The 110,744-nt window shown below is 71.5% G+C and carries 109 protein-coding genes and 1 riboswitch (1 of these 110 running past the window's edge); of the genes, 53 read left to right on the forward strand and 56 right to left on the reverse strand.

Annotated features, from left to right (window positions below; translation table 11 throughout):
- Window positions 1-38: 38 nt before the first annotated feature.
- The 11 genes from ABZV77_RS39265 to ABZV77_RS39315 form a co-directional block, all read right to left on the reverse strand.
- Window positions 39-329 (reverse strand): hypothetical protein, encoded by a 291-nt coding sequence (locus ABZV77_RS39265; protein ID WP_356267592.1) that lies wholly within the window; start codon window positions 327-329, stop codon window positions 39-41.
- 120 nt (window positions 330-449) lie between these two features.
- Window positions 450-1,481, reverse strand: a complete 1,032-nt coding sequence (locus ABZV77_RS39270; protein WP_356267797.1) for a LacI family DNA-binding transcriptional regulator — start codon at window positions 1,479-1,481, stop codon at window positions 450-452.
- Window positions 1,482-1,640: 159 nt separating this feature from the next.
- Window positions 1,641-2,525: an ROK family protein gene (locus ABZV77_RS39275; RefSeq protein WP_356267594.1), complete on the reverse strand. Its 885-nt coding sequence runs from the start codon at window positions 2,523-2,525 to the stop codon at window positions 1,641-1,643.
- Window positions 2,522-4,297, reverse strand: a complete 1,776-nt coding sequence (locus ABZV77_RS39280; protein WP_356267596.1) for a hypothetical protein — start codon at window positions 4,295-4,297, stop codon at window positions 2,522-2,524. The genes ABZV77_RS39275 and ABZV77_RS39280 overlap by 4 nt, the downstream gene beginning before the upstream one ends.
- Before the next feature lie 57 nt (window positions 4,298-4,354).
- Window positions 4,355-7,576 carry a glycoside hydrolase family 38 C-terminal domain-containing protein gene (locus tag ABZV77_RS39285; RefSeq protein WP_356267598.1) on the reverse strand — a complete coding sequence of 1,074 codons (3,222 nt, stop codon included), beginning with the start codon at window positions 7,574-7,576 and terminating at the stop codon, window positions 4,355-4,357.
- A 33-nt stretch (window positions 7,577-7,609) separates the two neighbouring features.
- Complete coding sequence (locus ABZV77_RS39290) at window positions 7,610-8,422, reverse strand: carbohydrate ABC transporter permease (protein WP_356267600.1); 813 nt, start codon at window positions 8,420-8,422, stop codon at window positions 7,610-7,612.
- Window positions 8,423-8,431: 9 nt separating this feature from the next.
- A complete protein-coding gene (locus ABZV77_RS39295) occupies window positions 8,432-9,406 on the reverse strand; it encodes a sugar ABC transporter permease (protein WP_356267602.1) in 975 nt (324 codons plus the stop codon).
- Window positions 9,403-10,710: an extracellular solute-binding protein gene (locus ABZV77_RS39300; RefSeq protein WP_356267603.1), complete on the reverse strand. Its 1,308-nt coding sequence runs from the start codon at window positions 10,708-10,710 to the stop codon at window positions 9,403-9,405. Before ABZV77_RS39300 ends, ABZV77_RS39295 begins: the two co-directional genes overlap by 4 nt.
- Window positions 10,711-10,794: 84 nt before the next feature.
- Entirely contained in the window at window positions 10,795-11,556 is a 762-nt protein-coding gene (locus tag ABZV77_RS39305; protein ID WP_356267605.1) for an aminoglycoside adenylyltransferase family protein, read from the reverse strand.
- A gap of 83 nt (window positions 11,557-11,639) precedes the next feature.
- Window positions 11,640-12,110: a cyanase gene (gene cynS / locus ABZV77_RS39310; RefSeq protein WP_356267607.1), complete on the reverse strand. Its 471-nt coding sequence runs from the start codon at window positions 12,108-12,110 to the stop codon at window positions 11,640-11,642.
- A 69-nt stretch (window positions 12,111-12,179) separates the two neighbouring features.
- On the reverse strand, window positions 12,180-12,788 hold the full coding sequence (locus ABZV77_RS39315; protein ID WP_356267609.1) for a carbonic anhydrase: 609 nt from the start codon (window positions 12,786-12,788) through the stop codon (window positions 12,180-12,182).
- A 136-nt stretch (window positions 12,789-12,924) separates the two neighbouring features.
- Between ABZV77_RS39315 and cynR the strand changes: the two genes are divergently transcribed.
- From cynR to ABZV77_RS39355, 8 genes are all read left to right on the forward strand, one after another.
- Window positions 12,925-13,845, forward strand: a complete 921-nt coding sequence (cynR, locus tag ABZV77_RS39320; RefSeq protein WP_356267611.1) for a transcriptional regulator CynR — start codon at window positions 12,925-12,927, stop codon at window positions 13,843-13,845.
- 97 nt (window positions 13,846-13,942) lie between these two features.
- The gene (locus ABZV77_RS39325) at window positions 13,943-14,458 is read left to right on the forward strand and encodes a lytic polysaccharide monooxygenase auxiliary activity family 9 protein (protein WP_356267613.1); all 516 of its coding nucleotides are present in this window, start codon (window positions 13,943-13,945) and stop codon (window positions 14,456-14,458) included.
- A 258-nt stretch (window positions 14,459-14,716) separates the two neighbouring features.
- The gene (locus ABZV77_RS39330) at window positions 14,717-15,064 is read left to right on the forward strand and encodes a PRC-barrel domain-containing protein (RefSeq protein WP_356267615.1); all 348 of its coding nucleotides are present in this window, start codon (window positions 14,717-14,719) and stop codon (window positions 15,062-15,064) included.
- Between the two features lie 43 nt (window positions 15,065-15,107).
- Complete coding sequence (locus ABZV77_RS39335; RefSeq protein WP_356267617.1) at window positions 15,108-15,263, forward strand: DUF6131 family protein; 156 nt, start codon at window positions 15,108-15,110, stop codon at window positions 15,261-15,263.
- Between the two features lie 116 nt (window positions 15,264-15,379).
- Entirely contained in the window at window positions 15,380-15,760 is a 381-nt protein-coding gene (locus ABZV77_RS39340; protein WP_356267619.1) for a VOC family protein, read from the forward strand.
- A gap of 160 nt (window positions 15,761-15,920) precedes the next feature.
- Window positions 15,921-16,802, forward strand: coding sequence for an SGNH/GDSL hydrolase family protein (locus tag ABZV77_RS39345; protein ID WP_356267621.1), 882 nt, complete (start codon window positions 15,921-15,923; stop codon window positions 16,800-16,802).
- 122 nt (window positions 16,803-16,924) lie between these two features.
- Window positions 16,925-17,878: an endo alpha-1,4 polygalactosaminidase gene (locus ABZV77_RS39350; RefSeq protein WP_356267622.1), complete on the forward strand. Its 954-nt coding sequence runs from the start codon at window positions 16,925-16,927 to the stop codon at window positions 17,876-17,878.
- A 33-nt stretch (window positions 17,879-17,911) separates the two neighbouring features.
- Window positions 17,912-18,661: a dienelactone hydrolase family protein gene (locus ABZV77_RS39355; RefSeq protein ID WP_356267624.1), complete on the forward strand. Its 750-nt coding sequence runs from the start codon at window positions 17,912-17,914 to the stop codon at window positions 18,659-18,661.
- A 17-nt stretch (window positions 18,662-18,678) separates the two neighbouring features.
- On the opposite strand, the gene ABZV77_RS39360 is transcribed toward ABZV77_RS39355, so the two are convergent.
- From ABZV77_RS39360 to ABZV77_RS39385, 6 genes are all read right to left on the reverse strand, one after another.
- Entirely contained in the window at window positions 18,679-19,569 is an 891-nt protein-coding gene (locus ABZV77_RS39360) for an ATP-binding cassette domain-containing protein (RefSeq protein WP_356267626.1), read from the reverse strand.
- The gene (gene cbiQ / locus ABZV77_RS39365; RefSeq protein WP_356267628.1) at window positions 19,566-20,315 is read right to left on the reverse strand and encodes a cobalt ECF transporter T component CbiQ; all 750 of its coding nucleotides are present in this window, start codon (window positions 20,313-20,315) and stop codon (window positions 19,566-19,568) included. Before cbiQ ends, ABZV77_RS39360 begins: the two co-directional genes overlap by 4 nt.
- Before the next feature lie 6 nt (window positions 20,316-20,321).
- On the reverse strand, window positions 20,322-20,690 hold the full coding sequence (locus ABZV77_RS39370; RefSeq protein WP_356267630.1) for an energy-coupling factor ABC transporter substrate-binding protein: 369 nt from the start codon (window positions 20,688-20,690) through the stop codon (window positions 20,322-20,324).
- Complete coding sequence (locus ABZV77_RS39375; RefSeq protein WP_356267632.1) at window positions 20,690-21,436, reverse strand: energy-coupling factor ABC transporter permease; 747 nt, start codon at window positions 21,434-21,436, stop codon at window positions 20,690-20,692. Before ABZV77_RS39375 ends, ABZV77_RS39370 begins: the two co-directional genes overlap by 1 nt.
- Before the next feature lie 29 nt (window positions 21,437-21,465).
- Window positions 21,466-21,650: riboswitch (cobalamin riboswitch) on the reverse strand.
- A gap of 170 nt (window positions 21,651-21,820) precedes the next feature.
- Window positions 21,821-23,395: a PTS ascorbate transporter subunit IIC gene (locus tag ABZV77_RS39380; RefSeq protein WP_356267633.1), complete on the reverse strand. Its 1,575-nt coding sequence runs from the start codon at window positions 23,393-23,395 to the stop codon at window positions 21,821-21,823.
- 57 nt (window positions 23,396-23,452) lie between these two features.
- Window positions 23,453-24,229, reverse strand: coding sequence for a PTS sugar transporter subunit IIA (locus ABZV77_RS39385; protein WP_356267635.1), 777 nt, complete (start codon window positions 24,227-24,229; stop codon window positions 23,453-23,455).
- A 202-nt stretch (window positions 24,230-24,431) separates the two neighbouring features.
- On the opposite strand from ABZV77_RS39385, the gene ABZV77_RS39390 reads away from it, so the two are divergent.
- Window positions 24,432-25,427: a DUF3048 domain-containing protein gene (locus ABZV77_RS39390; RefSeq protein WP_356267637.1), complete on the forward strand. Its 996-nt coding sequence runs from the start codon at window positions 24,432-24,434 to the stop codon at window positions 25,425-25,427.
- 89 nt (window positions 25,428-25,516) lie between these two features.
- Here ABZV77_RS39390 and ABZV77_RS39395 read toward each other — a convergent pair whose 3' ends face one another.
- Together ABZV77_RS39395 and ABZV77_RS39400 are read right to left on the reverse strand one after the other, a co-directional pair.
- Window positions 25,517-27,736: an MMPL family transporter gene (locus ABZV77_RS39395; protein ID WP_356267639.1), complete on the reverse strand. Its 2,220-nt coding sequence runs from the start codon at window positions 27,734-27,736 to the stop codon at window positions 25,517-25,519.
- 388 nt (window positions 27,737-28,124) lie between these two features.
- Window positions 28,125-29,543, reverse strand: a complete 1,419-nt coding sequence (locus tag ABZV77_RS39400) for a tetratricopeptide repeat protein (RefSeq protein ID WP_356267641.1) — start codon at window positions 29,541-29,543, stop codon at window positions 28,125-28,127.
- A gap of 269 nt (window positions 29,544-29,812) precedes the next feature.
- Here ABZV77_RS39400 and ABZV77_RS39405 point away from each other — a divergent pair, with 269 nt between their 5' ends.
- Window positions 29,813-31,909, forward strand: a complete 2,097-nt coding sequence (locus ABZV77_RS39405; RefSeq protein WP_356267643.1) for a M6 family metalloprotease domain-containing protein — start codon at window positions 29,813-29,815, stop codon at window positions 31,907-31,909.
- Window positions 31,910-31,936: 27 nt separating this feature from the next.
- Here ABZV77_RS39405 and ABZV77_RS39410 read toward each other — a convergent pair whose 3' ends face one another.
- Both ABZV77_RS39410 and ABZV77_RS39415 read right to left on the reverse strand, forming a co-directional pair.
- Window positions 31,937-33,094: an epoxide hydrolase family protein gene (locus tag ABZV77_RS39410; protein WP_356267644.1), complete on the reverse strand. Its 1,158-nt coding sequence runs from the start codon at window positions 33,092-33,094 to the stop codon at window positions 31,937-31,939.
- 104 nt (window positions 33,095-33,198) lie between these two features.
- The gene (locus ABZV77_RS39415; RefSeq protein ID WP_356267646.1) at window positions 33,199-33,342 is read right to left on the reverse strand and encodes a hypothetical protein; all 144 of its coding nucleotides are present in this window, start codon (window positions 33,340-33,342) and stop codon (window positions 33,199-33,201) included.
- 124 nt (window positions 33,343-33,466) lie between these two features.
- On the opposite strand from ABZV77_RS39415, the gene ABZV77_RS39420 reads away from it, so the two are divergent.
- Together ABZV77_RS39420 and ABZV77_RS39425 are read left to right on the forward strand one after the other, a co-directional pair.
- Complete coding sequence (locus ABZV77_RS39420) at window positions 33,467-34,249, forward strand: arylamine N-acetyltransferase (protein ID WP_356267647.1); 783 nt, start codon at window positions 33,467-33,469, stop codon at window positions 34,247-34,249.
- Window positions 34,250-34,359: 110 nt separating this feature from the next.
- A complete protein-coding gene (locus ABZV77_RS39425) occupies window positions 34,360-34,836 on the forward strand; it encodes a VOC family protein (RefSeq protein ID WP_356267649.1) in 477 nt (158 codons plus the stop codon).
- 38 nt (window positions 34,837-34,874) lie between these two features.
- On the opposite strand, the gene ABZV77_RS39430 is transcribed toward ABZV77_RS39425, so the two are convergent.
- Window positions 34,875-35,627 (reverse strand): class I SAM-dependent methyltransferase, encoded by a 753-nt coding sequence (locus ABZV77_RS39430; protein WP_356267651.1) that lies wholly within the window; start codon window positions 35,625-35,627, stop codon window positions 34,875-34,877.
- A 152-nt stretch (window positions 35,628-35,779) separates the two neighbouring features.
- Here ABZV77_RS39430 and ABZV77_RS39435 point away from each other — a divergent pair, with 152 nt between their 5' ends.
- A complete protein-coding gene (locus tag ABZV77_RS39435; RefSeq protein WP_356267653.1) occupies window positions 35,780-36,613 on the forward strand; it encodes a hypothetical protein in 834 nt (277 codons plus the stop codon).
- Window positions 36,614-36,635: 22 nt separating this feature from the next.
- Here ABZV77_RS39435 and ABZV77_RS39440 read toward each other — a convergent pair whose 3' ends face one another.
- Together ABZV77_RS39440 and ABZV77_RS39445 are read right to left on the reverse strand one after the other, a co-directional pair.
- Window positions 36,636-37,133 (reverse strand): GNAT family N-acetyltransferase, encoded by a 498-nt coding sequence (locus tag ABZV77_RS39440; RefSeq protein ID WP_356267655.1) that lies wholly within the window; start codon window positions 37,131-37,133, stop codon window positions 36,636-36,638.
- An 80-nt stretch (window positions 37,134-37,213) separates the two neighbouring features.
- Window positions 37,214-37,741, reverse strand: a complete 528-nt coding sequence (locus tag ABZV77_RS39445; protein ID WP_356267657.1) for a winged helix-turn-helix domain-containing protein — start codon at window positions 37,739-37,741, stop codon at window positions 37,214-37,216.
- A 58-nt stretch (window positions 37,742-37,799) separates the two neighbouring features.
- On the opposite strand from ABZV77_RS39445, the gene ABZV77_RS39450 reads away from it, so the two are divergent.
- Window positions 37,800-38,762, forward strand: coding sequence for a S41 family peptidase (locus ABZV77_RS39450; protein ID WP_356267659.1), 963 nt, complete (start codon window positions 37,800-37,802; stop codon window positions 38,760-38,762).
- 12 nt (window positions 38,763-38,774) lie between these two features.
- On the opposite strand, the gene ABZV77_RS39455 is transcribed toward ABZV77_RS39450, so the two are convergent.
- Window positions 38,775-41,339 (reverse strand): hypothetical protein, encoded by a 2,565-nt coding sequence (locus tag ABZV77_RS39455; RefSeq protein ID WP_356267799.1) that lies wholly within the window; start codon window positions 41,337-41,339, stop codon window positions 38,775-38,777.
- A gap of 440 nt (window positions 41,340-41,779) precedes the next feature.
- On the opposite strand from ABZV77_RS39455, the gene ABZV77_RS39460 reads away from it, so the two are divergent.
- From ABZV77_RS39460 to ABZV77_RS39475, 4 genes are all read left to right on the forward strand, one after another.
- Complete coding sequence (locus tag ABZV77_RS39460) at window positions 41,780-42,223, forward strand: DUF3093 domain-containing protein (RefSeq protein WP_356267661.1); 444 nt, start codon at window positions 41,780-41,782, stop codon at window positions 42,221-42,223.
- A gap of 15 nt (window positions 42,224-42,238) precedes the next feature.
- Entirely contained in the window at window positions 42,239-43,435 is a 1,197-nt protein-coding gene (locus ABZV77_RS39465; protein ID WP_356267662.1) for a pyridoxal-phosphate dependent enzyme, read from the forward strand.
- 325 nt (window positions 43,436-43,760) lie between these two features.
- Window positions 43,761-44,201 carry an SSI family serine proteinase inhibitor gene (locus ABZV77_RS39470; protein ID WP_356267664.1) on the forward strand — a complete coding sequence of 147 codons (441 nt, stop codon included), beginning with the start codon at window positions 43,761-43,763 and terminating at the stop codon, window positions 44,199-44,201.
- A gap of 178 nt (window positions 44,202-44,379) precedes the next feature.
- On the forward strand, window positions 44,380-45,132 hold the full coding sequence (locus ABZV77_RS39475; RefSeq protein ID WP_356267666.1) for a cupin: 753 nt from the start codon (window positions 44,380-44,382) through the stop codon (window positions 45,130-45,132).
- Here the strand turns inward: ABZV77_RS39475 and ABZV77_RS39480 are convergent.
- The 3 genes from ABZV77_RS39480 to ABZV77_RS39490 are packed head-to-tail and all read right to left on the reverse strand — an operon-like array spanning window position 45,117 to window position 47,962.
- Window positions 45,117-45,539 (reverse strand): hypothetical protein, encoded by a 423-nt coding sequence (locus ABZV77_RS39480; RefSeq protein ID WP_356267668.1) that lies wholly within the window; start codon window positions 45,537-45,539, stop codon window positions 45,117-45,119. The genes ABZV77_RS39475 and ABZV77_RS39480 overlap by 16 nt on opposite strands.
- A 30-nt stretch (window positions 45,540-45,569) precedes the next feature.
- Entirely contained in the window at window positions 45,570-46,799 is a 1,230-nt protein-coding gene (locus ABZV77_RS39485; RefSeq protein WP_356267670.1) for a CoA transferase, read from the reverse strand.
- On the reverse strand, window positions 46,799-47,962 hold the full coding sequence (locus ABZV77_RS39490) for an acyl-CoA dehydrogenase family protein (RefSeq protein ID WP_356267672.1): 1,164 nt from the start codon (window positions 47,960-47,962) through the stop codon (window positions 46,799-46,801). Before ABZV77_RS39490 ends, ABZV77_RS39485 begins: the two co-directional genes overlap by 1 nt.
- Window positions 47,963-48,079: 117 nt before the next feature.
- On the opposite strand from ABZV77_RS39490, the gene ABZV77_RS39495 reads away from it, so the two are divergent.
- Window positions 48,080-48,820 carry an IclR family transcriptional regulator gene (locus ABZV77_RS39495; RefSeq protein WP_356267674.1) on the forward strand — a complete coding sequence of 247 codons (741 nt, stop codon included), beginning with the start codon at window positions 48,080-48,082 and terminating at the stop codon, window positions 48,818-48,820.
- Complete coding sequence (locus ABZV77_RS39500) at window positions 48,817-49,323, forward strand: GNAT family N-acetyltransferase (RefSeq protein ID WP_356267675.1); 507 nt, start codon at window positions 48,817-48,819, stop codon at window positions 49,321-49,323. The genes ABZV77_RS39495 and ABZV77_RS39500 overlap by 4 nt, the downstream gene beginning before the upstream one ends.
- Window positions 49,324-49,342: 19 nt before the next feature.
- On the opposite strand, the gene ABZV77_RS39505 is transcribed toward ABZV77_RS39500, so the two are convergent.
- Entirely contained in the window at window positions 49,343-50,218 is an 876-nt protein-coding gene (locus ABZV77_RS39505) for a TauD/TfdA family dioxygenase (protein ID WP_356267801.1), read from the reverse strand.
- 249 nt (window positions 50,219-50,467) lie between these two features.
- Window positions 50,468-51,337 carry an SAM-dependent methyltransferase gene (locus ABZV77_RS39510; protein WP_356267677.1) on the reverse strand — a complete coding sequence of 290 codons (870 nt, stop codon included), beginning with the start codon at window positions 51,335-51,337 and terminating at the stop codon, window positions 50,468-50,470.
- Window positions 51,338-51,647: 310 nt separating this feature from the next.
- Here ABZV77_RS39510 and lpdA point away from each other — a divergent pair, with 310 nt between their 5' ends.
- Entirely contained in the window at window positions 51,648-53,051 is a 1,404-nt protein-coding gene (lpdA, locus tag ABZV77_RS39515; RefSeq protein ID WP_356267678.1) for a dihydrolipoyl dehydrogenase, read from the forward strand.
- A 131-nt stretch (window positions 53,052-53,182) separates the two neighbouring features.
- Window positions 53,183-55,378 (forward strand): MMPL family transporter, encoded by a 2,196-nt coding sequence (locus ABZV77_RS39520; protein ID WP_356267679.1) that lies wholly within the window; start codon window positions 53,183-53,185, stop codon window positions 55,376-55,378.
- A gap of 25 nt (window positions 55,379-55,403) precedes the next feature.
- Here the strand turns inward: ABZV77_RS39520 and ABZV77_RS39525 are convergent, their stop codons facing one another.
- Both ABZV77_RS39525 and ABZV77_RS39530 read right to left on the reverse strand, forming a co-directional pair.
- On the reverse strand, window positions 55,404-56,723 hold the full coding sequence (locus tag ABZV77_RS39525; protein WP_356267681.1) for an MFS transporter: 1,320 nt from the start codon (window positions 56,721-56,723) through the stop codon (window positions 55,404-55,406).
- Window positions 56,720-57,976 carry an LLM class flavin-dependent oxidoreductase gene (locus ABZV77_RS39530; RefSeq protein WP_356267683.1) on the reverse strand — a complete coding sequence of 419 codons (1,257 nt, stop codon included), beginning with the start codon at window positions 57,974-57,976 and terminating at the stop codon, window positions 56,720-56,722. Before ABZV77_RS39530 ends, ABZV77_RS39525 begins: the two co-directional genes overlap by 4 nt.
- Window positions 57,977-58,387: 411 nt before the next feature.
- On the opposite strand from ABZV77_RS39530, the gene ABZV77_RS39535 reads away from it, so the two are divergent.
- The 3 genes from ABZV77_RS39535 to ABZV77_RS39545 all read left to right on the forward strand — a co-directional run bounded on the left by ABZV77_RS39535 (window position 58,388) and on the right by ABZV77_RS39545 (window position 61,814).
- Window positions 58,388-59,920 (forward strand): MFS transporter, encoded by a 1,533-nt coding sequence (locus tag ABZV77_RS39535; protein WP_356267685.1) that lies wholly within the window; start codon window positions 58,388-58,390, stop codon window positions 59,918-59,920.
- 228 nt (window positions 59,921-60,148) lie between these two features.
- Window positions 60,149-60,565: a YciI family protein gene (locus ABZV77_RS39540; protein WP_356267687.1), complete on the forward strand. Its 417-nt coding sequence runs from the start codon at window positions 60,149-60,151 to the stop codon at window positions 60,563-60,565.
- Between the two features lie 16 nt (window positions 60,566-60,581).
- Window positions 60,582-61,814 carry a sigma-70 family RNA polymerase sigma factor gene (locus ABZV77_RS39545; RefSeq protein WP_356267688.1) on the forward strand — a complete coding sequence of 411 codons (1,233 nt, stop codon included), beginning with the start codon at window positions 60,582-60,584 and terminating at the stop codon, window positions 61,812-61,814.
- Here ABZV77_RS39545 and ABZV77_RS39550 read toward each other — a convergent pair.
- Complete coding sequence (locus ABZV77_RS39550) at window positions 61,784-62,710, reverse strand: LysR family transcriptional regulator (RefSeq protein WP_356267690.1); 927 nt, start codon at window positions 62,708-62,710, stop codon at window positions 61,784-61,786. The genes ABZV77_RS39545 and ABZV77_RS39550 overlap by 31 nt on opposite strands.
- A 217-nt stretch (window positions 62,711-62,927) precedes the next feature.
- Between ABZV77_RS39550 and ABZV77_RS39555 the strand changes: the two genes are divergently transcribed.
- Together ABZV77_RS39555 and ABZV77_RS39560 are read left to right on the forward strand one after the other, a co-directional pair.
- Window positions 62,928-63,683: a sulfite exporter TauE/SafE family protein gene (locus tag ABZV77_RS39555; RefSeq protein ID WP_356267692.1), complete on the forward strand. Its 756-nt coding sequence runs from the start codon at window positions 62,928-62,930 to the stop codon at window positions 63,681-63,683.
- 280 nt (window positions 63,684-63,963) lie between these two features.
- Window positions 63,964-64,248 carry a hypothetical protein gene (locus ABZV77_RS39560; RefSeq protein WP_356267694.1) on the forward strand — a complete coding sequence of 95 codons (285 nt, stop codon included), beginning with the start codon at window positions 63,964-63,966 and terminating at the stop codon, window positions 64,246-64,248.
- 35 nt (window positions 64,249-64,283) lie between these two features.
- Here the strand turns inward: ABZV77_RS39560 and asnB are convergent, their stop codons facing one another.
- Window positions 64,284-66,125 carry an asparagine synthase (glutamine-hydrolyzing) gene (asnB, locus tag ABZV77_RS39565; protein ID WP_356267695.1) on the reverse strand — a complete coding sequence of 614 codons (1,842 nt, stop codon included), beginning with the start codon at window positions 66,123-66,125 and terminating at the stop codon, window positions 64,284-64,286.
- 236 nt (window positions 66,126-66,361) lie between these two features.
- Window positions 66,362-66,967: a helix-turn-helix domain-containing protein gene (locus ABZV77_RS39570; protein WP_356267803.1), complete on the reverse strand. Its 606-nt coding sequence runs from the start codon at window positions 66,965-66,967 to the stop codon at window positions 66,362-66,364.
- A 242-nt stretch (window positions 66,968-67,209) separates the two neighbouring features.
- Here ABZV77_RS39570 and ABZV77_RS39575 point away from each other — a divergent pair, with 242 nt between their 5' ends.
- Window positions 67,210-68,184 carry a DMT family transporter gene (locus tag ABZV77_RS39575; protein WP_356267697.1) on the forward strand — a complete coding sequence of 325 codons (975 nt, stop codon included), beginning with the start codon at window positions 67,210-67,212 and terminating at the stop codon, window positions 68,182-68,184.
- Here the strand turns inward: ABZV77_RS39575 and ABZV77_RS39580 are convergent.
- Together ABZV77_RS39580 and ABZV77_RS39585 are read right to left on the reverse strand one after the other, a co-directional pair.
- Window positions 68,135-68,650, reverse strand: coding sequence for a TetR family transcriptional regulator (locus ABZV77_RS39580; protein ID WP_356267804.1), 516 nt, complete (start codon window positions 68,648-68,650; stop codon window positions 68,135-68,137). The genes ABZV77_RS39575 and ABZV77_RS39580 overlap by 50 nt on opposite strands.
- 392 nt (window positions 68,651-69,042) lie before the next feature.
- Window positions 69,043-70,515 carry an MFS transporter gene (locus tag ABZV77_RS39585; RefSeq protein WP_356267699.1) on the reverse strand — a complete coding sequence of 491 codons (1,473 nt, stop codon included), beginning with the start codon at window positions 70,513-70,515 and terminating at the stop codon, window positions 69,043-69,045.
- A 203-nt stretch (window positions 70,516-70,718) separates the two neighbouring features.
- On the opposite strand from ABZV77_RS39585, the gene ABZV77_RS39590 reads away from it, so the two are divergent.
- The 4 genes from ABZV77_RS39590 (at window position 70,719) to ABZV77_RS39605 (ending at window position 74,904) form a co-directional block, all read left to right on the forward strand.
- Window positions 70,719-71,606 (forward strand): Gfo/Idh/MocA family oxidoreductase, encoded by an 888-nt coding sequence (locus ABZV77_RS39590; protein ID WP_356267701.1) that lies wholly within the window; start codon window positions 70,719-70,721, stop codon window positions 71,604-71,606.
- Between the two features lie 433 nt (window positions 71,607-72,039).
- Window positions 72,040-72,861 (forward strand): helix-turn-helix domain-containing protein, encoded by an 822-nt coding sequence (locus ABZV77_RS39595; RefSeq protein ID WP_356267703.1) that lies wholly within the window; start codon window positions 72,040-72,042, stop codon window positions 72,859-72,861.
- A 159-nt stretch (window positions 72,862-73,020) separates the two neighbouring features.
- A complete protein-coding gene (locus tag ABZV77_RS39600) occupies window positions 73,021-74,061 on the forward strand; it encodes a PhlD (protein WP_356267705.1) in 1,041 nt (346 codons plus the stop codon).
- Window positions 74,062-74,115: 54 nt separating this feature from the next.
- Window positions 74,116-74,904, forward strand: coding sequence for a GNAT family N-acetyltransferase (locus ABZV77_RS39605; RefSeq protein WP_356267707.1), 789 nt, complete (start codon window positions 74,116-74,118; stop codon window positions 74,902-74,904).
- A 46-nt stretch (window positions 74,905-74,950) separates the two neighbouring features.
- Here ABZV77_RS39605 and ABZV77_RS39610 read toward each other — a convergent pair whose 3' ends face one another.
- From ABZV77_RS39610 to ABZV77_RS39620, 3 genes are read right to left on the reverse strand one after another with little or no spacing between them, the layout of a single operon-like run.
- Window positions 74,951-75,502 (reverse strand): isochorismatase family protein, encoded by a 552-nt coding sequence (locus ABZV77_RS39610; RefSeq protein WP_356267709.1) that lies wholly within the window; start codon window positions 75,500-75,502, stop codon window positions 74,951-74,953.
- 44 nt (window positions 75,503-75,546) lie between these two features.
- A complete protein-coding gene (locus ABZV77_RS39615) occupies window positions 75,547-76,968 on the reverse strand; it encodes an MFS transporter (RefSeq protein WP_356267711.1) in 1,422 nt (473 codons plus the stop codon).
- Window positions 76,965-77,408, reverse strand: a complete 444-nt coding sequence (locus ABZV77_RS39620; RefSeq protein ID WP_356267713.1) for a MarR family transcriptional regulator — start codon at window positions 77,406-77,408, stop codon at window positions 76,965-76,967. The genes ABZV77_RS39615 and ABZV77_RS39620 overlap by 4 nt, the downstream gene beginning before the upstream one ends.
- A 210-nt stretch (window positions 77,409-77,618) precedes the next feature.
- On the opposite strand from ABZV77_RS39620, the gene ABZV77_RS39625 reads away from it, so the two are divergent.
- Entirely contained in the window at window positions 77,619-77,921 is a 303-nt protein-coding gene (locus ABZV77_RS39625; protein ID WP_356267715.1) for a hypothetical protein, read from the forward strand.
- A 6-nt stretch (window positions 77,922-77,927) separates the two neighbouring features.
- On the opposite strand, the gene ABZV77_RS39630 is transcribed toward ABZV77_RS39625, so the two are convergent.
- Complete coding sequence (locus ABZV77_RS39630) at window positions 77,928-78,317, reverse strand: metalloregulator ArsR/SmtB family transcription factor (RefSeq protein WP_356267717.1); 390 nt, start codon at window positions 78,315-78,317, stop codon at window positions 77,928-77,930.
- A 95-nt stretch (window positions 78,318-78,412) separates the two neighbouring features.
- On the opposite strand from ABZV77_RS39630, the gene ABZV77_RS39635 reads away from it, so the two are divergent.
- Window positions 78,413-80,404 (forward strand): heavy metal translocating P-type ATPase, encoded by a 1,992-nt coding sequence (locus ABZV77_RS39635; protein WP_356267719.1) that lies wholly within the window; start codon window positions 78,413-78,415, stop codon window positions 80,402-80,404.
- A 51-nt stretch (window positions 80,405-80,455) separates the two neighbouring features.
- Window positions 80,456-80,584 (forward strand): hypothetical protein, encoded by a 129-nt coding sequence (locus ABZV77_RS39640; RefSeq protein ID WP_306337737.1) that lies wholly within the window; start codon window positions 80,456-80,458, stop codon window positions 80,582-80,584.
- A 76-nt stretch (window positions 80,585-80,660) separates the two neighbouring features.
- Here the strand turns inward: ABZV77_RS39640 and ABZV77_RS39645 are convergent, their stop codons facing one another.
- Window positions 80,661-81,887: an acyl-CoA dehydrogenase family protein gene (locus ABZV77_RS39645; RefSeq protein ID WP_356267721.1), complete on the reverse strand. Its 1,227-nt coding sequence runs from the start codon at window positions 81,885-81,887 to the stop codon at window positions 80,661-80,663.
- A gap of 164 nt (window positions 81,888-82,051) precedes the next feature.
- On the opposite strand from ABZV77_RS39645, the gene ABZV77_RS39650 reads away from it, so the two are divergent.
- Entirely contained in the window at window positions 82,052-82,696 is a 645-nt protein-coding gene (locus tag ABZV77_RS39650; RefSeq protein WP_150164114.1) for a TetR family transcriptional regulator, read from the forward strand.
- 2 nt (window positions 82,697-82,698) lie between these two features.
- On the opposite strand, the gene def is transcribed toward ABZV77_RS39650, so the two are convergent.
- Complete coding sequence (def, locus tag ABZV77_RS39655; protein ID WP_356267723.1) at window positions 82,699-83,238, reverse strand: peptide deformylase; 540 nt, start codon at window positions 83,236-83,238, stop codon at window positions 82,699-82,701.
- A gap of 152 nt (window positions 83,239-83,390) precedes the next feature.
- Here def and ABZV77_RS39660 point away from each other — a divergent pair, with 152 nt between their 5' ends.
- From ABZV77_RS39660 to ABZV77_RS39680, 5 genes are all read left to right on the forward strand, one after another.
- Window positions 83,391-84,629 (forward strand): MurT ligase domain-containing protein, encoded by a 1,239-nt coding sequence (locus tag ABZV77_RS39660; RefSeq protein WP_356267725.1) that lies wholly within the window; start codon window positions 83,391-83,393, stop codon window positions 84,627-84,629.
- Window positions 84,630-84,652: 23 nt separating this feature from the next.
- On the forward strand, window positions 84,653-85,381 hold the full coding sequence (locus ABZV77_RS39665) for a glutamine amidotransferase (protein ID WP_055568086.1): 729 nt from the start codon (window positions 84,653-84,655) through the stop codon (window positions 85,379-85,381).
- 168 nt (window positions 85,382-85,549) lie between these two features.
- The gene (locus tag ABZV77_RS39670) at window positions 85,550-86,575 is read left to right on the forward strand and encodes a 6-phosphofructokinase (protein ID WP_356267727.1); all 1,026 of its coding nucleotides are present in this window, start codon (window positions 85,550-85,552) and stop codon (window positions 86,573-86,575) included.
- Between the two features lie 117 nt (window positions 86,576-86,692).
- The gene (locus tag ABZV77_RS39675; protein ID WP_356267729.1) at window positions 86,693-87,643 is read left to right on the forward strand and encodes a cytochrome c oxidase assembly protein; all 951 of its coding nucleotides are present in this window, start codon (window positions 86,693-86,695) and stop codon (window positions 87,641-87,643) included.
- A gap of 87 nt (window positions 87,644-87,730) precedes the next feature.
- Window positions 87,731-87,889 carry a hypothetical protein gene (locus ABZV77_RS39680; RefSeq protein ID WP_107098122.1) on the forward strand — a complete coding sequence of 53 codons (159 nt, stop codon included), beginning with the start codon at window positions 87,731-87,733 and terminating at the stop codon, window positions 87,887-87,889.
- Between the two features lie 62 nt (window positions 87,890-87,951).
- On the opposite strand, the gene ABZV77_RS39685 is transcribed toward ABZV77_RS39680, so the two are convergent.
- The gene (locus ABZV77_RS39685; protein ID WP_356267731.1) at window positions 87,952-88,350 is read right to left on the reverse strand and encodes an SSI family serine proteinase inhibitor; all 399 of its coding nucleotides are present in this window, start codon (window positions 88,348-88,350) and stop codon (window positions 87,952-87,954) included.
- 227 nt (window positions 88,351-88,577) lie between these two features.
- On the opposite strand from ABZV77_RS39685, the gene ABZV77_RS39690 reads away from it, so the two are divergent.
- Window positions 88,578-89,327: a lysophospholipid acyltransferase family protein gene (locus ABZV77_RS39690; RefSeq protein ID WP_356267733.1), complete on the forward strand. Its 750-nt coding sequence runs from the start codon at window positions 88,578-88,580 to the stop codon at window positions 89,325-89,327.
- A 70-nt stretch (window positions 89,328-89,397) separates the two neighbouring features.
- On the opposite strand, the gene ABZV77_RS39695 is transcribed toward ABZV77_RS39690, so the two are convergent.
- From ABZV77_RS39695 to ABZV77_RS39710, 4 genes are all read right to left on the reverse strand, one after another.
- Window positions 89,398-89,727: a hypothetical protein gene (locus ABZV77_RS39695; RefSeq protein ID WP_356267735.1), complete on the reverse strand. Its 330-nt coding sequence runs from the start codon at window positions 89,725-89,727 to the stop codon at window positions 89,398-89,400.
- A gap of 207 nt (window positions 89,728-89,934) precedes the next feature.
- A complete protein-coding gene (locus tag ABZV77_RS39700) occupies window positions 89,935-91,578 on the reverse strand; it encodes an alpha/beta hydrolase (RefSeq protein WP_356267737.1) in 1,644 nt (547 codons plus the stop codon).
- Between the two features lie 183 nt (window positions 91,579-91,761).
- Window positions 91,762-92,355 carry a 3'-5' exonuclease gene (locus tag ABZV77_RS39705; RefSeq protein WP_356267739.1) on the reverse strand — a complete coding sequence of 198 codons (594 nt, stop codon included), beginning with the start codon at window positions 92,353-92,355 and terminating at the stop codon, window positions 91,762-91,764.
- A 161-nt stretch (window positions 92,356-92,516) separates the two neighbouring features.
- Window positions 92,517-92,885, reverse strand: a complete 369-nt coding sequence (locus ABZV77_RS39710; RefSeq protein WP_356267741.1) for a VOC family protein — start codon at window positions 92,883-92,885, stop codon at window positions 92,517-92,519.
- Between the two features lie 63 nt (window positions 92,886-92,948).
- On the opposite strand from ABZV77_RS39710, the gene ABZV77_RS39715 reads away from it, so the two are divergent.
- Entirely contained in the window at window positions 92,949-93,407 is a 459-nt protein-coding gene (locus ABZV77_RS39715) for a MarR family transcriptional regulator (RefSeq protein ID WP_356267743.1), read from the forward strand.
- 23 nt (window positions 93,408-93,430) lie between these two features.
- On the opposite strand, the gene ABZV77_RS39720 is transcribed toward ABZV77_RS39715, so the two are convergent.
- Window positions 93,431-94,267 carry an STAS domain-containing protein gene (locus ABZV77_RS39720; RefSeq protein ID WP_356267745.1) on the reverse strand — a complete coding sequence of 279 codons (837 nt, stop codon included), beginning with the start codon at window positions 94,265-94,267 and terminating at the stop codon, window positions 93,431-93,433.
- Window positions 94,268-94,395: 128 nt separating this feature from the next.
- Window positions 94,396-95,400: a bile acid:sodium symporter gene (locus ABZV77_RS39725; RefSeq protein ID WP_356267806.1), complete on the reverse strand. Its 1,005-nt coding sequence runs from the start codon at window positions 95,398-95,400 to the stop codon at window positions 94,396-94,398.
- A gap of 208 nt (window positions 95,401-95,608) precedes the next feature.
- Between ABZV77_RS39725 and ABZV77_RS39730 the strand changes: the two genes are divergently transcribed.
- Together ABZV77_RS39730 and ABZV77_RS39735 are read left to right on the forward strand one after the other, a co-directional pair.
- Window positions 95,609-96,448 (forward strand): hypothetical protein, encoded by an 840-nt coding sequence (locus ABZV77_RS39730; protein WP_356267747.1) that lies wholly within the window; start codon window positions 95,609-95,611, stop codon window positions 96,446-96,448.
- A 154-nt stretch (window positions 96,449-96,602) separates the two neighbouring features.
- Window positions 96,603-97,511 (forward strand): hypothetical protein, encoded by a 909-nt coding sequence (locus tag ABZV77_RS39735; protein WP_356267749.1) that lies wholly within the window; start codon window positions 96,603-96,605, stop codon window positions 97,509-97,511.
- Here ABZV77_RS39735 and ABZV77_RS39740 read toward each other — a convergent pair.
- From ABZV77_RS39740 to ABZV77_RS39760, 5 genes are read right to left on the reverse strand one after another with little or no spacing between them, the layout of a single operon-like run.
- The gene (locus ABZV77_RS39740; RefSeq protein ID WP_356267751.1) at window positions 97,492-98,862 is read right to left on the reverse strand and encodes a HAMP domain-containing sensor histidine kinase; all 1,371 of its coding nucleotides are present in this window, start codon (window positions 98,860-98,862) and stop codon (window positions 97,492-97,494) included. The genes ABZV77_RS39735 and ABZV77_RS39740 overlap by 20 nt on opposite strands.
- Window positions 98,859-99,521: a response regulator transcription factor gene (locus ABZV77_RS39745; RefSeq protein WP_356267753.1), complete on the reverse strand. Its 663-nt coding sequence runs from the start codon at window positions 99,519-99,521 to the stop codon at window positions 98,859-98,861. The genes ABZV77_RS39740 and ABZV77_RS39745 overlap by 4 nt, the downstream gene beginning before the upstream one ends.
- Window positions 99,475-100,206 carry a phosphatase PAP2 family protein gene (locus tag ABZV77_RS39750; RefSeq protein WP_356267808.1) on the reverse strand — a complete coding sequence of 244 codons (732 nt, stop codon included), beginning with the start codon at window positions 100,204-100,206 and terminating at the stop codon, window positions 99,475-99,477. The genes ABZV77_RS39745 and ABZV77_RS39750 overlap by 47 nt, the downstream gene beginning before the upstream one ends.
- A gap of 14 nt (window positions 100,207-100,220) precedes the next feature.
- Entirely contained in the window at window positions 100,221-100,829 is a 609-nt protein-coding gene (locus tag ABZV77_RS39755) for a phosphatase PAP2 family protein (protein WP_356267755.1), read from the reverse strand.
- The gene (locus ABZV77_RS39760) at window positions 100,826-101,494 is read right to left on the reverse strand and encodes a DedA family protein (RefSeq protein WP_356267810.1); all 669 of its coding nucleotides are present in this window, start codon (window positions 101,492-101,494) and stop codon (window positions 100,826-100,828) included. Before ABZV77_RS39760 ends, ABZV77_RS39755 begins: the two co-directional genes overlap by 4 nt.
- A 140-nt stretch (window positions 101,495-101,634) precedes the next feature.
- Here ABZV77_RS39760 and ABZV77_RS39765 point away from each other — a divergent pair, with 140 nt between their 5' ends.
- On the forward strand, window positions 101,635-102,003 hold the full coding sequence (locus ABZV77_RS39765; protein ID WP_356267757.1) for a BlaI/MecI/CopY family transcriptional regulator: 369 nt from the start codon (window positions 101,635-101,637) through the stop codon (window positions 102,001-102,003).
- The gene (locus ABZV77_RS39770) at window positions 102,000-102,932 is read left to right on the forward strand and encodes a M48 family metalloprotease (protein WP_356267759.1); all 933 of its coding nucleotides are present in this window, start codon (window positions 102,000-102,002) and stop codon (window positions 102,930-102,932) included. Before ABZV77_RS39765 ends, ABZV77_RS39770 begins: the two co-directional genes overlap by 4 nt.
- A 10-nt stretch (window positions 102,933-102,942) precedes the next feature.
- On the opposite strand, the gene ABZV77_RS39775 is transcribed toward ABZV77_RS39770, so the two are convergent.
- A complete protein-coding gene (locus ABZV77_RS39775; RefSeq protein WP_356267761.1) occupies window positions 102,943-104,262 on the reverse strand; it encodes a HAMP domain-containing sensor histidine kinase in 1,320 nt (439 codons plus the stop codon).
- Between the two features lie 153 nt (window positions 104,263-104,415).
- Between ABZV77_RS39775 and ABZV77_RS39780 the strand changes: the two genes are divergently transcribed.
- The 6 genes from ABZV77_RS39780 to ABZV77_RS39805 all read left to right on the forward strand — a co-directional run.
- Window positions 104,416-105,069, forward strand: coding sequence for a hypothetical protein (locus ABZV77_RS39780; RefSeq protein ID WP_356267763.1), 654 nt, complete (start codon window positions 104,416-104,418; stop codon window positions 105,067-105,069).
- Window positions 105,066-105,788 (forward strand): ABC transporter ATP-binding protein, encoded by a 723-nt coding sequence (locus ABZV77_RS39785; protein WP_356267812.1) that lies wholly within the window; start codon window positions 105,066-105,068, stop codon window positions 105,786-105,788. The genes ABZV77_RS39780 and ABZV77_RS39785 overlap by 4 nt, the downstream gene beginning before the upstream one ends.
- Window positions 105,775-106,437: an ABC transporter ATP-binding protein gene (locus ABZV77_RS39790; RefSeq protein ID WP_356267765.1), complete on the forward strand. Its 663-nt coding sequence runs from the start codon at window positions 105,775-105,777 to the stop codon at window positions 106,435-106,437. Before ABZV77_RS39785 ends, ABZV77_RS39790 begins: the two co-directional genes overlap by 14 nt.
- Complete coding sequence (locus ABZV77_RS39795; protein WP_356267767.1) at window positions 106,434-109,088, forward strand: FtsX-like permease family protein; 2,655 nt, start codon at window positions 106,434-106,436, stop codon at window positions 109,086-109,088. Before ABZV77_RS39790 ends, ABZV77_RS39795 begins: the two co-directional genes overlap by 4 nt.
- Before the next feature lie 96 nt (window positions 109,089-109,184).
- Window positions 109,185-109,919 carry a response regulator transcription factor gene (locus ABZV77_RS39800; protein ID WP_356267769.1) on the forward strand — a complete coding sequence of 245 codons (735 nt, stop codon included), beginning with the start codon at window positions 109,185-109,187 and terminating at the stop codon, window positions 109,917-109,919.
- Between the two features lie 332 nt (window positions 109,920-110,251).
- Window positions 110,252-110,744, forward strand: the 5' portion of a protein-coding gene (locus tag ABZV77_RS39805; protein WP_356267771.1) for a lysylphosphatidylglycerol synthase domain-containing protein. It continues 176 nt past the right edge of the window; 493 of the gene's 669 nt are visible here — the first part of the coding sequence; its start codon is at window positions 110,252-110,254; the stop codon falls past the right edge of the window.

Here is a 110,744-nt window from a genome sequence, read left to right on the forward strand (position 1 = left end):
GTTCGTGCCGCCGAGATTGCCGAAGCGGTCGAGGATCTTCAGGACGGACTCGCGCGGTGCGGCGCCGTGTCGGCCGTCGTGCGCGGCGGGCCGGTGGGCTGTGGCCCCGGGATGTGGGCGTCGGGCCGGTGTGCGACGGCGACATGGAGCGCCGGGATGTCGTGCGGTCCGGCCTGCTGCTGCGCGTGGGCCGCGACGGTGTGGTGGGTGAGCGGCGCGTCGGCCGCTGTCCCGTACGCCGCGGCGGAGGGGACGAAGAGGGCGAGCACGGTGACGACGAGGGAGACCGCGGACGCGGCCAGACGCGCGGAACGGCTCTGCTGCGACACGCGTGCCCCCGTCCCCTCGGCTCTGTTCTCCCGGGTGCGCACGGCGTGGCCCCGCCCTGCTCAACGTACGGGACGCAGGGGTTCGTTCCGTACTACGGACCGAACATCAAGTACCGAACATCAAGTGCCGTACTCCACCAAGCTGGTGGGCACCACGATCTGGCGCGCTTCCCCGGTCACGGCCCGGCCGCCCGCCGTCCCGCTCCCCTTGTCGTGCAGGCGGTCGGCGAGGAGCCTGCCCGCCGCGCGGCCGAGTTCGTCGCTGTCGTACGCGACGAGCGTGAGCGGCAGGCCGAGCGCGTCGGCCAGCTCGAAGTCGTCGAACCCGGCGAGGGCGACGCCCGCGCAGTCGGCGCCCCACCCGCCCGCGTCCCGCGCGCCCACGTCCCGCAGCGCGCGGAACGCTCCTATCGTGTTGCGGTTGTTGGAGCAGAACAGCGCGGTCGGCGGGTCCGGCAGCGCGAGGAGCTCGGCGGCGGCCCGCTTGGCCTGGTGGGGTTCCGTCTGGCCCTGGCGTACGAGGCGTGCGTCGACGGTGAGTCCCGCGGAGGTCAGGGCCGCCGCGTAGCCGCGGAGCCGTTCGGTGCCGGTGTGGACGGCGGGCGGCGAACCGAGGAAGCCGATGCGGCGGTGACCGCGCGCCAGGAGGCGGGCCGTCGCGTCGCGGGCGCCGCCGAAGTCGTCGACCAGGACGCAGTCCGCCGCGAAGCCCTCGGGCGGGCGGCTGGCGAGGACGACCGGCACACCACCGGCCACCGCCGCGGCCAGATGGCGCTGGTCGGCGCAGGCGGGGACGACGATGATGCCGTCGACGCGGCGGGCCACGAGGTCGGCCACCAGTTCCCGCTCCGCGTCGAGGTCCTGCCCGGTGTTGCCGATGACCGTCTTCAGGCCGTGCTCGGCGACCACCGAGTCGACGCCGAGGGCGAGGCGTGAGTAGAAGGGGTTGGCGAGGTTGGTGACGACGAGTCCGACGAGTCCTGTGCCGCGGCCCAGCCGGAGACTGCGGGCGACCTCGTTGGGGCGGTAGCCGAGGTCCACGGCGGCGGCCCGGACCCGCTCGCGGGTGGCGGGCAGGACCTGCGGGTCGTCGCGCAGCACCCGGGATGCGGTCATCGCGCTGACCCCGGCGCGCTCGGCGACGTCCCGCAGGGTGGGCTGGCCGCTCTTCAGCGTGGGCTGAGCGTTCTTGGGGTCGCGCGTCGGCCGACCACCGTGCGGGTCGTGCGGCGACCGACCGCTCTGCGGGTCGTGCGGTCCGGGCATGGTGCGGATGTCCTTCCGTTCGGCGCGCTGCCTCGGCGCGGCGGTTCAGGGCACGGCGGCCGCGTGCACCGCGGCTCCGACGAGCGCCGCGTCCTCGCCGAGCCCCGCGGGACGCAGCGTGACGGGAGTATCCCGCAGCCCGGCGCGCAGCGCGGGGCGCAGCAGGTCCCACGAGTCGGCCATGGCGCCGCCGACGACGAGGACGGTCGCCTCGAAGTCGCGCAGGTGCGGGGCGAGCACGGCGCCGAGGGTCGTGAACGCCTCGTCGAGCACGCGCCGCGCACGCCGCTCCCCCGCCCGCGCCCGGTCCGCGACCTCGCTCACGTCCAGGTCCGCGGGCGCGTCCGCACCGGCGTAGTGCGTGAGGATCGCCCGCCGCGACACGGCATCCTCCAGCGGTCTGCCGCCCGTCCCGACGAGGTCGATGCGGCCCTGCGGCGGTACGCCGGGCCCTTCGTGCTGTGCGCGACCGGCCACCATGAAGGCGGATCCCACGCCCGTCCCGAGGGTGATGCCCACGCAGCGGTGCTGGCCGCGCGCCGCGCCCGCCCGCCACTCGCCGAGGAGAAAGGCGTGCGCGTCGTTGAGGAACACCGCTTCGCCGGGGCGCGGCCACACCGCGTCGAGGAGCACCGCCCGTACGTCGATGCCGTACAGGTCGTCGAACTTGCCGACGCCCGCGAACCGGGCGATGCCCTTCTCGTGGTCGAAGGGGCCGGGGACCGCGACGCCCCACACCTGCCCGGCGGGCGCGTCCAGTGCACCGGCGCAGCGGACGAGCGCGCCGAGGACGTGTTCGGCGGTGCCGCGGGCGCGGACCGGTTGCCGCACCCTTCGCAGCACGGTGGCCGTGCCGGGGTCCGCCAAGGCCGCGGTGACGTGGGTGCCGCCGAGTTCGAGGACGGGCCGCCCACGGTCCGGCGTCGTCATGTGGCCGCCCGGGGCTGCCCGCCGTGCGCGGACGGGGCGGCACGGCCGGGGCTTTCCGGGCCCTCGGGGCGGACCAGCGCCTTGACGACCCTGACCGGGGATTCGCCGACCGCAGTCAGCCGGTAGGGGCCGACGGCCGCGGGCACCGTCAGCGTCTCCGAGCGGAAGAGCATGTGCCGCTCCCCCGACCTCTCCCCCGCCGCCGTGTGCAGCACGATGCCCTCGCCCTCCACCACGTTGAGGACGTGGAAGCGGCCCGCCGTGTCGTCGTCGACCGCGGCGCCCGCGGCGAGGGTGTGGCGCCGCACTTCGTAGAACATCTCGTCCAGCGCGCCCAGGAGTTCCTCGCGCCAGCCGGGGCCCGCGCGCAGCGTGCGCGGTTCCTGGACCAGGTCCCTGCCGACGGCGTCGCCCCGGCGTCCGGTCTCCAGGTTGGCGAGGCCGTGCTCGTAGGGGAGCTGGCGGGGGTGGCCGTCGGCGTCGGGGCGCAGCCAGTCGTAGAAGCGCAGGGAGTAGAGGTAGGGGGTGGCGCTGATCTCCAGGACGACGTTTCCGGCGCCGGAGGCGTGCGGGGTGCCCGCGGGGATCATGAAGAGGCGGCCCTGTTCGGCGGGGAACGTCAGGACGTGGTCCTCGGGGTCCATCGGGACCCCGTCGTGCGCGGCCTCCTCGATCTCTTTCCGGAAGAGCTCCAGGTCGGTGTCCTCGCGCAGGCCGAGGAAGACGCGGGCCCCCGGCCCGCCGAGAGCCATGTAGTACGTCTCGTGCTGGGTGTAGGACCAGCCGAACCGCTCCTTCATGTACCGCGCCTTGGGGTGGCAGTGCAGGGAGAGGTTGCCGCCGTCCAGCGTGTCGAGGTAGTCGAAGCGGATCGGGAAGGAGGTGCCGTAGCGGGCGGCGACCTGCGGGCCGAGCATCCCTTCGGGGTGCAGGACGCAGAGCAACTGGAAGGGCACTTCGGCCTGTTGGCCGGGGTGGGTGCCGATGAGGACGCCCGCCTCCGGGGCGATGAGTTCGTATCCGAGGGCGGTGTTGCGTGCCGCGGGGTCGAAGCCGAGGCGGCGTTGGGCCCAGTGCCCGCCCCAGGGCGTCGAGTTGAAGTAGGGGCGGGTTCGCACGGGCCGACGGGTCAGGTCCGTGAGGGTGGCGCGCAGCCCGGGGCCGTCGATGTACGTGGGCCGCTCGACGTCCTGCACATCCAGCCACGCGTCCAGGCGGGGCGCGAGGGCGTCCCGGTGGCGGTCGAGTACGGGCCAGTCGATGTAGAAGAGCCTCCGCAAGCTGCCCTTCTCGTCGGGCAGCCCGAGGTTGCGGCCGGTGCCCGCGGCGACGGCCGCCTCCGCGTGCCGCTTGGGCAGGTCGGCGTACCAGAGCAGATCGTGCGGCAGGAGGGAGGCGCCGGGGCCAAGGACGATGAGCACTTCGCGGCCCTGCGGCGGTCGCGGGCGCGGCAGGTCGTCGAAGAGGTCGCGCAGCGGGGTCTCGGCGAGCTTGGCGTAGTAGGGGTCCTCGGTGTCCTCGGCGGATTCGGTGCGGCGACGCACCTCGGCGGGTGGGGCGTGGTGGGCGCGCAGGTCGAGGGTGCGCACGGTGGTGCCGTGCGCGGTCAGCTCCTCGGTGAGCCGTGCGGCGAGGTCGTCCCACGCCGCGGTCGGCGGGCCGTCCACGGCGAGGGTGGCGGGGCCCGGGGGCAGTTGCGCGGCGACGGCCTGCCAGCCGGTGGCGAGGACGGCCCCGGGCGCGGGGGCATAGCGCGGGTCGAGCCGGTACACACGTTCTCCTTCACGCGGGCGTAGAGAGGGCGACGCTCGGGGGCGGGTTTCCGGAAGTCAGGGACGTACGGAGGGGTCTGCGGGCGAGTCTGTGCCGTCTGTGCCTGGGCGCTCGAAGAGCACGGCCGTCGTGCCGAGTGCCGGTACGTCGAGGGTCGTCTCGCCGTCCGCGCAGGGCAGTTGGCGGGCGGGGGCGCCGAGGAAGTCCGCCCGGTGTGCGGCGGCGACCGTGAAGTGGGTGCGGATCCGGCAGGTCAGCGGCTGTTCCGCGAACGACTGGAGGCGCAGCAGGACGTGTCCTGGGCGTGGTGTGGTGGCGCCGATGAGCCGGACGCGCGGGTCGTCGAGCTCGACGAACGAGTGGGCGTCGGCCGGGTCCGGCGCGCCGCCCGAGCTCCCCCGGGCTCGGACGGCGCGCATCGGGCGGCTCCAGGCGGCGGCCGTCTGTGGCCCGAGGCCGCCGGCACCGGAACCGCTGGCCAGGCTGTAGCGGAAGGTGAATTCGAAGCCCTGCTCGCTGGGGAAGTTGGTGTCCCACAGGTTGTTGTGGATCCAGGAGAAGACGGTCGCGGGCTCGTCGTGGCCCATGGTCTTCGGGAACGGCGCGTAGGGCAGGGCGATGTTGCCGAACTGCACGAGCGGCGCGTCCTGCGTGGACCAGGCCACCGTCAGGTCGTCGTCGCCGAGCGTCACCCAGCGGCGCACCGCCCGCATGTGCAGGGCGGAGCCCGGCACGACCGGCAGCCCGCTGCCCGTGGCACCGCCCGAGGCCTCCATGCGGACGACCGGGTCCTCAAAGGCGAAGGGGAAGGCGAAGTAGGCGCTCTCCTTGCCCAGGCGGGGGTCCTTGTCGAGGCGGTTCTCGATGTCGAGCCGGGGCACGCCGTGCCGGAGGGTGAGCGTGGTGCGCAGCCGGTTGGCGCCTGCCGGGCGGGTCTCGTAGGTGATCGATTCGGCGGTGGGCGTGGCGCGGCGGGCGATGAGCGCGGCGGGCGGCGGGACGGCGCGGGCCCCGAGGTGTTCGAGGCGGTCGGATGCCGTGGTGCGGCTGGAGTTGTGGTTGAAGGCGCCCGCGGTGGTGTAGCTGTCGTGCAGGTAGCCGTTGAAGCCGGTGATGGCGTCCTGGCGGACGAGTTCGCGGCCGGTCCTCTTGTCGGTGATCGACGAGACGCAGGCGTGCGCGAGGTCGACGCGGACGGCGAAGTACTGGTTCTCCAGGAGGGTCGGGTCGGGGTGTGCGAGGGCCTGTGCCGCGGTCTCGGCGGGGTCCTGGCGTTCGGTGCCGCCGGTGGGGTTCCAGCCGGTGGCGGCCTGCACCGTCGTGCTCCGCGACTCCTCGTGGGCTTCGGCGGCCGCGGCGACGACGTCGAGGCGCACCGATCCGGCGGGCGGCACGTCGTCGACGCGGACGAGGAGGAACCGCCCGGCGTCGCGGTGGTCGTCGTTGGTCTGCGGACTCTCCTCGTGGGTGAGCAGGCGTCCGTCGCGCGCGTCGCGGACGGCGACCCGCCGCTCCAGCGGCACGGTGCTCTCGGGCAGGAAGACGCGCACGACGTCGGTGCGCGGCCATGAGCAGGTGTTGACGACGTGGTACGTCGCCACCGCGTCCGGCGCCGCGGCGAGCCGCTGTCCCAGGCGGGCGCTCGCGCGGGCGAGAAGCGCGTTGCCGTCGTCGTGGGCGCGCATCGCCTGCCCGTACTTCCAGTGCCACTGGTGCTCCCCGGAGTGGCCGCCCTCGTCGCCGTGGGTCCATGGGTCGCCGGCGCCCCAGGTGTGCTCGTCGAAGAGCGACACCGCTTCGTAGACCCCGGCGGCGTCCCTGCTGTCGTCCTCGGCCCCCGTGGCGCCGAGGAGGGCGGCGAACGTGCCGATGGTCTGGGCGTCGGCGACCACGGACTGGGCGGTCCTGGCCAGGGACAGCGGGCGCGCCCCCGACCCGACCCCGTCGACCCACCAGTCGGTCCAGTCGCCCTCGAAGGTGCGGATGCGGCCGCCGAGCCTGGCCTCGGCGTCGGTGAAGAAGTCCTCGTTGCGGGAGAGCCGCAGTTGAGGGAAGGCCCAGGTGTCGTTCCAGCGGCGGACGGTGTCGGCGATGATGCGGCGGGGCGGCGCGTTGTCGCCGAACTTGCCCTGGACGCGCAGGTGGAGCACGTCCCACGGGTAGGGCTCGCGCTTGACCTCGGTGTGGTCCATGGCCCAGCCGAAGATGCCGCCGCGGTAGGGGTAGGGGTGGGTGGCGAGGGAGGTCAGATAGGCGGGGAGCAGGTCGTCGACGTCGGCGTAGTCGGTGTCGAAGCCCAGCAGCGGTCCTTCCATGTAGGCGAGGCCGTGCGGGGTGTCGGTGACCCACACCAGGACGCTGTTGCCGCTGGGCGCGCGCCAGCGGAAGAGCCGGGGCAGCTTCTCGCCGCCGACCAGGTGGGGGACGGAGCGCCCGGCCCAGTTGTGGGCCACGGACAGGTACTTGACGCCCGCGGCGGCGAGGGCGTCGACGAGTCCGACGACCGCGCCCGGCACGTCGGTCTGCATGGCGGAGGTGAACTCGACGCCGTGTTCGTCGCGCACGGTGCGGGCGAGCCGCAGCAGTTCGTGCAGCTCGTCCGTGGAGCAGGTCTCGGTGTGCAGGTTGAACGGCAGCGCGGTCAGCTCGATGCGGCCCTCGTGGACCCTGCGCACGAACTCCTCGACCTGCTCGGCGGGGCGGGCCTCGGCCCACTGCCGGAACGACCACAGCGACTCGACGCACCACCGGAACCGGGACTCGGCGGGCCAGTCGTCGGTGGCCCGGGTGAGTTCCAGGCAGGAGTCGAGGAAGGACAGGTGCTCGGCGAGGACCCGGCCCTGGGGGTCGGTGTAGCCGATGTCGAGGTGGGAGTGGTGCACCAGGTGCAGGGTCCAGTGGCGCTGCGGGGTCAGTGGTACGTCGATGCCGTCCCGTCCTTCGGGGAGGCCGACGGTGACGCGGGTCGCCGCGTCGACGGCGGGCAGCAGCAGCCGTGCGGAGCGGCCGGGTCCTGCGACGCGCTCGCAGCGCAGGGCGGCGCCGGAGTCCGTGCGCACGGTCAACCCGTCCGGCACCGCGGTGCCGTTGACGGGTTCGACGCGCAGGGACTGCAGCAGCGTGCCGTCGTCGGCGTGGCGCAGCAGGGGTTCCTCGGTGAGCCGCAGGGCGGTGCCGTCGGCCAGCGTGCCCTCCGCGCTGACCACATCGGCGCGCAGGCTCTCGCGGATGCGGTCGTTGTCCCAGTCGGTGGTGCGGACCAGAGCCCGTGTCGTCATGCGGTTCTCTCCCGGGGAAGGGGGCGTGTCGGGTCAGCGGGCGGATGCGGTGATGCCGCGCAGGAAAAGGCCGCGGAACACCAGGAAGAGGAGGAGGGTCGGCACGGACACGATCAGCGCCCCGGCCAGGATGACGGGCGGCCCCGTCGAGGAGTAGGCGTTGTTGAGGGTGGCGAGGGCGGCCATGACGGGCTGCACGTCGCGGCTGCGGCTGAGGGTGATGCCGAGGAGGAGGTCGTTCCAGACGGCCGTGAACTGGAAGATGAAGGCCGCGCCGAGCCCCGCCTTCATCAGCGGCACGTGGATGCGCCAGAAGATCCGCCGGAAGGACGCCCCGTCGATCAGCGCGGCCTCGGTCAACTCGGGTGACATCATGGTCATCTGATTGCGGATCAGGAAGAAGGCGAAGGGCACGGCCCAGGCCGCGTACACGAGCATCAGGCCGATCCTGGTGTCGTACAGATTGGCGTCCGCGTACAGGCCGAAGAGCGGCGCGAGGAACATCTGCAGCGGGAACAGCGTGCCCGAATAGATCAGCCAGAACCAGAACGCGGGCTTCGGGATGGGCAGGACGACGACGGCGAACGCCGCCATGGCCGCCACCAGGACGGCGACCAGGCCGCACACGACGGCATAGAGCAGCGAGGCCTGGAAGCTGTCGCCGATGCCCGCCACGTCCCAGGCGGTCTTGACGTTGTCCCACAGGGCGAACCCCTGGACGCTCCACCCGGGCTTGCCCGCGTACTCGGCCGCCGGGGTCAGGGCGTTGACGACCAGCAGGTACAGCGGGATCAGCCAGAACACCACGCATCCGGCGACGAAGACGTTGCGCACCGCGCGTCCCATGGCCCCTCCTCAGCTCTTCGCCGTGCTGGTGTCGGGCATCTGGTGGCGCAGATACGTCCAGGACGAGGCGACGACGATCACCGAGAGGACGAGCGCGATCGCCGAGCCGTAGCCCACGTGGAACAGCTGGAACGTCTCGCGGTACATGGTCAGCGCGAGGGTCTCCGAGGAGCGGGACGGGCCGCCCTTGGTGAGGATCCAGATCATGTCGAACGCCTTGAGGCTGTTCACGATGGCCATGCCGACCACCACGACGGTCACGGCACGCAGTTGGGGCAGGGTGATGTGCCGGAACATCCGCCAGCCGCTCGCGCCGTCCAGTTCGGCGGCCTCGACGGTCTCGCGCGGGATGGCGCGCAGCCCGATCGCGAAGAGGACGACGTTCAGGCCGGTGGCCTGCCAGGTGCTCGCGACGATCATCGCGAGGGTGTTCTGCGGCCACTCCAGGAGCCAGGTCTGCGCCCAGCCGTCCAGCCCGACGCCGCGCAGCACCTGGTTGACCGCGCCGTCGGACGTCAGCATGAAGTTCCACAGGACGGCGGTGGCGGCACCCGAGATCGCGAACGGCAGCACGATGATCAGCTGCGCGATGCCGCCGAACCGCATCCGGTGGGTGGCGACGGCGATGAGGAGTCCGGCGAGGACGGGCAGGAGCAGTGTGCCCGCCACCCACATCAGGGTGTTGAGGACCGACCGGCCGAAGATGGGGTCGTCGACGAGCCGCGCATAGTTGTCGAGCCCGGTGTAGCTGCTGGTGAAGCCGTTGTCCTCGAAGAAGCTTCCGTAGACGCTGCGGAAGAAGGGGTAGACGAGGAGCACGCCGACGAAGGCAAAGGCGGGCAGCGCCCAGGGCAGGGCGGCGAGGGGGCCGCCGAGCCTGCCGCCGCCCGCCCTCGCGGCCTGGTGCGGAGTGCGGGTGGGCACCCTGCGGCGCACGCGCACGGTCTTCGTCGCGCCGGGTACGGGGGTCGCGGTTCCGGTCATGTCTCCTCCGCCTCCCGCCACACCTGCCAGGCGTCGTCGGCCCGGTCCTGCATGGTGCGCAGCGTCTTGCGGTACGAGGACGGGTTCAGCAGGAAGCCCGCGAGGTCGTCGACGGTGGCCTCGACCAGTTCGGGCGGGCCCTGTTCCCAGAAGCGGTTGAGGAGCCACAGCTTGTCGCCGCGCACCTTCCGGGCGAGCTTGCCGATCACCGGGTTGGCGGGCGCCACCTCCGGGTTGGGGCAGCCGTCCTGGAGGGTGTGCGAGAACGCCTTCATGACGGTGGGGTGCAGCCAGGTCCTGGTGGCCTTCAGCGCCTCGGTGCGGTCGGGGCCCTGCACGGTGGCGACGAGGGCGCTGGACTCGAAGATGACGCTGGGGCGGGCCGCCGGGTCGGCCATGGGGAGCACGAACGCGCCGAGGTTCTTGCCCGGCCTGCCGCCCGCGGCCGCGAGGGTGGAGCCGAGCCAGGTCCCGCAGGGCACCATGCCGACCTTGCCGTGCAGCATGGCGGCGGCCGCGTCGACGTGGTTCATGTCCATGGGGGTGAACCAGTCCTTGTCGAAGAACGACGCGATGGTGCGCAGCGCGCGCTCCGCCCGCGGGTCGGTGTAGCGCTCCCGGCCGTTCATCAAGTCCTGGTAGAACCGAGGGTCCTGACGGCTGAGGACCTCCTGGAACCAGATGAAGGAGGGCCAGCGCCCGTCGGCCGTGCCGTGCAGCGGGGTGATGCCCGCCTTCTTCAGGCGGGCGCAGGCGGCGTAGAACCCGTCCCAGGTGGCGGGCGGTTCGAGGCGGTGCTCCCGGAAGACCTCGGGGTTGTAGTAGAGCACCCAGTACGCGAGGTTCATCGGCAGGCCGTAGACGCGCCGCCGGTAGGTGAAGGCGCCGCGCAGCGAGGCGTCGGCCCAGCCCTTGGCGACGGCGGCATCCCACTGCCGGGTCAGGTCGACGATGCCGCCGGTGCGGGCCAGGTCCTGAAGGCGGTAGCCCGACCAGTACTTGAGCATGTCCGGGGTCCTGCGGGTCCGCAGTGAGGACTTGACGATCTGCTCGAACGACTCCAGGGACGGGTTGACCTCGGGCACCAGGCTCAGCGCCGCCACCGACTTCATGGCCGCGCCCGCGGCCGCCATGGGCTTCTCCCACGCCGCGCTGTCGCCGAGGACGGCGACCTTGCCCGGGGGCTGTCCCTCGGCGGAGCCGCAGGCGGTGGCGAGCGCGCCGGTCGCGACGGTGGCTGCGGCCAGGAGCAGGGTGCGGCGTTGCAGGGGCGCGCTCGGTGAAGGGTGACGACTACCTGACATGGATGACTCCCTCAGGTGTGCCTTCGGCCCGGTGTTAGCGTTAACACGGGGCGTCTTGGAGCTTCACCGCGGTTGCGCCGGATGTCAATGGGGCGCGAGCCGCTCTATCTCCCGGACGACGTGGTGGGCGTGCGGCTTGAGCTGCGGGAGAAGATCGTCCCAGCGCTCCTCCGCCGCCCCGAGGTAGACGGCACGGGCACGGCTCAGCACGGGCCGGTACTCGGCGGGGATGCGGTCCAGGACCCAGTCGGCCGCCGCGTCCTTGGACTTGATGTCGCCCGTCGCGAGGGTCGTCCAGATGCGGGCGAGGGTCAGCAGGACGTTGCGGGTGTCGGTGTCGAGCTCGGCGAGCAGCTCGGGGACGGCGACGACCATCGCGCGGGTGACGTCCCCCGGCGGGACCGGGTCGAGCACCTGGTCCGGTGCCGGCCCCCGGAGAGCCGACCTCCCCCGCAGCACCATCGTGACCAGGAGCGCGAGGTCCGGGCTCGGTGCGGGCTCCGGAGTCCGGCCGCGCAGGTACGCCTCGCGCAGCCACTCGCCGTACTGGAACTCGACGCGGGGCGGGTACGTCCAGGGGCGGATGTCGTCCTGGACGGCGACGGTCAGTTCGACGGGACGCAGGGGCTCGCCCGGGGCGCCGCCGCCGGAGAGGGCGAGCAGTCCGTCGGTCAGGGCCTGGCGCTGCCCGGCCGTGGTGCGCCGCCCCGCGACGACGAACACGTCGATGTCGCTGTGCGGGCGCAGCCCGCCGAGGACGGCCGACCCGTGCAGGTAGATCCCCACGATGTCGGCGTCGCCGAACACATCACGAACCAGGCGGACCACGTCGTCGGTCTGCGTCATTCGCTGCTCCGTTCGTCTCGCGTCGCCCGCATCGTAGGCACCCGACGGGCCCGGCCGTCACCCGGTCACCGAGTGGTGGGGCGTCAGAAGGGCTTGGTGGGCAGGTACTTGCCGTCCAGGGTGATCACCGCGCGCTCGCCGCCCTCGGGGTCGGCGACCTTCCGCACGTCCAGCTTGAAGTTGATCGCGCTGATGATGCCGTCGCCGAACTCCTCGTGGACCAGGGCCTTCAGCGTGGTGCCGTAGACCTGGAGCATTTCGTAGAAGCGGTAGATCGTCGGGTCGGTCGGGATGGAGCCGGGGATGGAGCCGCGGGTCGGGATCGTCTGCAGCAGCGTCGCCGCGTCGTCGTCCAGGCCGAGCAGCTCGGCGACGGCCTTCGCGGCGGGCTCGGGCAGGGCGTGCTGGCCGAGCACCGCCGCGGTGACGAAGGCGACGGACAGGCCCGCCGCCTCGGCGATCTGCTGCCAGGACAGGTCCTTGCGCACCTTGGCCTCAACGGCCTGGACCGCGAGGTGCTGGCGGGCGGTGGGGTCGAACTGGGCGTGGATCATGAGGGGTGTCCTTTCGGGGGCCGGGCAGGTGCGGGCCTGCCACGGAGATGGTGGGGAGTCAGCGGTGCTTCAGGCCGCGGTGGCGGCCGTGCGGGGGGTGATGGCGGTGAGGTCCTCGACGGCGCCCGTGGGGATGTCGTAGACCCAGCCGTGCAGCGCGAGCGCGTCGCGGGACAGGGCCCGGGCCACCGAGGGGTGTGTGGCCAGGTGGCTGAGCTGGGCCAGGACGTTCTCCCGCACCAGGGCGGCCACCCGCCCACCGCCGGTCGCGGAGTCGGGGGTCCGGGCCAGGGCGGCGTCCGCGTGGCGCAGCCAGTCGGCGACAGCCGGTGCGCCGGTCAGGTCCTGGCGTTCGGCGAGCGCGGTCATCGCCCCGCAGGCCGAGTGGCCGCACACCACGATGTCGGTGACGCCGAGGACGGCCACCGCGTACTCGATGCTCGCGGCGATCCCGTCGGCGTACGGAGTATGGGCCGGGACGAGATTGCCCGCGGTGCGGATGACGAACAGCTCGCCCGGCTCGCGCTGGGTGATCAGTTCGGGGACGACGCGGGCGTCGGAGCAGCCGATGAACAGCGTGTCCGGTGTGTGGCGGGTGGCAAGGCGCGCGAACAGCTCGGCCTTGGCCGGGAAGACGTCCCGCTGGAAGCGTTGCACTCCCGCCGCGAGGTCTCGCATGGTCACTCCCTTCGGTAGGGGTCCGCCCTGTCGGGCTGACGAGATCCACCATGCATGACCTGCACCTATAGCGTCCAAGACGCAATATCCATCACTTCTATCGATGGCATCTATAGCTGGATCTATAGTGGGAGGCATGGCTCCCGAACTGCGTCATCTGCGCTATCTGCTCGCCGTCGCCGAGCACGGCAACTTCACGCGGGCGGCCGAGGAGCTGCACATCTCCCAGCCGACGCTGTCCCAGCAGATCCGGCAGCTGGAGCGCGCGGTGGGCGTCCCGCTCCTGGACCGCAGCGGTCGCGCGGTGCGCCTCACCGACGCAGGCGCCGCCTATCTTCCGTACGCACGGCGCGCCCTGCAGGACCTGGCGGCGGCCGAACGTGCCGTGCACGACGTGACGGACCTGTCCCGCGGCGCCCTGCGCCTGGCCGTGACGCCCACGTTCACCGCCTACCTCGTCGGCCCGCTCACCGCGCTGCTCCACGCCCGCCACCCGGGCGTCTCCCTCTCCCTGCGGGAGCTCCCCCAGGAACGGATCGAACCGGCCCTGCTCGCCGACGAACTCGACCTCGGCATCGCCTTCCAGGGCGCACACCTGCCGGGCCTGTCCGCCGCGGACCTGTTCACCGAGAGCCTGAGCCTCGTGGTGGGCGACCTCCACCCGCACGCCGGGCGCACCGATCCGCTGTCCCTCGGCGAACTCGCCACGGTCCGGCTCGCGCTGCTCAGCGGCGACTTCGCGACGCGCGTGCACATCGACGCCCACTTCACCCGGCACGCGGTGCGGCCGGACGTCGCCGTGGAGGCCACCTCGATCAACGCCCTCACCGAGATCGTCCGGTACTCGCCGCTGGCCACGGTCCTGCCCGACGCCCTCACCCGCGACCGCCCCGGCCTGCACACCGTCCCGCTCGACCCGGCTCTGCCCGCGCGTACGGTCACGCTGCTGCACCGCGAAAGCGGCTACCGGAGCGCCGCCGCGCGAGCCTTCACCGGGCTGGCCCACGAGTGGTCCCAGACGCAACTGACGACCCACGAACATCAGTTGAAGGGTTGACGGAGACCCGACAATCAGTAAGGTCTAGGCCAATGAGTCGACCGAGGCGCCCGGTTGCCTCTTCCCCCTCATCCCCCCATGCCCAGAGGGAGCAGAGATGCATTCGAAGCGGAAACTGGCCGCGATCATCGGCGCGGGCTTCGCACCCGTGCTGGTCCTGACCACGGTCTCCCCTGCCGGAGCCCACGGCTACGTCAACTCACCCCCGAGCCGACAGGCCCAGTGCGCGGCAGGCACCGTGGCGTGCGGCGACATCACCCACGAGCCGCAGAGCGTCGAGGGCCCCAAGGGCCAGACGACCTGCAGCGGAGGCAACGACCGGTTCGCCGAGCTCGACGACGACAGCAAGGGGTGGCAGACGACCGACGTCGGCTCCTCCCAGGACTTCAGCTGGAAGCTGACGGCACGTCACAGCACCAGCACCTGGCAGTACTTCGTCGGCGGCAACAAGATCGCCGAGGTCGACGACGGCGGCGCCCAGCCGGGCGAGACCGTCACCCACAAGGTCGACTTCGGCGGGCTCACCGGGAAGCAGAAGGTTCTCGCCGTGTGGAACATCGCGGACACCGCGAACGCGTTCTACGCCTGTATCGACGTGAACATCAAAGGCTGAGGAGACCCGAAGAGATTCGCCTCGGCCGAATGGATCCCTGAGGGATCACTGAGGGATCCTGAGGTGGTCCCCCACATTTGCCACCTCACCCGTTCCGCCGGACCACGATCGGTCCGGCGGAACGGGCTTTTTTTATTTGGCACTCCATGTGTTTGGCGGCGCTGCGACAGGACACCCGGAGTCCAGGAGCGGTTGATCATTGCGACTCCCTCCGATAATCATCATCCTGCGCCGCAGGCATCGATCTAGGAGTCCTGAATGAACAACGAAATGTGGAGCTACGTTCCGACGGCCGGTCACGGACCCGACAGCGATCTGACGGGTTACAAGGTCGAGGCGGCGGACGGCCATATCGGAAAGGTCGACAAGCATTCCGACGAGGTGGCCAATCAGTACATCGTCGTCGACACCGGCGTGTGGATCTTCGGCAAGGAGGTCCTGCTCCCTGCCAGCACCGTCACCGCCATCGACAACGCCGAGCGGCGCATCCTGGTCTCGCTCACGAAGGAGCAGATCAAGAACGCGCCCGAGTTCGACAAGGAAAAGCACCTCGGCGACCCGGCCTACCGCGATCAGCTCGGCGGATATTACGGTTCTGGCCACTGAAAGAACTGAGGCACTTCAATCGTTCCGAGGTAATGGAGGATCCATGATTGCACTCGGTCTCATCCTGCTCGTCATCGGTCTACTGGCCGGTGTGTCCATCCTCTGGACCATTGGCGTCGCACTCCTGGTGATCGGTGCGGTTCTATGGGTCCTCGGTACTGCGGGACACGCGGTGGGCGGCCGAAAGCACTATTGGTGAAATGTAAATGCGTGAAGGGGCCCGGGCTGTAGCCCGGGCCCCTTCATGCGGCTTCCCCTCGGGCTCCGGAGAAAACAGCTTCTGCCGACCCGGACGACGACAGTAGGGTGCCGGGCATGGCATGCCGAATCACTGAACTGGTCATCGACGCGGCCGACCCCGAAACGCTGGCCGCCTTCTGGCGCGAGGTCCTCGACTACATCGAGCTGGGGAGGGAGGACGACGGCAGTATCGAGATCGGCCCCGCGAGCGGCGCCGGCGGCCCGCAGCCCACCCTCGTCATCGGCCCCACCCAGGACCCCCGCAACGGCAAACTCCGGCTCCACATCGACGTCAACGCCACCGACCGCGACCAGGACGCCGAGCTGAAGAGGCTCCTCGCCCTCGGCGCCACCACCGCGGACGTCGGCCAGACCGGCACCGAGAGCTGGCACGTCCTCGCGGACCCCGAGGGCAACGAGTTCTGCCTCCTGCGCAGCCGGGTGCGGCCCGTGTGACCTCACGGGCCGCACCCGGCCGCGCAAGTTTGTCACCCAAGTGCCAAGACTCCGGGCAGGGATGCGCATGTGCGCGCGTAGTGAGCTGCAAGATCGTGAACTACGTTGCACGAGCTCCACCCCCCCACGCACCCCTCCCCGGAGGAGAACCCTCATGCGCATGCCCAGACCGCATCGCACCGTGGCAGCCGTGGCCGCCGTCGCGGGAGTCGCCGCCCTCGGCCTCGGCGCAGGTCCTGCCGCCGCCGCTCCCGACGCCCGGGATCCCTTGCGCTACGTCGCCCTCGGCGACAGCTACAGCGCCGGGTCGGGCGTGCTGCCCCTCGATCCCGGCGCGCCCCTCCTGTGCGCCCGCACCTCGCTGAACTACCCACACCTCCTCGCCGCCTCGCTCGGCGCCCGCCTCACCGACGTGACCTGCGGCGGCGCACAGACGACGCACTTCACCACGGCCCAGTACCCGGGGGTCGCCCCGCAATTCGACGCGCTGAAGAGCGACACGGAGCTGGTGACGCTCACCATCGGCGGCAACGACAACGGCACGTTCATCAACGCGATCCTCGCCTGCGGCAGCGCGGGCATCGTCTCGGGCGGCAAGGGCAGCCCCTGCAAGGACCTCTACGGCAGCAAGTTCACGGACCAGATCGACGCGACGACGTACCCGGCGATCAAGAACTCGCTGAGCCAGATCAAGGCGAAGTCACCGAAGGCGAAGGTCGCGATCCTCGGCTACCCCTGGATCACCCCCGCGAAGGCCGAGCCCGGCTGCTTCGCCAAGATGCCCATCGCGGAAGGCGACGTGCCCTACCTCCGCGATCTGCAGGCGCACTTGAACGGCGCCGCGCAGCAGGCCGCCGCGGAGACCGGCACGACGTTCGTCGACATGGCCGCCGCGTCCGACGCGCACGACGCCTGCCGCCCGGCGGGCCAGCGCTGGATCGAGCCGGTCCTCTTCGGCACGAACTTCGTCCCCGTGCATCCCAACGCCATCGGCGAGGCCGGGATGGCCGAGCAGACGGCCAAGGCCTTGAACCTGTCCTGACCCGCACAACCTGCTTGACCCGCACGACCCGCATGACCGCATGACCCGCCCTTAACCGCCGAACCCGCCCTTACCGGACGCCCGCCGCACAGGCCGCACACCAGGCCTGAGATCCTTGACGGGTGAACGGGATCAAGTGGCGTACCAGCAACAACCGCTCAGAGCGGACCGATGAGACCCCTTCGGCGCGGCCGACCGGCGGCGCTCCGAGGGGCCGGGCCCTTCGGGCCGGTCTGGGCGGCACGCTGCTGCTGGCGCTCCTCGTCGGGTGCTCGACCGCCGGATCCGACACCCCCGCGGGATCCGGCACCTCCGCCGGATCAGGCGCATCCACCGGATCCGGCGCGGACGACGTCCGGCAGCCGCCCGTCGACGCGAAGTTCGACTACCAGCTGGGCGGCCCGTACGCGCCCCCGGCCAAGGTGCGTGCCGTCTCCCGCGACCGCACGGCCGACCCCGCCCCCGGGCTCTACAACATCTGCTACGTCAACGCCTTCCAGACCCAGCCCGGCAAGAAGGCGAAGCGCTGGTGGCAGCGCGAACACGGCGACCTCCTCCTGCGCGACGACGAGGGGCGGACTGTCGTCGACGAGGACTGGCAGGAGCCCCTGCTCGACATCTCGACCGGGAAGAAGCGCGAGGCGCTCGCCGAGATCGTCGGGAAGTGGATCGACGGCTGCGCGGAGGCGGGCTTCGACGCGGTGGAGCCCGACAACCTCGACTCCTACGAGCGCTCCGACGGCCTGCTCACCACCGACGACGCGGCCGCCTTCGCCCGGCTCCTCGCCCAGCGCGCCCACAGCAAGGGCCTGGCCATCGCGCAGAAGAACACCACCGACCTCCTGGACGAGCGCAAGCGGATCGGCTTCGACTTCGCGGTGACCGAGGAGTGCGCCCGCTACAAGGAGTGCCCCGACTTCGCGTCCGCGTACGACGGGAAGGTCTTCGACATCGAGTACGTGACGAAGGACTTCGACACCGCCTGCCGCACCTGGGGCAAGAAGCTGTCCATCACCCTGCGCGACCGTGACGTCCTGCCCGCCGACGAGGACGGGCACGTGTATCGGCACTGCTGACACCAGCGACCAGCATCGACCGGAAGGAATTCCTTGCCCACCAAAACAGTTCAGATTCCCACCGCGGACGGCAGCGCGGACGCCTTCGCCGCCTTCCCCGAGGACGGCGAGCGGCACCCCGGAGTGCTGCTGTACCCGGACGCGTTCGGCCTGCGGCCCGAGCTGGAGCAGAAGGCCCGCGAGCTCGCCGGGCACGGGTATTACGTGCTCGTACCCAACCTCTACTACCGGCACGGCCCGGCGCCGGTACTCGAACTCCCCGCGCACATCGGCACGGAGGAGCGGCCCGCGGTCTTCGCCCAGGCGATGCCCCTGGTCGAGGCCCACACCACCGAGCGCGTCCTGCGCGACGCCGACGCCTACCTCGAGTTCCTCACCGCCCAGCCCGAGGTCGGACCCGGACCGGTCGCCACGATCGGCTACTGTCTGGGCGCCGCCCTGGCGATGCGCACCGCCACGGCCCACCCCGGCCTGGTGGCCGCCGTCGCCGGATTCCACCCCGGCTTCCTGGTCACCGAGGCGCCCGACAGCCCGCACCGGCTCGTCCACGAGCTCACCGCGGAGGTCCACCTCGGCCTCGCCGAAGGGGACTTGACGCCCGAGGCGATCAGCGAGCTCGCCAAGGGCTTCGACGCCGCGGGGGTCGGCCACACCACCGAGATCCACCCCGGCACCGTCCACGGCTTCACCATGTCCGACACCGACGCCTTCGACCCCGCGGCGCTGCGGCGCCACTGGGAGCGGCTGCTCCCGCTGCTCGACCGCACCCTCGGCAAGAACTGAGCCCCGCCCGCAGGCGGTCAGCCCGCGGGCTTCGGCCCAGCCACCAGCTCGGCCAACTCCTCCGCCGTGCGCGGCCCTTCACCTGCTCCGGTCGGCAGGCCGTGCGCGCGGAGCAGCTCACCGACGGCGATCCCCCACGGCAGGTGCAGGCCCGCCTGCGCCAGGAGGTCCCGTTGCCCCAGCATCCCGGTCACCGGGCCGGTCCGTACGCCGGAGGGGGTGAGCAGCGCCGCGTCGTCGGCCCAGCGCAGGGCCAGGTCCACGTCGTGGGTCGCCATCACCACGGTCGTGCCCGCGTCCCGCAGCCCTTGCAGGGTGGCGAGCAGGCGCTCCTGGCCGTCGGGGTCGAGCCCGGCGGTCGGCTCGTCGAGGATGAGGACGCGGGGGCGCATCGCGACGGCACCGGCGATGGCCGTCCGCTTCCGCTGGCCGTAGGAGAGCAGGTGGGTGGGCCGGTCGGCGAGCGCGACGATGTCGAGGGCGGCGAGCGCCTCGGCGACCCGGGCGCGGACCTCGGGGTCGGGCAGGCCGAGGTTGAGCGGGCCGAAGGACACGTCCTGCTCGACCGAGGCGGCGAACAGCTGGTCGTCGGGGTCCTGGACGACCAGCTGGACGGTGGTCCGCAGCCGGGTCAGGCCCTTGCGGTCGTACGTGACGGGGGTGCCCTCCAGGGTCAAGTTCCCGCGGTCCGGGCGCAGACCGCCGCTGAGCAGGCGCATCAGGGTCGTCTTGCCGCTGCCGTTGCGCCCGAGGAGCGCGAGCGCGCGCCCCTCGACGACGTCGAAGTCCAGACCGCTGAGCACGGTGGGCCCGTCCTCGTACGCGTACGCCGCCGCTTGCAGGGCGACCACGGACCCGCGCGGTCCGCTGGGAGCGTCCGGCTCGCGAAGAGCCCTCGGCTCACTCATGGCAGGAACCTTTCCAGTACGAGGGTGAGGGCCACCAGGCCCACGAGAAGTGCCGCGCCTGCCGTGATGAAGGGGCGCGAGATGCGGGCCTCGGGCACGAGGACGCGCAGGGTGCCGTCGTAGCCGCGGCCCGCGAGCCCGGCCTGCAGACGGCTCGCCCGGTCGAAGGCGCGCACGAACGCGGTGGCGCCGAGACCGGCGAGGGAGCGCCAGGTGGCGGCGCGGGTGGTGTGCCCGAGCCGGGCGGCCTGCGCCTGCCGGATGCGGCTCATGGAGTCCAGGAGCAGGAAACTCATCCGGTAGGTGACGAGTGCCACGTCCACGACCGGTGCGGGCACGCCCGCTTTCACCAGGCGGGGCAGCAGGTCCGACATCGGTGTGGTGAAGGCGAACAGCAGCACGCCCAGCGAGGCGGCGGAGGTCCGCAGGAGCAGCCCGCCCGCCCGCGCCGGGCCGCCCTCCGCGAAGGTCACGAACCCGTCGGGGCCGCCGACTTGGACGAGCAGGGTGAGTGCGCCGGTGACACAGAAGCCGAGCGGCACCCGGTAGGCGCGCCACAGCTTGCGGGGCGGCACACCGGCGGGACCGAGCAGCAGGACGACTGCGGCGGCCAGGACCAGGACGGCGCCCGGCCAGGGCGGCAGCGAGATGGCGAGGATCGTGAGGCCGAGCCCGAGCACGGCCTTGTCCACGGGGTGCCGGCGGCGCCAGCGACTGCTGTGCGCCGCCGCGTCGATGGGCAGCACGCCGGGTCAGACCTGCTCGGTCTCGGCCCGGGCACCGTCCGCGTCGACCGGCTCGGCCGCCCGCTCCGCACGCGCCTGTTCCGCGCCCTGCTTGCGGCCCTTGCGCAGCCCGAAGTAGTAGGCGAGGACGCCCGCGCCGAGGGCGGCCTGCAGGGCGAAGAGCGCCGACTCGACCTCCCCGGACGGGGGTTCGTACAGCGGCGAGAACCACGGCTCGTAGTCCGGCTTGATCTCGGTGATCGCCGTCTCGGCCTGGGCGTCGGCCCCGGCGAACGGCTCCTCCTCGTCGTCGCCGAGTCCCAGCGCGATCGGCAGCACGGCGAGCGCGGCCACGATGAGGAGCAGCAGGGTGTTGATCTTCGCGTTGCGGCTCATCAGGCACTGGCCCCCGTCTGTGTCTCGGTCGGCTCGGTCGGCTTGGTCGGCTCGGTCGACTTGGTCGTCACGTCCGTCTGCTTGCGCTGCAGCAGCACGCCGAGGCGCGTGAGTTCGCCCTTGCTCGACTGCACGAGGAGCCGCATCACCAGGACGGTGAGCAGTCCTTCGCTGACCGCAAGCGGAATCTGCGTGACGGCGAAGATGCCGCCGAACTTGCCCAGGGCGCCGAGGAAGCCGCTGCTGGGGTCGGGGAACGCCAGGGCCAGCTGGACGCTGGTGACGCAGTACGTGGACAGGTCGGCGACGAACGCGCCGAAGAACACGGCGACCATGAGCGGCACGTCGTACCGCTTGAGGAGCCGGTAGACCGCGTATCCCGCCCAGGGCCCGACGATCGCCATGGAGAACACGTTGGCGCCCAGGGTGGTGAGCCCGCCGTGGGCGAGCAGCAGCGCCTGGAAGAGCAGGGTGATGGTGCCGAGCACCGTCATGATCGGTGGTCGGAACAGGATCGCCCCGAGTCCGGTTCCCGTCGGGTGCGAGCAACTGCCCGTCACGGAAGGGATCTTCAGGGCGGAAAGGACGAACGTGAAGGCTCCGGAGGCGCCGAGGAGCAGGGTGCTCTCCGGGTGTTCCTTGACTTCACGGGTCAGGGAGCGGACTCCGTGTACGACGAACGGCGCGGACGCTACGCCCCAGGCGATCGCGTGCGCCGGTGGGAGGAAACCCTCGGCTATGTGCATGGCTCGGCAGACCCTCTCCAGCACCTCGTGGATGGACAACGCGCCTTGGCCGGTCTCCTGGCTGACGGGTCGTACCGACCGGACTCCGCCTTCCCGGGCACGTGAGTACCCAGTGGCTGCCGCGAGGGCTGGAGCCGGACTTCCCGATCACAGTGGCGAGGGCCGCACCGGCATCACACCGGATTTCCCGTTCACCAAGGCGTGGCGACATTAGTGCGCAACGGACGTGCTGACAACTTGCGGGCTCGTTGCGCCGGTGGCACGCGCGAGCGCGCATACCACCGCGTGCGCCCCTGTTCAGAGGCTGTGTGCGGAAGTGGCAGGCGGTGGGGAGCGGACGCGGAAGGGGGGCGCACAGGGGGCGCAGAAGCGGGTCTGGAGCCGTCAGGTCCGGGCGTCCGGCGGCGGGGGCGGCTTCGGCGCTCCGCGCGGGGGTGCGATCTTCGCATACGCGACGGGGGATCCGGCGGCGGCCGGAACCTTCTCCGCGGCGCGGTCCGGGTCCGGCGGCAGCAGTGCGTCACGGCGGGCGCCGGGGTCCCAGCCGGTCTCCACGACGCGCTTCTGTACGACGATCGCGCCGAGGAGGACGGCCACGCCGATCAGCAGCATCAGGACGACCCCGCCGGTCTCCCCCGTCTTGGCCGCATAGCCGACGAGTGTGCCGAACCAGCCGAAGTCGGCGTCCCCGAAGGTGGTGTTCTCCTCCCCGAAGGCGCCCAGGACCTTCAGGAGCAGCGCGGGCAGGAAGGTGATGATGACGCCGTTGACGAAGGCGCCGAGCGCCGCGCCGCGGCGGCCGCCGGTCGCGTTGCCGTAGACCCCGGCCGCGCCGCCGGTGAAGAAGTGCGGGACCAGTCCTGGCAGGACGAGGGCGAGTCCGAAGGCCGGGTGGAAGATCCAGGCGAGCAGGCCGAGGCTGACGAGGCCGCCGACGAAGCTGGAGATGAAGCCGATGAGGACGGCGTTCTGTGCGTAGGGGAAGACGATGGGCGCGTCGAGGGAGGGCACCGCGCCGGGCACCAGTTTCCTGGCGATGCCCTGGAAGGCCGGGACGAGTTCGCCGAGGATCGTGCGGACGCCGAAGAGGATCACGGCGACGGCGATGCCGAACTGGAGGCCCTGCATGACGGACTGCATGACGTAGTCGCCGACGCCGCCCGCGCCCGCCGCGCCGTTCTCGCCGAAGGCCTTGAACGCCTCTTCCTTGCCCACCTTCCCGAGGAAGACCAGCGACATGATCAGGTAGATCAGCACCATGGACAGCGCGGTCGCGACCATGGAGTCACGCAGGAAGCGCAGCCCTTCGGGGAGGTCCATCTCCTCGGTGCTGCGGCTGCGACGGCCGACCAGCTGCCCCGTGGCGCCCGCCGCGATGTACCCGGCCGTGCCGAAGTGGCCGATGGCGACGCTGTCGTTGCCGGTGACGCGCTTGGTCCAGGGGTGCGCGAAGGCGGGCATGGCGACCAGCAGGATGCCGAGCAGGACACCGCCGACGACGACCACGACCCATGACGACTGGCCCGCGATGGCCAGGACCATCGTCAGCAGGGTCGCCATGAACAGCATGTGGTGGCCCGTCAGGAAGACATAGCGCAGTGGGGTGAAGCGGGCGAGCAGCAGGCTGATGGCGAAGCCGAGGATCATCAGCCAGGCGACGCGGGCGCCGTACTGCTCCTGGGCGATGCCGACGATCGCCTCGTTGGTGGGGATCACGCCGTGTGCCCCGGTGGAGCCCTGGATCATCTCGCCGAGCGGGGCGAGCGCGCCGACGACGAGGGTGGCGCCCGCCCCGATCAGCAGGAAGCCGAGCGTCGCCTTGATGGCTCCGCCGACGATCTGCCCGGCGGACTTCTTCAGCGCGATCAGGCCCGCGGCCGTGATGAGGCCGATGAGGTAGGCGGGTTGGCTGAGGATCTCGTTGACGAGAAACTCGGCGGTCGACACGAGCCAGTCCATGGTGGGTTCTTTCTCCTTGCCCGGTCTCTCGGTTCTCTCGGGTCCGTGGGCCTCAGATCAGACGTCGTAGGTGTCCCTGAGCACCCGGTCGGCCTCCGTCGCGCTGGTGAAGTCCTCGACGACCTTCACCGGGACGCCCACGTCACCGAGGGTCCTGGCGATCTCCCGCGAGGTGAGGATGGCGACGGCCTCGTTCGCCTTGCCCTTGGCCGAGATGGTGTCCGTCGCCTCGACGGTGACGTACCGGTCCCATCCCCAGCGGTCCAGGACCCCCTCGACGGTCTGCTTGAGGAACAGGCTGGTGCCGACGCCGTTGCCGCAGACGGTCAGGATCTTGTGCAGGTCCCCGCCGCGCGCGGCCTCCTTGCGCGGCTCCGCGGGCGCTCCCCCGCCGCCGAGGATGGCGTGCACGTCCTGCGGGGTGGGTGCCTCGCGCAGGGCGCGTGCCGTGTCGGGATCGGCGAGCAGCCGGGCGAGCGCGCCCATCGCGGCGGTGTGTTCGGAGGCGTCCCTGGCGGCTAGGCCGACGACCAGTTCGACGGGGTCGTTCGCCTCGTGGCCGAACTCGACGGGGGCCGCGAGCCGCACCCAGGACATGCTGGTGCGCAGCACGGCGGGCGAGGGGCGGGCGTGTGCGAACGCAAGGCCGGGCGCGATGACGATGTAGGGCCCGTTCTCCTGGACGTTCTCGATCATCTCCGCGGTGTACGTGTCCGTGGCGGCGCCCGTCGCGACCATCAGGTCACCGGCGCGGCGGACGGCTTCGCGCCAGTCGGCCGCCGGCGCGTCGAGGAGCACGGCTGCCACGGGGAGGATCTCGTTCAGCGCTGCCATGCCCATGATTCTCTCCGACGCGCGCGGCCCGGCACGTCCGCAGCGCCGTTCGGGGCGGAGCCACGCTGGGGCGCCCCCGGAAAGAGTGACCTGGCGAGGGTGGATGGCCCAGGGGTGATTGGCCCCACCGCCGCGGGAGGTACATCTGCGGCTGCACCGCCACGGACCCTGCGGCGGCCGCACCGCCACGAATGGAGTCGCCTTGAAGGCAGCAACGACAGTCCGGGCCACCCGCCGCACCCGGATCGGCGCGAAAGTGCTCGCGCTGGTCGCCACGGCCTCGCTCACCGTGGGCGCGCCCTCCTACGCGAGCGCCCCCGCCTCCGAGGACGCCCCCGCTCCCCGGAGCACCTCGCCCTTCACCGGGCAGTCCGCACGGCAGAACCCGGTCCTCGCCGTGAAGTTCGACAACGCGCGCCGGGCCCGGCCGCACACCGGTCTCGACCGGGCGGACATCGTGTACGTGGAGAAGGTCGAGGGCGGGATGAGCCGCCTGATGGGCGTGTACTCCAGCAAACTCCCCCGCGCCGTCGGACCGGTGCGCAGCGCCCGTGAGTCGGACATCGAGCTGCTGCGTCAGTTCGGGCGGCCCGCCCTCGCCTACTCCGGGGTGCGCAGCGCACTGCAGAAGGTGCTCAGGAACTCCCCGCTGTACGCCCGCTCGCACGGCCGTCTGCCCGGCGCGTACTTCCGCCAGAGCGGGCGCCCCGCCCCGCACAACCTCTTCGTACGGCCGAAGGCGGTGCTGCGCTCGGCGCCGCGGGCCGACCGCCCGGCCGACATCGGCTTCCGCTTCGGCCCGGCCCCGGCGGGCGGAGCCCGCACCGCGGCCAGGACCGTCCGGTACCCCTCCGCCAGCCACACCTTCCGCTGGTCGCCGCGGCAGGGCCGCTGGCTCGCGTCCTTCGACGGCGTCCCGGCCCGCAGCACGTCGGGCGGGCAGCTCGGGGCCCGCACCATCGTGATCCAGTACGTGAACATGCGTCCGTCGCGCTTCAAGGACGTCAACGGCGCGGTGACCCCGTACATCGAGACGGTCGGCCGCGGCAAGGCGCTGGTGCTGCGGAACGGCAAGCGCTACCTGACCCGCTGGGAGCGTTCCGCGGCCACCGGCGGCACCACGTTCACGCGGCCGAACGGGCAGCCGATGCCCTTCGCCCCCGGCCAGGTCTGGATGGTCTACGCGGACCGCCACTGACCCGCGGGAAAGACCGAACGGGCCGGTCGGGGCACTCCCCCCACTTCAGGGGTGTCCCGACCGGCCCGCTCAGCGAGGACCGCGGTGTGTCACCTGCCCACAGGGGCCAGTTCCCGGTCCGTCTCGGCGTCGGGCGTCCCCGTGTCGCCGAGGTTCCTGTGGAGCTTCTCGCCCTCCACGTCCACGTTCGGCAGCGCCTTGTCCAGCCAGCGCGGCAGCCACCAGGCGGACTTGCCGAGCAGTGCGAGGACGGCGGGCACGATCGCCATGCGGACGACGAAGGCGTCGAAGAGGACGGCGATCGCCAGGCCGAAGCCCATCATCTTGATCATGTCGTCGTTCTCCATGATGAAGCCGGAGAAGACGCTCATCATGATGATCGCGGCCGCGGCCACGACCCGTCCGCCGTGGGTGAAGCCGGTCACGACCGACTCGCCGGGGCGCGCCCCGTGGACGTACGCCTCGCGCATTCGCGTCACGAGGAAGACCTCGTAGTCCATCGCCAGGCCGAACACCACGCCGATCATGAAGATCGGCATCATGCTCATGATCGGGCCCGGCTGGTCGACGCCCACGATGTCGGCGAGCCAGCCCCACTGGAAGACCGCGACCACGGCGCCGAGCGCGGCGGCCACCGAGAGCAGGAAGCCGAGCGCCGCCTTGAGCGGGACCAGGACCGAGCGGAACACCAGCATCAGGAGCAGGAACGCGAGTCCGACGACCAGGCCGAGGTAGGGCAGGAGCGCGTCGTCCAGCGTCTGGGAGAAGTCGATGGTCATCGCGGTCTGGCCGGTGATCAGGATCTCGGAGCCGGTGTCGGCCCCGATGCCGTCGACGGTCGAGCGGAGCGACTTGACCAGTTCCTCGGTCTTGTGGTCGCTCGGGCCGGTCTCGGGGACGACGTTCAGGATCGCGGTGTCGCCGGCCTTGTTGGCCTGGGCGGGTGTCACGGCGGCGACGCCGTCGATCTTGGCGATCGAGTCGCCGACGGTCTTGGCCGCGCCCGCCACATCGGAGTCCTTGCTGACCGTGACCATCAGCGGGCCGTTGAAGCCTGCGCCGAAGGACTCGGACAGCATGTCGTAGGCCTTGCGCTGCGTGGTGTCCGGAGCGGACGTGCCCTCGTCGGGCAGGCCGAGCTCCAGGCTGGCCGCGGGTACGGCCACGGCGCCGAGGCCGAGGACGGCGACCAGGAGCACGGAGAGCGGGTGGCGCAGCACGAAGCGGGCCCAGCGGGTGCCGAGCTTCGGCTTGGCGTTCGGGTCGAGCAGCTCGCTCGCGGACTTCTTGCGGTCCTTGCGGCGCAGTACCTTGCGGCCCGCGAAGCCGAGCAGCGCGGGGATCATGGTGAGCGCGATGAGGACGGCGATCACGACGGTGGCCGCCGCGGCCAGACCCATCTTGGTGAGGATCGGGATGTTGACGATCGCGAGGCCCGACAGGGCGACGACCACGGTGAGACCGGCGAACACGACGGCGGATCCGGCGGTTCCGGTGGCCCGGCCCGCGGCTTCCTCGGGTTCGCGGCCCTCGGCTATCTCCGCTCGGTAGCGGGAGACGATGAAGAGGGCGTAGTCGATGCCGACGGCGAGGCCGATCATCATCGCGAGCGTCGAGGTCGTGGCGGAGAGGTCGAGGACGCTGCCGAGCGCCGCGATGCCGGAGATGCCGATGCCGACACCGATGATCGCGGTCAGCAGCGGCATGCCCGCGGCGACCATCGAACCGAAGGTGATGATCAGGACGACCGCGGAGATGGCGATGCCGATGAGTTCGGCGCTGCCGCCCATCTCCTGCTCGGCCATGACGGCGTCGCCGCCGGTCTCGACCGTGAGTCCGGCGTCGCGGGTGGTGTCGGTCGCCTTGGTCAGCGCGTCCCGGGCCTTGTCGGTGAGCTCGGTGGCGGGGACCTTGTAGGTGACCGAGGTGTAGACGGTGCTGCCGTCCTTGCTGACGGTCTTGGCCTTGTAGGGGTCGTCGACGCTCGACACCTGCGGGCCCTTGCCGATGGCGGCGACGAGCTGGTCGACCTCGCTCTTGGGCTGTCCCTCGGTGATCTTCTTGCCCTCGGGGGCGCGGATCACGACGCGGGCGCTGGCGCCTTCGGCGCTGGCGTCGGGGAAGTTCTTCTCAAGGCGGTCGAAGGCCTTCTGCGACTCCGTTCCCGGCATGGAGAAGGAGTCTTCGGGCGGGGAAGGAGCGGCCGACGAGGCGAAGATGGCGCCGGCCAGCGCCACCACCCACAGCAGCGCCACGTAGCGGCGCCGCCGGAAGGCGAGGCGGCCTAGTTTGTACAGGAACGTAGCCACGGCGAAGGGGACTCCCGTCGGGTTCAGCAGGCAGGGACGACCCTCTGCCAATGCGATCGCCGCACGTCAGGGGGTCCAGCAGGATTTCTCCTCTATCCTCACTGCCGATCCAGGGGAACAAGTCCGCCTGCGAGCCGGACTATCGGCCCACGGTCGCTGTACTGCGTCGGGCGAAGTGTCATCCCATGGGAGGAGAGCCGATCTCCCTTTCTAGGCCACAGGGTGCAGTCACGTGTCAACAGTTTCTTCATCATTGGCGCGGAACCATCGACTCCCCTTATCTCGCGCCGCAGCTCGGTCCGCATGTCTGCACCACACACGCATTTTCGCCGCCAGGAGACAGTTACAGCCGTTGGCCGAAATTCGCCGTAACCGCTGGCTCTACGCCTCAGCGCTTGAGGGCCGCCATCCCCTCGGCCGCCTGTTCGTCGGCCCTGGCGCGGGCCACCGCGGCCCGCGCGCCCTCTCCCAGATCGTCGGCCAGGCGGGCCTCGGCCAGCCAGTTGTACGGGCAGACGGGCCGCAGGTTGATGCGCTCGCTCAGCAGGGTGCGGGCCAGGTCGTGGCGGCCCGCGCGCAGGGCGGCCTCCAGCAGGGTCTTGTGCACGGCGTCACGCTGGGCATGACTGCCGCCGTACTCCCCCAGGCGGTGCCGTACGGGGATCAGCAGGTCCACGGTCCGGTCGTAGTGGTGCTGCCCGAAAGCGATCAGCGCGCGGCACACGGGCAGTCCGACCTCCGCGGTCATGGCGTGGTTGGACACGCCTGAGCCGCTGCCCGCGACATAGCGCTCCCGCTCGCGCACCAGGCGTTCGGCCTCGGCGGTGCGGCCCGCGCCGGTGTACGCCATCACCGCGTGCACGTCGTTGAAGGCGTAGTACGCGCCGTCGTGACGGGCGGCCCAGGCGTCGGCGAGCCGCTGCCACCTGTCCCCCGCGTCCTGCCCGGCCAGCTGCAGCCGCCACAGCAGGGCCGCGGCGTCCAGGAGCTCCATCGCCGCGCCCGTCGACCCCGCGTGGTGCAGGGCGGCGTCGTAGATCTCCAGTACGCGCGGGATGTCACCGGCCTCCAGGGCGTAGAGGCAGTAGTGCCACCAGTTGTGCACGTTCAGGTAGTTGCCCGTCGCCCAGTCCGCGGTGCGGGCGTCGAGGAAGCGGATGCCGTCGCCGAACCGCCCCTGCATCTCGTAGGTGTGCACCACGGCATGGACGGCCCACACGTCGCGAGGGCGGCGCTCGACGGCCTCCAGGCCCGTCTCGCGGGCCCGCTCGTAGTGGCCCGACTCCTCGAGGCCGAAGGCGTACATGCCGAGGATGGGGCCGTAGTGCGGATCCGCCGTGTCCCAGGCGGACAGCGCGCCGCCGATGCGGTCCCGCAGCCGCGGTGCATTGCCGGTGAAGAAGTCGATCTGGTGGCCGACGGCCAGCGCGAGCACGTCGTGCGGATACTCCACGGAGATCTCGCCGAGCACCCGGCCCGCCTGGTGGATGTCGCCCCGCAGCCAGGAGGTGGCGGCGGCGACGTGCATGCGCTCGCGCGGTGTCATCTCGCCGCGGTGCACATGCTCCTTGAAACGCTCGAACGCGTTGCGGGCGTCGGCCGCCTCCTTCTCCTCCGTGCCGAGCAGGCCCAGGTGGGCGGCGAGGACGTGGCCCATGACCGAGCGCGGTGCGGCGGTGAGCACCTGCCGGGACGCCTCGGCCACGTCGGCGCGGAAGAACAGCAGGTGTTCCAGTGCCTGTTCGTAGGAGGCGACGGCCTCCGCGCCGGTGCGGGACATCGGGTGGCCGTGCCGGTCGCCTGCCATGGTCGGCTCCTTCCGAGGGAGGCGCTGAGCGGCCCGGTAGGCGATCCGCTGAGCGACAGGGAACCAATCCTGCCCGCCCCGAAGGCACTTGACGCCCCACGTTCGGTGCATGGCCCGTCACGGAGGGGCCCTATCGGCACTCTGGCATCACCGCTTCGGGCGGCCTACCTTGGCATCGGTTGACGCATCACTCGAACGGTTGTTGCACCACCCGAACGGCTTGTCACGCACTTGTCCCTGTTCTTTCGGCAAGAGGCACGAGGTGAGCCATGTTCCTCCGTCAAAGACGCCCTGCACGTGGGCCGGCCGCCCGTCGGCGGCACCGCCCGGCCCGTCGTGTCACCGTCGTCGTCGCCGCCCTCGCCGCCCTGGCGGCGGCCGCCATGGGAACGGCGCGGGCGACCCCCGACGAGACCGGCCGGGCCGACCCCGACCGCCCCTCCATGGCGAGACCCATCGACCCGCAGAACTGGCGCAATCCCGATGACATGACCTGGAGCGAGTACCGCTCCGTGCCCGGCACCGACTGGGCGAACCCCGGCATCGAGCCGACCGACCGGACCTTCAAGGGCGCGCTGGTGCTCCTCGACTACCCCGACGAGGAGTTCACCGTCAGCCAGCCGCCCGGCTCGACCGTCTTCGGCAACCCCCAGACCACCGCGGCCGACGTCCCGCGCACCGGACTTCCGCAGTTCTACGAGGACTTCCTCAACAAACCCGGCGCACTCAACCGCGGCCATACCATCAACGAGTACTGGATGGAGGACTCCGGCGGCCGCGTCGGCGTCGACCTCAAGGCCTTCGGTGTGTACCGCATGCCGTTCAAGTCGTTCCAGTACGGCATAGAGCCCGGCATGAACCCCGGTGCCTGCCCCACCGGCAGCACGTGCGGCAAGGACATCCGCACCAACGGCAAGGCGGCCTGGATCGCCGAGGTCGGCGAGGCCGAGGCGGCCAAGTACGACTTCGTCTTCTTCCTCACCGCGGGGCAGGACGAGTCGTCCACCTGGCAGGAGTTCGGCCAGATGAAGTTCGGCGCGGAGGGACAGGTGCCGGGCACGTGGGGCCCGCCGACCCCCATAGCCTCCGGCAGCAACGCGGCCGCCACCCGCTACGTGCCGTGGACCTCCTGGCAGGCCGCGGCCCGTATCTGGCCGAACGCCGTCACCGGCTCCTCCACCCAGGCCGAGAGCTCGGGCATGGGGGTGTACGCCCATGAGCTCAGCCACATCCTGGGCATCGGCGACAACTACAACAACCCCTACGGCAAGCCCCTGAGCCGCGCCTACACCGGCATCTGGAGCATGCTCTCGCGCGGCTCGTTCAACGGCCCCGGCGGACCGCACACCCGCTGGAAGATACCGGCCACCGAAGGCGGCTCGATGGGCTCCCAGCACATCCTGCGCGACAAGCTGAAGCTCGGCATCGTGGACGAGAAGAACGTGCTGCGCCTGGACCGCGACGCGCTCAAGGACTCCGGGGTGGTCGTCGCCAAGGTCACCGCCCGCTCCGCGCCGCCCGGCGCGAAGGGCCTGTCCGGCGTCAACATCGCCATGTCCCGCGACCTGTCCCCCGCCTGCGACCGCGCCACCGACCCGCTGTGCGACGGCAGCGGCTACGAGAACTACACGGTCGAGGTCGTGGACCGGATGGGCATGGACTCCTTCACCCCGGACAACGGCGTCCTGATCACCAAGACCAAGAACCAGGACCGGGCCCCGTTCGCCTGGGTGGTCGACGCCCACCCCGAGGACATCGACATGGTGGACTTCACGCGCCCAGACGGCACCCAGCAGAAGATCACCATGGGCGACTACCGGCAGCTCAGCGACGCGCTCTTCCACGCCGGAGCGGACTCCGGCAGCTCCTACGAGTACGTCGACCGCGCCAACCGTCTGCACTTCTACGTCAGCGACATCCGGCGCGGCCGCTCCGGCGTCCTGTCGTACACCATCGCCGTCAAGTCGCTGGACGGGGCGGGCCCGCAGCGCCGCGGGACCGCGCTGGACCGCGGCGAGGCCACCGGCAGCCCGTTGAAGAACCGTGCTACCTGCACCTTCCCGCTGACCAACACCGGCCGCGCCCCGGTCGATCCGCCGGGCGGACATCCCGAGGACGCCGCCCGTTACCTCGACTCCGACGTCTACCGGCTCTCCGCCGAGGCATCGGGACGCGGCTGGTCCGCCTGGCTGCCCAGCGAGCTGGCCACCGCCAGGGCGGGCGCCACGGTCGACGTGGACGTCGCCGTCTCCGCGACGGCGAACGCCCACTCGAAGGGCCGACTCAGCCTGACGGCCCGCTCCGTGAGCGACCCGCACAAGGCGGCCACGGCCACCTGCACCCTCACGAAGAAGGGCGGCCGCTGACGGAGAACCTCGCGAGTTCTTCCGCCGTCAGGCCGCGGGCCGCAAGGGGCGGAAGAACTCGCGCAGTTCACGCGCGACCTGCTCGGGCTCTTCGTGCGCCATGAAGTGACCGCCGTTGCGCGGGGTGCTCCAGTGGCGCAGGTCCGTGAGGACACGCTCAGCCAGGCTCTTCGGGTAGTGCGCGAAGGCCGGTTCGTGGCTGAGGGTGACGGCGCCGGGCACGGTGATGGGCGGCACGGGGGTGTTGTGCCGTACGTAGTCGTAGTACTGCCGGAAGGACGAGCCGATGCTGCCGGTGGCCCAGTAGAGGGTGGCGATGGTCAGCAGGGTGTCCTTGTCCCACCGCGCCTCTAGGTCGCCGTCGCAGTCGCTCCAGTCGCGGTACTTGTCGATGATCCAGGCGAGCAGACCGGCCGGGGAGTCCCGCAGGGCGGCGGCGATCGTGTCGGGCCGGGTGCACATGATTTCGCTGTAGCCCTGGTCCTCGGCGTCGAACGCGGCCAGGTGGTCGAGGTAGGCCTGTTCCTCGGCGGTCGGCGGCCGCGCGTCGAAGTCCGCGGAGACCACCGCGGACGTGAGGTGCACCCCGGCGACGTCTTCGGGGTACAGGGCGCCGAGCCACTGGGTGATGCCTCCCCCGATGTCCCCGCCGAAGGCGCCGAAGCGCTGGTGGCCGAGGGTGCGGGTCATCAGCTCGTGCCAGATCTCCGCGACGGAGCGCCTCGTGAAGGGCCCCTGGGGCAGTTCGGAGTGGAGGAAGCCGGGCAGGGAGGGCACGACGACGTCGAACGCGTCGGCGGGGTCGCCGCCGTGGCTGCCCGGGTCGGCGAGGCGCCGCGCGAGGGGCAGCATCTCGACGTAGCTGCTCGGCCAGCCGTGGCTCAGGACCAGCGGCAGCGGGGCGGGGGCGCCCTCGGGCCGTACCCCGCGCAGGTGCACGAAGTGCACACGGGCGCCCGCGACGTCGGCGACGCGGTGCGGGAAGGCGTTGAGCCCGGCCTCGGCGGCGCGCCAGTCGAAGCCGTCCGCCCAGTAGGAGACGAGCTCGCTCAGATAGCCGGGGTCGGTGCCTGCCGCCCAGTAGGTGGGGTCGGAGGCCGCGGTGAAGAGGGTGCGGCGCAGGCGTGTGCGCAGGTCGTCGAGGACGTCGTCCGGGACGGAGACCTCAAAGGGTGTGGCGTTCACGGTGGAGCGGTTCCTTTGCTCAGGAGGGTGCGACGTTCGGTCGCGGTGGGGGCGCTCCTGGCGGTGGCGTCGAGCCCGTGACGCAGGACGTGAGGTGTCGGACGTCAGACGAGGCTGTGGACGCGGGCTGTGGTCAGGAGGGCCCGGACGGGGTACTGCGTGCTGTGCCGCGCGGTCATCGGGCTCACCTCCCTGCGTCTCTCGTGCCGCTCCGCGCCGGGCGCGGCGCGTGCGTCGTCGGCGATCATACACACGTACTGCCGTGCGTCACCCGGTATTTGACGTGGTCCTGGAGTCCTAGGACCGACGGACGGTGCCGACGCCGTCCGGGGCCCGTGGCCGGACCGCCGCGCCCCGACCACACTGGTGCTCATGGACACGGAACAGATCGACGCCTACTTGCGGCACATCGGCGCCGGGCGCCCCGCCGCCCCCACCACGCGGGCCCTCAACGACCTGCATCTGGCGCATGTGCGCAGCGTGCCCTTCGAGAACCTCTCGATCCACCTCGGCCAGGACATCGAGCTCACCGACAAGGCCCTGGTGAGCAAGGTCGTGGACGCCCGCAGGGGTGGCTTCTGCTACGAGCTCAACGGCGCCTTCGCCGCGCTTCTGACGGCCCTCGGCTTCGACGTCGCGCTGCTGCAGGCCCGGGTGTACGACGACGCCGCGGAGCTCGGCATCCCGTTCGACCACCTCGCGCTCCGGATCCGCACGGAGGACGGCGGCGACTGGCTGGCGGACGTCGGCTTCGGCGCCCACAGCGAGCTGCCGCTCGCCTATGCCGACCGTGGCGAGCAGACCGACCGCGGGGGCACGTTCCGCATCACGGAGACTCCGGACGGCGACCTCGATGTCGTCAAGGACGGGAAGCCGCAGTACCTGGTCGACCCGCGCCCGCGCGCGCTGGCCGACTTCAAGTCCGGCGCCTGGTACCACCGCACCTCGCCCGACTCGCACTTCACGCGCTCCCTCGTCTGCTCCCGCCGCACCGAAAACGGCCGCATCACCCTGAGTAGACGCACCCTGACGACCACCGTGGACGGTGAGCGGCAGACCACCGAGCTGACCACGGAGGCGGAGGTCCTTGCCGCCTACGACCAGCACTTCGGCATCGTGCTGGAGCGGGAGCCGCACGTACGGGAGACCGGGTGACCTGAGGCGGTACGCCCCGTTCGCTGCATGGCGATGAGTTCCGGGCGGTGCGACGGTCCACATAGACAGAAGGGCGGACAGGACCGCCGCGTACCCGACAGGAGAACACCATGCCCACGATCACGCCCAGCCTCTGGTTCGACCTGCAGGGCGAGGAGGCAGCGAAGTTCTACGTCTCGGTCTTCCCGAACTCGGAGATCACGAGCGTCTCGTACTACGGCGAAGGCGCCCCGCGCCCGGCGGGCACCGTCCTGACCGTGGAGTTCGTGCTCGACGGCCGGTCCTTCACGGCGCTCAACGGCGGGCCGGACTTCACCTTCAACGAGGCCGTCTCCTTCCAGATCCCCTGTGCCGACCAGGCAGAGGTCGACCACTACTGGACGAAGCTCTCCGAGGGCGGCGAGGAAGGGCCCTGCGGGTGGCTGAAGGACAAGTACGGCCTGTCCTGGCAGGTCGTGCCCACCGTCCTCAACGAGCTCCTCACCGACCCGGACGCCGAGCGGGCGCAACGGGCCATGCGGGCGATGCTCGGCATGAAGAAGCTGGACGTGGCCGCGCTGCGGGCGGCGGCGGACGGCACGGCGTAGCCAGGCCCTCCTGACACGCCTCCTCACATCCCTCCTGGCTACGCCTTCCTGGCCACCACCAGCCGCCAGCAGGGGCTGCCGTCGGGGCGGCGGCCGAACTCCTCCAGGGGCAGCAGCCGCACGTCGAAGCCCGCGTCCGCGAGGTCCTCGCGGACCCCGCCGAGCGGGAAGGTCCGGTAGTACATGACGAACGGCGGGCGCCACAGGAGGTTCCGTGCGCGCATCGCGACGTCGAAGCCGAGCAGCGCCCAGTACCAGGGCGACGCGAAGGACTGCGGGGCGCCGATCGGGAACGCGAAGAGGCCGCCGGGACGCAGCGCCCGGTGGACACCGGCGAAGAGGGCGGGCCGCTCGGCGGGCAGGAAGTGTCCGAACGCTCCGAAGCTGACGGCCAGATCGAAGCCCCCGGACCCCTCGGAATCTCCGGAGAACGGCAGTGCGCGGGCGTCGGCCCGCACCCATTCGACCGCGGGCCCGTCCGGGCCGCCGCCCCGCGGGACCGCTTCTGCCGCGGCCGCCAGCATGCCCGCGCTGAAGTCCACCCCGGTGACGCGCTCCCGGCACAGCGACCGCAGTGTGTCGACGCCCGCGCCGGTTCCGCAGCACACGTCGAGCCCCGCGTCGAAGGGCCCGAGCGGGCGCAGAACGTCGGCCGTGGCCGTCAGGAATCGGCCAGGCGTGCGGAAAGGCGTGCGGTCGAACTTCGGGGCGAGCAGGTCGTACCCGTGCTCGGTGGACGAGAACGCCTGAACTGCGAGCTCGCGCAGCGTGGGACCCTGGGAGGAGAACATCGGCTCCAGGGTAGTCAGCGGGGCGGTGGAAGGGGGACACGGCGAGGCGCTGCCGTGGCCGGATACCGCCATGAGGTCTATCGGCAGGTGGCGAGGGTCGGGTAGAGGTTCACGTCTGCCCCAGACCCGCTCCTCGCTCCCGGAGGTCCCCCATGACCACTGACCGGCACAGGACAAATGCCTCATCGGGCAAGACCCGGTTCGACGACATCTACGACCAACCGGACCCTCGCGCCTACTTCCGGACACTGGCCCCCCACGAGTACGAGATCCCGCAGCACGCCCAGGCGGTCTTCCGCCGCACCCGCGACCTCCGCGCCCGCCTGCTCGGCCACGAGGGCCCCGTGACGGTCCTCGACCTGTGCTGCTCGTACGGCATCAACGCGGCGCTGCTCAACCACGACCTGACGCTCGCCGACCTGTACGCGCACTACACCAGTGACGAGGCGGCCGCGCTCACGCCGCACGAACTCATCGAGCGCGACAAGGAGTTCTACGCCTCGCGGCGGCGCGCCGACGCCACCCCGGTGATCGGCCTGGACATGGCGGCGAACGCCACCCGCTACGCCCTGGACGCGGGCCTGCTCGACGAAGCGTATGCCGAGAACCTGGAGCGGCATCCGCCCAGCCCGGAGCTCCGTCGCGCGATGGGCCGCACCGGACTGATCACGGTCACCGGAGGCATCGGCTACATCTCGCACCTCACCTTCGACGCGCTGCTCGACTGTGCACGACTGCCGGTCTGGGTCAGCGCGTTCGTCTTGCGGTCGGTGCCTTACGGGCCCATCACCGACACGCTCACGGCGCACGGCCTCGACACCGTGACGGACTCTTCACGGACGTACACGCAGCGGCGCTTCACCAGCCCCGAGGAGCAACGCGATGCCGTCCAGCAGGTGATCCTGGCGGGTGAGGATCCCGCGGGGTACGAGTCGGAGGGCCGGTACCACACGCGGCTGCACGAGTCGCGGCCGCGCACGGAGTGATCCCGGCCGCGCGAGGCGGCCGTCAGAGCGCCAGGGAGTAGCCGGTCCCCGGGCGCCCGTCGAGGTGGATGTCCCCGACGGGCACGAAACCGGCCCGCGCGAGCACGGCCTGTGAGGCCGGGTTGTCGAGCGTCGTCCCGGCACGCAGTGCGGTCAGGCCGTACGCGGTGACGGCGAGGTCGCGGATCTCCCGGACCGCCCGGGTGGCCAGGCCCCGGCCCGCGGCCTGCTCCGCGATCCGGTAGCCGAGCTCGGCGCTGCCGTCCGCGACGTCGACCAGGTTGACCCGTCCGAGGATCCCGCCGCCGTCGTCCACCAGGACGTGGAAGAAGCAGGCGCCCGTGGCCTGCTCGGCCAGGAGGGCGCGGTGGCGGGTGTCGAAGTCGCGGAAGTAGGCGTCTCCGCGGTCGGGCACGGAGGCCGCGAAGTAGGCGCGGTTGGTCTCCTCGAAGGCGCACAGCGCGGGCGCGTGGTCGGCGCGCAGAAGCTGGAGCTCGGGGAGCGTTGCGGGGGCGGGCATGGAGGAACTGTAAGGAGCGTGCCCGCCGGCTCGCGCACTGGGCGGCTGCGGTGACGCGTCGGGCAGGGGCACGGGTCCCGTCAGCGCCCGTCCGGCGGTTGCACCTGCTCGTACAGCGCCACCAGCACGCCGTGCACCGGCTGGCCCTCCGCGTCCTCCTCGGCCTCGTCGACCAACCGGGCGAGCGTCTCGCCGAGTTCGCGCGCCTTGTCGGGGCTGAGGCGCACGTGGCGCAGGGACAGAGTCGTCCGCTCGGACCTCCCCAGCTCCTGGGCCACGGCCCCGAGCATCGCAGCCGTCCCCTCGGCCTGCGGCTCGGCGACGGCCATGCGCTCGGCCACCCGCTGGTAGTACTGCTCGGTGCCGCCCCTTACCTTGCGGGTCTCGGCGACATGGACCAGTCCGGCGGTGCGCAGCACCTTCAGGTGGTGGGCCACATTGCCCTTGCCGGTGCTCAACTGCGCCGCCAGCTGACTGATGGTGGCGGGCCGGTGGCCCAGCGAGAAGAGCAGGCGCTGGCGCAGGGGGTGCGCCAGCGCGGCGTGCTGCTCGGGTGACTCGATCGCGACGACCGGGTGCGGTGGGGACTGCTGATGCGGCTCGGACATACGTCAAGTGTCTAATCTTCTTGACGCTTTGGGAAGAGTGCTGCTCTACTCACCTGCCATGACCACCACCGAACAGCAGCTCAGCGTCGCCCCCGTCGTCGAGGCGACCGCCCAACTCCTCCTGGACCACTATGTGTTCCCCGAGATCGCCGAGCCGCTCGCCGCCCTGCTGCGGCGCCGCACCGCGGACGGCGCGTACGACGTCGAGGACCCCGCCGACCTGGCACGCCTGGTCACCACGGACCTCCAGTCCCTCAACGGCGACCTGCACCTGCGCCTCAAGCACCACGTCGATCCGGTGCCTCCGGAGCAGGGCGCGGCCGCCATGGCAGCCATGCGTGCGCAGTTCGACTCCTCGCTGGGCGGCGCGCCCCGCGTGGAGCTGCTCGGCGGCCGCGTCGCGCTGCTCGAACTGACCCCGGCCCTGTTCCCCCTGTCGTGGTCCGCCGAACCGCTGGGCGCCGCGCTCTCCCTGGTCGCCCCCGCCGACGCCCTCGTCCTCGATCTGCGCGCCAACACCGGCGGGGATCCCGACACGGTCGCCTTCGTCTGCGGCCACCTGCTGGCCGGGCGCACCCACCTCAACTCCATGTACTGGCGCGCCGGCGAGCGCCTGGAACAGTCCTGGAGTCCTGCGCACGTTCCGGGCGCACGCTTCGGCGGCACCAAGCCGCTCTACGTACTGACGAGCGGCCGCACCTTTTCGGCGGCCGAGGAACTCGCCTACGACCTGCAGCAACTGGGCCGTGCCGTCGTGGTCGGGGAGACGACGGGCGGCGGGGCGCACCCGCGCGACGGCTGGACGGTGCATCCGCATCTGGAGGCGACCATCCCGGTGGGCCGGTCCATCAACCCCGTCTCCGGCACCAACTGGGAAGGCACGGGCGTACGCCCCGACGTGCCCTGCGCCGCCGACGACGCACTCGACCGGGCCCGCGCACTGGCCCTGGCGAGGCTCGACGGAGAGCCCGACGAGCCTCGCCCCGAGGCGGTCAACCCTGTTCAGGGGAGTGCGGGCTGACCGCCGTGCGCGCTACGAAGCGTCGCGCACCGTGCCCGTGAGCACCGGGCCCGGCTGCGGCTCCCACTTCGCGTCGTAGACGTAGAGCTGGCCCTTGACGGACTCGTCCTGCTCGCTCACCCGGTCCTTGATGGTGGGGATGCGCACTTCGGCGCTCTTCTCACCCGCGGGTACGTTCACGAACAGGCCCCGTTCCCCCGACATCGTCGACAGCGGCCTTTCCGGACGGGGTGACGCGCCGAACTCGCTCGCCAGCCAGCCCGGCTCCACGTCCAGGGTGGACAGTTCCTTGCCGCCGTCGACCGGCTGGAAGGAGAGGGTGCCCATCATGTCCACATCGACCGCCTCCGACAGCGTCATCCGCCAGGTCAGGGGCTTGCCCTCGGTGACGCGGTCCGCGACGGGTTCGAGGGTGACCTTCGGCGCCGGGTCGTCGTTCTCCGCCATCACCCCGCCCCGGTAGGAGCCGACCACAGCACCCCGCACCGCCTTGACCAGCGCGTCGTGTCCGGTGTCCTGGTTGTAGCGGGTGTCGCCGCGCACCTCGACGGGCACGTCGACGTGCTCACCCGGGCGTACCGTCACCATCCGGTTCGCGACCTCGCCCGTGTCGCCGTCGGGCACGAAGAGCCTGACCTTGCCGCTGCCCTTGCCGGAGACCGTGATCGGAACCTGGTAGGTGCGCACTCCGGAGTCGCCCTCCTTCACGTTCAACCGGCCGACGTCGACGCGCGGCAGCTCGGGAGCCCGCACGGCCGGTGTGCCCGGGCGCCAGCCCCAGGCGTCCATCAGCCACGCCTTGCCCGAGCGGGTGCGCGGCGTGAGTTCCACGGTCTTCACGTGCTTGAGGTCCAGCTTCTCCCGGGCCGAGGCCGACAGGGGTACGCGCACCTCGCGGCCCCAGTAGGAGGCGGTGAGGTCACTGCCCGGCAGTCCGTCGACGCGGACCCGGCCTAGCCCGGCCCGGTGGCCCGAGCCGTCGACGAGCGAGACGTCGAACCGGGTCCCGGTGGTGTTGGGCGGCACGATCACCCGCAGCGCCACGTCCTTGGCGCCCGCCAGGGAGAACGGACGCGCGGGGCTCACCCGCACCGGGTCCCCCGCCCGCGACCAGCGCATCGCCACCGCGTCGCGCCCCGGCTCCGGCGCGAACTCCCAGAACGCGAAGTGCGGTGACCTCCCGGACGTGGTGGACGGCAGACAGGCCTTCGTCTCGTCGGTCGCGATCTGGGCGCACAGGCGTCCGCCCTTGACCTTGGTCGAGGCGCCGGGCAGCAGGGCCTGCGTGCGGTGCGCGCCGACGGCGTGGGTCAGCACCTGCGCGGGGTCCGCCGAGGGGGCGCGTCGGCCCGAGCCGTCGAGGAGGGGGCGCACCCGGTCGTCGTCCGCGACGAACAGCCGGGCCGCCGCGGCTATGTAGGTGGCACCGGCGGCCTGCTGCTGCGGTGCGGTCAGCCGGGTCCTGGTGCCCTTCGAGCAGACCGGGTCGGAGGTCTCGTCGGTCGGGAAGTCGTCGTCGGCGGGAGCCGTCGACTGGCCCGGAGTCCACTCGCTGTTGAAGAAGTTGTGGTTGGCGCCGACCATGTACACCGCGCTGTGCAGGGCGGTGCCGCGGCTGACGCCGCGCGTTCCGTCGACGTACAGCTCGCCCTGCAGGTCGGACACGTCTCCGTCGCAGCCCGGCAGGATCGTCACGGAGGGCACGTCGGGGGCCGGGTTCTGGCCGAAGAGGGTGGGGCCGATGAGGACGTTGCCGCGGATCTTCCAGCGGACCGGTCCGGTGGGGACGTCCTGGTCGGCGGGCGGACGGTAGAGGCTGTCCAGCGCGGCGCGGTCGACGCCCTCGCCGCCACGGGAGTGTCCGACGAGGAGGACGCGGGACAGGTTCGCGGGCGCGACGGCGCGCACGGCGGCCGGTGCGGCCGACCTCTTGTCGGCCCAGTCCGCCCAGCGGGCGAGGTGCAGCCGCACCAGGGTCGAACGGGCCTGCGCGCCGCCGTCCTCGGCCCGTTGGTCCTGGCCGTTGATGCCGTTGGCGGCGATGGAGACCGTGACGTATCCCTGGGAAGCGAGGAGCTTCTGGGTCCGCTGGTAGCCCAAGTGGCTCGGCACCGGCTTCAGGCCTGTCTTGCAGGGCCACGCCATCTGCCGTTCGGCGCCGTAGCAGGTGTAGTGGCGGCCGTGCAGGAACAGGGCCAGCGGCCGCTTGCCGGGCGCGTCGACGGGGCCGACCACGTTGGCCTTCATCTCCACCGGCTCGGGGAACCCGGGCAGCCGCACCGACTTGAGCGTGTACGAGCCGGTGGCGGTGCGGTAGCGGCCCGGCTTTCCGGGGTCGACGCCGTTCGCGGGCAGCGGCTCCGCGGGACGGGCCGCCCGGCCGGTCCGCGGGCCCCGCGACTTCGCGTCGGACCCCGCCTCGTCCAGACGGCGTCCGGCGGCCAGCACCTTCAACTGCCGCACGGGACCGATGCCCGCGCCGTGCAGCGGCAGCCGGAACGAGCGCCCGTCCTGCGCCGCCACCGGTCGGCCGAGAAGCCTGTTCCCGGAGTAGAACTCGACCCGCGCGTCGCCCATGGCCACCGGGTCGGGCGAGGCCCACACGAGCTGCTTCCCCTCGCCCTTGCCGGACAGCCGCCAGCCGTCAGGCAGCCCCTTGCCGTCGCTTCCGGCCGACGCGGCGGACGCGGGCAGCGGGGGCGGCCCGGTCGGCGGGGGCTCGGCGGACGGCCCGGCATGGGCCGCGCCCGGCGACACCGCCGCGAGCGCGAGCACCGCTAATGCCGCGGTCGCCCCTCTCAGCACACCTCTCAACGTGATTCTCCTCGTCATCCCGAGCATCGGGCCACGCATCGAACTCACGTGTCCCGCTTACTTCTTCGATGACGGCAACGGATGGCCGAGAGTTGCCTCCCGAGGCATGTGGGTGGCGAGACGTGGACGGGGTGAAGGAGACAGGGCGCGACTCATGGGAACCCACCGCCCGTCGCCGCGGCCCGGCCTGCCAGGATGCGGTCATGCACATCTATGAAGAGCGGCTGAGCGTCCCCCGCTCCTGGTGGGGGCTGGTCGCGCTGGGCGGAGTCGGGCTGGCCGTCGCGGGGATCCCCTTCGGCGTGCTCGCCGCGGTGATCGCGGCCGCGCTCGGCATCGCGGTCTCCGCCACGCTCGTGCACCGGCACGGCAGGGTGCGCATCCTGGTGACGCCGGGCTCCCTGGTCGTCGGCAAGCGGGTCATCCCCATCGAGGCGCTCGGCGCGACGGAGATCCTCGACGAACGGGAGGCCTTCGAGTGGCGCACGGTCAGGGCGAATCCGTATGCGCTGCTGCTCCTGCGCTCCTACGTCCCCACCGCGCTGCGCATCGAGTTGCGGAACTCCTGGGGAGGCGCGCCGTACGTCTATGTGTCGACGCGACAGCCGATGAACCTGGCAGCCGTGCTGGCGTTCTCCCGGGGCTGACCGCACGCTGGTGCCGTGAAGGATCAAGAAACGGAATACTCCGCGGCCGCATTCCCCTCCTCGCTCCCCTGGTACGTGCGGCCCACCGCACGCGCGTGGACCTGCGCCCCTCCCCCGCCCGACGCCCGCGCGTTCCACACGTCACTGCCCGGGTACGCGCCCACCACCCTGCATGAACTACCTGACCTCGCACGGGAGTTGGCGGTGGCCCGGGTCTTCGTCAAGGACGAGTCCTCGCGGTTCGGACTGCCCGCGTTCAAGGCGCTCGGCGCGTCCTGGGCGATCGACCGTATCCTGGCGCGGCACGCGAACGGCACGCAGGGAGCCGCCGCCCCGCAGATCCTGCGGTTCGTCACCGCCACCGACGGCAATCACGGCCGGGCCGTGGCCCGCATGGCCCGGCAACTGGGCCGCCGCGCCCATGTCTTCGTACCCGCCGGAGTCCACCCTGCCGCGGTGGCCGCCATCGAGGGCGAGGGCGCCGAGGTCACCGCGGTGGCCGGATCGTACGACGCTGCGGTGAGCGAGGCGCGGGCGGCGGCCGCGGCGCCGGACGCGGTCCTCGTCCAGGACATGGCGTGGGAGGGGTACGAGGAGATTCCGGCCCTGGTCGTCGAGGGGTACGCGACCCTGTTCGCCGAGGTCGACGCCCAACTGGCCGCCGCGGGGGCACAGTCGCCCGCCCTGGTCGCCGTTCCCGTGGGGGTGGGGTCGCTCGCCCAGGCGGCGGTCACGCATTACCGCAGCGGGCAGAGTGCGGAGGCATCGACCGGGCGGAGTACGGAGGCATCGAGCGGCCGGAACACGGAGGCCACATCCGACGCCGCCCCGCCCGCCATGCTCTCGGTGGAACCCGTCGGGGCTGCCTGCGTGCTGGCGAGCCTCCGTGCGGGACGGCTCACGCACGTGCCGACCGGCGTCACCGTCATGGCCGGGCTGAATTGCGGCACGCCCTCCGCCCTGGCCTGGCCGGTGCTCCGCGACGGCCTCGACGCGGCTGTCGCCGTCACCGACGCCGACAGCACGTCGGCCGCACGCGACCTGGCAGATCTGGGCGTCTCGTCCGGCCCGTGCGGCGCCGCCTCCCTCGCCGGAGTGCGCGCCGCCCTCACCGGCACCGGCAGTGCCGAACGTCGTGCCGCCCTGGGGGTGGGAACCGACGCAATCGTCGTACTGATCAACACCGAGGGAGCAGACGCCAATCCGGGGTGATAGACCCCGAAACACCAATGATTCGCATGATCAAGAGGCCATTTAGCGATGATTTCCGGACGATGCAAGTGGTCGAAGCGCAAACCAATTTTTCATTTCCGCAGGTCAGGCAGTGGTTCTTAGTTATACCAATGCCATTCGTCCACATGCTGGACAGGTGACACGGAACCGCTCCCACCACCCCTGAGCTGCCCGAACGAGCGTACGGTCACCGCTCACCGGAACGGCACATCCGGAAATCGACCATCCGTATGGCGCTCACTCTCCGCACCGGCAAGACTCCTCACCGCAGTCACCAACCGCATCGATCGAAGGAGAGTTCACCATGCGTCGCACCCTCAAGGCCGTGGGAGCAGCCGCGGCGGCGGCCACCTGCGTCCTCGCCGCGACGGCAGGCACCGCGCAGGCCGAGGCTCCGCAGGCGAAGAGCCTCTACGCCCCGTCCGCCCTCGTGCTGGCGATCGGCCAGGGCGAGAACGCCGAATCTGCCGCGGTGGAGCGCGCCGTGACGCTCACCTGCGCGCCCCGTCCCGCGGGCAGCCACCCGTCGGCGGCCGCCGCATGTGCTGAACTCGCCAAGGTCGGCGGAGAGTTCACCCAGCTGGTCGGCACCACGTCCGACGCCATCTGTACCAAGGAGTGGCGTCCGGTCACGGTCACCGTCGGCGGCGTGTGGAACGGCAAGCACGTCAACTGGACGACCACCTTCGCCAACCAGTGCACGATGAAGGCGGGTCTCGGGGAAGGTGCCGCACTGACCTTCTGACGGGATCACAGACCCTGACCACACTCAGGGGAGTCCCGGTGACCTTTCGTGGGGGAAGGCAGTCGGGACGCGGGGCGGCCCCCGGTGTCGGGCGACACCGGGGGCCGTAGTGTCTTCACCCGACCCTGACCCCGACCCCGATCCCGTCCACAGCAGCAGCCGACGTCGCGAGGAGTCCATGGTGAACCGACCCCACCGAGCGCAAGCGATGCCCGTCCCGTACGAGGGACTTCCCGGCGGCATCGGGGTGTCGCGGCTGAGCGTGTACAACTGGCCCGCCACCGACGGCCGTCGCGGCGGAACTCCCCATCTGCACCTGACCTGTTCGGAGGGGTATGCGGTGACCGGCGGGAGCGGCGCCGTGCAGACCCTGACCACGGACGGCTTCCGCGAGACTCCCCTCTCTCCCGGCGCCCTGGTCTGGTTCACCCCGGGGACCATCCACCGCCTGGTCAACGACGGCGGACTGACCATCAACGTCCTCATGCAGAACTGCGGGCTGCCCGAAGCCGGGGACGCCGTCCTGACGCTGCCGCCGCCGCTGCTCGCCGACCCCGGGACCTACCGCACGGCCGTCGCCCTGCCCGCCGACGGGAGCGAGGCCGAACTGGCGGCCGCGGCCCGGTGCCGCCGTGACCTGGCCGTCGAGGGTTTCACCGCGCTCCGCGAGGCGACCGAGGCGGGGGACCCGGAGCCGCTGGCCGCCTTCCACCGGGCCGCGGTCGCCCTGGTGCGGCCGCTGGCCTCGGCATGGCGGGAACGCTGGCGGGCGGGCGCGGCCGCCGCGGCGGAGGCGACCGGCGACCAGCTCGACCGGCTTGAGCGCGGCGACGCAGGCTATCTGGCGGGGGCCGCGGTGCGGGCCGAACAGCCCTCGGTCCGCGGCAGGTTCGGGATGTGCGGGCGGCTCGACGTCTACGACGTGGCGTGAGCGGGCGCCGCCGGTGATCCTCCGCGCCGTTCGGCGAGTCTGTGCAGCACCCGGGTGCGCAGCAGTTCGTACTCCTCCCGGCAGCGGCGGATCTCCGGCGGGCGGGTGACGGCGACGCCGTCCGTGACGGTCTCGCCGGGCAGGAACTGACCCCTGGTGAGGTCGAGCTCGAAGCCCGAGTCCAGGCGGTTCCACCAGTGGTATCCCGTCCGCGCCCCGCCGACGTGGACCTCGGCGCATATCAGCTCGCCGCCCAGCAGGTCGTGCAGGATGAGCGCGGTGACGCCGCACTGGTCCCGCTCGGGGTTGTCCGGCAGCCACGTCTCACCGGAGTCGGGATCGGCCGTGTCCGCACCCCAACTGTCGCGCAGCGCCGTCTCGATGTCGGTGAGTCGCAGTGGTGTCATGCCTGCCACCCTCGCACCCGCCACTGACAATCACGCGTCGTCCCTGGTCACGGCCGACCGCACCACCCTTCGCCCGACCGCCCCTTCGATCGCCTCCTCGTCGAATCCCCGCGCAGCGAGCACCTCCCGTGTGTCCGCCCCCGCGCTCCGCACCTCGGCCCGCACCGAAGCGGGCGTGCGGGACAGGGACACGGGCGATGCGATGCCCCGGTAGTCGCCGTCCTCGACGACCAGGCCGCGGTGGCGCACCTGGGGTGCGGTGAGCGCTTCGGCGACGTCGTGCACGGGCGAGGCCGGGATGCCCCGTGCCGTGAGGAGCGCGGTGAGTTCGGCCCTGGGGCGGGCCGCGATGGCCTTCTCCAGTGCGGCGCGCAGCTCCTGCTGGTGGCGTACGCGGTCGGGGTTGGTGCGGAAGCGGGGGTCGTCGGCCAGCGCGGGCACCTCCAGGACCTCCGTGAGCGCGGCGAACTGCCGGTCGTTGCCGACCGCGACGAAGAGCGGCCCGTCGGCGGCGGCGAAGGCGTCGTAGGGGGCGATGCTGGGATGTGCGGAGCCGGTGCGGCGCGGTACGGAGCCGTCGGCGAGCCACGACGCGGAGTGCGGGTGGAGCAGGCTGACCACGGTGTCCAGGAGGGTGCAGTCGACGAGCTGGCCGAGGCCCGAGCGGTGGCGTTCGTGCAGGGCCAGCAGGATGCCGGAGAACGCGAGGATGCCGGTGACCTGGTCGACGACCGGCACACCGACGCGCAACGGCGGCCCTTCCGCCTCGCCGTTGACGCTCATCAGACCGCCGTAGGCCTGCAGCACCGCGTCGTAGCCGGGCTGCCCGCCGAGCGGTCCGTCGGTTCCGAAGCCGGTGACGCGGCAGTGGACGAGGGCCGGGAACCGGCGCCGCAACTCCTCGTCCGGGTAGCCCCACTTGGCCAGAGTCCCCGCCTTGAAGTTCTCCACCAGCACGTCGGCGTCGAGCAGCAGTGTGTCGAGGATGTCGCGGCCCTCGGGCACGGACAGGTCGACGACGATGTTCTTCTTGCCGCGGTTGAGGTTCTGGTAGTACGCGGAGGTGTCCGGCGCCACGAACGGCGGGCCCCAGCCGCGGGTCTCGTCACCGGCGGGGGGTTCGACCTTGATGACGTCGGCGCCGTGGTCGGCGAGCATCTGCGCGCAGTAGGGCCCGGCGAGGACGCGGGACAGGTCGAGCACCTTGACTCCGGTGAGGGCGCCGCCGTGCGGGCCCGCGCCGGTGGGCGGATGCGTCATCAGTAGGACCTCGGCAGACCCAGCACGTGGCTGGACACGTAGTTCAGGATCATCTCTTGGCTGATGGGGGCCAGGCGCAGCAGCCGTGACTCCCGGAAGTACCGCTCCACGTGGAACTCCTTCGCGTATCCCATGCCGCCGAGGGTCTGCACGGCCCGGTCCGCGGCCAGGTAACCGGCGTCGGCGCACAGCCACTTGGCCATGTTGGCCTCCTTGCCGCAGGGCAGCCCCTGGTCGTAGCGCCAGGCGGCGTTGCGCGCCATCAGTTCGGCGGCGTCGAGGCGGGTGGCGGCTTCGGCGAGCGGGAAGGCGATGCCCTGGTTCTGCCCGATGGGGCGGTCGAAGACGACACGCGTGCGTGCGTAGTCGACGGCGGCGCGCAGGGCGGCCCTGCCGATGCCGACGGCTTCGTGGGCGAGCAGGATGCGTTCCGGGTTGAGGCCGTCGAGCAGGTGGCGGAACCCCTGGCCCTCCTCCCCCACCCGGCAGCTCGCGGGCGCTCGGAGCTCGTCAATGACGACTTCGTACGAGGCGACGGCGTTGCGACCCATCTTCGGGATGGCCCGCAGCCGTACGGCGTCGGATTCGATGTCGACGAGGAACAGCGTCATGCCCTCGGTGGGCCGCTCCGGGTCGCGCGGCGCGGTGCGGGCGATGAGGACCATCTTCTGGGAGTGGCCCGCCTTGGTGATCCACACCTTGCGGCCGCTGATGACGTAGTCGTCGCCGTCGCGGCGGGCGACGGTGGAGATGCGGGTGGTGTCGGTGCCCGCGTCGGGTTCGGTGACGCCGAAGCAGACGTGCAGCGAGCCGTCGGCGGCGCGCGGCAGGACCTCCTCGCGGAGCTGTGGACTGCCGTGTTTCACCAGGGTGTTGAGGCCGAAGATGGTCAGGTGCAGGGTGCTGCATCCGTTCATGCCCGCTCCGGAGGCAGCGATCTCCTGGAGCAGCAGCGAGGCCTCCAGGATGCCGAGCCCACCGCCCCCGTACTCCTCGGGGATCGCCATGCCCAGCCAGCCGCCCTCGGCGAACGCGTCGTAGAAGTCCTGGGGAAACGCCGCTCGTTCGTCGTGATCGGCCCAGTACGTGTCGGGGAAGCGGGCGGCGAGTTCGGCGACGGCGCGGCGGATGTCCTCCTGTTCCTCGGTCAGCGCGAAGTCCATGGATTCCTGCCCCAGTTCGGTCGAGTTCGTATATACGATTGCCGAGTCGGATATGCGTGAGGCTAAGAGCCGTATGATCGGCCGGTCAAGAGCCACTCGGCGGAGGGGAGCCGGACCGTGAGCGAGGGGCCCGCGCCCAAGGAGCACCGCACCGTCAGCCGGGTGACGGGCATCCTGGAGTGCGTGTCGCGGCGGGGCGGCGCCCGGATGCAGGAGCTCGCGGACGTCCTCGACGCCCCCAAGTCTTCGGTGTTCGGCCTGGTGAAGGGCCTTGTCTCGACCGGCTATCTGGTCGAGGAGCAGGGCGTCTACCGCCTCGGTCCCGCACTCGGCAGTCTCCTGGCGCGGCCCTCGCGGGATGTCGCGGCCGCCGCGCTGCCCACCCTGGAGGCGCTGCGGGACCGCTTCGACGAGACGGCGATGCTCGGCACCGCGGTGGGCGACTCGCTCGTGTACGCGACCGCCGCCGAGTCGCACCGGCTGATCCGCTACTCGGCGCCGCTGCGCACCCGCCGCCCGCTGTATCCGCCGAGCGCGGGCAAAGTACTGCTCGCCCACCGCTCCCTGACCTGGCGCGACACATATCTCCGGACCCTCATCGACGATCCGGCCGCACGGCAGGCGGCGCACGACGAGCTGGCCGAGGTCCGTGCGACGGGTGTGGCGTTCAACCGCGGCGAGACGCTCCCCGACGTGACCGCGGCGGCCCGGCCGGTCCTGGTCGGCGGGCAGGTCCGCGCGGTGATCGCCGTGGCGGGCCCGACGTCGCGGACCGCGGAACGCCTCCCGGACATCGCGGACGCCCTCGTGGACGCGGTGCGCTCGGTCGCCGACCGGCTCGGCACAATGCACGCATGATCCCCATAGAGATCCGCACGCCCCGCCTCGACCTCGTGCCGCTGCGCGTCGAGCACGCCGACGAGATGGCCGCCGTGCTCGGCGACCCGGCGCTGCACACCTTCATAGGCGGCGCCCCCGACGACGTGGAGGCGCTCCGGGCCCGCTACCGGCGCATGCTCGCGGGCTCCCCCGACCCCGGTGTCTCCTGGTGCAACTGGGTGCTTCGGCTGCGTACGGAGGACGGTCCGAGCCTCGTCGGGACGGTGCAGGCGACCGTCGTTCCGGAGGGGCACGCGGAGATTGCCTGGGTGGTCGGGACGCCCTGGCAGGGACGCGGCTTCGCGTCGGAGGCGGCCCGTGGCCTGGTGGAGTGGCTGGCGGGGCAGCACGTGCGTACCGTCGCCGCGCACATCCATCCCGACCACCGGGCGTCCGCGGCCGTGGCGAGGTCGGCGGGCCTCGCCGCCACCGAGGTGATCCAGGACGGCGAGATCCGCTGGGAGGCCAGGCTCAAGGTCTGAGCCCAGGCCCCCGCCCGGGTCAGTACGGCAGGTCGCCCGCGATGGCGACGCGCTCCGCGACCCGCCGGTGCGGGGCGTAGTCGTCGACGGCGTAGTGCTGGGTGGCGCGGTTGTCCCAGAAGGCGATGTCGCCCGCCTGCCAGTGGAACCGCACCTGGTACTCCGGCACATGGGCCTGCCGCACCAGGTAGCCCAGCAGCCGGTCGCTCTCCTCGCGCTCCATGCCCACGATGTGCGTGGTGAAGGACGTGTTCACGAAGAGCATCCGCCGCCCGGTCTCCGGGTGCGTGCGCACCACGGGGTGGGTGACGGGCGGGAAGCGGTCCTGGAGCGGGGCGAGCTTGTCCGGGCCGTAGAAGCGGGCGAAGCCGGGGATGAAGTCGTGCACGGCACGGGCACCGTCGATGCGCGCCTTGACGGTGTCGGGAAGGTTGTCGTACGCCGCCGCCATGTCCGCCCACATCGTGTCACCGCCGAACGGCGGCACCTCGTGCAGCTGCAGCACCGCGCCCAGCGCGGGGCGTTCGCGGAAGGTGACGTCCGCGTGCCAGACGTTCTCGTACGTGGGGGTGGCGCTGCCGCCCTTGTCGAAGCGGACGACGTCGTCGGCGGAACCGCGGGCGAGCAGCGGATTGGTCTCCAGCTCGCCCCAGTTGAGCGCGAAGGCGCGCTGCTGCTCGGAGGTGATGCGGGCGCCGCGGAAGAACAGCACCTTCCACTCAAGGAGGGCGCGGTTCAGCTCTTCGCGCAGGGCGGGCGTCAGCGGGCGGGCGAGGTCGACGCCGCGGATCTCGGCGCCGATGACGCGGCCCTGGGGCACGACGTCGAAGAGCTCGTACGGACGCTCCTGCCAGTCGTCGGGCAGGCGGCGCAGGGTGCGGCGGCCCTCGTACATGCCGTCGGCGGGGACGCGCGCCTCGCGCAGGGCTGCGGTGACGGGAGATTGGGGTGCGACAGTCATCGGATCTGATCCTTCGGATGCGTGAGCGGGCAGGGGCCGTGCGGAGCGGGACTCCGGACAGCTAGCGGCCCGATCGCTCGCACCCGCGCCGCCACGGGACGTTGAACGTCCGTGCGGCGGCGGTCAGGTGCTGGATCATGGTCGTCATTGTGGGACGTCGATCCCGCCAGGTCAAACGTTCCGTCACGGCTTGCGCAGCACTCCGCCGTACTCGTAGATCCCCTTGTTGGCGTCGGTCACGCCGAGGTAGGGCACTAGGTCGGGGTCGACCGGCGCGAGGGGCGGCTGGTCGGGGTCCGGGCGCCAGTCGACGAGGTTGACCACGCCGGGCTCCACCGGCTCGAGGCCTTCGAGCAGGACGTCGACCTCGGCGGGCGTGCGGGTCTGCCACGGCACGCCGCCACCGGCGATGTGCTCGGTCATCGCCGCGCCCCGGGCCGGGTCCTCGCAGATGACCTGCGAGAAGCCGACGAAGCTGCCGGGCGCCGCGCGGTCGACGATGGTGCGCAGAATGCGGTGCGGGTCGTCGGCGTCCACGAGGTGGTGTCCGACGGACAGGAAGAGCGAGGCGACCGGCTCGTCGAAGTCGATGAGACGCTCCACGTCCGGGTGGTTCAGGATCCCGTCCTGGTCTCGCATGTCCCCCATGATCACCGTCGTGGAGGAGTCGTCGGCGAGCAGCGCGCGGCCGTGCGCGAGGACGATCGGGTCGACGTCCACGTAGACGACGCGGGCGTCGGGCGCGAAGCGCTGGGCGACCTGGTGGACGTTGTTGTCGGTGGGGAGCCCGCAGCCCATGTCGATGAACTGGCGGATGCCCATCTCGCGCGTCAGATGGCGCACCGCGCGGAAGAGGAACTGGCGGTTCTGTCGGCAGATGTCGACGACCTCGGGGAACGAGGGCACGGTGGAGAGGATGAACTTCCGGTCGATCTCGTAGTTGTCCTTGCCGCCCAGCATCCAGCCGTAGCCGCGCGCCGAGGTGGGGACGTCGTATGGAATGGAAGGATTGGACGGCCCGGACACCGTCTCGGACTGGTTGTCACTCGCCACAGCGCGCTCTCCACCTCTCCCGCGGGATTCACAGAACGTGTTCCTTGTCGCGACACTATCCGGTGATCCACGTTCGGGTGAACGGACTGCACAATCTTCAACACACTTGTGGATGCCGGTGGTTGGCGGTGACTCACGCCCCCTTCCCCTCCCCCTCCCCGCTCCTTTCCCCCTCCTTTCCCGCCACGGCCCTCCGGCCGGGGCTGTGGTGTCCCTCACCCGCCGACCGTCCGGACCTGCGCATGGCGGATGATCGGGGAAGAGAGCCATCCGCACCACCGGATCCGTACCACCCAGAGAGGACCTCCCCATGGAAGACCGCTTCGACGTCGTCGTGCTCGGAGCAGGACCCGGCGGCTACGTCGCCGCCATCCGCGCCGCCCAGCTGGGCAAGCGGGTAGCGGTCGTCGAGGAGAAGTACTGGGGAGGTGTCTGCCTCAACGTCGGCTGCATCCCGACGAAGGCCCTGCTGCGCAACGCCGAGCTGGCCCACCTCTTCACGCACGAGCAGAAGACGTACGGCATCAAGGTCGACGGCCAGGTCTCCTTCGACTACGGCGAGGCGTTCAGCCGCAGCCGCACGGTCGCGGACGGCCGCGTCAAGGGCGTCCACTTCCTGATGAAGAAGAACGGCATCACCGAGTTCGACGGCCGGGGCACGTTCCTGGACGCGAACACGCTGCAGGTCGCCAAGTCCGACGGCACGACCGCCACGATCGGCTTCGACAGCTGCATCATCGCCACCGGCGCCACGCCCCGGCTGCTGCCCGGCACGAGCCGCAGCGAGCGCGTGGTGACGTACGAGGAGCAGATCCTCGCCGACTCGGTGCCGCAGTCCATCGTGATCGCGGGCGCCGGTGCCATCGGCATCGAGTTCGCGTACGTCCTGCACAACTACGGCGTGAAGGTCACGATCGTCGAGTTCCTCGACCGCGTCGCGCCGCTGGAGGACGCGGACGTCTCCAAGGAGCTGGCCAAGCAGTACCGCAAGCTCGGCATCGACGTGATGACCTCGACCCGCGTGGAGTCGATCGACGAGTCGGGCGAGCAGGTCAAGGTCACCGTCACGGGCAAGGACGGCAAGCAGCAGGTCTTGGAGACGGACAAGGTGCTGCAGGCGATCGGTTTCGCGCCGAACGTCTCCGGCTTCGGCCTGGAGGCGACGGGCGTGGCGCTCACCGAGCGCGGCGCGATCGACGTCGACGGGCGCTGCCGCACGAACGTCCCGAACATCTACGCCATCGGCGACGTCACCGCGAAGCTGATGCTGGCGCACACCGCCGAGTCCATGGGCGTCGTGGCCGCGGAGACCCTCGCGGACGCCGAGACGATGGAACTCGACTACCCGATGATCCCGCGCGCCACGTACTCGCAGCCGCAGATCGCCAGCTTCGGCTGGACGGAGGCGCAGGCCAAGGAGAAGGGCTTCGACGTCAAGGTCGCGAAGTTCCCGTTCCAGGCCAACGGCAAGGCGCACGGCCTGGGCGACACCGTCGGCTTCGTCAAGATCATCAGCGATGCGCGGTACGGCGAGATCATCGGCGCCCACCTGATCGGCCCCGACGTCACCGAGCTGCTGCCCGAGCTCACCCTGGCCCAGCAGTGGGACCTCACCGTCCACGAGGTGGCGCGCAACGTCCACGCCCACCCGACCCTCGGCGAGGCCGTCAAGGAAGCGGTGCACGGCCTGGCCGGGCACATGATCAACTTCTGACGGGGCGCGGGCGCCCCGCCGCGACGCGAGTGACCGGAAGTGAGTCGCTCGAGTGGCGGGGCCGCTCGCTCCGGCCGATCCTTGGCGGGACACGACTCTTATGCCTCGGGGGCGAGGAGAGGCAGTAGCCGATGTTCTCTGGCCTGGGCCGATTCGTGGTGCGCCGCCCCTGGTGGATCATCCTGGCGTGGGTGGTGGCGGCCGGCGCCGTGATCTCGCTGGCGCCGAAACTCACCTCCAGCAGTGACGAGGCGAGTTTCCTTCCGGACCACTACGAGTCCATTCGCGCCGCCGACGTGCAGGAGAAGGACTTCCCCAAGCAGCAGAACGTCGGCGCGATCATCGTCTTCCAGCGCTCCGACGGCGGGAAGCTGACGGCCGCCGACTCCGCCGACGTGGCGCGCGTCTCCAAGGATCTGCAGAACCGGAAGATCCCCGAGGTGCAGGCCGTCGTACCGGGCGAGGTCTCGCCCAACAAGCTGGTGCAGACCTCGGTCGTCGCCATGCCGAAGATCACCAACCCCGAGGACACCGCGCAGCAGGACGCCGTGAAGGAGCTGCGGAGCGACCTCAAGCCGGAGCTGAAGGGCACGGACCTCTCGGCGGGCATCACCGGATCCGCCGCCCAGGCCCTCGACGAGAGCGACGCCTCCAAGAAGGCGGGGCTGCTCGTCGGCGTCGGCACGATCGTGATCATCGTCCTGCTGCTGCTCGTGATCTTCCGCAGCCCGATCATCGCGCTGCTGCCGGTCGTCCTCATCGGTCTGATCTCGCCGATGGCGACCGGTCTGATCGCCTCCGCCAACAAGGCCTTCGACATGAAGGCCGACTCCTCCATCCAGGAGCTCCTGACCGTCGTCCTGTTCGGCGTGGGCACGGACTACATCCTGTTCCTGCTCTTCCGCTACCGGGAGGCGCTGCGGGCGGGCGAGGATCCGAAGAGCGGCATGGTGCACGCCGTCGAGCGGGTCGGTGAGGCCATCACGTCGGCGGCCGGGGCGGTCATCGTGGCCTTCGCCGCGCTGACGCTGTCCTCGCTCGGCATGCTGCGGTCGATGGGACCCGCCCTGGCCATCGCGGTGTTCGTGACGCTCCTCGCCGGACTCACCCTCGTCCCCGCGGTGGTGTCGCTGCTCGGCACGAAGGTGTTCTGGCCGTCGAAGTCCTGGCAGCAGGAGCCGCAGGGCACGGGATTCGCCAAGCTCGGCGCGTCCATCGCCCGCAAGCCCGCCGTCTGGGCGCTGGTCTCCGCGCTGTTCATGGGTGCCCTCGCGCTCGGCGCGCTCGGCTACAAGGCCAACTTCGACCTGGCCGGATCCTCGCTCCCCAAGGACAAGGAGTCGATGGTCGCCCTGGACAACCTCCAGAAGGGCTTCCCCGCGGGCAGCACCGACCCGACCTCCGTGTACCTCAGCTCCACGACCGACAAGCCGGTGACGGCGCCGCAGGCGGCCGCCTTCCGCAAGCAGCTCTCCGACGTCCCGGGCGTGGGCGAGGTCGCGGCTCCGCGGCTGAGTCCGGACCGTACGACGGCCTCGTACTCCGTGATCCTCTCGGACCCGCCCGCCTCCGACAGCGCCCTGGAGACGGTCAAGGGGCAGCTGCGCCCGGCCGCCCACGAGGACGCGCCGTCCGGCACGGAGGCGCTCGTCGGCGGCACCACGGCCGTGTACGTCGACATCAACAAGGCGGTCGACCGGGACTACTCGGTGGTCTTCCCGGTGGCGGCGCTGGCCATCATGGTGATCCTCGGGCTGCTGCTGCGCAGCCTGGTGGCGCCCTGGTACCTGATGCTGTCCGTCGCGCTCGGTTTCGGCGCGACGCTCGGCGCGACCTCCCTGATCTTCCAGCAGATCGGCAGTCAGCCCGGACTGATGTTCATGCTCCCCGTGATCATGTATTTGTTCGTGGTCGCGCTGGGCACGGACTACAACATCCTCATGGTGTCGCGGCTGCGGGAGGAGGCCCGCGAGGGCCGCTCCCCGCACGACGCCGCGGGCACGGCGGTGCGTCACTCGGGGCCCACGATCGGCTCGGCGGGCGTGATCCTCGCGGGTACGTTCGCGACGCTGATGCTCGCGGGCAACTCGACGCTCTCCCAGATGGGTTTCTCGCTCTCCTTCGGCATCCTCATCGCCGCATTCGTCATGGCGATGATCTTCACTCCGGCGCTGACCGCGCTCATCGGGCACGCGGCCTGGTGGCCGGGGCACGGCGACGAGAAGCGGAACGGGCGCGGCGGGCCGCCGCCGTCGACGGACGCGGACGGGCGCGCGGGCGAGGGCGAGGGCGAACAGACGGCCGGGGGCGCGACGCGCTCCCGCTAGGGCCTCGCCGCCGAGGCGCGCGGAGTCACGCGGTTTCCGCCGCCGACTCCGCCGCCTCGCCCGCCTCGCCCGCCTCGTCCGCCGCGGGCGTCCGGGACGCGTCCGGCGCCTCGGCCCGTACGATCCCCGTCAACGTCCCGCTGAGCGCCACGCACACCACGCCCACACCGACGGCCAGGCACACCCGGGCCACCCCGAACCCGGCCGCGGACGCGGTGACGGCGGCGGCGCCGAGGGGGCCGAGCGAGTAGTGCGTGGTCCAGAACGCCGCGGTGACCCGCCCCAGCAGATGCCCCGGCGTCACCTCCTGCCGCAGCGACATGGAGCAGATCCCGGCGACGCCGGTGGCCAGCAGCATGGTCGCCGAGAGCGCGCCGATCACCGGCACGCTCTCCGTCAGTCCGAGGCAGCCGACGGCGATGCCGCCCAGCGTGACGGCGCCGATCCAACTGGGCCCGAACCCGATGCCCTTGCGCAGCCGGGCGACCAGGAAGGAGGCGACGAACGTGCCGACGGTGCCCGCGCTCAGCACATAGCCCACCGTGCCGTCGCCGTGGCCGAGGTCCTCCTTGATCCGGAAGATGATGACGTCGGTCATGCCGTGCGTGAGGAAGATGAACAGGGACAGCAGCACCGTCAGCGGGCGCAGGACGGGGTGTGCCCAGAGGAAGCGGAAGCCCGCCAGGAACTCGCCGCGCACACCGCCGCGTTCGGCTCCTTTCTCATCGGCTCCCTTCTCGTCGGTCGGCCGCGGGGTCGGCCGCAGGGTGACGAGGAGGAGCCCGGCGGCCGACATGGCGAACGTCGCGGCGTCGATCCCGATGGCGGCCACGGGGCCGAACGCCGCCGCGACGAGACCCGCGAGGGTGGGCCCGCCGACCGTCGCCACCGCATAGGTGCCGTAGAGGTGCGCGTTGGCCTTGATGATCTGGTCGGGTGCCACGATGGCGGGCACCACCGTCACGTACGTCACCTGGAAGAGCATCGCGAAACCGCCCGTGAGCGGCACGACCGTGTAGATCAGCCACATCGGGTTCGCGAAGAGCCAGACCAGCGGGATCAGCGCGTACAGCAGGCAGCGCGCCACGTCGGAGAGCATCAGGAGCCTGCGCCGGTCGAACCGGTCGGCGATCACACCGGCGAAGAGTCCGGTGACGATCGACGCGACGCCGGTCAGGCCGGTGACCAGGCCCATCTGGACGACCGACCCCGTGCTGTGCAGCACGAGCAGCGGTATCGCCACGAACGAGAACGAGTCCCCGAGGGCGGAGAGCGTCTGAATGACGAGGAAGACCCGGTAGTTGCGATTGCCCCACAGCGAGGCGGCCGGCGCCCGGTCGGTCACCGCCTGCCGCCCGCGCGCTCCGCGGCCAGCGCTTCGGCGACCGCCTTGCGGCCCGCCTCGCGGAACACCCGCTCGTTGGCGTCGACTTGGTGCACCCAGGCGCGGTGCACCCGCACCGTGCGGGCCTCGCCCGCGAGCCCTTCGCGCACCCCCTCCTCCAGGGCCTCGGCGAGACCGGCGTCCAGGACGTCCTTGCCGAGGGGATTGAGGAAGGCGTACGTTCCCGGCTCGCGCTCCAGGTCGAGGGTGACCCTGGCCCAGCCGCCGCAGCTGGTCTGGTTCCCGGCGGTGGCGGTCCGCCGGACCGGGAGCTCGCGCCGCGCCAACTCGGCTGCCTGGGCGGCGAGTTCGTACTGCGTGCGCCAGTCGTCCTCGGGGAAGCTGAGGACGAGCCTGTCGACACCGGCGCGCGCGAACTCGACGATCTTCTCGGCGGCCCGCTCCGGCGTGCCGTCGACCGGCATCGCGGCCGCCCGCTCGGCGTCGATGCCATAGCGGCGCAGCACCGTCGCGTCCGGCTGCTCCCGTCGCTCGCGCGTCCCGGGGGCGGCGAGGGTGGACGGGACGGCGACGCTCACCGAGGGCCTGACGACGCGGCCGGTCTCGGCGCCCAGCGCGGACAGCCGGGGCAGCATGCGGGCGATGTACGCGGGCGATGCGAGGTTCGGGAACCAGGCGCCGTAACGGACCGCGCGCCGCAGGTCGGCGTCCGACTCGCCGCCGATGAGGAAGGGCGGCCGGTCGACGCGCGGCCGCAGGGTCAGCTCGGCGCCGCCGACCTCGGTCGGATGCGCCACGAGCAGGCTCCGCAGCTGGTCCAGCGCGCGATCGGTCAGCTCGTCACGCCCCTCGTACGGCACCCCCGACGCCGCCCAGACGGGCGAGTCGACCACTCCCCCGCGCCACTGCGCCCAGGCACACCCTCCGGCATCGGCACCCACCAACAGGCGCCCCTGGGAGAGGAATTGGAGGCTCACGAGCTGGTGGGCGAGGTGGGCGATCCCGTGGACGGGGGTCGTCAGGACTCCGTAGCCGACCCTGACGCGGGTGGTGGCGGCGGCGACGGCGGCGAGGGTGACCGTCGGGTCAAGCACCGGGACGCGCCCCGTCAGATGACCGCTCGCCCACACCGACTCGAAGCCGAGCTCCTCCGCCCAGCGGGCCGCCGCGACGAACTCCCCGGCCTGCCCCTGCCCCTCCGCCCGCAGCATCGGCAGGAACACCCCGATGTCGACAGCCACTGTCTCCCCCATTCGCAGTCCTGAGGGTGAACGTTAGTGCAAGTTGCCATTTCGAGAAAAGTGTGAGCACAGCACCCGCATCCGCCGGGCCCCTCATTGCCCACAGTCCGAGCGAAAATGCAAGTGAAATCAATAAAGCCTGCAAAAGTCGGCGGCCTGGGAATGGAAGCGAAATGTCAAGTCCGTCGACGTACTGGCTTCAATTTGTTCTGCACGGCCTCCACCAGGGGTTTTATGGTGTTAGGGTTTCCACTCATCCCGAGCCGGGCCGCATTTTCACCGGCGCACCGCTCGGATTGCGCTGCGGTGCACCGCCTCTTACCGGCGGCCGCCGTCGCCCCTCACACCGGAATGGAAGAAGGCCTTCCACATCTGATTCCTGTTCCGGCGGAATGTGTCCACGCCTCGTTCTGGAGCTCTTTCATGTCTGCTGACAGCACGGCTGTCACCACCCACGCATCCGCGGACACCGCCGCCGCGCCACCCGGCGGCGGCCGCCACCTCGGCCTGGCGCTGTTCGTCATCGCCGCGGCCCAGCTCATGGTGGTGCTCGACGGCACCATCACCAACATCGCCCTGCCCAGCATCCAGACCGCGCTGGACGTGTCCGACGCGAATCTGGCCTGGATCGTCAACTCCTACGCGCTGGCCTTCGGCGGGCTGCTGCTGCTCGGCGGCCGGGCCGGGGACCTCTTCGGCCGACGCCGGATGTTCCAGCTGGGCATCGCCCTGTTCACCCTGGCCTCTCTGCTCGGCGGGCTCGCCCCGAACGAGGGCCTGCTCATCGGCGCGCGCATCCTGCAAGGCGTCGGTGCGGCCGTCGCGGCGCCCAGCGCGCTCTCCCTGATCGCCACGACGTTCCCCGAGGGCAAGCAGCGCAACAAGGCGATGGGGGTCTATGCCGCGATGGCCGGGATCGGCGCCACCGTCGGCCTGCTGCTCGGCGGCGTCCTCACCGACGCCCTGGACTGGCGGTGGGTGTTCTTCGTGAACATCCCGATCGGCCTGGCCGTCCTCGCCGGTACGAAGACGCTCGTCGAGGCGGAGCGCCACCGCGGGCGGCTCGACCTCCCTGGCACCATCACCGGCACCGGCGGACTGATCGCCCTGGTCTACGGCATCACCCGCGGCGGCGAGCACGGCTGGACCGACAGCCTGACCCTGTCCTGCTTCGCCGTCGCCGCCGTCCTGCTCAGCGCCTTCCTGGTCATCCAGAGCCGCACCGCCCACCCGATGATGCCGCTGCGGCTCTTCAAGGACCGCAACCGCTCGGGGTCCTTCGCCACGATGCTGTTCATCGGCGCCGGGATGATCGCCACCTTCTACTTCCTCACCCTCTACATGCAGCTGATCCTCGGCTACAGCGCGGTCAAGACGGGCTTCGCCAACCTGCCGTTCAGCCTCGGCATGGGAGTCGCCGCCGCGCTCAGCGCCAAGCTGGTGACGCGGCTGGCCCCGCGCGCCATCGCCGGGCCCGGCCTGCTGGTGGCGGCCGTGGGCATGTTCTGGTTCGCCACGCTCACCCCGGACTCGTCCTACACCGGGCACCTGATGCCCGCGATGTTCGTCACCGCGCTCGGCCTGGGCATGGGCTTCGTCCCGATGACCCTGGGCGCCGTCAGCGGCGTCGACCACCAGGACACGGGCATCGCCTCCGCGCTCCTGAACACCGCCCAGCAGATCGGCGGCGCCCTGGGCCTCGCCGTCCTCGCGACCGTCTCCACGTCGGCGGCGAACGACCGGCTGCCCGACGCGGCCACCTCGTTCTACCGGGGCGTGGCCACCAAGGACCACGGCCTGGTGGCCAAGGCGGCCGACGCCCTGACCCACGGCTACACGCTGGCCTTCGTCGGTGCGGGTGCCATGTTCCTGGCCGGTCTCGCCGTCACCGTGCTGGCCATCAACGCCAAGAAGCAGGAGACGGCCGAGGGCCCTGCCCCGGTCCACATGGGGTGAAGAAGTTCCGCGCGGACACGTCACCGTGCACCGTGGAGCGGGTGATGAGGAATCCCTTGCGTCCGGCGGCCGTGCCGGTGGAACGGGCCGCTGAGCAGTCGCCACCGGGACAGGGAAGGTCGCCGTCGATAAAATTCTTTCGCGAGGTGTCGAGAACGTGTCGTCCGCGCCGACGTCCCCTGTGAGAGTCGCCCGCAAGGGGTGACCGCGCAGCCGAGGAGCGAAGTCATGAAGTATCTGGTGATGGTCCAGGGCTCACAGGCCGACTACGAGTCGATGGCAGGCAAGCCGACCGCGGACAGCCCGACCTGGAGCGAGAAGGAACTGCAGGCGATGTTCGCCTACATGGGCAAGGTCACCAACGATCTCGCCGAGTCCGGTGAACTCGTCGACGCGCAGGGGCTCACCGAACCCGCGCAGGCCCGTTTCGTCAGCCGGGACAAGGACGGCCGCCCCGTCATCACGGACGGTCCCTACGGCGAGACGAAGGAGGTGCTCGCCGGGTACTGGCTGCTCGACTGCGAGAGCCTGGAGCGGGTCACCGAGATCGCCCTGCGCGTCAGCGAGTGCCCCGGCCCCGAGGGGCTCGTCGACCCGCCCGTCGTGATCCGTCCCGTCCAGGACGCCGCCGGGGGCGACTGTTGAGACGCACCGGCGCCCGGTGAGACGTACGACCGAGGTCGAGGACCTGCTGCGCCGACACGCGCCGCAGGTCCTCGGCGCGCTCGTACGCCGGTACGGGCACTTCGGCGCCGCCGAGGACGCCGTGCAGGAGGCGCTCATCGCGGCGGCGCGGCAATGGCCCGACCAGGGAATTCCGGAGAATCCGCGCGGCTGGCTGATCAAGGTCGCCTCGCGCCGCCTCATGGACCAGCTGCGTGCCGACGACGCCCGGCGGCGGCGCGAGGAGGACGCGGCGCGGCTTGCTCCCCGCGACGCGTTCACCGCTCCCCCGCCGGGCGAGAGCCGTGCCCCCGCGGACGACGACACGCTCACGCTGCTGTTCCTGTGCTGCCGCCCCGAGCTGACCGCGGCCGCGCAGGTCGCGCTGACGCTGCGCGCCGTCGGCGGGCTGACCACGGCCGAGATCGCCCGCGCACATCTGGTGCCCGAGGCGACCATGGCCCAGCGGATCAGCCGGGCGAAGGCGAAGATCAAGGGGGCGCCGTTCCTGCAGCCGGGCCCCGGCGACCGCGACGCGCGGCTCGCCGTCGTCCTCCAGGTGCTCTACCTGATCTTCAACGAGGGCTACACGGCCACCTCCGGTGACGCCCTGCACCGTGCGGACCTCGCACGCGAGGCGATCCGCCTCACCCGTTCGGTGCGTCGGCTGCTGCCCCAGGAGGGACCGGTGACGGGGCTGTTGGCGCTGATGCTGCTCACCGAGGCCCGCAGCGCCGCGCGGACCGGCCCGCACGGCGAGCTGATCCCCCTGGAGGAGCAGGACCGCACCCTCTGGGACCGGCAGGCGATCGCCGAGGGCACGGAGCTCGTCGAGGAGGCGCTGTCCCAGGGCCCGCCAGGCGCCTATCAGTTGCAGGCGGCCATCGCGGCCCTGCACGACGAGGCGGACGACGCGGACGCCACCGACTGGCCGCAGATCCTCGCCCTGTACGACGTTCTCGTACGCCTCGTTCCCGAGCCCATGGCCGGGCTGGGGCGGGTCGTCGCCTACGCGATGGTGCACGGGCCGCGGGCCGGGCTCCGCGAACTGGCCTCGCTGGAGGACGGGTTGACGGGTCACTACCGGCTCGAGGCCGTCCGCGCCCATCTCCTGGAGAGGGCGGGCGACACCGGCCTCGCCCTCGCCGCCTACCAGTTGGCGGCCAAGGGGACGCTCAGCCGCCCCGAGGCCCACTACCTTCAGACGCGCGCCGCGCGACTCGCTCCCTGATCGGGCCCCAGCAGCCCGCAGTGTCCGGCGACGGTGTCGGCGAAGGCGTGGGCCAGCGGGCTCAGCGCGTCCCAGCGGCGCACCGCCCACCCCACCGACAGCGGCGGCAGCTCCGGCACCGGGACGAGTCGCAGTCCCCCGGGCCCGCACGCGCGCCAGCCGGGCAGCAGCGGCACGACGGCCCGGCCGAGCCCGAGCTCCGCGAGCAGGGCGGCGGTGTCCCAGTCGGCGGCGCTGGTGACCGTCGGCAGCACCACATCCAGCTCACCGAGACACGCGTCGAGGCGGCCGCGCGAGGTCGACCCCTCCGGCGGCGTGATGAGCTGCGCCGCGGCCAGCTCGGCGGGCTCGACGCGCGGCCGCCCGGCGAGCGGGTCGTCGGCGCGGACGGCGAGGACCCAGGGCAGTTCGACGACAGGCCGTTGCTCGATGCCGCGCACGGGCTCCCCGAGCGTGATCCAAGCGAGGTCCAGGTCGTCGGCCGCGAGCGCGTCGAAGCAGCTGCGGCTGGAGCTCATCGTCTGAAACTCCAGACTGACGTGCGGATAGCGGTCCCGGAAGTCGACGACGGCCTCGGCCATGAAGTGCCGTACGGAGGTGGCTCCGGTGGTGATCCGTACCGTGCCGCCCTCCCCGCGCACCTGCTCCCGCAGCCGCCGTACGGCGAGATCGATGCCGCCGATCCCGTCCGAGGCCGCGGCCTGCAGGATCCGCCCGGCGGAGGTGGGCACGACACCCCGCGCATGCCGCTCGAGGAGACTCACGCCGAGCTCCCGCTCCAGGCGTTTGACGTGCTGGCTCACGGCGGACTGCGTACAGGACAGATCACGGGCAACGGCGCTGAGGCTGCCCGCACGGCACACGGCGATGAAGGTGCGGAGGTCGTCGAGGGTCACAGCGGATGAAGTTATCCCTTGGGGGGATGCAAGGAAACCCGAGGATTGACTTGGGTTTTCACGGTGCACCAAGATCGTTCATGGCCCGGGCGGCGACCCGGCGACGGGCGTCGACCCGGGGGCACGGAACACGCCCCCGGGCCGCGCGGGCCGTGCACCCGCCGGACGTGCGGCGGGAGTTCGACGGGAACTCGGCGGGGATCGGGAAAGGTGACGCGTGGAAGCGCTCGAAATGGTGGCCGTCGGGGCCGCCGGTGTCGCGGCCGGCGGGCTCAATGCGGTGGTCGGGTCCGGCACCCTCATCACCTTCCCCACGCTGCTGGCCTTCGGCCTGCCGCCGGTGCTCGCGAACGTGTCGAACAACCTCGGCCTCGTGCCGGGCACCCTGAGCGCCGCGTACGGCTACCGCCGGGAGATGAAGGGGCAGTTCAGGCGTCTGGTGCGGTTCGGCACCGCCTCGCTCATCGGCGGCCTGATCGGGGCACTGCTCCTCCTGAAGCTCCCCGACGACGCCTTCCGCGCGGTGGTCCCCGCGCTCATCCTGACCGCCTGCCTCCTGGTGCTGCTCCAGCCCTGGCTGGCCCGCAAGCTGCAGAACCGCGAGGGCGGCGGAAAGGTGGACGGCGGCATCCCGATGTGGTGCGGGGTCCTCGCCACCGGGATCTACGGCGGCTACTTCGGAGCGGCCCAAGGGGTACTGCTCATGGCCCTGTTCGGCACGTTCCTCCTGGACGACCTGCAGCGCCTGAACGCCGCGAAGAACGTGCTGGCCTCGATCGTGAACGGTGTCGCCGCCGTCGTCTTCATCGTGGTCGCGGACATCGACTGGACCGCGGCCGGACTGATCGCCGCCGGTTCGACGGTGGGCGGCCTGGTGGGCGCGCGCTTCGGCCGCAGGCTGCCCCCTCTCGTGATGCGCACCTTCATCGTCGTCGTGGGAACCACGGCCTCGATCATCATGCTCATTCAGTGAGGACCGGGGTGCCGGGCAGCGCAGGTGCCGGGTGAGACAGGCGCCAGGTAGGACAGGCGCCGGGTAACGCAGCTCACACCGGCAGGCCCCCCGCCTCGGAACTTCACCCTATGGTTTATCGTTGAACATGATGTGGCCCCGACCGCGATTCCCCCGTCCGGTCGGGGTCACTTCCCGTTCATACCGGCTTCGTGCCTGCGCCTTCCCCGGTTTTCACGCCTTCGAGGGCGAATATGCCAACCGCGCCGCGTCACACACGCCCGAGCGGCATCATGCGTCCATGGACGGTGCCAAGCCTGTGCAGGTCTTGTTCACGCCCGACGAGTACGCCGCGCTCCTGCGGCATGCGGACCGGCTCGGATTGCCGGTGGCCGAGTTCATCCACCGCACGGTGACCGTCCGGGCCGAGGAGTCGCCCGGCCCGTGCCAGACCTCCGACACCCGGCGCGGGGCGGCCGTGCCCCCGGTCAAGCGGGACCTCGGCCCGGACGGGGCACCCGCGCTCCGACGATTCCTCGACACCCTCGCCGCCACGGCGGACCCCGAAGAACAACAGGGACGGTGACCAGGAGGCGGCACACAGCTCAGGTCAGGGTCAGGTCAGGTCAGGTCGATCTCAGGGCTGTAGAGGTCCAGCCAGAGCGCAAGGTCGAGCGTCCGCTCCAAATCGCGCCGCGAGGCCTGCGTAATCTGCGGCGCCTCCCGCCCCGCGGCCTGCACCGCACGTTCCCGGTCCACCAGGTCGAAGACCGGGTGCCCGGGCCGTGCGAGCAGATCCTTGACGTGCCCTTGGAGGGCGACCGCGTACTTGGGGTCCTGCGTGGAGGGATACGGGCTCTTCACCCGGTCATAGACGGACCGCGGCAGCACATCGGCGGTCGCCTCGCGCAGCAGGCTCTTCTCCCTGCCGTCGAAGGACTTCAGCGCCCAGGGCGTGTTGTACACGTACTCGACGAGCCGGTGGTCGCAGAACGGCACGCGCACCTCGAGGCCGACCGCCATGCTCGCGCGGTCCTTGCGGTCGAGCAGGATGCGTACGAATCGGGTCAGGTGCAGATGGCAGATCTTCCGCATCCGGAATTCGAAGTCGCTCTCCCCGTCCAGGCGCCGGATGCCAGCGACGGCCGTCGCGTAGCTCTCCTTGATGTAGGCGGGCAGGTCGAGCGCGGCGGTCACGTCGGAGCGCAGGATGCGGGCGTCGTCCCCGAAGTGGTCGGCGAAACGCACCAGCCAGGGGAAGGTGTCGGCCGCGCGCGCCGTCTCGTCGAAGAACTGCAGATAGCCGCCGAAGACCTCGTCCGCGGACTCCCCGGACAGCGCCACCGTGGAGTGCTCGCGGATGGCGCGGAAGAGGAGGTAGAGGGAGGCGTCCATGTCGCCGAAGCCCATCGGTATGTCGCGCGCGCGGATCATCTTGGCGCGTACGTCCGGGTCGGCGAGGGCGTGGGAGTCCAGGACGATGTCGCGGTGGTCGGTGCCCGCCGACCGCGCGACGTCGTGGACGTAGGGGGTGTCGGGCGTGCCGCGCAGTTCGTCGGCGACGAAGTTGTCGGCCTGGCCGACGAAGTCGACGGCGAAGCTGCGCACCGTCTCGCCCACCTCGGCCAGTTGTCGGGCCGCGAGTGCCGTCATCGCCGAGGAGTCGAGGCCGCCCGAGAGCAGCGTGCAGCGCGGCACGTCCGAGACGAGCTGGCGGCGCACGATGTCGTCGAGGAGTTCGCGGACCTTCGCGATGGACGCGTCACGGCTGTCGGTGTGCGGACGGGTCTCCAGCGACCAGTACACGTGCCGGCGCAGACCGGAGCGGTCCACCGTCACGACCGTGCCGGGCTCGACCTCGTTCATGCCGTCCCACACGGCGTGACCGGGCGTCTTGACGACGGCGAACACTTCCCTGAGGCCGTCCAGGGTGACCCGGCGCCGGGCGAGCGGGTTGGCGAGGATCGCCTTGGGCTCGGAGCCGAACAGGACGCCGTCGGACGTCTCGTAGTAGTAGAAGGGCTTGATGCCCATGCGGTCGCGGACCATGACGAGCTTGTCGTGGCGGGCGTCCCAGATCGCGAAGGCGTACATGCCGTTCAGCCGCTCGGCGAGGGCCTCGCCCCATTCGAGATAGCCGCGCAGCACGACCTCGGTGTCGGACGCGGTGGTGAACCGGTGGCCGCGGCCCGCCAGTTCGCGGCGGAGCTCGGTGAAGTTGTACGTCTCACCGGAGTAGACCAGGGCGACGGTGCCCGTCGGCGTCTCGACGGTCATGGGCTGGCGTCCGCCGGGCAGGTCGATGATCGCGAGCCGACGGTGTCCGAGCCCGGCGGGCCCGGCGGTCCACCTGCCGCGGTCGTCGGGACCGCGGCAGGACATCGTCTCCGTCATGGCGTCCAGAGTGGTGGACTCGGCCGTCAGATCACGGTCGAAGGAGACCCAGCCGGTGATGCCGCACATGCGTTTTCCTTCCGCTCGCCGAACTAGGTGTAACTAGCACCTATGTGTGCAGCGTGCTCCCGTGCCCGCGTACGGTCAACGCCCCCGTTGCCCGTACGCCCCGCCGACCCCGGCGGTTTCGGCCGCGCTTTGCCAGTCCCAGGTGCGTGACTCGTGTCAGTGCCGCCAACTGACCCGGTCGGACGCCAGGACTCCCGCGCCCGGAAGGGAACATTCCAGCCACGGGCAAAGACTTGTCAACGCTCTTCGGACACCCGGCCCCGCCCCTGCTCGACGGCGGCGCCGGACAGCGCCTCAGCTTCCCCACGGGCCTCATCGATGGCGTCGGGAAACAGCTGCAGGCCGTGCGCGACGAGCGCGCCCTCATGCAGCAGCATCAGCGCCCGCCCCAGCCGCACGCCCCCCTTTCCGGCTTCACCCCCGCTCGGCGCGATCTCCTCGGCGAGGCCGGTGAACAGCGCGAGCATCCAGGCCTTCTGGCCCATGATGATCGGGTACGCGGGGTGGGCGGGGTCACTGATCTCGGCGTGCGCGTTGACCATGCTGCACCCCTTCGTCAGATACCCGTCGGCCCAGTCGCGCGAGGCGTCGAAGACGGCGAGGATCCGGGCCCGAGGTGTGGCGGCAGCCTCCAAGTACGGGGCGAGGAAGGCGCGCCAGCGCTCGTCCCGGTCGGCCAGGTACTCCACGACGATCTGCTCCTTGGAGCCGAACCGGTCGTAGAGGGTCTTCTTCGTCACCCCGGCTTCAGCGGCGATCAGGTCCACGCCGACGGCGTGGATGCCGCGCTCATAGAAGAGGCGCCCCGCGGCGTCGAGGGCGCGGCGCGCGGCCGGGGTCATGGCGATGCGGTGCGGCGCGGCAACTCCAGGCCCTGCCCCGCGATCCGGCCTGCCCTGCACCTCACCTTCCACCTCGCCTGCCGTCTCGGCTTCCGTCCTGTACGCGTCGTCACCCATGCACTCCATGGTAGACCGACCTGTATACAGAAGCCCTATACCGATCTGTATACTCACTCCCGTCACACAGGTAGACCGATCTGTCTACTCACCTACGCCGAGCCGCCGCACGACGGGAGAAACCCATGAACGTCCTGCTGTCGACCGCATTCGTGCTGACCTGGAGCTCCGGGTTCATCGGGGCGAAACTGGGCGCGGGCAGCGCGTCCGCGGTGACGGTGCTGATGTGGCGCTTCCTGCCACTGGCCGTGGTGCTCGGGCTCGTCGCCCTGGTGCTCTCCCGGGCGTCCTGGCGGGGCCTGACGGCGCGCGATGTCGGGCGGCAGGCGGTCGTCGGCGCACTGTCGCAGAGCGGCTATCTCCTGACCGTGTACCTCGCGATCCAGCTCGGCGTCTCCAGCGGTACGACCGCCCTGATCGACGGCACCCAGCCGCTCGTCGCGGGCGCTCTCGCCGGGCCCCTGCTCGGCCAGTACGTCTCGCGCACGCAGTGGACCGGCCTCGGCCTCGGTGTGACCGGCGTCGTCATCGTCACCGCCGCGGACTTCGCGCACGGCGGCGACGCCCCTGCCTGGGCCTATTTCGTGCCGTTCCTCGGCATGCTCTCGCTGGTGGCGGCGACGTTCCTCGACCGGCGTGCGCCCCGTCCGGTCGCCCCTTCGGTGTCGATGACCGTCCACTGCGTCACGAGCGCCGTGGTCTTCACGGGGCTCGCGCTGGCGGCGGGGGCCGCGACGCCACCGGCCGAGGCTTCCTTCTGGGCCGCGATCGGGTGGCTGGTGGGGTTCTCCACCTTCGGCGGGTACGGCCTGTACTGGCTGATCCTGCGGCGCTCCGGGGTCACCCAGGTCAACACGCTGATGTTCCTCATGGCACCCGTGACCGCCCTGTGGGGCGCCCTGATGTTCGGTGAGCCCTTCGGGCCGCAGACCGTGGCGGGCCTGGCCGTCGGGCTCGCGGCGGTGGTGGTCGTACGGCGGGGCGCGGCTCGACGGGAGCCGAACCGGTGTGAGGCCGAACGGCCGGGTGCCGCCGCCTCGGCGGTGCGGGTCAGCGAGGCGTCAGGAAGGCCTGCACCAGGGGCGCGTACCGGTCGGTGATCTCGGCGATCTCCGTGGCGCGCAGGTGCGGGCCGCGGGCGATGCCGTACATCACGCCCAGGCCCAGCAGCATGCCGACGGCCAGCTCGGCCCGGAGCCCCGCGTCCGGCCCCGAGAGCCGCTCGGTGAGCCGATCGGCCACCTGGACGCGGAAGTTGGCGCGCAGTATGTCGCCCTGCTCGCCGTGGAGCGGGGCGAAGACGATGCGCAGGATCGGGTCGGCACCCCGCTCGGCCTGACCGGTGAGCAGGTGCCGGACCATGTGGCGCCCGAGGTCGGCGACGGGGGCGTCGAGGAAGGCCCCGGCGTCGGCCTCGAACGACATGACCTGGGAGAACAACGCGTCCTTGTTGCCGAAGTACTTGAGGATCAACGGCGCGCTCACCCCGGCCCGGTCGGCCACGGCCTTGAGGGTGATGTCACCGTGCGCGTGCCGGGCGAGGAGATGGCGTGCGGCACGGATGATCGCCCCCTTGGTCGCCTCGGCGTCCCTGCGCCCGGCGGGCGGGGTCTGGTTCGGGCGCGGGTCGGTAGGGGAGTTCGGGCGCGGGTCGGTATGCGGGCTCGTGTCGGCTTTACGGCTCAGGTCGGCGGCGGGGCGGTCGGCAGCGAGGGGGCGCCCGTCAGTGTTCGAGCGCGCGTCAGCGCGGGTGCTTCCGTCGGACGGCGAGTGCTGCGCGTCGGCGTTCAGGCTCCCGCCGGGCGGCGAGTGCCGTGCCTCAGCGTTCAAGCGCGCGTCGGCGTTCAAGCGCGCGTCGGCGTCCGAGGGCACGTCAGCGTGCGACGGCCCGTCCGCCTCCGCAGCCACGCCCCCCTGGGCGCCCGCGCCCGCCGCAGTCGTGTTCCTCGCCGCCATGGTCAGCTTCCCTCCAGCGCGGTCTCCTGGGTCGACCCGCCGCGTCCGGCGGTCTTCCGGTCGCCCTTCGGGGCCGTGTCCGAGGGTATGGCGAGTGCGGTGGCACATGCGATGAGCGCGACCGTGCCCGCCAGGGTGAAGGCGAGTTGGTAGCCGCCGAGCGTGGGGAACCGGACGCCGTCGGCGGACGAGGTGTGCCGGACGAGTACGGCGGCGACCGCCGCGCTGGAGACGCTCTGGCCGATCGTCCGCATCAGGACGTTCACGCCGTTCGCGGACGCGGTCTGCTCGACCGGGACCGCACGCAGGATCAGCGTGGGCAGCGCCGAGTACGCGAACGTCGTCCCGGTCGACACGACCGCGGCGCCGAGCATGATCACCCACAGCTCCCGGCTGTCGACGATACGCACGGCATAGCCCAGTGCCATGACCGCGCCGCCGACCGCGAGGGTGACCCGGGGGCCGCGTGCCGTCGAGACGCGGGCCGAGAAGGGCGAGAGGACCAGCATGATCACGCCGTTGGGCAGCAGGCACAGACCGGTCGCCACGATCGACAGCTCCAGGCCGTAGCCGCTCTCGGCGGGCGCCTGCACCAGCTGCGCGGTCACCAGCGAATTGGCGTAGAAGGCGAACCCGGCGAGCAGCGCGGTCACGTGCGGCAGGGCGACGCGCCGTCCGGACGCAAGGCGCAGGTCCACCAGCGGCTGCTTCGCCCGCAACTGCATCCGCCACCAGACGGACAGGATGACGACGGCACCCGCGAACAGCCCTAGGACGGGCCCGCTCCCCCACCCCCACTGGCCGCCCTGCGACACCGCAAGCAACAGGCAGACCAGTCCGGCCGCCAGGCCGAGCGCGCCCCACGTGTCGAACCGCCCCGGCGAACGCACCGGAGACTCCCGCACGGCCCACCGGGCGAGCAGGAGACCGGCGGTGCTCAGGGCGGCCGTCACCCAGAACATGACGTGCCAGTCCGCGTACTGCACGATGAGGGCGGCCAGCGGCAGACCGAGCGCGGCGCCGATCCCGACCGTGGAGCTCATCAGCGCGACGGCGGACGCGGTGCGCTGCGGCGGGAGTTCATCGCGCAGGATGCTGATGGACAGGGGCACCACCGCGGCGGACGCGCCCTGCAGGGCCCGTGCCGCGATCAGCAGCCGGATGTCGGACGTGAGCGCACAGAGCACCGAGCCCCCGGCCATCAGACCGAGGGCGGTCAGCAGGACGCGGCGCTTGCCGTACATGTCACCGGCCCGGCCGAGTACGGGTGTGAGCACCGCTCCGGACAGCAGTGTCGCGGTGACCAGCCAGGACACGGCACCGGCCGAGCTGTCCGTCAGGCGGGGCAGATCGGGCAGCAGCGGCACGACGACGGTCTGCGTGACGGCCATGAGGATGCCGCCGAAGGCGAGCACGGGGACGGCCAGCCGACTGCGCAGCCCTCCCGCGCCACCGGCTGTCGGAACAGGCGCCATGGCCTCTCTCCCCCTGCTGTATGAGGTGAATAGCCATTCACCATATCGGGTGAATGGCTATTCACCGAGAGGAATTAGGGAGACGGTCGACCCTCGGACCCCGGCCGTACACCGTCGCCCCTTGGCCGTGAACCGCCCAGGCGGGCCGCGCGCCCCCTGCCGCGACAGGTCCGCGGCAGGCGGCTTCGGTCATACTGCGGCCCATGAACCGACTCCGCTTCGGCCTGGTGGGCACGGGCCCCTGGGCCTCCGCCACGCACGCCCCCGCGCTGGCCCGGCACCCGGGCGTGGACCTCAGTGGCATCTGGGGCCGCCGCCCCGAAGCGGCGGCCGCGCTCGCCGCCGAGCACGGCACGAGGGCGTACGCGGACGTGGACGAGCTGTTCGCCGCGAGTGACGCCGTGGCGTTCGCGGTACCGCCCGACGTGCAGGCACCCCTCGCCGCACGGGCCGCGGCGGCGGGCTGCCATCTGCTGCTGGACAAGCCCGTGGCCACGACGCTCGCCGGGGCGCGGGACCTCGCGGCGGCTGCCGAGCGTGCGGGGGTGGCCTCCGTGGTCTACTTCACGCTGCGCTTCACCCGCGCCTCGGCGGCCTGGCTGGCCGACCAGGTCACCACGGGCGGCTGGTTCACGGGCCGCGCCGACTGGTACGGCTCGTTCTACGCGCCGGACGGCAGCGCCGCGTTCTCGTCGCCCTGGCGTGCGAGCCGGGGCGGCCTGTGGGACGTCGGCCCGCACGCCTTGTCGATGCTGCTGCCCGTCCTCGGCGACGTCACCGACGTGACCGCGGCACCGGGCCCAAGGGACACGGTCCATCTGATCCTGCGGCACACGGGCGGCGCGTCCAGCACGGCGACGCTGACCCTCTCGGCACCGGCGAAGTGCGAGGGCGTGGCGGTGGAGCTGCGCGGTGAGAACGGCACGGCGGTGCTTCCGTCGTGGGAAGACGCGGGCGACCCGTTCGGAGCGGCGGTGGACGCGCTCGTCGGGTCCGCGGCCACGGGCACGCCGCATCCGTGCGACATACGGTTCGGGCTGCGCGTCTCGGAGATTCTGGCGCGGGCGGAGGAGCACATCACGGCCACGTGATCCGCCCGGGACAACCACGGGCGGCCGGTACCGTGGCCGCTACGTAATGGCGAGTGACGGCACCGACCGCATCCGGTGGTCCTACGGAACCGGCGCGGGGAGCAGAGCTGTGCGGTCCTGCGCTGCTCCGATTCCGACCACACGGATCAAAATACGAACAGTTGTCCCACACGCTTCCCACATCGGCCCTGTAGGCCTAGGGGGTACCCAATGCCGGGGAATTTCAGCCATTCTCGAACTCCCCGGACAAGATGCCCCGCTGTTGTGCACGGGCGCCCGCCGACGATCAAACCTGCAGGTCGGTGACCCCGCAAGCTCCATCATGCCCGAGCAACTGATCGTTTTCTTCGGGCAATGTTTACTACCAAAGCCGATGTGAATATTTAGACTGATCACGCTCCAACTCGGCGTGCACCAAGAGGGATTACCCACCATGAACAAGACGGCGCTCCGCGCTCTGCTCCGCGAACGACGCGCCCTCATAGCCCCCGAATCGCACGGCTTCGCCCGCCCGACAGGCCAGGGCCGGCGCGCCCCCGGCCTGTCCCAGCACCAGGTCGACCAACTGCTCCACCGCACGTTCGGGACGTACCACCGTCTCGAGTCCGGCAATTACCCCAATCCGCCGACCTCGCTGCTCCGGGACGTGGCACGCCTGTTCGGGCTGAACGAACAGGAGTGGGTGTCCCTCTGTCGGTACGCACTGCTGCAGGACCCGCCGGGACCGCTCCACCTCTCCTCCGGCAAGGAGGTGCCCGGCGTCTGGCAGGAGGCGGTCGACGGCATCGGACACATGGCCTACGTGACCGACGCATCCTGGGAGATGCTCGCGTACAACACCGCCTTCGCCGGGATGTTCCCGAGCGGCAAGGTCCCCGGCAACACGCTGCGCTGGATGCTCCTGGACCCGCACGGGCGCGAGACCCTGATGGACTGGCACACCGCCTGGGCCCCGATGGTGCTGCCGCAACTGCGGGCGGCGCTCGCCACCAGGCCCGACGACGACATCCTGCGGCAGATCGAGAAGGAGATCCTGGCCGACCCCGAGACCGCCGATCTCTACGCCGCGGGCAACTCCCATCCGCACCCCGACGGCGACGAGCGCCCCCTGCTGCACGCCCTGGAGGGCCCCGGCTGGGTCACCATGTGCGCGGCGCAGCCCCTGACGGCGCCCGGCTCCCGGCTGATGATCCTGGTGTTCCACCGCGGCACGCACCGCATCCACTCGCGCGCGCCCATCCTCCGCTCCGACTGAGCCCGCACACGCATCTCACAGCCACATCTCACAGACGCATCGCATACACGCGTCTCGCACACGCATTCGAGCATCCGGCGCTCGACAGGGCACTCCCGGCACAGTGCAGTACTTTGGCCACACCCCCACCCGCTTCGCCGATCCATGGGGAGTCGCCTCGTGACTGCTCACGTACTCAGACCACACACCGTCTTCGGCGACCACAAGGTCACCACGGCCGAGATAGCCGAGGACGTGAGCGCGCACCACGCCGACCACCCTCGGTTGCGCGCCATCCTCCGCGTCATCGGCAATTGCGGTGTACAGACCCGCCATTTCACGCGCCCGCTCGGCTCCCCCACGGTGTCCGGGACGGCCGACGTCGGCGAACGCGCGCAAGTCGCCTTCACCGACGCGCTCGCCATGGCCGAACGCGCCTCGACCATGGCCCTGGACAGCGCGGGCCTCGCCGCGCAGGACATCGACGCGATCGTCACCACGCACACCACGAGCTGGGCCGTCCCCAACCTGGACATCCACCTCGTCACCCGCCTCGGCCTCCGCCCCGACCTGCGCCGCATCGCGCTCACCTCGGTGGCCTGCCCCGGCGGCACCCAGGCCCTCACCCGCGCCGCCGACCTCCTCGCCGCACGGCCCGGCAGCAAGGTCCTGGTCGTGGCCTCCGAGGTGCTGTCCAGCATCTACCACCACAGCGACACCACCATCGAGTCGATGATCTACAAGGCGCTGTTCGGGGACGCGGCCTCCGCGACCGTCGTCACCGACACACCGCTGGGTCCCGGACTGGCCATCGAGGACACCTTCGAGTACGTCCTGGCGGGCAGCCTGGAGCGCCAGCGCGGCCGGATCTCCATGGACGGCATCCACTTCGACTCGACCAAGCAGGTCCTGGCCGCCGTCACCGACGTGATGCCGCACCTCCTGGAGTGGCTGGGCCCGCGGCAGCTCGACTTCGCCGTCATCCACCCCGGCAGCCCGCGCATCATCGCCGACACGGCGGCCGCGCTCCGGATGGACGAGCACGGCTCCCGGCACTCCACGGACACGCTCAGCCATGAGGGGAACCTCGGCGGCGTCAGCATCCTGCGCGTCCTGGAACGCACCCACGCCGACCCTCCGGAGGACGGCGCGCACGGCGCGGCCATCGCCTTCGGGCCCGGCTTCGCCACGGCGGCCGTGCGCTGCCGCTGGCAGGCCTAGAGCTCCGGCGGAAAATCGGTTGCCGCCGCTTCGGCGCACTGCTGAGGTGACCGCATGGATCATGCAGCGGTACTGGCCGCGTACGACCGTCAGCTTCGGCACGACACGCAGGGCGAAGGCGGTGACACCCGGGTCGAGCGGACCGGTGGCGTCGTCCGTGTGACCGGCTCGGCACACGACTGGAACGGCGTCCTGTGGACCGGCATCGACGCGTCGACGGCGGACGCCGTGATCGCTGAGCAGGTGCGCCACTTCGCCGCCGCCGGGCGCGAGTTCGAGTGGAAGCTGCACTCCTACGACCAGCCCGCCGACCTCGGTGCGCGTCTGCTCGCGGCCGGGTTCGAGGCCGATCCGGTGGAGACCGTGATGGTCGCCGAGGCCGCCGCCCTGCCCGCGGGCCCCGAGCTGCCGGACGGCATCCGGCTGCTCCCGGTGACGGACGCGACAGGCGCACGGCTCATGGCCGAGGCGCACCTCGCCGCGTTCGGGGAGGACGACGCGGCGCTGAGCGAGCACCTCGCCCGGCGTGTGCTCGCCCAGCTCGCCGAGGCGCCGGACGAGATCGTGGCGGTCGTCGCGATGGCCGGTGACCGGCCGGTGTGCGGCGCGCGGATGGAGTTCCGCCCCGGCACCGACTTCGCCGGGCTCTGGGGCGGCGGCACCGACCCGCAGTGGCGCGGCAAGGGCATCTACCGCGCGATGGTGGCCCACCGCGCCCGCATCGCCGTCGAGCGCGGCTACCGCTATCTGCAGGTGGACGCCTCGGACGACAGCCGCCCGATCCTGGACCGGCTCGGTTTCGCCACGCTGTGCACGACCACGCCGTACGTGTACCGCCCGTAAGCCGTGGGCGTTCCGGCCGTGCGCGTTCCGGCCGTGGGCCCAGGCCTCATCCGAGGAGCTTGGCGATGGCTTCCGTGGTGTCCGTCTCGCCGAGGCGCGGGAAGATCTTCTCCACGCTGTTGCGGTGGGCGTCGGCGTCCATGTCGGTGACGGCGTCGACGGCCACGGTCACGTGATACCCGTGCTCGTGCGCCGCGCGGGCCGTCGACTCCACGCCGATGCTCGTCGCGATGCCCGCGAGCACGACCTGGGTGACGCCCCTGCGGCGCAGCTGGAGGTCGAGGTCCGTGCCGTAGAAGGCGCCCCACTGCTGCTTGGTGACGACGATGTCCGCTTCGGTGCGGCCGAGCTCGGGCACGAGCTCCGCCCAGTCCGCGGGCACGTCGCCGCCGCGCGCGGGGGCCTCGGTGCGGCCTGGGGCACCGCCGGTCACCCGCACCAGGACCACGGGCAGTCCGCGCTCGCGGAAGGCGTCGGCGAGCGCGGCGGCCCGTTCGACGATCTGCTGCGAGGGGTGGGCGGTGGGCAGCGCGGTGATGCCCTTCTGGAGGTCGACGAGGACGAGGGCGGTGGTGGGGTCGAGGACGGTGGCAGTCATGGGTGTCGCCTTTCTCATGCGTTCTTGTCTCATGCGTTCTTGCCTCACGCGTTCTTGGTTTCCTGGTCCCGGCCGGGGCGGCGGCCCAGCGCGCGGTCCGTGGCGGTCAGGACGATCAGGGCCAGCGCCAGGACGGCGCCGACGGCGGCCATGAGGTGCAGCCCGCCGTCGTCGGCCCGCTGCCCGTAGGCGAGGCCGATCAGGCCGGAGGCCGTGATGGCGCCGATGTACTGCGCGGTGCGCTGGAGTCCCGCCGCCGACCCGATGGCGTCGGCGGGCGCGAACTGCTGCACGGCGGCCTGGTTGCCGGTGCCCATGAGCCCCTGCGGAATCCCGAAGCAGGCCCCGGCCAGAAGCAGTACGGCGAGCGGCGTGGACCCCGTGGTGCAGAGCAGCAGCGAGCTGCCCGCGGTGAGGAGCACGGCGGCGACGGTGAGCGGTGCGCGGATGCCCTTGGTGCGCGCCCCGATCAGCGAACAGGCCAGCGCGGCCAGGGACATCGGCAGCATGACGAGTCCGGTGTGCAGCGAGGAGTAGCCGCGTTCCTCCTCCAGCCACTGTGTGAAGCCGTACATCACGCAGTACACGACGAGGTAGCTCAGTCCGTGCCGCAGGTAGGTGCGGGCGAGCGCGTGGTTGGCGCCCAGCATGCGCAGGTCGATGAAGGGGTGCGGGTGGCGCAGCTGCCACCAGGTGAGCAGCGCGGAGAGCAGGACGACCGGGGCCAGTAGCAGCCACATCGGATGGCGCAGGTCGAGCAGGAACACGACGAGGCAGCTCAGTGCGCCCGTGAAGAGCGTTATGCCGAGCGGGTCGAGCGTCTTCGCCCGGCCTGCCGCCGGGGTCTCGCGCGGGATGTCCTTGGGGATCCACCACAGGGCGGTGGCGTACGCGATGAGCGCCACCGGCACGTTGACGGCGAAGACGGCGCGCCAGCCCGCGGTAGCGACGAGGAGTCCGCCGAGCGTCGGGCCGATCGCCGCGCTGCCGAGCGCCGCGAAGGAGAGGCGGCCCAGGACGGTGCGCGGGGTCGGGCTGCCGAGCCTCGTGGACTCGTCGCGCAGGACGGCCATCGCGGCAGGGTACGCGGCGGACGAGCCGACGCCGAGCAGCGCCCGGGAGACGAGCAGCCACCCGAATCCAGGGGCGAGCGCCCCGACGAGGCCGGACGCGACGACGAGCACGAGCCCGCCGAGGAAGACACGGCGCGGTCCGATGCCGTCGGCGAGCTTGCCGAGCACGGGCTGGGCGACGGCGCTCGCGAGGTAGAGCACGGAGACGAGCCATGCGGTGTCGGAGGCGCCGACGCCGAAGTCGTGGCCGATCGCCACCAGGCCGGTGGAGATCATCGTGGTGTTGAGGGGATTGAGCAGCGAGCCGAGGAGCAGCGGTGCGGTCAGCCGCGCCCCGAAGCCGGGCCGCTCCGGCGCCGGTCGCTTCGCCCTCGCGACGGACGTGACCCTCACTTCTGCACCAGTCGCTCCAGCAGCACGATGGCGTCGGCGAGTCTGCGCAGCTCCGCCTGGTCGAGCTCCTCGGCGACCGTGTCCGACAGCCAGCCCCGCTTGGCGGCCCGTCCGTCGGTGACGGTGCGGCGGCCCTCGTCGGTCAGGGAGACCACGGACTGGCGCCCGTCGTCCGGGTCGGGTGCCCGCTCGATCAGCTCCATGGATTCAAGGGCGGCCACGGTCATCCGCATCGACTGCGGCCGCACGAACTCGGCGCGCGCCAGGCCCGCGGTGGTGCTGGGGCCGCCCCGGTCGAGGCGGGCGAGCACGGAGCGCTGCGAGGGGCTGAGCCCGTTCATCGGCGAGGCGCTGCGCAGCTTTCGTACGAGATGTCCTACGACGTGTGTGAGGTCGGCGGCGACTTGCTCGGGCGTCGGTTCGTCCACGGGTCCGCTCATACCGTCACGTTACGAGATCGACAGCCAGACTTGCAAGTCTGACTTTCTACTTTCGCCGCCGCCGGATGCGGTTCCGTTTTCGCGCTGGATACGCCTCGTGCCCGTTACATCCCTTACGTATCGACTTGATGTTGAGTGCGTAGCTTCGTGACTGTCGCCGCGCACCTCACGCGCCCAGCCCACCCGCGTCCACCCCAGAGGAAAGAGACCATGCCCATCCGCATACGAATGAGGGCACTCATGATCGTCGTCGCGGCGCTCGCTGCCGTCGCCATGCCGACGGCGGCGGCGTTCGCCGACACCACCGAGATCCACCACACCACGACCGGGCCGCCACCCCGCCTCACCCCGCGCGAGGAGATCCAGCCCGCCGCCCACATCGTCGGCGACCTCGCCCGCAAGAGCGCGGAGCGCTCGACGGGCCGACCCGTCGGCATGCTGTCCGAGGAGGCCCGGGACGCGACGTCCGACCCCGTCGTCCTGGCGCGCACCGCGGAACCGGCGCCCCAGTAGGGGAACTTACGGCCGGGCCGCAGCCGGGGCCGCTTCGGCCGCGGGGGCGTCGCGCAGACCGAGCCGCAGGTGCTCGACGTGGAAGAGAGCCTGCTCCAGCAGCTCGGCGACGTGGCCGTCATAGAGGGCGTAGACGATGGACCGGCCCCGGCGCTCCCCGGTGACGAGTCCGAGATTGCGCAGCAGGCGGAGCTGGTGGGAGCAGGCCGAGGCTTCCATGCCCACGGCCTCGGCGAGGTCGCCGACCGCGCAGGGGCCTTCCTGGAGGCGGGCCAGGATGTACAGCCGCGAAGGGGTGGCCAGGGCCTGAAGGGTGGCGGCGACGTCGGTCGCCCCCACCGCATCCAGGCGCTCGCGGGGGCTGGCGTGGTTCGTGACGTCGGCTCCGTGACCCATGGCGCCCATCCTACCGGTCACATATGAAGACCTGTTCAGGTGTTCCTGTACGGTGGGCGCGTCGCCGTCCTCCGCCCCGAAGGGGTCTCTTTGCCATGCCTTCCGACCTGATCCAGCGGCCCGCGCAGGCAGCGCCGACTGCCCCGGATACCGCGCCGAAGCGACGTACCCGGGTGTTCGCCCTGGCGGAAGCGCGCTGGGCCGCCGCGGCACTGGTGCTGTTCCTGATCGCGCTGCCGCTCCAGCTGACCGGCGCAGCCGCCTGGTCGTGGGGCCCTCTCTACGCCGCCGCCTACGTGACCGGCGGGTGGGAACCGGCCTGGGCGGGGCTGACGGCGCTGCGGGAGAAGACCCTGGATGTGGATCTGCTGATGATCGTGGCCGCGATCGGCGCGGCCTCGATCGGGCAGCCGATGGACGGCGCGCTGCTGATCGTCATCTTCGCCACCTCCGGCGCGCTGGAGGCCCTGGCCACCGCCCGGACCCAGGACGCGGTGCGCGGTCTGCTCGACCTCGCGCCGAGCGTCGCCACCCGCCTGGCCGACGACGGCAGCGAGTCGACGGTCCCGACGCAGGAGCTGGTGGTCGGGGACACCGTTCTGGTCCGCCCCGGCGAGCGGGTCGGCGCGGACGGCCGCGTCCTGTCCGGGCTCAGCGAGGTGGACCAGGCCACCATCACCGGTGAGTCGCTGCCCGTCGTGAAGGAGGCCGGGGACGAGGTCTTCGCAGGCACGCTGAACGGCACCGGTGCCCTGCGGGTCAAGGTCGAGCGGGACGCCTCGGACTCGGTGATCGCCCGGATCGTGGCGATGGTCGAGGAGGCCGCCGAGACGAAGGCGCCGACCCAGCTGTTCATCGAGAAGGTCGAGCAGCGGTACAGCATGGGCATGGTCGTGGCGACGCTGGCCGTCTTCCTGGTCCCCCTCGCGTTCGGCGCGGACCTGACCGCTTCGCTGCTGCGGGCGATGACTTTCATGATCGTGGCCTCGCCGTGCGCGGTGGTCCTTGCGACGATGCCTCCGCTGCAGTCGGCGATCGCCAACGCCGGACGCCATGGCGTCCTGGTGAAGTCCGCCGTGGTGATGGAGCGTCTCGGGCAGGTCGACGCGGTCGCCCTGGACAAGACCGGCACCCTGACCGAGGGCACCCCTCGCGTCACCGACATCCGCCCGCTGCCCGGCTCCGGGCTGTCCCATGACGCCCTGCTGGCGCTGGCGGCCGCCGCCGAGTACCCCAGCGAACACCCCCTGGCCCGCGCCGTCGTCGACGCCGCCCGCACGCGCGGCCTGGCCATCGCCGACGTGCGGGACTTCACCTCCACGCCCGGCGTCGGCGTCACCGCCACGGTCACCGGCCGCACCGTCACGGTCGGCGCACCCGCTCGCCTCCTCGACCACCACGACGACACCGCGACGGTCAGCGCCGCCGAGGCCGCGGGCGATCTGGAGGACGGCGGCCGCACGGCCGTCCTGGTTCTCCTCGACGAGGTCCCTGTGGGAGTGCTGGGCATCGCCGACCGGCTGCGTCCCGACGCCGCCACGACCGTCGCCGACCTGACCGAACTGACCGGTGGTTCACCGATGCTGCTGACGGGCGACAACCCCTGCGCCGCCGCCCGCCTGGCCGCCGAGGCCGGCATCGCCGGTGACGAGGTCCACGCCGGACTCCTGCCCCAGGACAAGGTCGACGTCGTACGGCGCCTGGCGGCCCGTGGCCGCAAGACGCTGGTTCTCGGCGACGGCGTCAACGACGCCCCGGCCCTGGCCGCCGCCCACACCGGAATCGCCATGGGCCGCGCGGGGTCCGACCTCACCCTGGAGACCGCGGACGCCGTCGTCGTCCGCGACGAACTCGCCACCGTCCCCCAGGTCATCGCCCTGTCGCGGGCGGCCCGCCGCCTGGTGGTGCAGAACCTGGTCATCGCCGGAGTGTTCGTCTCCGGCCTGGTCGTCTGGGACCTGGCGGGCAACCTGCCGCTGCCGCTCGGCGTTCTCGGCCACGAGGGCTCCACCGTCGTCGTCGGCCTCAACGGGCTGCGTCTGCTGCGTGACGCCGCCTGGAACCGCGCGGCGGGGGCCATGCGGTGAGCCGCCGTAGCAGAATGTCCGTCACTCCCCACCCCTGACAAGGAGCACGACGTGACCACCCTCGCCCTGTACCTCCCCGGTTCGGGCGCCCTCCCGCGCTGGATGCAGATCACCGTCGGCGTAGTGGTTCTCGGGCTGGTCGCGGCCCGGATCTGGCTGACCTTCCGGCGCCGGAAGTAGCCCCCCCCGAACCCGAAGAGAAGCCCCTCGGCGAACAGCACCGAGGGGCTTCTCTTCAGCTCTTCAGGGGGTGGTCCTAGCGGATCGGCATCCCCGAAAGCGTCCGCGCGATGACGAGACGCTGGATCTCGCTCGTGCCCTCGAAGATCGTGTAGATCGCGGCGTCGCGGTGCATGCGCTCCACCGGGTACTCGCGGGTGAAGCCGTTGCCGCCGAGGATCTGCACGGCCTGTGCGGTGACCTTCTTGGCGACCTCGCTCGCGTACAGCTTCGACATGGAGCCCTCGGCCGACTCGAACTTCTTGCCGGTGGTGGCCATCCAGGAGGCGCGCCACACCAGGAGGCGCGCCGCGTCGATCTGGGTGCGCATGTCGGCGAGCTGGAAGGCGATGCCCTGGTTGTCGATGATCGGGCGGCCGAACTGGGTGCGCGTCTTGGCGTACTCCAGGGCCTCTTCGTACGCGGCACGCGCCGTGCCGACCGCCATCGCGCCGACCGCCGGGCGGGAGGCCTCGAAGGTGGCCATCGCCGCGTTCTTGACGCGCTCGCCGCCGGACTTGGCGCGCTCCCGCGCACGGGCCATGCGGTCGTCCAGCTTCTCCTTGCCGCCGAGCAGGCAGTGACCCGGTACGCGGACGTCCTCCAGGACGACCTCGGCGGTGTGCGAGGCGCGGATGCCGTGCTTCTTGAACTTCTGCCCCTGGGACAGGCCCGGGGTGTTCGGCGGCACGATGAAGGAGGCGTGCCCCTTCGAGCCGAGCTCGGGGTCGACGACCGCGACGACGACGTGGACGTTGGCTATGCCGCCGTTGGTCGCCCAGGTCTTCGTGCCGTTGAGGACCCACTCGTCCTTGGCCTCGTCGTAGACGGCGCGGGTGCGCATGGCCGCCACGTCGGAGCCCGCGTCGGGCTCCGAGGAGCAGAAGGCGGCGACCTTCACGTCGTTCACGTCGCCGTACATCTGCGGGATCCAGGTGCCGATCTGTTCCTCGGTGCCGTTGGCCAGCACGCCGACGGCGGCCAGACCCGTGCCCATGATGGACAGGCCGATGCCCGCGTCACCCCAGAAGATCTCCTCCGTCGCCATCGGGATGCCGAGGCCCGAGGGGTCGAAGAACTGCTGTGCGTAGAAATCGAGCGAGTAGATCCCCAGCTTCGCCGCTTCCTGGATGATGGGCCACGGGGTCTCTTCGCGCTCGTCCCACTCGGCGGCCGCGGGGCGGATCACATCGGCGGCGAACCCGTGGAGCCAGTCCCGGACCTCCTTCTGTTCGTCGTTGAGCTCCATGGTGAACTCGGCCATGACCCCTCCAGGACCTGCGATCATCTGCGACGTTACTTGCGGTAACCGCAGTCTGTTACTGGCCAGTAGTCCATGTCAACTCCCGATGGCCCGTTCGATACGCACGGGACGCCGGGTGTTACGTTGCGCGTGCGTCACCGATTCAGCACGGGCGGGGAGAAACGATGGAGACCACGCAGCGGACCGATCAGCAACGGTCCGCGGAGCACCGACGGCGAGAGCTGCTCGAGGCCGCCGACCGGGTCGTGCTCCGCGACGGCCCCGGCGCCTCGATGAACGCCATCGCCGCCGAGGCGGGCATCACCAAGCCGATCCTCTACCGCCACTTCGGCGACAAGGGCGGCCTGTACGCCGCGCTCGCCAAGCGGCACACCGACGCCCTCCTGGAGGCCCTGCGCGCCGCGCTCGACGCCCCTGCCGAGCGCAGGGAGCGGGTCGAGGCGACGCTCGACACCTATCTCGCGGCCATCGAGGCCCGCCCGCAGGTCTACCGCTTCCTCATGCATCCGTCGGAGGCCCCCTCCCCCGGCGAGCAGGGCTTCGACGTCGGGCTGCACTCGGCCCCCCTGCTGCGCCGCCTCGGCGAGGAGCTCGCGGAGGTCATCGAGGAGCGCGTCGACCTCGGCCCGGAGAGCGCCCAGCTCGCCCGGGTGTGGGGGCACGGCATCGTCGGCATGATGCACGCGGCCGGCGACTGGTGGCTCGGCGAACGGCCCTGCCCCCGCGCCCAATTGGTACGCAGTCTGGCCGACCTCCTGTGGGGTCGGCTCGCGGCGGCGGGCAACCGCGTCGGAGGTCCCGGGTTCTGACCTCACACGTTCCAGGGGGCCTTGGCGGCGGCCCGCAGCACCCTGCGGCGCCGCCAGCCCGTGACGCGCTCGGTGTAGACACCACCGTCGAGGTGGTCGCACTCGTGCTGGAGGCAGCGGGCGAACCAGCCCGTGCCGTGCACCTCGATCGGCTCCCCCCGCAGATCGAAGCCTTCGACCACGGCGTGGTCGAAGCGCGGCGTGCCCGCCTCGAGGCCGGGCAGCGACAGACAGCCCTCCGGGCCGCGCAGCGTCACGCCGTCCGCCTCGACGAGCCTGGGGTTGACCACGTGCCCGAGGTGCCGGACGTCCTCGTCGTCGGGGCAGTCGTAGACGAACACCCGCAGGCTCACGCCGACCTGGTTCGCGGCGAGCCCCGCGCCCCGCGCGGCGTACATCGTCGCGAACATGTCCTCGATGAGGACCGCCAGTTCGGGGCCGAAGTCGGTGACCTCCTCGCACGGCGCGTGCAGCACCGGGTCACCGAGCAGGGTCAGAGGTCGAACGCGCCCCGAGGCGCCTGGGATCGTGCTGTGTCGCATGGCGGCAAGAGTACGGTCCGGGGGACGGAGCGGCACCGGCGAGGTGCCGAGGTGGTGCCGTGATTCGGGCTTGTCAACGGATCTCGATAGGCTGAGCAGCGAAACGATGCCGGGGGCAGGCGCGGCGCCGTACGCAAGGAGGATCTCGACAGATGTCAGGCAACACGGACCCGCTGTCGCCGCGGGCCAAGCTGGCCGTGACGGCGGGCAAGGCGGCCGCGGCGGTGTCCCGGGCAGCGGGCCGCGGCAGCGGATCGGTGATCGGCGGCAAGGTCGCGCTCAGGCTCGACCCCGAGCTGCTCGGACGGCTCGCCACGCACCTGGACGTGGTCCTCGTGTCGGCCACCAACGGCAAGACGACCACCACGCGTCTGATCGCCGAGGCGCTGCGGGCCAGCGGCCCGGTCGTCTCGAACGCGCTCGGTGCGAACATGCCCGCCGGAATCACCTCGGCGCTCGCCGGCGGATCCGACGCGAAGTACGGCGTGATCGAGGTCGACGAGAAGTACCTCGCGGGCGTCGCCCGCGACGTCTCCCCGAAGGTGATCGCGCTGCTCAACCTCTCGCGCGACCAGCTGGACCGCGCCGGAGAGACCCGCATGCTCGCCGAGAAGTGGCGCGAGGGCCTGTCCGGTTCCAAGGCCGTGATCATCGCCAACGCCGACGACCCGCTGGTCGTCTGGGCGTCCTCCTCCTCGCCGAACGTGGTGTGGGTGGCGGCGGGCCAGGAGTGGAAGGACGACGCCTGGTCGTGCCCGTCCTGCGGCGGCGTCATGCAGCGCCCCGGGGACGACTGGTTCTGCGGCGAGTGCGGATTCCGCCGCCCGGCGCCCAGCTGGGTCCTCTCCGGCGACCACGTCCTGGACCCGCACGGCTCCGCGTGGCCGATCCACCTGCAGCTGCCGGGCCGGGCGAACAAGGCCAACGCCGCCTCGTCGGCCGCCGTGGCCGCCGTCTTCGGAGTGCCGCCGCAGGTGGCCCTCGAGCGCATGTACCAGGTGCAGGCGGTCGCCGGACGCTATGACGTCGTGCAGTTCCAGGGCCGTGACCTGCGGCTGCTCCTCGCGAAGAACCCCGCGGGCTGGCTCGAAACGTTTTCGCTGATCGACCCGCCGCCGACCCCGGTGATCCTCGCCGTGAACGCGCGCGGCGCGGACGGCACGGACACCTCCTGGCTCTGGGACGTCGACTACACCCGCCTCGCCGGTCACCCGATCTTCGTGCTCGGCGACCGCAAGCTGGACCTCGCCGTGCGCCTCGAGGTCGCGGGCCTGGACTTCCGGGTCTGCGAGACCGTCGACGAGGCGGTGCAGCTCGCCCCGCCGGGACGCATCGAGACGATCGCGAACTACACCGCGTTCCAGGACCTTCGCCGCCGCGTCGGCAACTGACCCGCCCGGATAAGGACATGAGCATGAGCGACAACAGCCTGCGGCTGGTGTGGGTCTACCCCGACCTGCTGAGCACGTACGGAGACCAGGGCAACGCCCTGGTGGTGGAGCGCCGCGCGCGTCAGCGCGGTCTCCAGGTCGAGCGCTACGACGTGCGCAGCGACCAGCCGGTGCCCACCTCCGGCGACATCTACCTGATCGGTGGCGGCGAGGACCGCCCCCAGCGTCTCGCCGCCGAGCGGCTGCGCCGCGACGGCGGCCTGGCGCGCGCGGTGGGCAACGGCGCGATCGTCTTCTCGGTCTGCGCCGGATACCAGATCCTCGGCAACGAGTTCATCAACGACCTCGGCCAGCGCGAGCCGGGTCTCGGCCTCCTCGACGTGGTCTCCACCCGCGGCGAGGGCGACCGGTGCGTCGGCGACGTGCTCGGCGACATCGACCCGCAGCTCGGCCTGCCGCCGCTGACCGGCTTCGAGAACCACCAGGGCATCACGCACGTCGGCCCGGCCGCGCGCCCCTTCGCCCGGGTCACCCTCGGCCGCGGCAACGGCACGGGCGACGGCACCGAAGGCGCGTACAACGGCACGGTCTTCGGGACGTACATGCACGGCCCCGTCCTCGCCCGCAACCCGCTCATCGCGGACCTGCTCCTGAAGCTGGCCCTCGATGTGAACGCGCTGCCGCCGACGGACGACCGCTGGTACGAGGCGCTGCGCACCGAGCGCATCAACGCCGCCCAGCAGCCCGCGTAACACCCCGCAACGAGGGCCCGCTTGACGCCCCGCCCGCACATGTGAGCGGGGGCGTCCAGCCCTCGGACGCCAGGTGCGGCCCCGCCCCCCGGCGCCTATAGGGTGGCGGGGATCCAGCCGGACGACGTGGTCCGGTCATCGACCCACGTTGCAAAGGTATTCCGGGCAATGCGCATTGGTGTCCTGACCTCCGGCGGCGACTGCCCCGGCCTGAACGCCGTCATCCGCTCCGTCGTGCACCGCGCGGTGGTGGACCACGGCGACGAGGTCATCGGCTTCCACGACGGCTGGAAAGGCCTCCTGGAATGCGACTACCGCAAGCTCGACCTCGACGCGGTGGGCGGCATCCTCGCCCGCGGCGGCACGATCCTCGGCTCCTCCCGCGTCCAGCCCGCGAACCTGCGGGACGGCGTCGAGCGCGCCAAGGGGCACGTCGCCGACCTCGGCCTCGACGCGATCATCCCGATCGGCGGTGAGGGCACCCTCAAGGCGGCCCGGCTCCTCTCGGACGCGGGCCTGCCCATCGTCGGCGTCCCCAAGACCATCGACAACGACATCGCCGTCACGGACGTCACCTTCGGCTTCGACACGGCCGTCGGCGTCGCGACCGAGGCCCTCGACCGCCTCAAGACCACCGCGGAGTCGCACCAGCGCGTGCTCATCGTCGAGGTGATGGGCCGGCACACCGGCTGGATCGCCCTGCACTCGGGCATGGCCGCGGGCGCGCACGCCATCGTCGTACCGGAACGCCCCTTCGACATCGAAGAGCTGGCCCAGAAGGTGGGGGAACGCTTCTCCGCGGGCAAGAAGTTCGCGATCGTCGTGGCCGCCGAGGGCGCCAAGCCCCGAGCGGGCTCCATGGAGTACGACGAGGGCGGCAAGGACGTCTACGGCCACGAGCGGTTCGCAGGCATCGCCCGGCAGCTCTCCCTCGAACTGGAGCAGCGCCTCGGCAAGGAGGCCCGCCCGGTCATCCTCGGCCACGTCCAGCGCGGCGGCACCCCGACCGCGTACGACCGCGTGCTCGCGACCCGCTTCGGCTGGCACGCCGTGGAGGCCGTGCACCGCGGCGAGTTCGGCAGGATGACGGCGCTGCGCGGCACGGACATCACGATGGTGCCGCTGGCCGAGGCCGTCGAGACGCTGAAGACCGTGCCCGAGGAGCGGTACGCCGAAGCGGAGTGCGTTCTTTAGGACCCCGAGTCCTGTTGCTCGTTGTACTACTTGCCCCCGGTCGCGTCAGCGGCCGGGGGCAGTTCTACTCTGGTGCCGACACACCTCGCACAATCCGCACGAATCAGGAGCCATTGGATGGATCACAGCGGGCACGGCATGAACATGGATCTGCCGCCGTTCACGCTGGGGAGAGGCCTCGAGCTGTCGGCCGACCCCTTCTTCCTCATCGGCTGCCTGGTGGCCCTCGCCCTGTACGGGTGGGGCGTGGCGCGGCTGGTGCGACGCGGTGACAAGTGGCCGGTGGGCCGCACGATCTCGTTCGTGCTCGGCGTCCTGACCGTGCTCCTCGTGATGTGCACCAAGCTCAACGACTACGGCATGGTCATGTTCAGCGTGCACATGGTGCAGCACATGGTGATCAGCATGCTGTCGCCGATCCTGCTGCTGCTCGGTGCGCCGATCACGCTGGCGCTGCGTGCGCTGCCGACGGCGGGGCGCGGCCGCAAGGGCCCGCGCGAGTGGCTCCTCTGGCTGCTGCACAGCCGCTACATCAAGATCATCACGCATCCCGCGTTCACGATCCCGCTGTTCATCGCGAGCCTGTACGCGCTCTACTTCACGCCGCTCTTCGACACGCTGATGGGCTCCAAGGCGGGCCACATCGGGATGATGGTCCACTTCCTCGCCGTCGGCCTGGTCTTCTTCTGGCCGATCATGGGCGTCGACCCGGGGCCGCACCGGCCCGGTTACATCTTCCGGATGCTGGAGCTGTTCGCGGGCATGCCGTTCCACGCGTTCTTCGGCATCGCCCTGATGATGGCGACCGAGCCGATGATCGGTACGTACATGCACCCGCCCGCCTCGCTCGGCATCGACGCGCTCTCCGATCAGGAGGCGGCGGGCGGCATCGCCTGGGCCTTCAGCGAGATCCCGTCCGTCGTGGTCCTGGTGGCCCTGCTCTTCCAATGGCGCAAGTCCGAGGACCGCGAGGCCCGGCGCAAGGACCGCGCCGCCGACCGGGACGGCGACAAGGACCTCGAGGCGTACAACGCCTATCTGGCCTCACTGGCCGCACGCGGACGCTAGCGCAGGAGGGGCCTCCCGGGTGACGATGGTCTTCGGACCGCGGTCTGGGCGCATCGGCGCCGCAGGCTGCCGGGAGGAGGCTGAGCTATGCCAGGTTCCACGAAGACCATGGGTGGGTTCACCATCGGCGGTCTCGTCATGGTGACGGCCTATACGGTGGCGCTCGGAAGCAACGGCTGGTTGTGGTTCGGCTGGGTCGTGCTCGGTCTGATCACGCTGGCGATGGTGCTGTCGCGCACCGCATGACCGCGGTGCCGCTCGACCGTGATCCGCTCGGCGCGGCGTCGCGCGACCGGCGTCGGCGCGGCTCAGAAGCGGAACACGTAGCCGGTGTCCGCGTCCATGGTGCAGGCGTTCGGGTACGTCTTGTGCCAGCTGATCGCCCGGCCCTCGTACGACCCGGTCACCGTCGCCGTGACCGGGTCGAACTCCTTCGTGCACGCGTGCGGGTCGTCGGGCAGCGCGTTGAAGTCCCCGCCCGCCTGAGCGATCGCCTCGCAGGCCTTGGCCGCCTGCGGGTGGGCCCCCGACGGTTCGGGCGCGCAGCGCAGCAGCACCCCGCGGATCCAGGTGTTGTCGGCGCCCGACACGGTGAGGAAGAGCCCGCCCTTCGGGTCCTTCGGAGTGGGGGCCGGGTCCGCCGCATGGGCGGGCGTGAGCCCCCCGAGAGCGATGAGGGCGGCGGCAGCGACGGGGAGCGAGCGCATGGAAGACCTCCGGGATACGCGCCGGATGTACCGACGGCGGTGACGTTCCGTGGCGTCGCAGGACGCCGGGGAGAGGCCAGGGCACCCTTCGGCCGGGACGTCCGTCGAGCCGCCACGCCGGTCGTTCGCCCGTCCGGCGCCGCGCAAGGGCCCGAACGGGCTCTCGCTTCCACGCCGTCGATTGGCTACTGTGCGTCGGCACCGGGATCCGGGGGAAGGCGGCCGCCATGTTCTACCTACTGCTCAAGCACGTGATCCTCGGCCCGCTGCTCCGGCTGATGTTCCGGCCCAGAATCGAGGGCCTGGAACATGTGCCGGACGCCGGCGCGGCCATCGTCGCGGGGAACCACCTGTCGTTCTCCGACCACTTCCTGATGCCCGCGATCATCAAGCGCCGCATCACGTTCCTCGCGAAGGCCGAGTACTTCACGGGCCCCGGCATCAAGGGCCGCCTGACGGCCGCGTTCTTCCGCAGCGCGGGGCAGATCCCGGTGGACCGCTCCGGCAAGGAGGCGGGGCAGGCCGCGATCCGCGAGGGCCTCGGCGTGCTGCGCAAGGGCGAGCTGCTCGGCATCTATCCGGAGGGCACCCGCTCGCACGACGGAAGGCTCTACAAGGGCAAGGTCGGCGTCGCGGCGATGGCGCTCAAGGCCCAGGTTCCGGTGGTCCCGTGCGCCATGATCGGCACCTTCGAGGCGCAGCCGCCCGGCCAGAAGGTCCCGAACTTCAAGCGGGTGACGATCCGCTTCGGCAAGCCCCTCGACTTCTCGCGGTACGTCGGCATGGAGAACGAGAAGGCCGTGCTCCGGGCCGTCACCGACGAGATCATGTACGCGATCCTCGGACTCTCCGGACAGGAGTACGTCGACAAGTACGCGGCCGTCGTGAAGGCGGAGGAGGCCGAGGAAGCGGAGCGCGAGCGCTTGGCGGCCGGGGGCAAGGAGCCGCGCAAGTTCCCGCGGATGCCGCTGAGCTGACGGCGCATGTGGCTGGACCGACGTCCGGTACGGGGTGCGCCACCGCGGCGACGCACCCCTCCCCCGGCGGCTAGCCGAAGAACACCGAATGCGGGACCGTGGCACCGCCGTAGGCACCACCGCTGTTCGGCGCCAGCGTGTCCTGCGGCAAGGTGCAGCCCTCGTCCCTGTAGAGCGTCGCCACGGTATTCGTGAAGTTGTCGACGACACCACCGCCGCCCGGCATCACGAGGCACTCGTCGTCCGGCGGGTTCTCCATCACCATCCGGAAGCCGGTGTCGGCCCGGTTGTAGGCGAAGGTGCCCGATGCGGCCTGGGCGCTGGTCGAAAGCCCTGTCACCAGCACGGCCGCGGATGCGGCCACCACGGCTGTCCTGGCCAGTCGTTTCCACTCGTACATGGGAGACCCCTGTTCTGAAGCGGACGATGTCCGCTTCAGAACAGCAGGAACGCCCGGGGCACGCCGCCCCTCGATCAGGAAGACACCCGAAAGGAGAGGCGGCGCGGCGTGCGCTCCGGGGGCACGCGACTCACGAGCGGCACCATCGGCACGACGGCCGACCGGATGCGCCGGGAGCCCCCTGCGGCTACGGCTTGGGCGTGGCCGCTACGGCTTGGGCGTGGCGTGGGGGCCGCACGTCACGTCGGAGGCGTCCACCTTGCCGGTCAACAGATAGGTGTCGACGCGGTCGTTGAGGCACGGGTTGGCGAGGTTGGTGATGCCGTGCGAACCGGCGTCCTTCTCCGTGACCAGGCGCGAGCCCTTGAGGCGCTTGTGCAGCTCTACGGCGCCGGGGTACGGCGTGGCCGCGTCACGCGTGGACTGCATGATCAGCGTCTTCGGCAGGCCCTTGTGCGTGCGGACCTCGATCGGGCGCTGCTGCTTGCTGGACCAGGTGGCGCAGGGCAGGTTCATCCAGGCGTTGCCCCAGGTCATGAAGGGGCTGGTCTTGTGGATGCGGGTGTTGTCGCGGTCCCACTTCTTCCAGCTGCGCGGCCACTTGGCGTCGGCGCACTCGACCGCGGTGTAGACCGCGTTGCCGTTCTCGCTGGCGATGTTGCCCGCGGTGTCGGACAGGTCGGGGCCCGCCGCCTCGACGAGGGGCTTCGGGTCACCGGCGACGTACTTGCTCCAGTTCGTCGCGATCTCGACCCAGGAGGAGTCGTAGTACGGCGCGTTCTGGAAGTAGCCCTGCAGCTCGGCCGGGCCGACGACGCCGTCCAGGGGCTGCTTCTTCGCGGTGGCGCGCAGCTTGTCCCACTGGGCGCGGACCTTGTCGTAGGTGTCGCCGAGGTGGAAGGCGGGGTCGTTCTTCGCGACCCACGTCATCCAGTCGATGAGGCGCTTCTCGAACGCCACGTCCTGGTCGAGGTTGACCTCGTACCAGATCTTGTCCGTGCTCGGGTTGACCACGGAGTCGAAGATCATGCGGCGCACATGCGCCGGGAAGAGGGTGCTGTAGACCGCGCCCAGGTAGGTGCCGTAGGAGACGCCGAGGAAGTTCAGCTTCTTCTCGCCGAGCGCGGCGCGGATGACGTCCAGGTCGCGGGCGGTGTTGGGCGTCGTCATGTGCGGCAGGAGGTCGCCGCTGCGCTCCTGGCAGCCATCGGCGTACTCGGCGGCGAGCTTGCGCTGGGCGCGCTTGTCGGCCTCGCTGTCGGGGACCGGGTCCAGCTTGGGCGCCTTCACGAACTCCTGCGGGTCGACGCAGGAGATCGGCGCGGAGTGCCCGACACCGCGCGGGTCGAAGCCCACGAAGTCGTACGCCTTCGCGGTCTTCTCCCACAGCTTGCTCTTGGTGGTGACGCGGCGCGGGAAGCGCATGCCGGAGCCGCCGGGGCCGCCCGGGTTGTAGACGAGGGAACCCTGCCGCTCGTCCTTGCTCCCGGTGCTGCCGATGCGGTCGACGGCGAGCTTGATCTTCTTGCCGTTCGGCTTGGCGTAGTCGACCGGGACGGTGACCCAGCCGCACTGGATGGGCTTCTCCAGCCCCCAGTCGGCGGGGCAGTCCTGCCAGTCGATCCCGGCCTTCGCGGCGCGCTGCGCGGCGAGTTCGGCGCCACGGGCCTCGCGGTCCTTGCCGGAGCGGGCCGCGTCGGCCTTCGCCGCCGAGGCCACGTCGGCGTTCGCCGTCGGGGCAGCGACGGCGCCCGCTATCAGTGTCGCCGCGACAAGCGCGCCCGCGGATCCGAACACCGCCGTCCGCCGTCTGGTCCCTGCTGACCTTCTCAAGTGGGGCCTCCCGCACATCGATTCGAGCAGATTCGATCAGTACGGGGGATCCTTGCGCCTGTGAGGTGGCTGAGAACAGATGTGGCGGGCGTTCTTTGCCAATCCGATAAACGGGGCGGGTTGTACCGGTGAACGGTTTCGGCACGTCAGCCTGGACTTGCGGAGGGGCCCCGAGCGAGGGGAGCCAAGTAGGGAGGCTGGCTACCGGCAGCCCTCGGGCAGCGCGGCGCCGTTGTCGCGCAGATGGCCGAGTGCGGCCGCGAAGGAGTAGCAGTCGAACAGTGCTGAGTGTTCTTGTCCGGCAGCGGGCTTGGGCAGGCCCAGTACGTTCCACAGGCGGCCGACGTTCGCCTGCGCCGTGGCCGGTGCCACGGTGTTCAGCCAGGGGCGGATGTTGACGAAGGCCGCGTCGAGGAAGCTGTTCTTGATCTGTTCGCCGCGGGCGCGCGCCCAGCCGACGTTCTCGCCGAGCACCACCATGTCGTTGCCGTAGGACAGGACGGTCTGGCCCCGGCAGAAACCGAGGAAGTCCCCCAGGGCCTCCGCGGCAGGGAGTCCGTCGTGGTCGACGGCCTGCTGGCTGATGCCGGTGAGCTCGGTGAAGTACGAGGACAGCTCGGTGTTGACCGTGGGGCGCACGAGAGCCTCGTACTCCTCGATGACGGTGCAGTCGTCGCGCAGGCGCAACGCTCCGATCTGCACGATCTCGCGCAGCTGGCCGGGCGCTGACCAGTCCTGTTCCAGCGCCCGGGGCCACGAGGTGAATTCAAGGTCGAACACGACGAAGGTAGACATCCTGACACCCTGCCCGTCGCGGCCCCGGACAAGACGCCGGAGCACGGGATGTCCGGCAGCTGTTCACGGTACGTGTATCCGGCATTGGCCTGACGGCTGGGCCATCGCCCGAATCCCGAATGTCGTTGCGCGCGAAGAGCCCCTGAAGGTCACTCCGCTTGTCAGGCGCGGTCGTGGAGCGTGACCTGGTAGCCGTCGGGGTCGGCGAAGGTGAACGTCCGGCCGAACGGGCCGTCGATCGGCGCGGAGACGATGGTGTGACCGTCGGCGACGAGAGCGTCGTGGATGGCCTGGACGTCGGTGGCGTGCAGCCAGATCGCGGCACCGATGCCGGGCTGGGCGACGGATGCGAGATCGGTGCCGGGAATGACCTCGCGGAGTGCGAACGCGATCGGCTTCGTCTCGAAGACGACGGCGTGCGGAGGTCCGGCCTGCGAGCGGACGAGGCCGAGGTACTGCTCGTAGAACGCCCGCGAAGCGTCGAGGTCGCGCGCCTGGAGCGAGATGAAGTCGGGGCCGGTGACGGGCATGATGCTGCTCCTTCTCTCCGTGTCAGATTCCTGACACGCACCAACGTATGTCAGACTCCTGACATGAGTCAAAGCGGTGCTGGCGTCGACCTGGACAAATCACTGGGCTACCTGCTGAAGGAGGCTTCGAGCGCCCTGCGCGCAGCCATGGAGGAGGTGCTGCGGCCGCTTGGGATGAGCGTGACGCACTACTCCTGCCTCGAACTGCTGGCCCAACGGCCGGGCTTGTCGAACTCGGAGCTCGCGCGAGGCGCGTTCGTGACACGGCAGACGATGAACGTGCTGCTCCAGGCGCTGGAACGAGAGGGCTACGTGACCAGGCCCGCGGAGGCACCCGTCGGGAAGGTTCTTCCCACGAAGCTCACGGCCCGCGGCCGACGGAGCCTGGAGAAGGCGACCGTGGCGGTCCGGTCCGTCGAGGTCAGAATGCTGGCAGGGATGACCGAGACCGAGCAGTCAGGTGCGTTCCGGAGCCTGCAGAGCATGATTCATTCCCTGCGCGAAGGCGACAACGGCGCGTAAGCGGCATGCGACGGTGGCTGCATTCAGCTCACGAGATGGGCGGCGGTGCCGAGTCGTTGCAGGGCGCGGCGCTGTTCGTCGGTGAAACGTGTGGCGTGTGGGTGGTGGGTGGAGACGACGCCGATCAGAGTGCCGTCCGCGGCGGTGATGGGCAGGGAGACGCAGGCGCCGACGCCCGCTTCCTGCAGCACGTCCAGTGCCGGGGTGGCGTAGAAGAGTGCGCTGGCGGCCACGTCGTCGACGAGGACGGGCAGACGGTCCTGTGCGGCGACGGCGCAGGCGGTGTCCCGGTCGGCCACCGTCGCGAAGTAGGTCAGGAACGGTTGCTGGAAGCCGCGTTGGGCGACGATCTGCAGTGTGCCGTCCTGCGGCTGGTAGAGCTGGGCATTTCCCATCGGGGCGCCGGTGATGGTGAAGGCGGCGGACAAGGCGGCCGAGAGCACCGAGAGCCGCAGGAGCCGTTCATGCCGCGGCAGCGGCACCGTCGCCGACTCGCGGGCCATCCGCTCCCCTTCCGCGTCACCGCACAGCTGCAGCGCGCGCAGCACGCTGCTGTGGGCCCGCTGCAGCACGAGGCTGCCGCCTGCCGCTCTGGCCTGCCGGGCGGTGTGCAGCAGCAGCTCCACCCCCGCCGTCCCGCAGAACGTCACGCGGCTGGCATCCACCAGGACGCGGCCGCAAGGATGCTCGACAGCGCGCTGCAGCGCCTTGGCCAGGTCCGGCACGGAGGCGATGTCCAGCTCACCGGCGACACGGACGAGGACTCTGCCGTCCCCTTCGACGACGCTGACGGGCAGCGCCGATGACGTCTTTGACCACTGCACTGCGGTGTGGCTGGCGGCGCTGCTCATCGGCTGCATGCCCGCCCACGCTAGGACCACTGGCTGGCATGCCGGGCGTGCTTCCCGCAGCCGGTCGGCCTCGGCGCCGTATCGATCACAAACGTGCAGCGCGAGCGGGCGGATCGCCCGGCTGGCACGGCGCTGGGTCAACGCTGTCGTACGACTCTGCTCGCGGCTGTCTTCTGGAGCAATCCGTAGGCCAGCACGGGCAGCAGCAGATGGGGTTTGTCGGGCAGGGTGGTGGTGAGCAGGACCGCGCTCGCGCTGCTGTTGTTCATGCCGCAGGCGAGGGTGAGGGATGACGCCGCGGGGGCCTCCAGTCTCAGCAGGCGCGCGGCGCCGTGGCCGAGGGCGAAGGACAGCAGGCAGACGAGCGTGGCCACGGTCAGCGCGGCGGCGAGCAGCAGCGGGCGCGGGCGGGCGAGGAAGGTGCCCAGTGCGCCGCTGGCGTTGACGTAGGTCAGCAGGAGCGAGCCGGCCAGGGCGCAGGGACCGACGACGCCGAGTGCCCGGGTCAGCCACGGTTCGGGTAGTGCCAGGCGGAACAGGATGCCGGTCGCGCAGGGCAGGACCACGCCGACCAGGGCGAATCCGCCGTGGGTGGGGTGTCCGGCTCGGGTGAACACGTGCGCGTATTCGCCGCTGAGCAAGGGCTGCAGGGTGCTGATGAGCAGCGGGATGGTGAGGGGGCTGAGGAGCGTGGAGACGAGGACGAGCCCCACCATGGTCGGCTGGTCGCCGCCGTCCCCCTTGCCGGTCCATACGGTTGCTCCGGCGGCGACGGGCATGGCCACGATCAGGATCATCGCGGTGATCAGGCCGCTGCCGCCGTCGGCGTCGGGGGTCTGGTGCAGCAGGAAGGCGACGGCGGGGATGGCGAGGAGCGGGATGGCCAGGTGCAGGACGAGTCCGGCGAGCAGGGCGGTCGGGCGGCGGAGCAGGGCGCCGAGCGCGCGTACGGGCACCTGGAGTCCTGCGGAGAACAGGACTAGGGAGAGCAGGAGTTGGGCGGTGGGCAGGGGGAGGTCGCCCGGATCGCCGAGCGCCAGCGCGTGGGGTCGGCGCAGCCACAGTCCGGGGCCGGGCAGGAGGAGGGCGGCGGCGTAGGCGAGGACGATCGCGCGGCCGAGCCGGTGGCGCAGCCAGCTCATTGCACGGTCAGTCGGCGGGCGGCGGGCGGTAGGGGTGGTCACGGCGGCCTTCCTCCGTCACGGGCGTGGGAGCGGGAAGCAGCGCCGGTATGCGAGGGGCCGATGAGGGGTTCACGACGTCCATGCTGCTGGTCGAAGACGTGCGGTGTGCGCGGTGCCGCGCGGTGGTCAGGATGCGTTCAGGTTTCCGGTGGCACGGTCGTCCGCCATGACCCACGAAACGTCTGAGACATCCGCGGTCCCCGCGACCGGTGAGCCTTCCGTGTCCGCGCGGCACCGGCTGCGCTGGAACAAGGTGCCCGAGGTCACCGTCTACTTCTGGATCATCAAGGTGCTGTGCACGACGGTCGGCGAGACCGCGGCCGACCTGCTCAACGAGAAGGCGGGGCTCGGCCTGACCGGTGTGTCGGTGCTGATGAGCGCACTGTTGGCCGGGGTGCTGGTCGTGCAGTTCCGCACGCACGCGTACCGGGCGGGCGTGTACTGGCTCGCCGTGGCCCTGATCAGCGTCGTCGGCACGCTGATCAGCGACAACCTCACCGACAACATGGGGGTGCCACTGGAGACGAGCACGGCGGTGTTCGCGATCGCCCTCGCGGTGGTGTTCGTCGTCTGGTTCCGGCGGGAGCGGACGCTGTCCATCCACAGCATCGACACCACAGGACGGGAGTCCTTCTACTGGCTCGCGGTGCTGTTCACGTTCGCCCTGGGCACCGCGGCCGGGGACCTGGTCTCCGAGCGCATGGCCCTTGGCTACTGGCTCGCCGCCGTCCTGTTCGCGGTCGGCATCGCGGCGGTGGCCGTCGCGCACTTCGCACTGGGGCTCGACGCGGTGTGGAGCTTCTGGGTCGCGTACATCCTCACCCGGCCGCTCGGCGCTTCGATCGGCGACTACCTCTCCCAGCCGACCGGGGACGGCGGCCTGGGCCTGGGCACGGTGGTGACCAGCGTCCTGTTCCTGGCCGTCATCCTCGGCCTGGTCGTGTATCTGGCGGTGACACGCAAGGACGTCGCCGAGCCGGAGAGGGGGGCCGGGCTCCCGGCCTGACCTGCCGAACCGACCCGCGTTCAGGATGCGTTCAGGCTCTTGGCGCCAGGGTCGGTGTGCGCGGCCGCCGTCGGTGGGCGGTCCAGCATCCCTCAGGGTGCTCGTCCGGTTCGCGACGAGCACCCTGTCGTACGACTGGAGTGGAGAAGCTGAAGTGGAGAAGCCGGAAGTCCTCACCAATCCCGACGTGACGAGCAGGTCGGGTGCGTCGGGCCCGTCGGGTACGTCGAGTACCGCGAAGTCGGTGATGAAGAAGCTGCCCGAGGTCACGCTCACCTTCTGGATCATGAAGGTCGCCGCGACGACCCTGGGCGAAACGGCGGGCGATCTCTTCGCGCAGACCCTGAAGCTCGGCTACTTCCTCACCACGATCGCGCTGTTCCTCGTCTTCGTGGTGACGCTGGTGGTCCAGCTGCGGTCACGCCGTTACAACCCGTTCTTCTACTGGACCGTGATCCTGTCGACCAGCATGGCCGGTACCACGATGTCCGACTTCATGAACCGCGACGCCAGCGCCAAATACCTCGCGGGCAAAGCCACTTCGCTGGGCTGGGGGCCGCAGGGCCTCGGCCTCGGCTACCCCGTCGGGGCGGCGATCCTCATCTCGATCCTCCTGGCGATCTTCGTTGTCTGGAGGGCGCGCGGGATGACGTTCCAGATCCGCGACATCGTCACGTTCAAGGGCGAGGCCCTGTTCTGGTCGGCGATCCTCGTGTCCAACACGCTCGGCACCTCCATGGGTGACTTCCTGTCCGACAGCTCCGGCCTCGGCTTCGCGGGCGGGGCGCTTCTGGTGACCGGTCTGCTCGCGGTGCTCGTCGTGCTGATGAAGGCGCCCTTGGTGCCCAACGTGCTGCTGTTCTGGATCGCCTTCGTCCTCACCCGCCCGCTGGGCGCCACCGCGGGCGACTTCCTCACCAAGCCGGTCGCCAAGGGCGGGCTCGATCTCGGCACCGCGGGCTCGTCCGCCGTCCTGCTCGCCGTGCTGTTCGGGATGATGGCGTACGCCCAGGTGCGGGAGCGCCGGGCCTCAGCCGTCCCGGTCACCCGGCAGGCAGACTAACGGTGAAGGCGGCCCCGGGGGTGTGCCCGGGGTCGTGGGCCACTTCGCCGCCGACGGCGCGGGCCAGGCGTCGTGCGAGGGGCAGCCCCAGGCCCGCGCCGTCGTGTCCGTCGTCGGCGTCGGCGCGTCGGCCGGGCTGGAAGAGTTCGTCCACGAACGTCTGCGGCACTCCGGGGCCGTCGTCGACGACGTCGATGCGTACGGCTCCGGGGAGCTGCCGTGCGGACACGGTCACCTGGGAGCGGGCGTAGCGGACGGCGTTGGCGAGCAGGGGGCTGAGGATGCGTTCGAGGAGAGCAGGGGCAACTCCCGCCTCCAGCGTGGGTGTTGCCGGTTCCAGCACGGTTCTCACTCGGCCCGATGGGGCGAGGTTGTGGAGCAGGCGGTCGATGACGGGCACGACGTCGGTGGTGCCGGGGGCCGTTGCCGGGGTGAGGGCGTTCTCTCGCGCGTCGTCCAGGACGGTGTCGCAGATGGTGCGCATGGACCGGGCGGCCTCGACGATCACCTCCACGGTGGCTCGGGTCTCGGCGTCCGTACGGGGGCGGGAGCGCCACCAGTCGAGTTCCATGACGATCCGGGTGAGCGGCGTGCGCAGTTCGTGGGACAGCTCGCCCGTCAGCTGCTGTTCGTGGCGCAGCACGATGCGAATGCGGTCCAGGAGCGCATCCAACGAGGCGCCGAGGCGGGCCAGTTCGGCGGGGTGGTCTGCGGTGCCGAAGCGCTCGTCGGAGGCTACCGCGCTCCACTGGGTGGCCTGGTCCGTCATTGTCCGCACCGGGCGCAGCGCCCGGCCGACGGACAGCCGTGTCAGTGCGTACGTACAGCCGAGCATGATCACATCCAGGACGAGTGATCCAAGGAGCAGGGTGTCCGCCGAATTGCGGTACGGAGTCAGGTCCAGGGCGGTGACGACGGTGGCGGTGGCCCTGCGGCCGGTGAGGGGCCGCGAGCACAGCCGGATGGCGTGGACGGTGGCGCAGGCCCGCCCGTCCTGCGCCGCCAGCCCGTCGGCGGCCCGGGTGAGCGGGCTGTCGGCCGTGGCGGACGGCGGTTTCTCCAGTAGACGGGTTCCGGCGTAGATCCACACATTCGTGTCGAGCAGGCGGTCGTTGGCGGTCTCCAGGATGCGTACGCGAGGTCCGCTGGTGTCGACGGTCGTGGCCACCGCTGCCGCCCGGTCGCGCAGTCCGTGGTCCGCCTGGCGCCGCAGGTGCTCGTCCATCACGGCGTTGAACACCACGGTCAGCACCGTCATCAGCAGGGCGGCGGTGGCCAGCGCCACGAGGGAGAGGCGGCCGCGCAGGGTGCGCGGGGCAAAGCGGCGCGCGACGCTCCGGGTGCGGTTCACGACAGGCGGTGCCCGACCCCGCGCGCGGTGCCGATCGTCAGGGCACTGCCTGCCTCGCGCAGTTTGCGGCGCAACCGGCTCAGGTACTGGTCCAGGGTGTTGTCGCTGACCTGCGCGCCTTCGGGCCAGCCCGCCCGGACCAGGTCGCGGCGGCGCACGAGGTCGCCGTCCGCCGCGACGAGCGGGGCGAGGAGCCGGAACTCCGTCGGGGACAGCGGGACGCGGATGCCGTGCACGGTGGCGTGGTGGCCGATCGCGTCCAGGACCAGGTCACCGGTCGTGGCCGGGGAGCGGGGGCCTGCGCGTTTGAGTGCGGCGCGCAGCCTGGCGGCGAGTTCGGCGAGGTGGAAGGGCTTGGGCAGGTAGTCGTCGCCTCCGGCGGAGAAGCCTGCCAGCCGGTCGGTGAGGTGGTGACGGGCGGTCAGGAAGACGACCGGGGCGCGGAATCCGTTGGCGCGCAGCGCCTGGCACACGTCCCGGCCGTCCGCGTCGGGCAGCCCGACGTCCAGGACGAGTGCGGCGATGTCTGCGGTGGCCAACCGCAGGGCCGTAGCGCCGTCGGCGGCGGGAACGGGGTCGAAGTCCTCGTCCCGCAGGCCGCGGCGGAGCACGTCACGCAGGGCGTGATCGTCCTCCACCACCAGGATCTTGGGGCGCATGGTTCTCCATCGGCTGCGGGGCGGAGGCCGCCGTGCGAGTGAGGAAGGGAGCGGGCAACAGATGGGCGGCCGCGCACAGGTACGTCCCCAGCCAGCCGAGGGCGAACAGCCAACCGCCCAGGACATCGGTGAACCAGTGCACGCCGAGGAAGACCCGGGTCAGTCCGACCAGCAGGGCCCAGCAACCCACGGCGATCCGGAGCGAAGTGCCGCCGCGTGGGCGGCGCAGAGTGAGCGCGGCGATCAGCAGACCGGCGGTCAGGGCAGCCGTGGTGGTGTGCCCGGACGGGAAGGACCAGCCGCTCGCGTGCGCCGTCCAGTCGCCCCGCGGCGGCCTCGCGCGGTGCGCGTACTCCATCACGGCGTACCGCAGTGCTTGTCCCGAGCCTAGGCAGGCGAGCGCGATGACGGCGGCGAGCAGCCGGTGCCGCACCGTGCGTCCCGCCACGATCCCGGCCAGGACGACGAGTATGTACGGAACCACGCCGGTACCGGAGGCCGTCACGCCGCGCGCCACGGTCACGGCCACCTCCGGGCGGTGGCCGACCGACCGGGCGAGGAAACCGTCGTCCAGCCACAGTGGTGAACCGGCCCGGCCGACTACGACCAGGGCCAGGACCCCGAACGCCGCCCACGCACCCAGCGCGACGCTGACGAGCAGATCCGCGGCGTCCCTCCGATCCACGGGATCGACGCGGTTCATGAGGCCGTGAGCAGCAGACGCAGCGGAGCTGCCGCCGTCATCCGCCGGGCCAGTGCCGAGGACCGACGCCCCACCACAAGCATCGAGGCGAGGGCGACGAGCGCGCCCACGAGCAGCCCGGCCAGGACGTCGTGCGGATAGTGCACGCCGACCCAGACCCGCGAGGCCGCCATGGCGACCGCCGCCACACAGGCCACTGCGCCCAGGCACCGCGAGACGATCAGCAGCGCCACGGCCACCGCCGCGGCGATGGCCGCGTGATTGCTGGGGAAGGACAAGTCGCCGGGCGCCGGGCACGCCTCCAGGGTCCGCACCTGAAGGCTCTGGCACGGCCGGTCCTCCCGGACGATCAGCTTCAGGACGTCGTCCAGGACGAACGCCAGGGCCGCCACCATCGGAACAGCCAGTGCCGTCACCGCAGCTGCGGCGCCCACGCGCCGGGCCTGCCACCAGCCCAGGATCATGAGCAGTGCGAACACCGCGAGGCCGTACGCCGACCACACCGTCACCGCGGTGTCCAGCCAGCCCGGCGAGCGCTGCGCCAGGTCCGCCACGTCCCGGTAGCCGGAGCCGTCGATCGACGCCCCGTCGAACGCGAGGCTCATCCTCGGGCCTCCTTCTCCGTGCCGCGCCGGCGGCTGCGGTACAGCTCTGCGGCGAGCGGAAGCAGCGACACCGCCACGATCAGCGCGACCAGCGGCAGCAGATAGCGGTCCACGTTCGGGATCGAGGAGCCCAGCGCGTACCCCGCCAGGGTCAGGCCGACGCTCCACACCAGTCCGCCAGCCACCTGCCACCTGGTGAACACCCGGGCTGGCACCCCCAGCGCCCCGGCCATCGGATTGAGCACGGTCCGCACCACCGGCACGAACCTCGCCAGGACGATCGCCTTCGCGTGCCCGTAGCGCGCGAGCAGTTCCTCTGCTCGCTTCGCCCCCTCGCGCAGCCGCGCCGAACGGCCGCGGGCCAGCAGGGCTCCGCCTGCCCGGCGCCCGATCAGATAGCCGCACTGCGCCCCGGCCAGCGCGCCGAACGCCGCGGCGGCCAGCAGCGGCGCAAGCGACAGCCGGACGCCGTGCTGCCCGCCTCCTGTACACAGCAGGCCCGCCGTGAACAGCAGCGAGTCACCCGGCAGGAAGAAGCCGATCAGGAGGCCCGTCTCGGCGAACATCACCACGCCGACCCCCAGCACGCCGAAGGCGGCAAGGAGCGACTGGGCATTGAGCGGGTTCACCGCGAGCTGCGACGATAGAACCACGGGTGTGGTCATCGGCATGAGTCCCTTCCTTACGGACGACCGGAAGTGCGGCGCTCTCGCGCACAGCAACCGGCATGCGCAGCACCTGACTGACTACAAATCTGTAGACGGTCTACGTTACTGTAGACGCTGCGGAGGTGAGGATCGTTCCCATGAGCAGCGAGAAGGACGACCGGCGGTCGGCGGGCGAACTGGAGGCCGCGGTGATGGCCGCACTATGGGCGGCAGACGCCGCCCTCACGCCGTCCCAGGTCCAGGCCGAACTCGCCTCCGGGCTTGCCCGGACCACGGTGACGACGATCCTGTCCCGCCTGCACGAGAAGGGGTCGCTCCTGCGTGAGCGGCAGGGCCGCGGCTACGCCTACCGCCCCATACAGGACCCGCACGGCCTGACCGCCCTGCGCATGCACGGCGAACTCGACCGCGACAGCGACCGCGAGACGGTCCTCGCCCGCTTCGTCGCCCAACTCGACCCGGACGACGAGCAGGTCCTGCGCCGCCTCCTTGACGAGGGCTCATGACGCTCGCGGTGCTGCTGATCCCCCTGCTGCTGCCCTGTGTGGCGCCGCTGCTGACGTGCCGGATCCTGGGCCGCTGCTCGCCGGTGGCCGCCCTGTGGACGCTCACCGCCTCGGCGCTCCTCCTCGCGGCGGGCAGCGTCGCGGCACTCGGCACGCTGGCCCTGACCGGGCTGTTCAAGATCCCGGCCTTCGCTCCGCTGGGCGAGTTGGTGCACCCGCTGCGGACGCCCACCGTTCGGCTGGTCCTGCCGTTGGCCGCGCTCGCCGCCGGACTGCTCGTGCTCGCCGCGCTCACCCTCGGGCGCTCGGTCGTGCGGCAGACCACGGCTCTGCGTACCGCCCGGTCCCAAGCCGACCGCAGGCCCCCCGCGGGCGACCTGTGCGTCGTCGAGTCCCCGCACCCCGACGCGTATGCCCTGCCCGGCCGCCCGCACCGCATCGTCGTCACCACGGCCATGCTGCGCAGCCTCGACGCCCGCGAGCGCGAGGCGCTCTTCGCGCACGAGCGCGCCCACAACGCGGGCGGCCACCACTACTTCCTGGCCGCGGCCGAGCTTGCCGCCCACTGCCATCCGGCCCTGCGCCCGGTCCGCGAGACGATCCGGCTTGCCGCCGAGCGGGCCGCCGACGAGGCCGCCGCCACCGCCGTCGGCGACCGCCGCCTGACCGCGCGCGCCATCGCCCGCGCCGCCCTGGCCGCACACGCGAGCGACACCTCCCGGCTCGTGGTGACACCCGCGGCCACCACCGGCCCCGTGCCGCAGCGGGTGGCCGCCCTCCTTTCCCCCGCCACCCGGTCCTCGCGGGCCACATCCTGGATCGCCGCCCTGCTGGCCGTCTGCGCGCTGGCGTCCTGCGCCACTGCGGCAACCGTCGCGCTCAGCGTTCACCAGGACATCGAGGTCGCCCAGGGCGAGGCCGGCCGCTGAGCAGCCGCCGTCACCGGGGCGTGCCGGTTGGACCGGGTTCTTCGTCACGGTGGACACCGGCGGGGACCAGCAGCGTGAAGGTGGCGGGAGCGGCGCGCGTGGCCGACAGCCTGCCGCCCAGCCTCGTCGCCAGGTCGCGGGCCAGGGCCAGGCCGATCCCGCTGCCGCCGCCCGCGCTGCGGCCCCGCTCGAAGAGTTGCGCCGGGTCTTCGGACACCCGGCCCTCGTCGGTGACGTCGAAGGCCAGGGCGTCACCGAGGTCGCGGACCGTGAGCCGGACGGTGCCGCGCCCGTGCACGCGGGCGTTGTCGAGCAGGACGCCCAGGATCTCCGCCACCGGGCCGCCCGGGATGCGTACGTCGCCGGTGTCCTGGCCGCCGGTGAGCTCCAGCCGTCTGCCGTGCCGGGCGAACAGGCCGTGCCACCGCTCTTCCGTCTCCCGCAACAGGCGTGCCACCGGCCGGTCGGGCGAGGGAGCCCGGGTCATGCCATCAGCGCGGGCGAGACGCAGAAGTTCCTCGACCGTGTGGTTCAGGCGGTGGGTGGCGGCGAGCGCTTCCTGTAGGGCCGGGCCGACGTCGTCCTGGGCGAGCCCGGCCTCCAGGGTCAGCTGGAGTCCGGTGAGCGGGGTGCGCAGCTGGTGCGAGGCGTTGGCGGTGAAGTCGCGCTCGCGGCGCAGGAGTTCGGACAGGTGGTGCAGCATGGCGTTGTGGGTGTGGGACACCTGGTCGATCTCCGCGATGCCGCCGACCGCCGCTCGCGCGTTCAGATCGCCGTCCGCGACGGCCCGGCAGTGGCGGGAAAGGTCCTCCAGCGGGGCGGCCAGTGCCCGGGCCTGACGGCGGGCGACGACCACCGCGACGGCCAACGCGATCACGGTCACGCCCAGCAGGGCGGCCCACGCGGCGAGAACCCGGTCGCGTACGGCGTCGTCGGGGGAGGATGCGCGGACCACGCCGATCACCTGCTCGGCGCGGGCGACCGGCACGGCGGCCACCAGTTCACCGTCCGGCTGTCCCCTGGTCACCTCTCCGCCGAAGGCACGGCGGACGGGTGCGTCCCCTTTCTCGGGGCCGCTGCCCGCCCGGAGCCGCTGGTGCGGGTCGTACAGGCCAACGCGCCCTCCGGCGGGCGCGGGCGGCAGCTCCGCCGGGTCACCGGTGACATAGTCCGGGCTCACTCTGACGGCCGCGGCGAGCCCCGCGCGTTCCAGGGTGTCGCGCTGAGCGGCGTACAGGGAGGACCTGATGGCCAGGGCCAGCGGGACGGCGAGGAGGACGACGGCGACCAGGGCGGCAGTCAGGGCGACTCGCACCACACGCTGTCTCATGTCCTCATCATGCGGCGGCCCGTCCGCAGGTGGGGAGCGAGCCGCACGGTTTTGCCGTCGTCTAACCCTCGGCGGGCCGGGCGTTAACCGGCCGCTCCCTAGCGTGGACGCCATGACCGTTAGGTCCGCGGAACTCCTTGGAGGGCAGTGGTGATGGCAGCACACGCACGGACATCCGCGGTCGTCGTCGGACTGACGCTCGTCACGGCGGTGGCAGCGGGCTGTTCCGGTTCCGGCTCGCACTCCGGTACGGGTTCGACGGCGTCATCACCGGCCACCTCCTCGGAGCACTCTGGAAACGGGCAGGGCAACGCGGCCCCCGCCGAGTCCAATCCGCCCGGCGACATCCCCGACAACCAGGCGTACGTCGCCTACCGGCCGACCGGCGGCTCCTTCACCGGCTTCACCGTGAAGGTGCCCGAGGGCTGGGCCCGCACCGAGCCGGGGAACAGCACGGTATTCACGGACAAGCTGAACACCGTGCGGATCACGGCGGTCTCCGCGTCCGCCGCCCCCACCGTCGGCTCGGTCACCACCAAGGTCGTCCCGCAACTGCGCTCCCAAGTAACGAAGTTCGCCGCCTCGAAGGTCTCGGAAGTGACCCGGCACGCGGGCCGGGTCGTCCGGATCACCTACCAGGGGGACGCGGCGAAGGACCCGGTCACCGGCAAGGTGGTGCGCGACGCCTTCGAGCGGTACGCCTACTACCGGTCCGGCCACGAGGTCGAACTGACCCTGTCCGGGCCGGTCAAGGCCGACAACGTCGACCCGTGGCGCATCGTCAGCGACTCCTTCACCTGGCGGTGACCACCGTGGAGCCCGAGACGGTTCTCGCCGCCCGTGAGCTGTACCGCTTCTACCGTGCGGGCGAGGAGGAGACCCTGGCCCTGCGCGGGGTGTCGCTGCGGGTGCGGCAGGGCGAGACGGTGGCGGTCGTGGGGCCCTCGGGGTCCGGCAAGTCGACCCTCCTTGCGTGTCTGGCGGGGCTGGACGAGCCGTCCGGCGGCGAGGTCCGCGTGGGCGGCGTTCGGATCAGCCACCGGCCCGAGACCGAGCGGGCCCGGCTGCGTGCCCGGCACATCGGCGTGCTGCTGCAGTCCCGCAATCTCCTGCCCCAGCTGAGCGTGCGCGACAACGTCCGCCTGCCCCAACGGGCCGTCGGCAAAAGGCCCGTCGCCTCGGCCGGGGAACTGCTCGCCCAGGTGGGGCTCGGCGAACGGACGCACGCGCTGCCCCGGCAGCTGTCCGGTGGAGAGCTGGCGCGGGCCGGTCTCGCCGTCGCGCTGGCCAACGCGCCCGAAGTCCTGCTGGCCGACGAGCCGACCGGCGAACTGGACGGGGAGACGGAGCACTTGGTCCTGGTGATGCTGCGGGAGCGAGCCGCGCGGGGATGCGCGGTGCTGATCGTGACGCACAGCGTCGAGGTCGTCCGCAACGCCGACCGTGTGATCGAACTGGCGGACGGCGGGGCCGCCGAGGCCACCCGCCCCGCATCGCAGCAGGGGGTACCCGATGTCACGCGCTGACGTGCTCGTGGCCTGCGCAGATGCGGCTCTCACCTTCGGTCGGGGCGCGCAGGCGGTCGTGGCCGTGCACGGCGCCGACCTGGAGATCGGCCCGGGCGACCGGCTCACCGTCGTCGGCCCCTCCGGCTCGGGCAAGAGCTCGCTGCTGCACCTGCTGGCCGGGCTCGAACAGCCCACCAGCGGCACGGTGCGGCGGGCCGCCTCCCTTGGCCCGTACGACATCGGCCTGGTCTTCCAGGGCGACAGCCTGATCCCGGCGCTCAACGTGGTCGAGAACACCGCACTCCCGCTGGTCCTCGCCGGTCGGCCGGAAGGCGAGGCCGGGCAGGCCGCGCTCGCGGCACTCGCGCTGGTCGGCGCGGCCGATCTGGCGGAGCGGCTGCCCGAGGAGATCTCCGGCGGGCAGGCCCAGCGGGTGGGCGCCGCCCGGGTCCTCGCCCTCTCGCCGCGCCTGATCCTCGCCGACGAGCCGACCGGCCGCCTCGACCACACCACCGGAACCCGCGTCCTGGACGCCCTGCTCACGGCCGCCGACCACACCGGCGCCGCCCTCGTCGTCACCACCCACGACCCGGCCGTCGCCGCCCGGCTCACCATCCGGCGCACCATGCGCGACGGGCGGCTGCTCGCACCGGAGGCAGTGTCATGATCACCTCGTGGGTGGCCGCTCTGGCCCGCCGCCGCACCGGACGCCTGCTGGCCGCGTCGGCGGGCATCGCCCTCGCGGTCGCCCTCGTCGCCGCGCTGGGCTCCTTCCTCACCGCGTCGAAAGCGACCATGACCCAGCGCGCGGTGCGCTCGGTCGCGGTCGACTGGCAGGTCCAGGTACAGCCCGGCGCCGACCCGAACAAGGTGCAGTCCCTCATCCGCACGACGCCGGACACGCGTGCCGCCCTGCCCGTCGGCTACGCCCGCACCACCGGCTTCACCACCCGCGTCCAGGGCAGCACCCAGACCACAGGACCCGGCATGGCCCTCGGCATGCCCGACGGCTACCGCCGTCTGTTCCCCGACACGATCCGCACCCTCTCCGGCTCCCCGAACGGGGTCCTGCTGGCCCAGCAGACCGCCGCCAACCTGCACGCCGCCCCCGGCGATACCATCGCCATCCAGCTCCCCGGCACCAGCAGGCCGAGGCAGGTAAGGGTGGACGGCGTCATCGACCTGCCCCAGGCCGACTCCCTGTTCCAGACCGTCGGCGCGCCCAGCCAGTCCCAGCCGACCGCGCCCCCGGACAACGTCGTCCTGCTGCCCGCCGCCCGCTTCGCCGCGCTCACCCGGGGCGCCACCGCCGTCACCACCCAGATCCACGCGGCCCGCGACGCCGCACGCCTGCCCTCCGACCCGGCCGCCGCCTTCACCGCCGTCACCCGCGCCGCACACAATCTGGAGGCCCGCTCCGCAGGCGGCGCCCTTGTCGGCGACAACGTCGGCTCCGCCCTCGACTCCGCCCGCCAGGACGCCTCGTACGCCCAGATCCTCTTCCTCTTCCTCGGCGTGCCCGGCGCCGTCCTTGCCGCCGCATTGACCGCGGCGGTCGCCTCCGCAGGCGGCGAGCGGCGCCGCCAGGAGCAGGGCCTGCTGCGGCTGCGCGGCCTGCGCCCCCGCCAGATCACCACGCTCGCGGGAGTGGAAGCAGCCCTCATCGGCCTCCTCGGCGGCCTGGCCGGACTGGGCATCGCCGCACTGACCGGCCGCCTCGCCTTCGGCGCCGCATCCTTCGGCGCGGGCGCGGGCACCTGGACCGCCAGGTACGGGATCGCCTTCGCGCTCGGCACCGCCGTCGCCGCCGCGGCCGTTCTCGTCCCCGCCCTGCGCGACCTGCGCACCGTGACCGTCACCGAGACCCGCAAGGAGCCCGGCGCCCGCGGCACCCGCAGCCCCTGGTGGATGCGGTACGGCCTGGACTTCGCCCTCCTGGTCGGCTCCTGGCTGGTCTTCCGCGCCTCCTCCGGCAACCAGTACGCCCTCGTCCTCGCCCCGGAGGGCGTGCCCAGCCTCTCCGTGTCGTACTGGGCCTTCCTCGGCCCCGCCCTCCTGTGGACCGGCGCCGCCCTGCTGCTGTGGCGCCTCACCCTCCTCGCCCTCACCCACGGCCGCCGCGCCTTGGCCCGCCTCGCCCGCCCGCTCGCCGCGACCCTCGCCACAACCACCGCCGCCACCCTCTCCCGGCGCCGCCGCCCGCTGGCCCGCTCGGTGGTGCTGCTCGCCCTCGCCGTGTCCTTCGCGCTCTCCACCGCCGTCTTCAACGCCACCTACAAGCAGCAGGCCGAGGTCGACGCCCGCCTGACCAACGGCGCCGACGTCACCGTCACCGAACCGCCCGGCGCCCGCGTACCCCCCGGTGCAGGGTCCGGGCTGAGGACCTCGGGCGTACGGCACGTCGAACCGCTCCAGCACCGCTTCGCCTACGTCGGCTCCGACCTCCAGGACCTGTACGGCGTCCGCCCCGCCACCATCGCGCAGGCCACCTCCCTCCAGGACGCCTACTTCGCCGGTGGCACCACCCACCAGCTCCTGCGCAAACTGGCCCAGCGCCAGGACAACCTGCTGGTCAGCGTCGAGACCGTCAACGACTTCCAGCTCACCCCCGGCGACAGGGTCGACCTGCGCATCCAGGACGCCCGCACCAAGGCCCTGCGCACGGTGCCCTTCCACTACGCCGGCATCGCCAAGGAGTTCCCCACCGCCCCCAAGGACAGCTTCTTCGTCGCCAACGCCTCCTACATCGCCAAGACCACCGGCAGCGACGCGGTGGGCGCCTTCCTCCTCGACACCGGCGGCACCCACCAGAAGCAGATCGCCGCCCGGCTGCACCGGCACCTGGGCACCAGCGCCGCCGTCACCGACCTCACCCAGACCCGCGGCACTATCGGCACCAGCCTGACCTCCGTCGACCTCGCCGGACTCACCCGCATCGAACTCGCCTTCGCCGTCCTGCTGGCCGCCGGAGCCGGTGGACTCGTCCTTGCCCTCGGGCTCGCCGAACGCCGCCGCACCTTCGCCATCGCCACCGTCCTCGGCGCGCGGGCCCGCCAGCTGCGGGGCATGGTCCTCACCGAGGCCCTCCTGCTGGCCGCGACCGGCCTGGCCGGAGGCTCAGCGATCGGCTGGGCCTTGTCGCAGATGCTGGTCAAGGTCCTGACAGGCGTCTTCGACCCACCGCCCGCGAACCTGTCCGTCCCCGGCATCTACCTGGCGCTCACGGCGACCGCCGCCCTGCTCGCCGTACTGGCCGCGGCCCTGAACGGCATCCGTGGGGCCCGACGCCCCGCCGTCGAGGAGCTCCGCGACCTGTGAGCCACGGAGCCACAGGGCCGTGAAGCCGTGTGCGCGCCCCGGACGTACGGGACGGAAGGCATGCCGATCACCCGCCCCCGCCTTACGCTGTCGCCCATGGGCACGCCCGCCGCACCCGACCGCAGCCGCCCGAGCGTCCTCGTCGTCGAGGACGACGACACCATCGGACGCCACTTGGAAACCGGCCTGCGCGGCAACGGCTACACCCCCACCTGGAGCCGCACCGGAACCTCGGCCCTGACCGAAGCGGCTCGTAGGGCCTACGACGCCGTGCTCCTCGACCTCGGCCTGCCCGACCTCGACGGCCTGGACCTCGCCCGCACCCTCCGCACCCGCTTCCCCGACCTGCTGATCGTCATCCTCACCGCACGCACCGACGACATCGACGTCATCGCCGGCCTGGACGCGGGCGCGGACGACTACCTGGTCAAACCCTTCAGCCTCACCGTCCTGCTGGCCCGTCTCCGCGCCCACCTTCGCCGCCAGACGATCGCATCCCCGCCGCAACGCCCGCTACGGCTCGGTGACTTGACCGTCGACATGACGGCCCGCCGCTGCACCCTCCACGGCACCGACATCCCCCTGCGCCCGAAAGAGTTCGACCTGCTCGCCCTCCTGGGGCGACACCCCGGTGAAGCGGTTCCGCGCGAAGCCCTGATGGCACAGGTGTGGGACGAGAACTGGTTCGGCCCCACCAAGACCCTGGACGTCACCATGGCAGGACTGCGACGCCGCCTCACCCAGGCCGCCGAGGCATCCGCCCACCCCTGCCGACTGCCTCGGATCACCACGCTCCGAGGACACGGCTACCGCCTGGAGCGCGGCGCTTAGAGGGAGTATCCGACAGGGGTGCCTCTGCACCCCCCATGTCTAACCCTACACACTGTAGGGTTAGACATGGGAGTGCAGTGAGACCGGGCAAGGGAGCGGCCCGGACCAACAGGCCGCGGCGTGCTCGCCGTACGGGAAGGTCGTAACGCAATGGCGATGCCGCCTCAGGCCCGGATGCGGGGGCACGAGGTTCGGTGGACTCGAGTGCGTGCGGCTGTGGTGCTCGCGGTCGTGGTGGTGGCAGCGGTTGTCGCGGTGCGGCAGCGGTCCACGGTCGGGGCGGGGTTTGCCGGCTCGCAGGTGCCGACCGGGGCTGGCTGCTGGTGGCGGGCGTGTGCGCGGTGCTGACGTGGGCGTGTTCGGCACTCGCCCTGCAGGGGGCGGTGCGCGAGACGCTGCCCGCGGGGCGGCTGCTGGCGGGGCAGTTCGCGGCGTCGGCGGCCAATCACGTGCTGCCGTGCGGACTCGGGGCGGGCGCGGTGAATGTGCGACTGCTGCAACGGTGCGGGCTCTCCTTGCCCCGTGCGGCGTCGGCACTCGCGGTGCGGGCGGGCACGGGCGGTACGGCGCGCGGCGTCCTGCTGGGCGCAGCGGCCGTCTCCTGCCCGGGGGTGCTGAGCATGCCGGAGTCGGTGCCGTGGCTGCCGCTCGCCGGGGTCTGCGTAGCGGGCGCCGTGACCGTGCCGTTTCGGGGCCGGGTGCGGGGCGCGGCGGCCCGCGTGCTCGCCGACGTACGGACCGTGCATCAACTCCCGTGCAGGGCAGCTGCGTTGTGGGGTGGATCCCTGGCCTTCACCCTGCTCCACACCTCGGCGCTTGTCGCGC

The sequence above is a fragment of the Streptomyces sp. NPDC004732 genome, from assembly GCF_040609235.1.
In the GTDB taxonomy this organism is placed as follows: Bacteria; Actinomycetota; Actinomycetes; order Streptomycetales; family Streptomycetaceae; genus Streptomyces.

Bases quoted from the DNA above. Each gene is read 5' to 3' on its own strand.
- ABZV77_RS39450 (WP_356267659.1), top strand. From the start codon at position 37,800: ATGACCACCACCGAACAGCAGCTCAGCGTCGCCCCCGTCGTCGAGGCG.
- ABZV77_RS39445 (WP_356267657.1), bottom strand. From the start codon at position 37,741: ATGTCCGAGCCGCATCAGCAGTCCCCACCGCACCCGGTCGTCGCGATC.
- ABZV77_RS39690 (WP_356267733.1), top strand. From the start codon at position 88,578: ATGTTCTACCTACTGCTCAAGCACGTGATCCTCGGCCCGCTGCTCCGG.
- ABZV77_RS39605 (WP_356267707.1), top strand. From the start codon at position 74,116: ATGGATCATGCAGCGGTACTGGCCGCGTACGACCGTCAGCTTCGGCAC.
- ABZV77_RS39530 (WP_356267683.1), bottom strand. From the start codon at position 57,976: ATGGGGGAGACAGTGGCTGTCGACATCGGGGTGTTCCTGCCGATGCTG.
- ABZV77_RS39700 (WP_356267737.1), bottom strand. From the start codon at position 91,578: ATGTGCGGGAGGCCCCACTTGAGAAGGTCAGCAGGGACCAGACGGCGG.
- ABZV77_RS39715 (WP_356267743.1), top strand. From the start codon at position 92,949: ATGAGTCAAAGCGGTGCTGGCGTCGACCTGGACAAATCACTGGGCTAC.
- ABZV77_RS39660 (WP_356267725.1), top strand. From the start codon at position 83,391: ATGTCAGGCAACACGGACCCGCTGTCGCCGCGGGCCAAGCTGGCCGTG.
- ABZV77_RS39405 (WP_356267643.1), top strand. From the start codon at position 29,813: ATGTTCCTCCGTCAAAGACGCCCTGCACGTGGGCCGGCCGCCCGTCGG.
- ABZV77_RS39670 (WP_356267727.1), top strand. From the start codon at position 85,550: ATGCGCATTGGTGTCCTGACCTCCGGCGGCGACTGCCCCGGCCTGAAC.
- ABZV77_RS39675 (WP_356267729.1), top strand. From the start codon at position 86,693: ATGGATCACAGCGGGCACGGCATGAACATGGATCTGCCGCCGTTCACG.
- ABZV77_RS39745 (WP_356267753.1), bottom strand. From the start codon at position 99,521: ATGCGCCCCAAGATCCTGGTGGTGGAGGACGATCACGCCCTGCGTGAC.
- ABZV77_RS39770 (WP_356267759.1), top strand. From the start codon at position 102,000: ATGACGCTCGCGGTGCTGCTGATCCCCCTGCTGCTGCCCTGTGTGGCG.
- ABZV77_RS39595 (WP_356267703.1), top strand. From the start codon at position 72,040: ATGAACAAGACGGCGCTCCGCGCTCTGCTCCGCGAACGACGCGCCCTC.
- ABZV77_RS39290 (WP_356267600.1), bottom strand. From the start codon at position 8,422: ATGGGACGCGCGGTGCGCAACGTCTTCGTCGCCGGATGCGTGGTGTTC.
- ABZV77_RS39435 (WP_356267653.1), top strand. From the start codon at position 35,780: ATGACCACTGACCGGCACAGGACAAATGCCTCATCGGGCAAGACCCGG.
- ABZV77_RS39630 (WP_356267717.1), bottom strand. From the start codon at position 78,317: ATGGGTCACGGAGCCGACGTCACGAACCACGCCAGCCCCCGCGAGCGC.
- ABZV77_RS39300 (WP_356267603.1), bottom strand. From the start codon at position 10,710: ATGTCAGGTAGTCGTCACCCTTCACCGAGCGCGCCCCTGCAACGCCGC.
- ABZV77_RS39500 (WP_356267675.1), top strand. From the start codon at position 48,817: ATGATCCCCATAGAGATCCGCACGCCCCGCCTCGACCTCGTGCCGCTG.
- ABZV77_RS39295 (WP_356267602.1), bottom strand. From the start codon at position 9,406: ATGACCGGAACCGCGACCCCCGTACCCGGCGCGACGAAGACCGTGCGC.
- ABZV77_RS39345 (WP_356267621.1), top strand. From the start codon at position 15,921: ATGCCCAGACCGCATCGCACCGTGGCAGCCGTGGCCGCCGTCGCGGGA.
- ABZV77_RS39780 (WP_356267763.1), top strand. From the start codon at position 104,416: ATGGCAGCACACGCACGGACATCCGCGGTCGTCGTCGGACTGACGCTC.
- ABZV77_RS39790 (WP_356267765.1), top strand. From the start codon at position 105,775: ATGTCACGCGCTGACGTGCTCGTGGCCTGCGCAGATGCGGCTCTCACC.
- asnB (WP_356267695.1), bottom strand. From the start codon at position 66,125: ATGTGCGGCATCACCGGCTGGGTCTCCTTCGACCGTGATCTGACGGCC.
- ABZV77_RS39340 (WP_356267619.1), top strand. From the start codon at position 15,380: ATGGCATGCCGAATCACTGAACTGGTCATCGACGCGGCCGACCCCGAA.
- ABZV77_RS39520 (WP_356267679.1), top strand. From the start codon at position 53,183: ATGTTCTCTGGCCTGGGCCGATTCGTGGTGCGCCGCCCCTGGTGGATC.
- ABZV77_RS39795 (WP_356267767.1), top strand. From the start codon at position 106,434: ATGATCACCTCGTGGGTGGCCGCTCTGGCCCGCCGCCGCACCGGACGC.
- ABZV77_RS39415 (WP_356267646.1), bottom strand. From the start codon at position 33,342: ATGATCGCCGACGACGCACGCGCCGCGCCCGGCGCGGAGCGGCACGAG.
- ABZV77_RS39590 (WP_356267701.1), top strand. From the start codon at position 70,719: ATGAACCGACTCCGCTTCGGCCTGGTGGGCACGGGCCCCTGGGCCTCC.
- ABZV77_RS39625 (WP_356267715.1), top strand. From the start codon at position 77,619: ATGCCCATCCGCATACGAATGAGGGCACTCATGATCGTCGTCGCGGCG.
- ABZV77_RS39430 (WP_356267651.1), bottom strand. From the start codon at position 35,627: ATGTTCTCCTCCCAGGGTCCCACGCTGCGCGAGCTCGCAGTTCAGGCG.
- ABZV77_RS39370 (WP_356267630.1), bottom strand. From the start codon at position 20,690: ATGAGCCGCAACGCGAAGATCAACACCCTGCTGCTCCTCATCGTGGCC.
- ABZV77_RS39710 (WP_356267741.1), bottom strand. From the start codon at position 92,885: ATGCCCGTCACCGGCCCCGACTTCATCTCGCTCCAGGCGCGCGACCTC.
- ABZV77_RS39650 (WP_150164114.1), top strand. From the start codon at position 82,052: ATGGAGACCACGCAGCGGACCGATCAGCAACGGTCCGCGGAGCACCGA.
- lpdA (WP_356267678.1), top strand. From the start codon at position 51,648: ATGGAAGACCGCTTCGACGTCGTCGTGCTCGGAGCAGGACCCGGCGGC.
- ABZV77_RS39705 (WP_356267739.1), bottom strand. From the start codon at position 92,355: ATGTCTACCTTCGTCGTGTTCGACCTTGAATTCACCTCGTGGCCCCGG.
- ABZV77_RS39585 (WP_356267699.1), bottom strand. From the start codon at position 70,515: ATGGCGCCTGTTCCGACAGCCGGTGGCGCGGGAGGGCTGCGCAGTCGG.
- ABZV77_RS39680 (WP_107098122.1), top strand. From the start codon at position 87,731: ATGCCAGGTTCCACGAAGACCATGGGTGGGTTCACCATCGGCGGTCTC.
- ABZV77_RS39375 (WP_356267632.1), bottom strand. From the start codon at position 21,436: ATGCACATAGCCGAGGGTTTCCTCCCACCGGCGCACGCGATCGCCTGG.
- ABZV77_RS39725 (WP_356267806.1), bottom strand. From the start codon at position 95,400: ATGAGCTGGCTGCGCCACCGGCTCGGCCGCGCGATCGTCCTCGCCTAC.
- ABZV77_RS39380 (WP_356267633.1), bottom strand. From the start codon at position 23,395: ATGGACTGGCTCGTGTCGACCGCCGAGTTTCTCGTCAACGAGATCCTC.
- ABZV77_RS39400 (WP_356267641.1), bottom strand. From the start codon at position 29,543: ATGGCAGGCGACCGGCACGGCCACCCGATGTCCCGCACCGGCGCGGAG.
- ABZV77_RS39330 (WP_356267615.1), top strand. From the start codon at position 14,717: ATGAACAACGAAATGTGGAGCTACGTTCCGACGGCCGGTCACGGACCC.
- ABZV77_RS39455 (WP_356267799.1), bottom strand. From the start codon at position 41,339: ATGGGCGACGCGCGGGTCGAGTTCTACTCCGGGAACAGGCTTCTCGGC.
- ABZV77_RS39765 (WP_356267757.1), top strand. From the start codon at position 101,635: ATGAGCAGCGAGAAGGACGACCGGCGGTCGGCGGGCGAACTGGAGGCC.
- ABZV77_RS39470 (WP_356267664.1), top strand. From the start codon at position 43,761: ATGCGTCGCACCCTCAAGGCCGTGGGAGCAGCCGCGGCGGCGGCCACC.
- ABZV77_RS39535 (WP_356267685.1), top strand. From the start codon at position 58,388: ATGTCTGCTGACAGCACGGCTGTCACCACCCACGCATCCGCGGACACC.
- ABZV77_RS39540 (WP_356267687.1), top strand. From the start codon at position 60,149: ATGAAGTATCTGGTGATGGTCCAGGGCTCACAGGCCGACTACGAGTCG.
- ABZV77_RS39335 (WP_356267617.1), top strand. From the start codon at position 15,108: ATGATTGCACTCGGTCTCATCCTGCTCGTCATCGGTCTACTGGCCGGT.
- ABZV77_RS39325 (WP_356267613.1), top strand. From the start codon at position 13,943: ATGCATTCGAAGCGGAAACTGGCCGCGATCATCGGCGCGGGCTTCGCA.
- cynS (WP_356267607.1), bottom strand. From the start codon at position 12,110: ATGATCCACGCCCAGTTCGACCCCACCGCCCGCCAGCACCTCGCGGTC.
- ABZV77_RS39425 (WP_356267649.1), top strand. From the start codon at position 34,360: ATGCCCACGATCACGCCCAGCCTCTGGTTCGACCTGCAGGGCGAGGAG.
- ABZV77_RS39665 (WP_055568086.1), top strand. From the start codon at position 84,653: ATGAGCGACAACAGCCTGCGGCTGGTGTGGGTCTACCCCGACCTGCTG.
- ABZV77_RS39800 (WP_356267769.1), top strand. From the start codon at position 109,185: ATGGGCACGCCCGCCGCACCCGACCGCAGCCGCCCGAGCGTCCTCGTC.
- ABZV77_RS39480 (WP_356267668.1), bottom strand. From the start codon at position 45,539: ATGACACCACTGCGACTCACCGACATCGAGACGGCGCTGCGCGACAGT.
- ABZV77_RS39730 (WP_356267747.1), top strand. From the start codon at position 95,609: ATGACCCACGAAACGTCTGAGACATCCGCGGTCCCCGCGACCGGTGAG.
- ABZV77_RS39305 (WP_356267605.1), bottom strand. From the start codon at position 11,556: ATGACGCAGACCGACGACGTGGTCCGCCTGGTTCGTGATGTGTTCGGC.
- def (WP_356267723.1), bottom strand. From the start codon at position 83,238: ATGCGACACAGCACGATCCCAGGCGCCTCGGGGCGCGTTCGACCTCTG.
- ABZV77_RS39760 (WP_356267810.1), bottom strand. From the start codon at position 101,494: ATGACCACACCCGTGGTTCTATCGTCGCAGCTCGCGGTGAACCCGCTC.
- ABZV77_RS39485 (WP_356267670.1), bottom strand. From the start codon at position 46,799: ATGACGCATCCGCCCACCGGCGCGGGCCCGCACGGCGGCGCCCTCACC.
- ABZV77_RS39420 (WP_356267647.1), top strand. From the start codon at position 33,467: ATGGACACGGAACAGATCGACGCCTACTTGCGGCACATCGGCGCCGGG.
- ABZV77_RS39275 (WP_356267594.1), bottom strand. From the start codon at position 2,525: ATGACGACGCCGGACCGTGGGCGGCCCGTCCTCGAACTCGGCGGCACC.
- ABZV77_RS39635 (WP_356267719.1), top strand. From the start codon at position 78,413: ATGCCTTCCGACCTGATCCAGCGGCCCGCGCAGGCAGCGCCGACTGCC.
- ABZV77_RS39570 (WP_356267803.1), bottom strand. From the start codon at position 66,967: ATGACCCCGGCCGCGCGCCGCGCCCTCGACGCCGCGGGGCGCCTCTTC.
- ABZV77_RS39575 (WP_356267697.1), top strand. From the start codon at position 67,210: ATGAACGTCCTGCTGTCGACCGCATTCGTGCTGACCTGGAGCTCCGGG.
- ABZV77_RS39490 (WP_356267672.1), bottom strand. From the start codon at position 47,962: ATGGACTTCGCGCTGACCGAGGAACAGGAGGACATCCGCCGCGCCGTC.
- ABZV77_RS39695 (WP_356267735.1), bottom strand. From the start codon at position 89,727: ATGTACGAGTGGAAACGACTGGCCAGGACAGCCGTGGTGGCCGCATCC.
- ABZV77_RS39720 (WP_356267745.1), bottom strand. From the start codon at position 94,267: ATGCAGCCGATGAGCAGCGCCGCCAGCCACACCGCAGTGCAGTGGTCA.
- ABZV77_RS39385 (WP_356267635.1), bottom strand. From the start codon at position 24,229: ATGGCAGCGCTGAACGAGATCCTCCCCGTGGCAGCCGTGCTCCTCGAC.
- cynR (WP_356267611.1), top strand. From the start codon at position 12,925: ATGGCTCCCGAACTGCGTCATCTGCGCTATCTGCTCGCCGTCGCCGAG.
- ABZV77_RS39645 (WP_356267721.1), bottom strand. From the start codon at position 81,887: ATGGCCGAGTTCACCATGGAGCTCAACGACGAACAGAAGGAGGTCCGG.
- ABZV77_RS39505 (WP_356267801.1), bottom strand. From the start codon at position 50,218: ATGTACGAGGGCCGCCGCACCCTGCGCCGCCTGCCCGACGACTGGCAG.
- ABZV77_RS39685 (WP_356267731.1), bottom strand. From the start codon at position 88,350: ATGCGCTCGCTCCCCGTCGCTGCCGCCGCCCTCATCGCTCTCGGGGGG.
- ABZV77_RS39560 (WP_356267694.1), top strand. From the start codon at position 63,964: ATGGACGGTGCCAAGCCTGTGCAGGTCTTGTTCACGCCCGACGAGTAC.
- ABZV77_RS39475 (WP_356267666.1), top strand. From the start codon at position 44,380: ATGGTGAACCGACCCCACCGAGCGCAAGCGATGCCCGTCCCGTACGAG.
- ABZV77_RS39285 (WP_356267598.1), bottom strand. From the start codon at position 7,576: ATGACGACACGGGCTCTGGTCCGCACCACCGACTGGGACAACGACCGC.
- ABZV77_RS39610 (WP_356267709.1), bottom strand. From the start codon at position 75,502: ATGACTGCCACCGTCCTCGACCCCACCACCGCCCTCGTCCTCGTCGAC.
- ABZV77_RS39775 (WP_356267761.1), bottom strand. From the start codon at position 104,262: ATGAGACAGCGTGTGGTGCGAGTCGCCCTGACTGCCGCCCTGGTCGCC.
- ABZV77_RS39460 (WP_356267661.1), top strand. From the start codon at position 41,780: ATGCACATCTATGAAGAGCGGCTGAGCGTCCCCCGCTCCTGGTGGGGG.
- ABZV77_RS39440 (WP_356267655.1), bottom strand. From the start codon at position 37,133: ATGCCCGCCCCCGCAACGCTCCCCGAGCTCCAGCTTCTGCGCGCCGAC.
- ABZV77_RS39315 (WP_356267609.1), bottom strand. From the start codon at position 12,788: ATGCGAGACCTCGCGGCGGGAGTGCAACGCTTCCAGCGGGACGTCTTC.
- ABZV77_RS39620 (WP_356267713.1), bottom strand. From the start codon at position 77,408: ATGAGCGGACCCGTGGACGAACCGACGCCCGAGCAAGTCGCCGCCGAC.
- ABZV77_RS39755 (WP_356267755.1), bottom strand. From the start codon at position 100,829: ATGAGCCTCGCGTTCGACGGGGCGTCGATCGACGGCTCCGGCTACCGG.
- ABZV77_RS39360 (WP_356267626.1), bottom strand. From the start codon at position 19,569: ATGAGTGAGCCGAGGGCTCTTCGCGAGCCGGACGCTCCCAGCGGACCG.